101 protein-coding genes and 1 pseudogene (2 of these 102 cut by a window edge) are annotated in these 115,343 nt (G+C 55.6%); 48 read left to right on the top strand and 54 right to left on the bottom strand.

What is annotated here, in order from left to right; genetic code table 11:
• Positions 1-1,048: the 3' portion of a mannose-1-phosphate guanylyltransferase/mannose-6-phosphate isomerase gene (locus DSM14862_RS18485; RefSeq protein ID WP_243254543.1), read on the top strand. 401 nt of this gene lie to the left of the window's left edge; 1,048 of the gene's 1,449 nt are visible here — the last part of the coding sequence; its start codon lies beyond the left edge, outside the window; it ends in the stop codon at positions 1,046-1,048.
• Positions 1,049-1,629: 581 nt separating this feature from the next.
• Here the strand turns inward: DSM14862_RS18485 and DSM14862_RS18480 are convergent.
• The 4 genes from DSM14862_RS18480 to DSM14862_RS18465 are packed head-to-tail and all read right to left on the bottom strand — an operon-like array spanning position 1,630 to position 5,234.
• Positions 1,630-2,382 carry an SDR family NAD(P)-dependent oxidoreductase gene (locus tag DSM14862_RS18480; protein WP_007121255.1) on the bottom strand — a complete coding sequence of 251 codons (753 nt, stop codon included), beginning with the start codon at positions 2,380-2,382 and terminating at the stop codon, positions 1,630-1,632.
• Entirely contained in the window at positions 2,379-3,677 is a 1,299-nt protein-coding gene (locus tag DSM14862_RS18475; RefSeq protein WP_165481301.1) for a TRAP transporter large permease, read from the bottom strand. Before DSM14862_RS18475 ends, DSM14862_RS18480 begins: the two co-directional genes overlap by 4 nt.
• A gap of 10 nt (positions 3,678-3,687) precedes the next feature.
• On the bottom strand, positions 3,688-4,179 hold the full coding sequence (locus DSM14862_RS18470) for a TRAP transporter small permease (protein ID WP_007121257.1): 492 nt from the start codon (positions 4,177-4,179) through the stop codon (positions 3,688-3,690).
• A 53-nt stretch (positions 4,180-4,232) separates the two neighbouring features.
• Positions 4,233-5,234, bottom strand: coding sequence for a DctP family TRAP transporter solute-binding subunit (locus tag DSM14862_RS18465; RefSeq protein WP_007121258.1), 1,002 nt, complete (start codon positions 5,232-5,234; stop codon positions 4,233-4,235).
• A 142-nt stretch (positions 5,235-5,376) separates the two neighbouring features.
• On the opposite strand from DSM14862_RS18465, the gene DSM14862_RS18460 reads away from it, so the two are divergent.
• The 5 genes from DSM14862_RS18460 (at position 5,377) to DSM14862_RS18440 (ending at position 11,251) form a co-directional block, all read left to right on the top strand.
• A complete protein-coding gene (locus DSM14862_RS18460; RefSeq protein ID WP_040702009.1) occupies positions 5,377-6,195 on the top strand; it encodes an IclR family transcriptional regulator in 819 nt (272 codons plus the stop codon).
• The gene (locus tag DSM14862_RS18455) at positions 6,195-7,364 is read left to right on the top strand and encodes an acetyl-CoA acetyltransferase (RefSeq protein WP_007121260.1); all 1,170 of its coding nucleotides are present in this window, start codon (positions 6,195-6,197) and stop codon (positions 7,362-7,364) included. The genes DSM14862_RS18460 and DSM14862_RS18455 overlap by 1 nt, the downstream gene beginning before the upstream one ends.
• A complete protein-coding gene (locus DSM14862_RS18450) occupies positions 7,364-8,929 on the top strand; it encodes an acyl-CoA synthetase (RefSeq protein WP_243254544.1) in 1,566 nt (521 codons plus the stop codon). Before DSM14862_RS18455 ends, DSM14862_RS18450 begins: the two co-directional genes overlap by 1 nt.
• Positions 8,922-9,728, top strand: coding sequence for a PPC domain-containing DNA-binding protein (locus DSM14862_RS18445; protein ID WP_007121319.1), 807 nt, complete (start codon positions 8,922-8,924; stop codon positions 9,726-9,728). Before DSM14862_RS18450 ends, DSM14862_RS18445 begins: the two co-directional genes overlap by 8 nt.
• Before the next feature lie 470 nt (positions 9,729-10,198).
• Positions 10,199-11,251, top strand: coding sequence for a hypothetical protein (locus DSM14862_RS18440; RefSeq protein ID WP_040702032.1), 1,053 nt, complete (start codon positions 10,199-10,201; stop codon positions 11,249-11,251).
• A gap of 146 nt (positions 11,252-11,397) precedes the next feature.
• Here the strand turns inward: DSM14862_RS18440 and DSM14862_RS18435 are convergent, their stop codons facing one another.
• A complete protein-coding gene (locus DSM14862_RS18435) occupies positions 11,398-12,924 on the bottom strand; it encodes a sensor histidine kinase (RefSeq protein WP_007121322.1) in 1,527 nt (508 codons plus the stop codon).
• Between the two features lie 231 nt (positions 12,925-13,155).
• Positions 13,156-13,608 carry a pentapeptide repeat-containing protein gene (locus DSM14862_RS18430; protein WP_040702033.1) on the bottom strand — a complete coding sequence of 151 codons (453 nt, stop codon included), beginning with the start codon at positions 13,606-13,608 and terminating at the stop codon, positions 13,156-13,158.
• A gap of 388 nt (positions 13,609-13,996) precedes the next feature.
• Between DSM14862_RS18430 and DSM14862_RS18425 the strand changes: the two genes are divergently transcribed.
• From DSM14862_RS18425 to DSM14862_RS18395, 7 genes are all read left to right on the top strand, one after another.
• A complete protein-coding gene (locus tag DSM14862_RS18425) occupies positions 13,997-14,377 on the top strand; it encodes a response regulator (protein WP_007121324.1) in 381 nt (126 codons plus the stop codon).
• A 1,304-nt stretch (positions 14,378-15,681) separates the two neighbouring features.
• Positions 15,682-16,170, top strand: coding sequence for a hypothetical protein (locus DSM14862_RS18420; RefSeq protein WP_007121570.1), 489 nt, complete (start codon positions 15,682-15,684; stop codon positions 16,168-16,170).
• A gap of 365 nt (positions 16,171-16,535) precedes the next feature.
• Entirely contained in the window at positions 16,536-16,979 is a 444-nt protein-coding gene (locus DSM14862_RS18415) for a response regulator (protein WP_322790850.1), read from the top strand.
• Between the two features lie 1,190 nt (positions 16,980-18,169).
• Positions 18,170-18,637 (top strand): hypothetical protein, encoded by a 468-nt coding sequence (locus tag DSM14862_RS18410; RefSeq protein WP_007121459.1) that lies wholly within the window; start codon positions 18,170-18,172, stop codon positions 18,635-18,637.
• Complete coding sequence (locus tag DSM14862_RS18405) at positions 18,637-19,461, top strand: HTTM domain-containing protein (protein WP_007121460.1); 825 nt, start codon at positions 18,637-18,639, stop codon at positions 19,459-19,461. The genes DSM14862_RS18410 and DSM14862_RS18405 overlap by 1 nt, the downstream gene beginning before the upstream one ends.
• Positions 19,458-19,790, top strand: coding sequence for a DCC1-like thiol-disulfide oxidoreductase family protein (locus DSM14862_RS18400; RefSeq protein WP_007121461.1), 333 nt, complete (start codon positions 19,458-19,460; stop codon positions 19,788-19,790). The genes DSM14862_RS18405 and DSM14862_RS18400 overlap by 4 nt, the downstream gene beginning before the upstream one ends.
• Positions 19,791-20,017: 227 nt before the next feature.
• On the top strand, positions 20,018-20,173 hold the full coding sequence (locus tag DSM14862_RS18395; protein ID WP_165481308.1) for a hypothetical protein: 156 nt from the start codon (positions 20,018-20,020) through the stop codon (positions 20,171-20,173).
• Here the strand turns inward: DSM14862_RS18395 and DSM14862_RS18390 are convergent.
• From DSM14862_RS18390 to DSM14862_RS18335, 12 genes are all read right to left on the bottom strand, one after another.
• Positions 20,160-20,501, bottom strand: a complete 342-nt coding sequence (locus DSM14862_RS18390; protein WP_007121462.1) for a DUF3140 domain-containing protein — start codon at positions 20,499-20,501, stop codon at positions 20,160-20,162. The two genes, DSM14862_RS18395 and DSM14862_RS18390, sit on opposite strands and share 14 nt — an antisense overlap.
• 200 nt (positions 20,502-20,701) lie before the next feature.
• Complete coding sequence (locus DSM14862_RS18385; protein WP_243254545.1) at positions 20,702-22,465, bottom strand: DUF4214 domain-containing protein; 1,764 nt, start codon at positions 22,463-22,465, stop codon at positions 20,702-20,704.
• 1,085 nt (positions 22,466-23,550) lie between these two features.
• On the bottom strand, positions 23,551-23,727 hold the full coding sequence (locus DSM14862_RS18380; RefSeq protein WP_007120894.1) for a Flp family type IVb pilin: 177 nt from the start codon (positions 23,725-23,727) through the stop codon (positions 23,551-23,553).
• A gap of 378 nt (positions 23,728-24,105) precedes the next feature.
• Positions 24,106-24,300, bottom strand: coding sequence for a Flp family type IVb pilin (locus tag DSM14862_RS18375; RefSeq protein WP_007120896.1), 195 nt, complete (start codon positions 24,298-24,300; stop codon positions 24,106-24,108).
• Between the two features lie 290 nt (positions 24,301-24,590).
• Positions 24,591-25,955, bottom strand: a complete 1,365-nt coding sequence (locus tag DSM14862_RS18370; RefSeq protein WP_131541701.1) for a hypothetical protein — start codon at positions 25,953-25,955, stop codon at positions 24,591-24,593.
• Positions 25,956-26,370: 415 nt separating this feature from the next.
• Positions 26,371-27,321: a glycosyltransferase family 2 protein gene (locus DSM14862_RS18365; protein WP_007120898.1), complete on the bottom strand. Its 951-nt coding sequence runs from the start codon at positions 27,319-27,321 to the stop codon at positions 26,371-26,373.
• 165 nt (positions 27,322-27,486) lie between these two features.
• The gene (locus tag DSM14862_RS21820) at positions 27,487-28,212 is read right to left on the bottom strand and encodes a helix-turn-helix transcriptional regulator (RefSeq protein WP_007120899.1); all 726 of its coding nucleotides are present in this window, start codon (positions 28,210-28,212) and stop codon (positions 27,487-27,489) included.
• A 254-nt stretch (positions 28,213-28,466) separates the two neighbouring features.
• Positions 28,467-29,849, bottom strand: coding sequence for an exopolysaccharide Pel transporter PelG (gene pelG, locus DSM14862_RS18355; RefSeq protein WP_007120900.1), 1,383 nt, complete (start codon positions 29,847-29,849; stop codon positions 28,467-28,469).
• 32 nt (positions 29,850-29,881) lie between these two features.
• Entirely contained in the window at positions 29,882-31,390 is a 1,509-nt protein-coding gene (pelF, locus tag DSM14862_RS18350) for a GT4 family glycosyltransferase PelF (protein WP_007120901.1), read from the bottom strand.
• Positions 31,387-32,055, bottom strand: a complete 669-nt coding sequence (locus tag DSM14862_RS18345) for a hypothetical protein (protein ID WP_007120902.1) — start codon at positions 32,053-32,055, stop codon at positions 31,387-31,389. The genes pelF and DSM14862_RS18345 overlap by 4 nt, the downstream gene beginning before the upstream one ends.
• 34 nt (positions 32,056-32,089) lie before the next feature.
• Positions 32,090-33,118, bottom strand: coding sequence for a hypothetical protein (locus tag DSM14862_RS18340; RefSeq protein ID WP_131541703.1), 1,029 nt, complete (start codon positions 33,116-33,118; stop codon positions 32,090-32,092).
• Positions 33,115-34,542: a polysaccharide biosynthesis/export family protein gene (locus tag DSM14862_RS18335; protein WP_007120904.1), complete on the bottom strand. Its 1,428-nt coding sequence runs from the start codon at positions 34,540-34,542 to the stop codon at positions 33,115-33,117. The genes DSM14862_RS18340 and DSM14862_RS18335 overlap by 4 nt, the downstream gene beginning before the upstream one ends.
• 1,436 nt (positions 34,543-35,978) lie before the next feature.
• On the opposite strand from DSM14862_RS18335, the gene DSM14862_RS18330 reads away from it, so the two are divergent.
• The 5 genes from DSM14862_RS18330 (at position 35,979) to DSM14862_RS18310 (ending at position 39,481) form a co-directional block, all read left to right on the top strand.
• A complete protein-coding gene (locus DSM14862_RS18330) occupies positions 35,979-36,494 on the top strand; it encodes a hypothetical protein (RefSeq protein ID WP_243254546.1) in 516 nt (171 codons plus the stop codon).
• Positions 36,494-37,732, top strand: coding sequence for a hypothetical protein (locus DSM14862_RS18325; protein WP_007120906.1), 1,239 nt, complete (start codon positions 36,494-36,496; stop codon positions 37,730-37,732). Before DSM14862_RS18330 ends, DSM14862_RS18325 begins: the two co-directional genes overlap by 1 nt.
• Before the next feature lie 306 nt (positions 37,733-38,038).
• Positions 38,039-38,230, top strand: coding sequence for a hypothetical protein (locus DSM14862_RS18320; protein ID WP_007120907.1), 192 nt, complete (start codon positions 38,039-38,041; stop codon positions 38,228-38,230).
• Between the two features lie 199 nt (positions 38,231-38,429).
• Positions 38,430-38,987: a type II RES/Xre toxin-antitoxin system antitoxin gene (gene parS / locus DSM14862_RS18315; protein WP_007120908.1), complete on the top strand. Its 558-nt coding sequence runs from the start codon at positions 38,430-38,432 to the stop codon at positions 38,985-38,987.
• Entirely contained in the window at positions 38,984-39,481 is a 498-nt protein-coding gene (locus tag DSM14862_RS18310; protein WP_007120909.1) for an RES family NAD+ phosphorylase, read from the top strand. The genes parS and DSM14862_RS18310 overlap by 4 nt, the downstream gene beginning before the upstream one ends.
• Before the next feature lie 294 nt (positions 39,482-39,775).
• Here the strand turns inward: DSM14862_RS18310 and DSM14862_RS18305 are convergent, their stop codons facing one another.
• From DSM14862_RS18305 to DSM14862_RS18270, 8 genes are all read right to left on the bottom strand, one after another.
• Positions 39,776-40,714 (bottom strand): endo alpha-1,4 polygalactosaminidase, encoded by a 939-nt coding sequence (locus DSM14862_RS18305; RefSeq protein WP_007120910.1) that lies wholly within the window; start codon positions 40,712-40,714, stop codon positions 39,776-39,778.
• Between the two features lie 14 nt (positions 40,715-40,728).
• Positions 40,729-41,877 carry a UDP-glucose 4-epimerase GalE gene (gene galE, locus DSM14862_RS18300; protein WP_243254547.1) on the bottom strand — a complete coding sequence of 383 codons (1,149 nt, stop codon included), beginning with the start codon at positions 41,875-41,877 and terminating at the stop codon, positions 40,729-40,731.
• 13 nt (positions 41,878-41,890) lie between these two features.
• Entirely contained in the window at positions 41,891-45,784 is a 3,894-nt protein-coding gene (locus DSM14862_RS18295) for a hypothetical protein (protein WP_007120912.1), read from the bottom strand.
• A 570-nt stretch (positions 45,785-46,354) separates the two neighbouring features.
• On the bottom strand, positions 46,355-47,680 hold the full coding sequence (locus DSM14862_RS18290; RefSeq protein ID WP_007120913.1) for a type II toxin-antitoxin system HipA family toxin: 1,326 nt from the start codon (positions 47,678-47,680) through the stop codon (positions 46,355-46,357).
• Between the two features lies 1 nt (position 47,681).
• A complete protein-coding gene (locus DSM14862_RS18285; RefSeq protein ID WP_040701867.1) occupies positions 47,682-47,930 on the bottom strand; it encodes a helix-turn-helix domain-containing protein in 249 nt (82 codons plus the stop codon).
• A 359-nt stretch (positions 47,931-48,289) separates the two neighbouring features.
• Complete coding sequence (locus DSM14862_RS18280; RefSeq protein WP_050770456.1) at positions 48,290-48,628, bottom strand: c-type cytochrome; 339 nt, start codon at positions 48,626-48,628, stop codon at positions 48,290-48,292.
• Positions 48,629-48,740: 112 nt separating this feature from the next.
• The gene (locus DSM14862_RS18275; RefSeq protein WP_243254549.1) at positions 48,741-50,564 is read right to left on the bottom strand and encodes an ABC transporter ATP-binding protein; all 1,824 of its coding nucleotides are present in this window, start codon (positions 50,562-50,564) and stop codon (positions 48,741-48,743) included.
• An 8-nt stretch (positions 50,565-50,572) separates the two neighbouring features.
• Positions 50,573-51,853: a glycosyltransferase gene (locus tag DSM14862_RS18270; RefSeq protein WP_007121297.1), complete on the bottom strand. Its 1,281-nt coding sequence runs from the start codon at positions 51,851-51,853 to the stop codon at positions 50,573-50,575.
• A 122-nt stretch (positions 51,854-51,975) separates the two neighbouring features.
• On the opposite strand from DSM14862_RS18270, the gene DSM14862_RS18265 reads away from it, so the two are divergent.
• The 3 genes from DSM14862_RS18265 to DSM14862_RS18255 all read left to right on the top strand — a co-directional run bounded on the left by DSM14862_RS18265 (position 51,976) and on the right by DSM14862_RS18255 (position 56,250).
• On the top strand, positions 51,976-53,406 hold the full coding sequence (locus DSM14862_RS18265; RefSeq protein WP_007121298.1) for a glycosyltransferase family 4 protein: 1,431 nt from the start codon (positions 51,976-51,978) through the stop codon (positions 53,404-53,406).
• Between the two features lie 231 nt (positions 53,407-53,637).
• The gene (locus DSM14862_RS18260) at positions 53,638-55,062 is read left to right on the top strand and encodes a TolC family outer membrane protein (protein WP_007121299.1); all 1,425 of its coding nucleotides are present in this window, start codon (positions 53,638-53,640) and stop codon (positions 55,060-55,062) included.
• A 276-nt stretch (positions 55,063-55,338) separates the two neighbouring features.
• A complete protein-coding gene (locus tag DSM14862_RS18255; protein WP_243254550.1) occupies positions 55,339-56,250 on the top strand; it encodes a LysR substrate-binding domain-containing protein in 912 nt (303 codons plus the stop codon).
• Between the two features lie 179 nt (positions 56,251-56,429).
• Here the strand turns inward: DSM14862_RS18255 and catC are convergent, their stop codons facing one another.
• Genes catC through DSM14862_RS18240 form a run of 3 tightly spaced genes read right to left on the bottom strand, consistent with a single transcriptional unit; the run spans position 56,430 to position 58,367 of the window.
• Complete coding sequence (catC, locus tag DSM14862_RS18250; RefSeq protein ID WP_243254551.1) at positions 56,430-56,720, bottom strand: muconolactone Delta-isomerase; 291 nt, start codon at positions 56,718-56,720, stop codon at positions 56,430-56,432.
• Between the two features lie 5 nt (positions 56,721-56,725).
• The gene (locus tag DSM14862_RS18245) at positions 56,726-57,022 is read right to left on the bottom strand and encodes a YciI family protein (RefSeq protein ID WP_007121190.1); all 297 of its coding nucleotides are present in this window, start codon (positions 57,020-57,022) and stop codon (positions 56,726-56,728) included.
• Between the two features lie 16 nt (positions 57,023-57,038).
• Complete coding sequence (locus DSM14862_RS18240; RefSeq protein ID WP_243254559.1) at positions 57,039-58,367, bottom strand: short-chain fatty acid transporter; 1,329 nt, start codon at positions 58,365-58,367, stop codon at positions 57,039-57,041.
• A 330-nt stretch (positions 58,368-58,697) separates the two neighbouring features.
• On the opposite strand from DSM14862_RS18240, the gene DSM14862_RS18235 reads away from it, so the two are divergent.
• The 7 genes from DSM14862_RS18235 (at position 58,698) to DSM14862_RS18205 (ending at position 64,504) form a co-directional block, all read left to right on the top strand.
• Entirely contained in the window at positions 58,698-59,705 is a 1,008-nt protein-coding gene (locus DSM14862_RS18235; protein ID WP_007121193.1) for a cyclase family protein, read from the top strand.
• Between the two features lie 30 nt (positions 59,706-59,735).
• Positions 59,736-60,548, top strand: coding sequence for a BKACE family enzyme (locus DSM14862_RS18230; RefSeq protein WP_322790852.1), 813 nt, complete (start codon positions 59,736-59,738; stop codon positions 60,546-60,548).
• A 1-nt stretch (position 60,549) separates the two neighbouring features.
• The gene (gene pcaD, locus DSM14862_RS18225) at positions 60,550-61,326 is read left to right on the top strand and encodes a 3-oxoadipate enol-lactonase (RefSeq protein WP_040701996.1); all 777 of its coding nucleotides are present in this window, start codon (positions 60,550-60,552) and stop codon (positions 61,324-61,326) included.
• Positions 61,327-61,550: 224 nt separating this feature from the next.
• Positions 61,551-62,021 carry a VanZ family protein gene (locus tag DSM14862_RS18220; protein WP_113075765.1) on the top strand — a complete coding sequence of 157 codons (471 nt, stop codon included), beginning with the start codon at positions 61,551-61,553 and terminating at the stop codon, positions 62,019-62,021.
• Between the two features lie 436 nt (positions 62,022-62,457).
• Positions 62,458-62,931 (top strand): lipoprotein, putative, encoded by a 474-nt coding sequence (locus DSM14862_RS18215; RefSeq protein WP_007121197.1) that lies wholly within the window; start codon positions 62,458-62,460, stop codon positions 62,929-62,931.
• A 200-nt stretch (positions 62,932-63,131) separates the two neighbouring features.
• Positions 63,132-64,115: a glycosyltransferase family 2 protein gene (locus DSM14862_RS18210; RefSeq protein WP_208855135.1), complete on the top strand. Its 984-nt coding sequence runs from the start codon at positions 63,132-63,134 to the stop codon at positions 64,113-64,115.
• Complete coding sequence (locus DSM14862_RS18205) at positions 64,115-64,504, top strand: GtrA family protein (protein WP_007121199.1); 390 nt, start codon at positions 64,115-64,117, stop codon at positions 64,502-64,504. Before DSM14862_RS18210 ends, DSM14862_RS18205 begins: the two co-directional genes overlap by 1 nt.
• Before the next feature lie 4 nt (positions 64,505-64,508).
• On the opposite strand, the gene DSM14862_RS18200 is transcribed toward DSM14862_RS18205, so the two are convergent.
• Positions 64,509-66,425, bottom strand: coding sequence for a hypothetical protein (locus tag DSM14862_RS18200; RefSeq protein WP_243254552.1), 1,917 nt, complete (start codon positions 66,423-66,425; stop codon positions 64,509-64,511).
• Positions 66,426-66,783: 358 nt separating this feature from the next.
• On the opposite strand from DSM14862_RS18200, the gene DSM14862_RS18195 reads away from it, so the two are divergent.
• Positions 66,784-66,993 carry a hypothetical protein gene (locus DSM14862_RS18195; protein ID WP_007121201.1) on the top strand — a complete coding sequence of 70 codons (210 nt, stop codon included), beginning with the start codon at positions 66,784-66,786 and terminating at the stop codon, positions 66,991-66,993.
• A 92-nt stretch (positions 66,994-67,085) separates the two neighbouring features.
• Here DSM14862_RS18195 and DSM14862_RS18190 read toward each other — a convergent pair whose 3' ends face one another.
• The 3 genes from DSM14862_RS18190 to DSM14862_RS18180 form a co-directional block, all read right to left on the bottom strand.
• On the bottom strand, positions 67,086-68,537 hold the full coding sequence (locus DSM14862_RS18190) for a sensor histidine kinase (RefSeq protein WP_243254553.1): 1,452 nt from the start codon (positions 68,535-68,537) through the stop codon (positions 67,086-67,088).
• Entirely contained in the window at positions 68,507-68,980 is a 474-nt protein-coding gene (locus DSM14862_RS18185; RefSeq protein ID WP_007121249.1) for a molybdopterin-dependent oxidoreductase, read from the bottom strand. The genes DSM14862_RS18190 and DSM14862_RS18185 overlap by 31 nt, the downstream gene beginning before the upstream one ends.
• Before the next feature lie 259 nt (positions 68,981-69,239).
• Positions 69,240-69,929, bottom strand: a complete 690-nt coding sequence (locus DSM14862_RS18180; RefSeq protein ID WP_083804605.1) for a sulfotransferase family 2 domain-containing protein — start codon at positions 69,927-69,929, stop codon at positions 69,240-69,242.
• A gap of 241 nt (positions 69,930-70,170) precedes the next feature.
• On the opposite strand from DSM14862_RS18180, the gene folE2 reads away from it, so the two are divergent.
• The 5 genes and pseudogenes from folE2 (at position 70,171) to DSM14862_RS18155 (ending at position 75,585) form a co-directional block, all read left to right on the top strand.
• The gene (gene folE2 / locus DSM14862_RS18175; protein ID WP_007121251.1) at positions 70,171-71,262 is read left to right on the top strand and encodes a GTP cyclohydrolase FolE2; all 1,092 of its coding nucleotides are present in this window, start codon (positions 70,171-70,173) and stop codon (positions 71,260-71,262) included.
• 95 nt (positions 71,263-71,357) lie between these two features.
• Positions 71,358-72,110: an SDR family oxidoreductase gene (locus tag DSM14862_RS18170; RefSeq protein ID WP_243254554.1), complete on the top strand. Its 753-nt coding sequence runs from the start codon at positions 71,358-71,360 to the stop codon at positions 72,108-72,110.
• Positions 72,111-72,442: 332 nt separating this feature from the next.
• Positions 72,443-72,684 (top strand): annotated as a pseudogene (locus tag DSM14862_RS18165) (type II toxin-antitoxin system ParD family antitoxin).
• A 472-nt stretch (positions 72,685-73,156) separates the two neighbouring features.
• Positions 73,157-75,148: an MASE1 domain-containing protein gene (locus DSM14862_RS18160; RefSeq protein ID WP_131541713.1), complete on the top strand. Its 1,992-nt coding sequence runs from the start codon at positions 73,157-73,159 to the stop codon at positions 75,146-75,148.
• A 161-nt stretch (positions 75,149-75,309) separates the two neighbouring features.
• Positions 75,310-75,585 (top strand): hypothetical protein, encoded by a 276-nt coding sequence (locus tag DSM14862_RS18155; RefSeq protein ID WP_243254400.1) that lies wholly within the window; start codon positions 75,310-75,312, stop codon positions 75,583-75,585.
• 61 nt (positions 75,586-75,646) lie between these two features.
• On the opposite strand, the gene DSM14862_RS18150 is transcribed toward DSM14862_RS18155, so the two are convergent.
• Together DSM14862_RS18150 and DSM14862_RS18145 are read right to left on the bottom strand one after the other, a co-directional pair.
• Positions 75,647-76,489, bottom strand: a complete 843-nt coding sequence (locus tag DSM14862_RS18150) for a c-type cytochrome (RefSeq protein ID WP_007121361.1) — start codon at positions 76,487-76,489, stop codon at positions 75,647-75,649.
• Positions 76,490-76,678: 189 nt separating this feature from the next.
• On the bottom strand, positions 76,679-77,950 hold the full coding sequence (locus tag DSM14862_RS18145; RefSeq protein WP_007121362.1) for a DUF2254 domain-containing protein: 1,272 nt from the start codon (positions 77,948-77,950) through the stop codon (positions 76,679-76,681).
• Between the two features lie 110 nt (positions 77,951-78,060).
• On the opposite strand from DSM14862_RS18145, the gene DSM14862_RS18140 reads away from it, so the two are divergent.
• Positions 78,061-79,206, top strand: coding sequence for an endonuclease/exonuclease/phosphatase family protein (locus DSM14862_RS18140; RefSeq protein WP_131541720.1), 1,146 nt, complete (start codon positions 78,061-78,063; stop codon positions 79,204-79,206).
• 72 nt (positions 79,207-79,278) lie between these two features.
• Here the strand turns inward: DSM14862_RS18140 and DSM14862_RS18135 are convergent, their stop codons facing one another.
• Complete coding sequence (locus DSM14862_RS18135; RefSeq protein WP_050770485.1) at positions 79,279-80,637, bottom strand: Tad domain-containing protein; 1,359 nt, start codon at positions 80,635-80,637, stop codon at positions 79,279-79,281.
• A 161-nt stretch (positions 80,638-80,798) separates the two neighbouring features.
• Between DSM14862_RS18135 and DSM14862_RS18130 the strand changes: the two genes are divergently transcribed.
• Complete coding sequence (locus DSM14862_RS18130) at positions 80,799-82,322, top strand: PAS domain S-box protein (RefSeq protein WP_243254402.1); 1,524 nt, start codon at positions 80,799-80,801, stop codon at positions 82,320-82,322.
• A gap of 33 nt (positions 82,323-82,355) precedes the next feature.
• Here DSM14862_RS18130 and DSM14862_RS18125 read toward each other — a convergent pair whose 3' ends face one another.
• Genes DSM14862_RS18125 through DSM14862_RS18115 form a run of 3 tightly spaced genes read right to left on the bottom strand, consistent with a single transcriptional unit; the run spans position 82,356 to position 84,469 of the window.
• Positions 82,356-82,895, bottom strand: coding sequence for a response regulator (locus tag DSM14862_RS18125; RefSeq protein ID WP_007121508.1), 540 nt, complete (start codon positions 82,893-82,895; stop codon positions 82,356-82,358).
• 15 nt (positions 82,896-82,910) lie between these two features.
• Positions 82,911-83,930 (bottom strand): sensor histidine kinase, encoded by a 1,020-nt coding sequence (locus DSM14862_RS18120; protein ID WP_007121509.1) that lies wholly within the window; start codon positions 83,928-83,930, stop codon positions 82,911-82,913.
• Positions 83,927-84,469 (bottom strand): methanogen output domain 1-containing protein, encoded by a 543-nt coding sequence (locus tag DSM14862_RS18115; protein WP_407705384.1) that lies wholly within the window; start codon positions 84,467-84,469, stop codon positions 83,927-83,929. Before DSM14862_RS18115 ends, DSM14862_RS18120 begins: the two co-directional genes overlap by 4 nt.
• 253 nt (positions 84,470-84,722) lie before the next feature.
• On the opposite strand from DSM14862_RS18115, the gene DSM14862_RS18110 reads away from it, so the two are divergent.
• Complete coding sequence (locus tag DSM14862_RS18110) at positions 84,723-85,103, top strand: response regulator (RefSeq protein ID WP_243254403.1); 381 nt, start codon at positions 84,723-84,725, stop codon at positions 85,101-85,103.
• Between the two features lie 136 nt (positions 85,104-85,239).
• Here DSM14862_RS18110 and DSM14862_RS18105 read toward each other — a convergent pair whose 3' ends face one another.
• Positions 85,240-86,085, bottom strand: a complete 846-nt coding sequence (locus DSM14862_RS18105; RefSeq protein WP_243254404.1) for a universal stress protein — start codon at positions 86,083-86,085, stop codon at positions 85,240-85,242.
• A 1,287-nt stretch (positions 86,086-87,372) separates the two neighbouring features.
• On the opposite strand from DSM14862_RS18105, the gene DSM14862_RS18100 reads away from it, so the two are divergent.
• Complete coding sequence (locus DSM14862_RS18100) at positions 87,373-87,540, top strand: hypothetical protein (protein WP_165481300.1); 168 nt, start codon at positions 87,373-87,375, stop codon at positions 87,538-87,540.
• Between the two features lie 174 nt (positions 87,541-87,714).
• Positions 87,715-88,323 carry an exopolysaccharide biosynthesis protein gene (locus tag DSM14862_RS18095; protein WP_007121241.1) on the top strand — a complete coding sequence of 203 codons (609 nt, stop codon included), beginning with the start codon at positions 87,715-87,717 and terminating at the stop codon, positions 88,321-88,323.
• Positions 88,324-88,577: 254 nt separating this feature from the next.
• Here the strand turns inward: DSM14862_RS18095 and DSM14862_RS18090 are convergent, their stop codons facing one another.
• From DSM14862_RS18090 to DSM14862_RS18075, 4 genes are all read right to left on the bottom strand, one after another.
• On the bottom strand, positions 88,578-89,066 hold the full coding sequence (locus DSM14862_RS18090) for a VOC family protein (protein ID WP_007121242.1): 489 nt from the start codon (positions 89,064-89,066) through the stop codon (positions 88,578-88,580).
• A 28-nt stretch (positions 89,067-89,094) separates the two neighbouring features.
• Positions 89,095-89,460, bottom strand: a complete 366-nt coding sequence (locus DSM14862_RS18085) for a DUF1428 domain-containing protein (protein ID WP_243254405.1) — start codon at positions 89,458-89,460, stop codon at positions 89,095-89,097.
• A gap of 148 nt (positions 89,461-89,608) precedes the next feature.
• A complete protein-coding gene (locus tag DSM14862_RS18080) occupies positions 89,609-89,926 on the bottom strand; it encodes a hypothetical protein (protein WP_007121244.1) in 318 nt (105 codons plus the stop codon).
• Between the two features lie 516 nt (positions 89,927-90,442).
• Entirely contained in the window at positions 90,443-92,257 is a 1,815-nt protein-coding gene (locus tag DSM14862_RS18075) for a DUF4214 domain-containing protein (RefSeq protein ID WP_007121246.1), read from the bottom strand.
• Between the two features lie 306 nt (positions 92,258-92,563).
• On the opposite strand from DSM14862_RS18075, the gene DSM14862_RS18070 reads away from it, so the two are divergent.
• A complete protein-coding gene (locus tag DSM14862_RS18070) occupies positions 92,564-92,872 on the top strand; it encodes a helix-turn-helix domain-containing protein (RefSeq protein WP_007121247.1) in 309 nt (102 codons plus the stop codon).
• Between the two features lie 383 nt (positions 92,873-93,255).
• Here DSM14862_RS18070 and DSM14862_RS18065 read toward each other — a convergent pair whose 3' ends face one another.
• From DSM14862_RS18065 to DSM14862_RS18050, 3 genes are all read right to left on the bottom strand, one after another.
• The gene (locus DSM14862_RS18065; protein WP_243254406.1) at positions 93,256-93,465 is read right to left on the bottom strand and encodes a DUF6447 family protein; all 210 of its coding nucleotides are present in this window, start codon (positions 93,463-93,465) and stop codon (positions 93,256-93,258) included.
• An 83-nt stretch (positions 93,466-93,548) separates the two neighbouring features.
• Positions 93,549-95,462 carry a DUF4214 domain-containing protein gene (locus DSM14862_RS18060; protein ID WP_243254408.1) on the bottom strand — a complete coding sequence of 638 codons (1,914 nt, stop codon included), beginning with the start codon at positions 95,460-95,462 and terminating at the stop codon, positions 93,549-93,551.
• 374 nt (positions 95,463-95,836) lie between these two features.
• A complete protein-coding gene (locus tag DSM14862_RS18050; protein ID WP_243254409.1) occupies positions 95,837-97,756 on the bottom strand; it encodes a DUF4214 domain-containing protein in 1,920 nt (639 codons plus the stop codon).
• A 227-nt stretch (positions 97,757-97,983) separates the two neighbouring features.
• Between DSM14862_RS18050 and DSM14862_RS18045 the strand changes: the two genes are divergently transcribed.
• Positions 97,984-98,292 (top strand): helix-turn-helix domain-containing protein, encoded by a 309-nt coding sequence (locus DSM14862_RS18045; protein ID WP_007120942.1) that lies wholly within the window; start codon positions 97,984-97,986, stop codon positions 98,290-98,292.
• On the opposite strand, the gene DSM14862_RS18040 is transcribed toward DSM14862_RS18045, so the two are convergent.
• The 5 genes from DSM14862_RS18040 to DSM14862_RS18020 form a co-directional block, all read right to left on the bottom strand.
• Positions 98,289-99,611 (bottom strand): glycosyltransferase family protein, encoded by a 1,323-nt coding sequence (locus DSM14862_RS18040; protein WP_007120943.1) that lies wholly within the window; start codon positions 99,609-99,611, stop codon positions 98,289-98,291. The genes DSM14862_RS18045 and DSM14862_RS18040 overlap by 4 nt on opposite strands.
• Positions 99,611-101,989 (bottom strand): glycosyltransferase, encoded by a 2,379-nt coding sequence (locus DSM14862_RS18035; protein ID WP_007120944.1) that lies wholly within the window; start codon positions 101,987-101,989, stop codon positions 99,611-99,613. The genes DSM14862_RS18040 and DSM14862_RS18035 overlap by 1 nt, the downstream gene beginning before the upstream one ends.
• Before the next feature lies 1 nt (position 101,990).
• Positions 101,991-102,995: a class I SAM-dependent methyltransferase gene (locus DSM14862_RS18030; protein WP_113075756.1), complete on the bottom strand. Its 1,005-nt coding sequence runs from the start codon at positions 102,993-102,995 to the stop codon at positions 101,991-101,993.
• A 56-nt stretch (positions 102,996-103,051) separates the two neighbouring features.
• Positions 103,052-104,380, bottom strand: a complete 1,329-nt coding sequence (locus DSM14862_RS18025; RefSeq protein ID WP_007120946.1) for an HlyD family type I secretion periplasmic adaptor subunit — start codon at positions 104,378-104,380, stop codon at positions 103,052-103,054.
• Between the two features lie 107 nt (positions 104,381-104,487).
• Entirely contained in the window at positions 104,488-106,272 is a 1,785-nt protein-coding gene (locus tag DSM14862_RS18020) for a type I secretion system permease/ATPase (protein ID WP_243254410.1), read from the bottom strand.
• A gap of 228 nt (positions 106,273-106,500) precedes the next feature.
• Between DSM14862_RS18020 and DSM14862_RS18015 the strand changes: the two genes are divergently transcribed.
• The 6 genes from DSM14862_RS18015 (at position 106,501) to DSM14862_RS17990 (ending at position 111,329) form a co-directional block, all read left to right on the top strand.
• Positions 106,501-106,764 (top strand): type II toxin-antitoxin system ParD family antitoxin, encoded by a 264-nt coding sequence (locus DSM14862_RS18015; protein WP_040701899.1) that lies wholly within the window; start codon positions 106,501-106,503, stop codon positions 106,762-106,764.
• Between the two features lie 2 nt (positions 106,765-106,766).
• On the top strand, positions 106,767-107,060 hold the full coding sequence (locus tag DSM14862_RS18010; RefSeq protein ID WP_040701901.1) for a type II toxin-antitoxin system RelE/ParE family toxin: 294 nt from the start codon (positions 106,767-106,769) through the stop codon (positions 107,058-107,060).
• A 195-nt stretch (positions 107,061-107,255) separates the two neighbouring features.
• Positions 107,256-109,319 (top strand): oxidoreductase, encoded by a 2,064-nt coding sequence (locus DSM14862_RS18005; RefSeq protein WP_243254412.1) that lies wholly within the window; start codon positions 107,256-107,258, stop codon positions 109,317-109,319.
• 101 nt (positions 109,320-109,420) lie between these two features.
• A complete protein-coding gene (locus DSM14862_RS18000) occupies positions 109,421-109,777 on the top strand; it encodes a LysR family transcriptional regulator (protein ID WP_007120953.1) in 357 nt (118 codons plus the stop codon).
• Entirely contained in the window at positions 109,729-110,349 is a 621-nt protein-coding gene (locus tag DSM14862_RS17995; protein WP_243254414.1) for a LysR substrate-binding domain-containing protein, read from the top strand. The genes DSM14862_RS18000 and DSM14862_RS17995 overlap by 49 nt, the downstream gene beginning before the upstream one ends.
• 125 nt (positions 110,350-110,474) lie before the next feature.
• Positions 110,475-111,329: a DUF481 domain-containing protein gene (locus tag DSM14862_RS17990; RefSeq protein ID WP_007120955.1), complete on the top strand. Its 855-nt coding sequence runs from the start codon at positions 110,475-110,477 to the stop codon at positions 111,327-111,329.
• 204 nt (positions 111,330-111,533) lie between these two features.
• Here the strand turns inward: DSM14862_RS17990 and DSM14862_RS17985 are convergent, their stop codons facing one another.
• Positions 111,534-112,313 carry an ion channel gene (locus tag DSM14862_RS17985; protein WP_040701906.1) on the bottom strand — a complete coding sequence of 260 codons (780 nt, stop codon included), beginning with the start codon at positions 112,311-112,313 and terminating at the stop codon, positions 111,534-111,536.
• Positions 112,314-112,510: 197 nt separating this feature from the next.
• On the opposite strand from DSM14862_RS17985, the gene DSM14862_RS17980 reads away from it, so the two are divergent.
• Positions 112,511-114,868: a penicillin acylase family protein gene (locus DSM14862_RS17980; RefSeq protein ID WP_243254415.1), complete on the top strand. Its 2,358-nt coding sequence runs from the start codon at positions 112,511-112,513 to the stop codon at positions 114,866-114,868.
• Positions 114,869-114,872: 4 nt separating this feature from the next.
• Here DSM14862_RS17980 and DSM14862_RS17975 read toward each other — a convergent pair whose 3' ends face one another.
• Positions 114,873-115,343: the 3' portion of an IclR family transcriptional regulator gene (locus DSM14862_RS17975; RefSeq protein ID WP_007120958.1), read on the bottom strand. Its footprint extends 306 nt past the window's final position; the window shows 471 of its 777 coding nt (coding positions 307-777); the start codon falls outside the window, past its right edge — the gene reads right to left on this strand; it ends in the stop codon at positions 114,873-114,875.

The raw sequence follows: 115,343 nt of genomic DNA, 5'->3' as shown, positions 1-115,343 counted from the left end.
CGCAGCCCTCGAAGGCCAGCTGGTGACCTTCGGCATCCGCCCCGACCGGGCAGAGACCGGCTATGGCTGGCTGGAGATGAGCCAGGCGCCCTCGGCTGATTTTGCCTCTGAGCCACAGCCGCTTAAGGGATTTGTGGAAAAGCCCGACAGCGCCACCGCGGAGGCGCTGCTCAACGGGGGGCAGCATTTGTGGAATGCGGGAATTTTCCTCTTCTCGGTCAAGACGATCATTGCGGCCTTTGAAGCGCATGCCCCTGAGATGTTGGTTTTGGTGCGCGCCTCTGTGGACCAGGCTGAGCAAGATCTTGGCTTTACCCGGCTGGCGCCCGGGCCTTGGGGCCAGGTGGAGGATATCTCCATCGACTATGCCGTGATGGAGAAAGCTGAAAACCTCAGCGTCGTCCCCTATGGCGGGGCGTGGTCGGATTTGGGCGGCTGGGATGCGGTCTGGCGCGAGACCGGTCCGGATGAGGCGGGCGTGGTGGTCTCGGCTTCCGCCACGGCCATCGATTGTCATGACACAATGCTGCGCGCCGAAGACCCACGACAGCAATTGGTTGGCATCGGATTGCGCGACATCATTGCGGTGGCCATGCCCGACGCGGTGCTGGTGGCGCATAAAGACCGTGCGCAGGATGTCAAAAAAGCGGTCGCGGCTCTTAAGGCCAAGGGGGCCTCTCAAGCGGACACGCTCCCGAAGGATTTTCGCCCCTGGGGCTGGTTTGAATGCCTCGTGTCGGGTTCCCGCTTTCAAGTAAAGCGCATTACGGTTCATCCCGGGGCTGCCCTCAGCCTGCAGAGCCATCATCACCGCTCAGAGCATTGGATCGTCGTCGAAGGCACGGCCAAGGTGACGATCGGAGAAGAGGTGAAGCTCGTGAGTGAGAACCAATCAGTTTATATTCCTTTGGGCGCCACCCACCGGATGGAGAACCCCGGCAAGGTGCCCATGGTGCTCATTGAAGTGCAAACTGGCAGCTATCTCGGCGAGGATGACATCATCCGCTATGAAGATGTCTATGCCCGGGGGCAGGGCGCCAAGGGGTGACAGAAGGAAGAGGGCTGAGGGCTTACCTTATAGCCAGAAGGAAGGGAGCTCTCGCTGCCTAGGAAAGCGTGTTGAGTATTAGGTCCTCGGCCAATTTTCGCACAACGCACCAAATGCGACGCGGCGGACCGGAAACGACCTTTGCGGAATTCCTGTTCAGCGCAATACTTGTGACAGGATCGACATGGTGTCGACCCTTGCAAACGCGAGTAACGAGAGATGGCTACTGCACCTAAACCCCAGCCTAAGAAAAGCCCGCCTAAGCCTGGCGACAAGCCACAGCAGAAGTAAGCTCCATTTTCGAAACTGCATCTGCCGCCTCCGAATTGGGGGCGGCAATTTTGCTAAGGGCCAACTGTACCGTTTGACCAATGTGGGTAGGTACCCGTCTACAACGAAGAAGTCTTTGCCAAAGCCTTCGAGGTTATGGGTTTTGAGGGCGCGGCACTATCTGTTTGGCGCCTCAGATCCCCGTCGCGTAGATGCAGCGACCTTGGGTCACTGACGGTTGAAAACTCAATCCCGGCCGTTTCTCCGAGGTTAGCAGCCTTATTCTACGGGCTCTTCAAGGGCATTGTGACTCACACCCTCAACGCAGGCAGCCCGACGCCGGTTGCATCAAACCCGCCATCGGAGGCCACAACCTGACCTGTAACATAGCTGGCCCGCTCGCCGGCTAGAAAGCAAATGACTTCTGCGATTTCCCGCTCCGTTCCATATCGGTTAAGCGGTATCGCGTCATGGTAGGCGGCACGTATTTCAGGAGAGTGTACGGCCAGCGCGAGTTTTGTGTCCACTGGGCCGGGACAAACGCAGTTTGCACGGATGCCGACCTCTCCCAGTTCCGCGGCTTGCTGCTTGGTGAGATGGATGACGGCAGCTTTGGAGGTACCATAGGCAACGCGCAGCGTTGAGGCACGCAAGCCTGAGATCGAGGCAATGTTGATGATGGCGCCGCCGCGTACCGACAAGAGGGGCAGGCAGGCCTGCGACATCAGAAAAACGCCATCAAGATTTGTGTCCATAACACGCCGCCAGCGGGCGAAATCGGTTTCAGCCAGCGGTCCAAAGTCCGCGACGCCCGCGTTGTTTACCAGAATGTCGAGGCGTCCATATGTTTGTTCGACCTCTGCAATAGATTGCGCGACGTGCTGGGGGATCGACACGTCACAGGTCAGGGACAAAGCGCCGGGCAGGGTGGCCGCGGCAGTTGCAAGCTCATCCGCATCGCGGTCAAGCATCACGACGCGTCTGCCCTCGGCGTGCAAAAGAGATGCAGTCGCGAGACCGATGCCGCGTGCGGCACCTGTGATGAGAGCGACAGTATCGTTCATTTCAGGACCTCAGGCAGAAATAGGGACAGGGCGGGGACCGCCGCCACAATGGCAAGGCCGATGACGCTGATGGCGAGAAACGGCAATGCGGCACGCGCAATGCGCTCCAAGGGCTGTCGCGTGATGTTTGCAGCGACGTAAAGATTAATCCCGACGGGCGGCGTGATGAGACCAATGGCAAGGTTTACCATCACCAGCACGCCGAACCATACCGGGTCCCATCCCAATTCACGCACCACCGGCATGAAAATTGGAAGAGAGATGAACATCACCGTGACGGGGTCCATGAACATGCCTGCGATCAGTAGGATTAGCATGATGACCATCAAGATCACCCCGCCATTGTCCGACAGGCCGAGCAACTGGCCGGAGTATTGTCCGACGAGGTCTTCGACGGTTACGACCCAGCCAAATAGGCTTGCATAGGCGACCACCAGCATGACTACGGCGGAGGATGAAGCGGCTTCGGTTAGGGCGTCATAGAGGGCGCGGATTGTCAGCGTGCGGTAGGCAAAGGCGCCGACAGCTATGGCATAGACTGTGGCGACAAGGGCCGCTTCGGTTGGGGTGAAAATACCGGAATAGATTCCGCCGAGGATGACCACAGGCGTCATGAGGCCCCAGAAGGACTCGCGAAAGCTTCGCCCCAGATCGCGCCAGTAACCGTTGCTGGGGGGTGCGGGCGAAAGCTTGTCCAGCCCCTCCCGGTTGGTCGACTTGATGAAGGGTAGAACGACCAGCATCAGCATCCCCATAAAAAGACCGGGTATGATTGCTGCGATAAAAAGAGCGGAGATCGAGGTCTCGGCGATAACGCCATAGATCACAAGGCCGATGGAGGGCGGGATCACAATGGAGAAGGCAGCCCCCGTGCAGACCAGAGCGGCAGCCGCGGCGCGGGGGTAGCCATCTTCTTCCATCCCTTTGATGATCATAGGGCCAATAGCTGCCACAGAGGCAGGGCCAGAGCCTGAAACAGCCCCCCAAAAGAGGCAGACCACCGTGCCAACGACGCCCATGCCACCGGGAAGGTTGCCGATCAGGATGCGGAAAAAACGGATCATGCGCTCGGCAATTCCCAATGTTCCCATCAGCGTCCCTGCGAGAATAAAAAAGGGGATGGCCAGCAAAGCGTATTTGGCGATGCCAGTGGCGATCAGGTCTCCTGCAAGCTCAAAGCCGAAGCCGATTTGCCACATCGCATACATGGCCGATAGGCCGAGCGCGAAGGCCACCGGCACGCGCAGTGCCATCAGCACAAAGAAGGCAACGATCATTTGGGTGCCGGCACCCATATTCAGGATGTCAGACACTTGGGGTCGCCTGTGGTGTTTGCTGGGACGGGTGCCACGTCTCTGCCGCATGCTGCAGGTAGCGAATAATGATAAGGCCAAAGCCGAAAGGCAGGCCGATTTGATACCACCATGCAGGCACGCCGAGGGCATAGCTTTGGATGCCGCTCTCTAGTTGGTTCATCAAGGTGGCCCAAGAAAACCAAGCGGAAGCTGCAAGCAATAAGACTGAAAGGATCACCGAAAGCACGAACACTGCCCGGGCCGCAGGGCGGGGCAAAAAATCTTGCACAATCGTTACCGCCAAATGCTGGCCCCGCCGTGCGGCAATTGCAGCGCCGAAGACGGTCAGCAGCAGAAAGCCGTTGGTCAGCAGCTCTTCTGAGGCTGCAAAGGAATAATGCGTGGCGTAGCGGACGACGACGTTAATGAAGCCGATGAGCGTCATGCCAAGAAACAGCAGGGCGCAGATGATCTTTTCGAATTCTCGCAGCAAAAACCGCATGGCTTTGACCCTCCCCGGATCGGCACGGCCCTTTGAAGGGCCGTGCCTTAGCTTTAGTTCGCGGGTGTCGCCGCGATGGCGTCTTGAAAGCTGCCGACGATGTCGGTGCCGACTTTAGCGGCCCAAGTGTCGAACGCAGGTTTGGTCGCTTCGCGAAAGGCGGTTAGCTCTTCGTCGGAAGGCTCGTAGACTTCCATTCCCTTGTCGCGCAGGAATGCGATGCCTTCGGCGGTGCCTTCACGCGTGATCTCGCGCTGATATTCCATGGCCTCAGTCGCCGCCGCGCGCATCATCTCTTGGGTGTCTGCATCCAGATCTGCCCAAACCTCGGTCGAGACGCCAAGGAAGATCGGATCATAGGAATAGTGCCAAGCGGTCAGATGTTTTTGCACCTCAAAAACCTGCTGGGGAATAATCACGGCCCCGATTGGATTTTCCTGCCCGTCAACGACGCCCTGCTGAAGTGCGGTCATCGTCTCACCCCATTGCATCTGCTGCGGGTTGGCGCCGAGCGCATTCATCACGTCGATGTACATGGGCCCGGCCACGCGCATGTTGAGCCCCTTCATGTCCTCGGGGGTCTTGATCGGGCGGACGTTGTTGGTGACTTCGCGAAACCCATTTTCGCCCCAAGCCAGCACTTCGATGCCTTTTTCGCGCAGAATGTCTTCCAGCAACTTTGCCGGCGCACCTTGGGTGGTCGCATCCACCTGAGCGTAGTTGGCATAGAGGTAGGGCAGCGAGAAGACAGCCATTTCAGGCACTAAGGGGGTCACGTTAATCGCCGAGGTGACAACGAGATCAAGCGCGCCGCGGCCCACCATTTCGGCCTGTTTCATCTGGTCGCCGCCGGACAGCTGCGCATTGGGAAAGACGCGAACGTCGTAGGCACCATCTGTTTTTTCGGACAGGAGTTCGCCAAATTTCTCGGCACCCTTGTGCCAAGTCGTCGTGTCGCCAGTGTTATGCGACAGGCGCAGGGTTTCGGCACTTGCGGCGGCGCCGGACAAAACTGTGGTGGCTAAAATTGCGGCCAAGGCGGCCTTTGAAATCATTTTCACGGTGGTTCCTCCCTCATTGAACCACAATGTGGAACAGAGTTCGACGTGTCGGGCAAGATATTTCTTGCAATGACGCTTAGAATGCGCAGGTCTTTAGGGCCATGCTGAGGCGAATAAAGAGATAGTGGTCCATATTGTGAGAAATGACGAACAGCCAGCGCCCGCCAGCGGCAGTCAAGCGGTGGATCGCGCCTTGGCGCTGCTGCAAATCACAGGCCGCGCCGTTGGGCGGGGGGTGGCGCTGTCGGAGTTGATCGCGGCCTCTGGTCTGGGCAAACCCACGGTGCGGCGGTTGATGCTGGCGTTGATCCGGCGCGGGTTGGTGGAACAGGACGGGTCCACGCGGCTCTATCATTTGGGGGAGGAAAGCTATGTGCTCGGCATCTTGGCGACCCCGCGCCATGGACTTTTGGAAACGGCTGCCGATGCTCTCGTGCGTTTGGCCAAAGCAAGTGGCGACACCGCCTTTGTGAGTATGCGGCGCGGGTCCGATGCTGTCTGTCTATACCGCGAGGAGGGCGCGTTTCCGATCCGCACCCATGCACTGGAAACGGGCGCGCAGCACCCTCTTGGGATTGGGGCGGGCTCGTTGGCCATGCTAAGCGCGCTGCCCGATGCGGAAATTGACGCCCTGTTGGTGGACAACGCCGATAGGCTGGCCTCGGACTACCCGAACTACACTGCTGAACTGCTGCGCAGTGACGTGGCGATGACACGCGCCCGCGGGTTTGCGTTAAACCCCGGCCGCATCGTGGCTGGCAGCTGGGGCGTTGGCATGGCCTTGCGGCGGCCTGACGGTTCCGTTGCCGGAGCTTTGTCCCTGGCCGCCATTGAGAGCCGAATGCAGCCGCCCCGTGACGCAGAACTGGCAGCTTTGCTGGAACATGAAGCGCGAGACATTGAAGCCCGTCTGGCGCGACGAATGCCACTTACAAATTCACCGAAGGATTTATGATGAGCGACCCTTATATCGTGGGCTGGGCCCATACCGCTTTTGGCCGCAGTGATGCCCCGGACACGGAAGCATTGATGGCGGAGGTCACTGGTCCTGCGTTGACGCATGCAGGGGTCGCCGCTGAGGACGTCGACGGTATTTTCGTGGGCGTGTTCAACAATGGTTTTTCAGATCAGGATTTCCAAGGTGCCTTGGTCGGCATGGGCAATGACGCACTTTCGCGTGTGCCGGCCACCCGTTACGAAAATGCCTGTGCCACAGGCTCCGCAGCATTGCATGGGGCAATGGATTTTATCGCCAGCGGCCGGGGCAAAATTGCACTTGTGGTCGGCGCTGAGAAGATGACCGCCACACCGGGCGTGGAAGTGGGTGATATCTTGCTTGGCGCCTCTTACCGTCGCGAAGAGGCAGAGGTGCGCGGCGGCTTTGCGGGGCTCTTCGGCCAGATTGCCGGGAATTATTTCCAGCGTTATGGCGATCAGTCCGAAACACTGGCGATGATCGCTGCTAAAAACCACCATAATGGGATGCAAAACCCATTCGCGCATATGCAGCGGAACTTTGATGTCGCCTTTTGCAATACGGTTTCAGAGAAGAACCCCCTGGTTGCTGGCCCATTGCGACGTACCGATTGTTCGCTGGTGTCGGATGGGGCCGCGGCGATCGTGCTAGCGGCGCCTGAAGTTGCGGCCGAGCTGCAGCGGGCAATCCGCTTTCGGGCGCGGAGCCACACCAACGAACCCCTGGCGCTGTCGCGCCGGGAGATCACGCGTTTTGATGGCGCGCGCAGGGCGTGGGAGCAGGCCTTCGCCGCCAGTGGCGTAGCGCTTGATGACCTGAGCTTGGTGGAAACGCATGACTGTTTCACTGTCGCGGAGCTCTTGGAATATGAGGCGATGGGGCTGACCGAGCCGGGTCAAGGTGCGCGCGCGATCCGCGAAGGCTGGACCGCTAAAGACGGGCGTCTGCCGGTGAACCCATCAGGGGGTCTGAAGTCTAAGGGACACCCCATCGGAGCGACTGGCGTTTCGATGCATGTCATGGCGGCGATGCAACTGATGGGCGAAGCAGGAGGTATGCAGGTTCCCGATGCTGAGCTCGCTGGCGTCTTTAATATGGGCGGGGCCGCTGTGGCATCTTATGCCTCGATCCTCGAACGGGTGGTCTAATGCAGCCTATCTCAACCCGGGTCATGAACCTTTCGCAATTCTTGACCGATGCCGCGCGGCGACAGTCGGAAGACATCGGCCTTGTTTGGGGGGAGGCGACTTGGACCTGGTCTGAATTGGAGGCGCGCGCGACTGCTTTTGCTGCCGCCCTTCGGGACCGCTATGGAATGCGCAAAGGCGACCGGTTGCTGGTGCAATCTGCCAATTGCAATCAAATGTTTGAGGCCGCCTTTGCCTGCTGGAAACTTGGCTGTGTCTGGGTGCCTGCAAATTTTCGTCAAACCCCAGAAGATGTTGCTTGGTTTGCGGCCTCTTCTGGCGCGAAGGGATTGCTGGTGGGGGCTGAGTTTGCAGAGCATATCGCCGCCTGCGATGGTCTGGACTTCACCGTGCGTATCGGCGGTACAGGACATGACGATTACGACGGGCTCGTCATGGAATTTGCGGCGGCAACAGTCACCCCAGCCCCCGTGGACCGCGACGATCCGGCATGGTTTTTCTTTACCTCTGGGACGACCGGAAAACCAAAGGCCGCAGTGCTGACCCATGGCCAGCTGGCGTTCGTCGTGACCAACCATCTGTGTGATTTGATGCCAGGGACGGGCCCTCAAGATGCCTCTATTGTGGTAGCACCGCTGTCACATGGCGCAGGGATCCACCAGCTGACGCAAGTGGCCCATGGGGTAAAAACCGTTCTTCCCGGGGGGACCAAATTCGATCCCGCCGAGATCTGGCGCCTGGTTGCTAGATGGCGCATCACAAATGCATTCACTGTGCCTACGATCGTAAAGCTATTGGTCGAGCATCCTTCTGTGAAGGAACATGACCATTCCAGTCTGCGCTATGTGATATATGCGGGGGCCCCAATGTACCGCGCGGATCAAATCCGCGCACTCGAAGTGCTGGGGCCCGTCTTAGTGCAGTACTTTGGGCTGGGCGAGGTCACAGGCAATATCACCGTGTTGCCCCCCATCCATCATTCTGCGGATGATACCATCATGCGCATCGGCACTTGCGGCTTTGCCCGCACGGGGATGCAGGTGCAGGTCCAGGATGCTGAAGGACGTGAGGTGATGCCGGGTGAGACCGGGGAGGTCGCCGTTATTGGCCCGGCAGTATTTGCCGGGTACCACGACAATCCCCAGGCGAACGCCAAAGCGTTTCGAGATGGTTGGTTCCTGACCGGCGATCTTGGTCATATGGATGCGGAAGGGTTTTTGTATCTGACGGATCGTGCGTCAGACATGTATATCTCGGGAGGGTCCAACATCTATCCTCGTGAGATTGAGGAGAAGATCCTGCAGCATCCTGCCATCAGCGAATGTGCCGTGCTGGGCATACCAGACGCGACCTGGGGCGAAGTCGGTATCGCTGTTTGCGTTGCACGAGGGGAAGCACCCGATCCCACGGCCTTTCTGGCGTGGCTGGCCCCATTGGTGCCGCGCTACAAGATGCCTAAAGCTGTCGTATTCTGGGAAGAGATGCCTAAGTCGGGCTATGGTAAGATCACCAAAAAGCTGATCCGGGCCGAGTTGACCGCGCGGGGGGAGATTGCGGATGTCTGAGGGGCGGACCTTGAACCATCCCGGTCCGGTTGCTGCAGATCGAATTATTGCAGTGTCCTGCAGTGCAGTACATCAGCGCGTCACGCTGAAGGCGGGATTTACGCTGTTGCAAGCGATGGTTGATGCCGTAGGAGAAGTTGGCGCCTGGTTTGACTTAGATAACGTGTCGGTGGAGAAGCTGACATTCGTGCGTCCTGCGCCCGCACCGGACGACCGCCATGTTGCGTGGTATAGCGCGCAGACGGTGCTGACATCTGCGACGATCAAAAGAGCGGGCTCACATCTGGGACGGCGGGACGGCGCAGCATTCGCCCACGTGCACGGTCTTTGGACTGACAGCAATGGAAGCCCTCATGCGGGACATTTGCTGGCCGAGGCCACGGTGCTATCGACGGATCACACCGTTGATGCCTGGGTATTGGAAGGTGCGATTTTTGACATGAAGGCCGATGCGGAGACAGGCTTCACGCTATTTCATCCAGTCTCTATGGGGGCGGTTGAGCACCCTAACGCCACTCTTGCGACCATCCGACCCAATGAGTTGCTCGAGGAAGGTCTGGCAAAGTGCTCGGATGCAACCGGATTGCGTTTTCGGACCATCAAAGGTCTGGGCAGTCTGGTTGGCACTAAGTTGGAGGGTCAGCCGATCTTGGAAGACGACGCAACTGAAATTCTCCTAACGGGCGAAGCCGGGCGGGGCGGGATCTCTGTGGGATTTGCGGGTCCGCCAATCATTGGCAATCTGGCTTTGGGCGCGAACCGGGTGTGCGTGACCTTTGAAGTCCTCTTATTGTCCTAAGAGTGCTTCGACTGCATCATTGTGACCCCGCACGACCACCAAATTCGGCGGTTTGCGCGAGAGAAGCGACTTAGATTTCTCATATAGGCCTTTCAACGGTAAGCATTCGGCGAAAAGGACACTCGATAAACGATCCCTCAGCCCAGCAGCCAGACGGCCCTCGGCAGAGTTTTACTTAGAAATTGACCCGCGAAATGCTTGAGAGAGATCTCGCGGAAATATATGATCAAAGCAACCGACTGAAACCAGGCTCCGGATGGGCAGTGGTCTGGCGGAGAGGTATCGTCAAATCGATGAAAGTGTATCTGGGCTGGCAATAGAGCGCGCCCCGTTGTTAATCTCTCAATCAAAGACAAGCTAGATTTTTTAGAGTTGATCATGCGCCATCTTGGGGTGCTCGGCACGCGCATCAAGCGCGAGGAAGATAGGAGGGCAGGCCACTTGGGTAATGTCGGAACGAGGAACTTCCCATGAATCTGAAAGGTGTTGGCCGCGTCCATTTCGTGTGCCCGGATAATCAGCTCTGGCCCGAGCTTAAAACCATTCCTTTCGGCCCTATCACACCTGATCTTCTTCAACTGCGGTGCGTGGATGGTTTCGATTGCTGGATCAATCGGACATACTATGAACTGCGCTTGGCAGGATATGATGTCACTGTTGGCCCGGCACTCGACCCAGCAGTTGTAAATGTCGCAGGCGTTCGGGACTTTGGTCGCCGCCAAAGAGACATTTCCTCTTTTGTGGTCATACCGCGGCTTGATGCACATCAACCCCGACTGGCAAACTTCGTTATACATCAGAATGGTCTTCTGCCCTCTCAGCCAAACAACGCTCATGTCCCTCACTGGCCGCAGCCCAATTTAATCCCGCGTGATCCGAGCCGTGGCCACAGGGTCGAGCGTCTGGTCTTCAAGGGTCACATTTTCAATATGCATGAGAGCTTCAGATCGGAGGACTTCAAGGACAAGCTCGGAAGGATCGGGATGCATCTCGAGCTCGACACAGTTGACACGACAACTGACTGTCGCGCCAAGCAGCAGAATTGGGGCAACTACCGTAATGCGGACGCGGTCCTCGCCGTGCGGAATCTGACCGTCGCGGACGCACACCACAAACCCGCATCAAAGTTAGTGAACGCTTGGTGGGCAGAGGTTCCGGCGCTTCTAGGTCCGGAGCCTGCATTCAAGGAGTTACGGCAGAGCGATCTGGACTATATGGAGGTGCGAACTCCTGAAGATGTTCTCAGGACCCTGTCGGTTCTCAAGGGTGATCCTGCCCTTTATTTTGGAATGGTGGAGAATGGGAAGGCCCGGCGGGGTGAATTCTCCTCAGCCGCCATATTAAAGAGCTGGATCGCATTGTTTGAAGGTCCGATTGCCGAAGCATTCGAACTATGGCGCAAGACGCCATACCACGCCAAGCTGACCCAATACGGGCTTTCTCTCGTTCAGGAGCCTCTCAGCAAGGCCAGCTATAATCGTAGCATTTTTCACGGACACAGGCTGCTAGATAGTAGCCACTGATATCGTTTACCGCGAAGAACCACTTTTCAAATTTACAGGATGAAACCTTCATACCGCGGTTCCATTCGATCCCGAAATTTACCTTTCAAAGCGACCGTTGTCTTATAGAGCTGACTCAGGGCGGCCGCACGCATCGCTGTCTCAAGCTATGCCACAGGGAACTCCAAAGAAAAGATCGTCCCGCCGTCGAACGCATAGCTGTAGGTGCCTTGCAACTGCAGGGCCATGCCCTGGATGATTTTGGTGCCCATCCCGAGGGGGCGTGTTTTTGGGTCAAACCCCGGGCCGTTGTCGACGATGACGAGGTTGGCCCTGTTGTTGCCGAGAAGCTTGAGGCGGATACGGATCTCTGCAGTGTCTCTGTCTGATCCCGCATACTTCAGCGAGTTGGTGACAACTTCATTGATCAGCATCGCCAGCGATGTGGCCTGCTCATGGCTGATTGAGATCCGGTCGATATCAAGGCTTAGGTGTTCTGACGCGCCATGGGCTTTGAAGATGTTTTCCGTCATCGAGGCGATGAAGGCGGGCGCATCCAGAGCGGCGTATTTGTCGTGGTTGTACATATGCTCATGGACGGTGGACATGGCCGCAAGGCGCAGTTTGAAGTTGGTCTCCACGGTTTTGGGAAGCTTGTGCATGGCGACCAGCGCCTGCATCGATTGCATGTTGTTTTTGACCCGGTGGTGGATTTCACGAAACAGCATTGTATTTGCCTCAAGCGCTGTCTCAAGGGCCTCATTTTTTTGAGCCTCCCGCCTGAGAAGCCGGATGATCCAGATGGCACATGCCGCGAGGGCCAGGATGGTGGGAATGACAATCGCCAAGAATACCTGAACACGCCGCCAGAAGCGCGCCATCGTTTCGTCATAGCGCCCTGAGGCGATGGCGATGAGCGCGCTGTCTGGGAGGGTTTGGTAGCCTACAAATCTTTTCTCTCCGTCTATGGGAGACGTGCTGATATAGGCCCCCGCATCCGCGTTGGGTAAATGGTCTTTGAAGATCACATGTTGGCTCAAATCCAGGGGGCCGTCGACGGGGGGGTAGCGGGCCACCAGCATGCCATCTGCGCGCAAGATCGCTAAGGCCGCGCCTTGTCCCAGGCCGAGAGACGCCAGCAGCTCTCCCAGAAGGGCGGCATCAAAGGAAATGATCGCGACACCTACAAAAGCCCCCTCCCGCTCAAGGCGTTGGCTGAACGTGAAGATCGGGCTGCCGTCAATGCGGCTGGTAAGAAGCGAAGAGGTGAAGAACTGCTGCCCACCGGCTGGGACAGCAAAATACTCTCTGTCGCGAATGTCGATATTGGGAGCATTGGGGTCCGTGGTGTAGAGGGTTTGCCCCTCGGCGGTCACGATATAGGCTTTGGCGCTGTCGGGCAGCCCCTCAAGCGCGTCCTTGATGCTCACTAAGGTCGCAGATTGGCTGGACTGAACATCGGATCCCAAGGCAAAATCCATGCGGCGCAGCGCTTGGCGGGCCACTTCGACAATCCAGCCGGTGTTGATCTTGACCGCCTTGGCCGCGGCTGCCGCAGAGCTTTCGGCCCGATCTTCCGCCGAGCTGTGCCCGTGATAGACAAGCGCGCCCACAATGCTGGAATAGACAAGAAAGGTCGCGACAATAAATATGGTCGCGACGCGCACTGAACCCGCAATCGTCTTGGTCACCATGAAGACTTTCCCTCTGCAGCTGCCGAACCGAAAGACATGACGCTCCGGCAACGGACTGCACTTAGAGGGTTTCTACCGGAAGTCTATGAGAGGAGCTTGCGGGTTCTTCTTCCGGGGGCTCAAAAAAACATGGGGAAAGAGGAGCCTGACAGAGGGGCGCTGTCGCCCGGGGGTGCAAAACAACCTTCGCTGACCTCTAAGAGGGGGCGCCGAGCAAAGAACATCCTCTGGTCAGTTGCATTCCGTGCTGGCCATCGTTTCGTCCGGCATTTGCGTGTTGCAGTATAGGCCTGCATCAAGATCGGTATCGATCAGGACGGCGTCTTCGAAGACGGCTGCTTTCAAAATCGCGTTTGCAAAGGAGACGTTGATGAACGTGGCCCCTGTGAAGCTGGCCCCGGTCAGGTCAGCCGCATCAAAAGAAACATTTTCAAAGGTGGCATGGTCGAACAACGACAGGTTCAACCCAGCCCCCGTAAAGTTCACATTTCGCAGGTGAGAAGACGTCAGATTGACGCCGGTGAGTTTCCGGCCCGTGAGGTCCAACTTCTCGAAGGCACAGCCAGGGCATTTTCCGAGCATGCGCAATTGTTTACTTTGGCCCTCTTCCTGGCCAATTGCGGGGGCGGCGAGGCAGAAGAAAAGGGCCATAATGCTGGACCCTGTGTGGGCATAGCGGGTCATAAAATTATCCAAAGCTGCGGCATGAGAAGAGGAGCGCATTCAACGTCGGCACGGTCGGGTGTGACCCATTGGGTGTCGTCGACCTGGCCTTGCATTTATTTGCTCCTCGCTGATTGCCAGCAGGTGGGGCTCTGCGCGGTGAATTGAAAGATGAGCGGCTCTCTTTTCTCCTGGGCGGGCACATTTTTTGTATGGGGCATGGGAAGGTGTAAACCGCCCAGGTGCAGCAAAGTTTTTGCGGCTTTGTCTGCCCCTCGGGGCATGCGATGCGCAGACGGCCGCTGGCAAGGGGCAGCGGTGCGTCTGCAACATCACGGATTTAGTTGCTGAATGCTGGAACTGAACGGCTTTTGCACGGTTGAGGCTTACCAGCTGAACAGGTGTGAGAATGAATTCAAAAGTCGTTTTATTAGTTGAAGATGAGGCGCTCATTCTCATGGACATCGAAGCGGCCCTTGTTGACGAGGGGTTTGACGTGGTCACGGCGATCAACGGTGCCAAAGCCATTGAGGTTTTTGAGGCTGACCCCGCGCGGGTTGACGCTGTTGTGACAGACATAAATCTCGGCAAGGGGCCGAACGGGTGGGAACTCGTACGCCACATCCGGGCGCACCAATCTGAGATGCCGATCGTCTATATGAGTGGGGACAGCGCTCATGAATGGAGCGCCAAGGGTGTCCCCGAAAGTGTTCTGATTCCAAAGCCCTTCGTGCATGCTCAGATTATCACGGCACTCTCAACACTGATGAACCATTCGGCCCAAGTCTGAGAAACGTAAAGAAGGATGGCAGGTCAAGCGGACTGCGCTTAGGTCTGTCCTCTTAAATGCTTTGGGGTGTGCGGTGTCTGAGGTGAAGCGGAGCGCGCGCTCCATTACGCTTTTGTTTCAAGGAATTTCTGCAGTTTACTGTAATTCAGGGGCGCCATAGAAAGGGGCATAATCTTGCCGCGGGGGAGCCTTATGATCCGAACCATCTTAGTTAGTGATTACATTCAAGTTCAGGGCGCGTTCGTGCGTGCTTCGGACGATGGAAACATCGTTGTTTGCACTGGAGAGGGTAAGTTTGAAGGGCGTCCCATCGGGCAACCCGCCAAGCCGTCTTCACATGTAGTGCTTGCAGTCTCCTAGCACCCCAATGTGGCCGCAAGGCCGCATTTCACCGGTCTGGGGATCGCGGATCAACGGGAGTTCGCCTTTTTCGTAAGAAGCGCAAGCGGAGAGGAGCAGGGCTGATATCACGATGAAAAGTTTCATAGGGCATAGCTCCTGAGGCTTTTGGTCTGTTGTACGATCGGCTAGCAGACCGCTTCTCTATATGAATTTATCCTTCGAACATTCAATAAAATTTTCACCCCTATGATTGCGAGGGGAAGGCCACTTCGAACAGATACCTCTGCAACATGAAGCTCTGCTTGCCTACCCACAGCCCTGTCAGTGGAAGGTTTGCCGAAGCGCTGGCAAAGAGCCCACGCCTACCGCCTCGGGCGCAATGGTTTTGCGCGGACCCCACCCGCGGCGGGCATAGCGGCTGACCTGGCCGCAGCGGAAGGAACAATATCGTGCCAAAGCGTGGTGCTATGAGCCAAGGAGGCGCGCCGTTGGATCCTGAAGCGCTGTCTGAGGTGCTAGGGTGTTTGGAGGATATGAAGGTAGGCGTTATCTCTTGCAGTCCTCGCCTTGCAGAGAGCATCATGTCAGATGCGGCCTTGGTCATCCGGGCTCTTGCAGAGAGAGCAGGGATCAAAATTGGATAGAGGCGCGTAGGGAATAATCGTTTGGCGGGCAACCATTGGGGGTATTGGCTCTGCTTTCTGCCGTGGGTTTTAACAATTGCTACGAAGAAGCTGCCTATATCGCAGGCATTGCAGCGCTCGTTTAGATCAGGGGAAACGGGAATGGCGAGGATTACCTGGAAGGAGCCGGACCGGAGGCGGGGGGCGAAGTCTTGGCTGCTCCGGCCGATTTGCTGGCTTATGGGGCATGGATATTATCAGGCGGATGGTGAGAGCTGGGCAGAAGCCACGCTGGAATGCCCGAGATGCGGGTTAGAGCATCCAAGGTAGGAGATTTACGTGCAGGTCTTTGTTGCTTCTCTTGAGCAGTGCCTAAAGTCAGAAAACTGGCCTGCGGCGCTGTGCCTTGCTCTGAGCCTTCCTGACATGGCTGGTGCTATAGAGAATCCAGAGGCCAAACCGCAGAAAAGATATGCTCAGTGGTTTGATAGGTGGGTTGGGCCCAAGTATCGAACAAATGTTTTGTCGGGACAGCATGCGTTTCTCTCAGGGGCTGAATGCTATGCTTTGAAATGTGCCATGCTTTATCAGGGATTTGACGCGGACAATGGTCGGCGAAAGGATGCTATCGATGCTTTCTATCGGTTTCACTTTACCTCGGTCGCAACAGAGCACTGCGAGCACAAGAACCGGACGCTTCAACTTCACACGGACCGCTTTTGCCGCGATGTGGGTGAGGGATGCGAGGCCTGGCTGAAATCCATCAAGAACGATGCCCGAAAATCTGCCGCTCTGAACCGCGCTTTGAAGATAGCAATACCTCTCTAAAGTTGCGTGCTTTCGAACGGCAGGGCAGCGGCTCTATCTGTGATAAGAGCGGTTTTCTTGCGTTGGGCGATACGATCAGTTTGGGTCAGGTTTCTCAAGCCGTCATCTTTTAGAGTGCAGATTGCTTTATCGGGGCCAGGGCATCTCATCAATTTCTGGGGACGATCAACAGTCTCACGTGTCTTAATAGTCCCGCCTGAAAATATTCTAGCGTGGCAGCTTTTGGGTTGCGGATGAACGCGCCGAGCCAGCAAACCTGCTTGCAAACTTGGCGCATTACAAAGGCTATTGGCACGAAGGTAACATACTTTCGACATAGCCTGCGGTTATGGGCGACGGGCCCGTCGCGCTGACAGGCCGGGTTCTTGAATGATTTCAGCAAGCGATCACAGTGTTATGTTGGCGGTCGTGGCGGGAGCGTGCTGAATGGGAAGAAGACGATGCTAAAATTACTACATGTGGACGACGATGCTGACATTCTTGAGTTGGCGAAAATGTCTTTGGAGCTCATGGATGACATAGAAGTTGTCGACTGTGTCTCTGGGGAAGAAGCGCTCAGTACAGTTGAAGAGTTCAAGCCGGACGTATTTTTGCTTGATGTGATGATGCCGGGCATGTCCGGACTTGAGACGCTTGAGAAACTGCGCCAAGTGCCAGGACTTGAATCTGTGCCTGCCATCTTCATGACCGCGCAGGTGGGGGTAGGAACTTGGACGGAACTCTTTGACCTTGGCGCCGCAGAGGTGATTGCCAAGCCGTTTGATCCAATGACCTTGGGCCCGGAAATTAAAGCAGCCCTGAACCGATAAGCTCCTGAGACGTGCCAGAGGCCCGCGCGGCCTCTTTGCGAAAGCGCAAGGTTTTCCAGCGTCTCCCTTGAAGGGCCGGACTGGCCTTCTAGCTGCAACCCGAACGAGAACTTTGGACCGATGAGATCGGCCTTCGATGCGCGATATAGCGCACAGTCGGGGCTGAAACGTCATGGGGGAAGAAGGATGAGGGGAGAGTTCATGGGGAAGCCATATGGATAGAATGGGACCTAAGCGGTCTGGCGCGCGAGGTAAGAACACACATGCCGTCACAGAAACGAAGGCGCTCCGCATTCGGAGGATGTCGGCCAGCGTCGCGTTATCTCTCTGGATCGTTGCAATCTTTTAAGATCGTGAATGATTTGCTGGTTGGTTGAGGGGCCCCAGGTGCAGGTCACTATCCTGCAACGGTTCTGCGATATGGGGAGCCTGTTGTAGAGAGCCGACCCTGTCGCGATTGACAGACTGCTCCAGTCTTTTAAGCTCAACTGCAGCGAGAAACCTAACTGTAAGAGTTGGGCCCCTGTTTTCGGTATTGTGCAAGCCGCATTTGAAATCTTTGTTTTTATGGGACATTGAGTACTGACCGTGGGGTCCCTAGAGACTGTATGCGTAAGACGACACCTCACCGATCTGAGACGACAGATGAACAACCCCGTGTTCGGACAAAGTCTCGGCCTCGTCTGCGCCTTTGGGTCGCGGGTGGCATAACCCTATCGCTATGGATGATCGCGATCTTTAAGATCGTAAATGATGTGATTGTGAGATGAATTTTGGGGATGTCCGCAAACCGTGTTGGTCCGCTCTGCGGATCTTGCTGCCTTTCGCTGCGGTCGCATAGTTTTCGCGCCTGGGAAGACCTCTAGAAGGAAGGGCGGAAAGCGATCATTTGCTGCGGGTGCCACAAAGGATGGATGTCTAGGGCCTAGCTGCGGTTCAAGGTAACGCTCGCAAGCTCCACTTGCAGCCAGTCGTTTAAGGTGGGAACTGGCAATAATCTCTGCCGTTGGGCAATGTCAGGTGCCGGGATTTTGGCCCCTTGACATAACTTCCGGAGCAACTGTCCATAACCGATGCTGTTTCCATATTTTCCAACTATGGTTCACATTCTGCCCAATTTCTGCCCCGATTTCTTAACATGCTTTGGTCAAACCTAGTTACTGGCGTACCCAGTGAAAGTGACCGAAGTAATGACCCATGCCCCCGCACTTGAAACCGTGTCACGCCCGCTGATCGGAAATCTCTCGACCTTATTGCGCCACATTGCTTTCGGTTTGTTTACTGTGTTGATCTATTTGGGGCCGGCGCCCGGACAGCTCTTTGACTCCCATTCTCCGTGGCTACGCGAGTGGGTCATGTTCTCCGGGGTGGGTGTAGGCATTCCCAATGGCCGTTTTGTCGTGCGATCTGAGGATGGTGTGGAAGCAATACTCACTCCATTGGAGGCGGCGAACATAGAACGATACCCATTGATTTTGCACTACCTTTTCGAAAATCGCATTTTCTCGGAAGACCACTTCGCCCATTTCGCCGCACCACTATGCGCAACGGTGCCGGATACGAGCTCCGTTAGTTTCGATGGAGCGGTTGGAACCCGTCAGGGGTGGCGACCGGTGCAGATCGAAAATATTTGCGCTTCCGGCGAAGGAGAAGACTGATGAATGCTGGGGTGATGTTGCGCGACTTCGTTGCTTGGGGCCCGGACGCTGCTGGGCCAACACGGTCAGTGGCGCTTTTGCGAATTGGACTGGCAACCATGGCAATTATCCGCTTCGGTGCCGAAGTCGCACCATTCTCAGCGGAGACATTCAACGAACTGCTTCTGGGACTGGTCTTCTTTACCTTTGCGATCGCAGCCCTTCTGGGCGTCCGCGCAAGAGCGTCGATCGGCCTGCTGGGGATAACGATATTTCTCCTATACGGGATGAGGCAGGCTGGCCTCGGCACCGCTGGTTGGGATCATCACCATGTCTATATTCTTGGTATATCGTGTATTTTCCTGATGTTTACTGATTGTGGCCGGTCTTACTCCTATGACCGATGGGCGGCCATTGAGAGCGGAAATCAAGTTCTACCCGAGCACGGCATCTTATGGGGGCAACGCCTGATCGCCTTGCAGATGTCAGCACTTTATTTCTGGACCGCGGTGGACAAAACGGACCAAGCTTTCCTTTCCGGCCAAAGGCTTGAGCAGATTTTTGTTTGGAGCTATTCAGGCCGCACGCTTGAGATACTTCTCGTCTCCCCCATGCTGCTTTCGCTGATGTCCTGTGCCGTTTTGGTTGTGGAATATTTTCTCGCCTACGCGATCCTCACACGGCGCCATCGCGCAACGGCCTTTTTTATCGGTCTCAGCATGCATGCTACGTTCTACCTGTTGCTCCCTGTAAGCACGTATTCAGCGACCATGATGCTGCTATACCTTGCGTTGATAGACCCGCAAACCGTCCAAAAGTTCACCAAGAGGATGCAAGAGCCATGACGCCGTTGCGGATTGTCTACGACGGTGAATGCCCTTTTTGTGCGAACTATGTCGCGCTCCTTCGTCTTCGTGACGACCACGCCGTTGAACTGACCGATGCGCGTGCCGATCGTATCACGGCCAATAGCTATAATCTGGATTTGAACGAAGGCATGGTTGTCGATCTTGATGGTGAGATTTTCCAAGGCGCGAAAGCTGTCGCCCTGCTCTCGCGCCTATCGCGGCGGCAAGGGGTTTTAAGCTCGGATCGGATTGCGAATGCGGTCTATCCGTTGATGCGGTTTGGTCGTGCCATAACTCTCAAGGTTTTGGGTCGAAAACCTCTCTGACCAGCGCCGAAATTTCGCGCGTACGAGAAGTTCGGGAATGTCCAAATTGATGGACTGCAGCGCAGCGTGAGTATCCTCGGCCGATGGCAGCAAGGGGCCGATCTTGCCGGATCAGCCTATGCTGAAACTGCGAAAACCTTCGCCCCTCGTGCGGTCGTTAATGGGATGTACCGGCTGCTTCACCCAGCAGGTTAGGCTTGGCCTATACTGCAAATAGGAGAAGTAGCATGGCGAAGAATGATTTTGATGAGCTGATGTCGGTTGGCGTTGATATCGGCAAAGATGTTTTTCTGCGAGATAACGAAGCGCACCAACACGGTTTGCGGACACCCCCTAAATTTTCATCTCGGATCAGATGCCAAAGACGCGTCAATCTTCTTTGAGCGGGTCATGGCCCCAGTTCATAAGAGAGTAACGCCATGCGGAGCTCTCTTTGTTGTTTGATGGGCCGCCCTGAGACATATGGCGTTTGATATAGCCTACGACCTTGCCCATATGGTCCCATTGGTCATCGCTCAAATCATCTTTGTTGGTGTGCTTTATATCGACAATCTTGCGACCTGATTTATGGCCGGTGCTCTCGCCACCATCCGTGTCACCGACTGATTTGGAGGCATCGCTCTTCAGCCAGTCTTCGAGTTCCTGAGGCGCCATGTTCACGAGATCGCGCCATTCAGACCAAATCTCGTCTCTTGATTTCGCAGATGACATAAAACTCTCCTAAACGCTTGTCTGGGCAAAACCTTCCGCAGCCGAGCGGGTTTCGCGCGGCACGCGTGTTGCGGGGGGCCCAAAGCTTAGCAGCGTCTGCGCAGGATAGATCGACGATCCGTGCTTGCAATCGGCCGTATCGACATATGCCAACATACAGCAGAGGCTGGGTTCGACCCGTTGCGAAAGGGCTATATGTGCTATGGGGTTAAGAACCCCCAGTCTCCGGTGCTGGTCTCGTAGAGCCCCATAAGGACAGATGTCGATTCCACGGTGTTCTCTGGGCTGATGGCGATGTCTGCCAATGCCAGTGCTTTGCTGATCGCCCCCTCATTCAACAGGTCCAGATAGAATTGCCTGCCAGCGGAATCTGATGACCGATCCAAAACGTTGAGATAAATTTGCTCAAGGAAGTCTGCGTTCGACAGGGTGGTGACGTCACCAAAGTTTGCGGTGAACTCCGGGCTTGTCATAAGGTCTGCCGCCAAGAACTCATCTGACAAGCCATCCCTCTGTGTGACATCAATATAGAAATTAAGCCCTGGCAGATCGATCGCGCCCTCTCGGTTCAGGGCCGCTTCATAGAGCAAAGCCACACGCTCAGCGATGACAAAGTCTTCGGGGCGCCCCGCCCCTGCGAGCGCCGAACCCGCGTTAAGTTCAATTAGCTGGTCGTCGAAACGGAGGAACTGAAACCCAAAAAGCTTGTCTCTGCTGCCGTCTGTTGCGGTGACAACAGTATAATCAATCCCGCCCACGATATCGAAAGTATCCGACCGACCCTCAAAGTAAGCGGTGTCTCCTGTCCCCGGTTGCGTCGATTGCGATGCAGCGATCAATACATCACTGCCGCCGCCGCCGCCCATAATGTCAGCGCCGTCGCCTCCCCACAGGATGTTGTTGAGCTCATTGCCTCGCAAGCTGTCTGATCCGTCACCTCCGATGGCATTTTCTATAAAAGCGCCGAAGGCGATGCCAACGGTTTCAGTGAGGGCTGTTGTGCCAGAAATTGTTGCCGCGGTAATCGTTGAGCCCACATCACTCAATGTGCCGGGCCTAAGATCGATGGACACACCAGTGGTGATCTCAGAGGCATCAAACGTATCTATCCCCCCAGCATCCCAGATGGTCTCGTGGTATGTCTGAGAGGGGGAGAAGGCATAGATGTCATCTCCAAGGTTCGTGTTCATGTTTGGTCCATAGAGCCATTGGGCCGCGAGTATGTCCAAGATCATGGGTGTCGTTGGAAAATAGGAAAGCTCTCCTTGGTTTGCGGAAATGTCTTCCTCGGTCAGGCTGGGGAGAACCGCGTAGCTCATGATTGTCTGGGAGCGGTAGTTCAATTCTGTAGGAAGTGTTTCATTATTCCAACCTGGGGAAGCCGATACGTCTCCTAGGTTGAAAACCGCATGGCCGAGTTCGTGCAGCACCGTAAGATAAGGCAACTGGCCGGGTTCGAGGTCGCTTTCTTGAAGGCTCTCAAATCCTCCAGCGAGGAAAACATCGCCAGCATGAAGGCCTTGGACTGCCGGGGGTATCGCCTCTGCGCTGAGGCTGTTGGGGGCGTAATTCGGATTGGATAGGGATAGACCGATCCGAATGTCTCCCACGTTTGTCGATGTCTCTGTCATCTCGGTAAAACTGACATCAGCGAACGTAGACCAGCTTTCAAACGCTGCTCTGAAGGCTGCCTCAAGGGAGGCGCTCATTTCGCCTATATTGTCGGTATATTGAGACGGATAAGAGGGCGCGAATGTCGAGGCCATGTCGAAAAAACTGAAAGTAAGCTCAGCCCCCGAGCCGATCGGGCCACCCCACTTTGCGATTGTTATCCCATTCACCTCATCGCGTTCAGAAACAGGGACCTGAAGAGGTTCTCTAGGGGCCAAAAGGGCATCAATGTAGCTTGTGCCGCTTGTGCCGGTCATTGATGTCGTTTCGGAGTTGATGCTTGGAGAAACCATGGGAAACCTTTCGATTGTTCGAGCGCCTAGAACATCTGCCACCTCACTGCTTCTCATGAGGGTAGTGCACGGCGGAAATTCTGCATAGTAGTTTGCGATCTGCCTGATTTGCCGCAGCGGCGCTTATCGAATGCACTTCACAGTTGCAGTGGTGCGGAGGTGATCTGTGGGAGCGACGCTTGCGCGGAAACGGAAATTTAGTACTCTTTCCGATGGCACCCAGAACCCAGGCCCATGCCTGCGCTGAGGCCCGAAGCGGCCGAAGGCTAAATGGGCCCAGTGATTTCTAAAGTTGGTCAGCCACCGCAAATTAAAGAGGATGCGTGCCAAGGGGCAGGGAGCTGAAATGCCAAGGTGCAATGCTCACAGCGACAGAGGTGTCAGGTGTTCAAGAAGCTGAAAAATTACATGCTTTATGGGAAATGGACCGAGTGTCAGCATTTGCATGAAGAGATCGACAGTAAGTATCTGATTATTTGCGCAGATTGCGGAGCATGCCTGAGATGACTCAAGCGGTCAGCTTGCGACCTGCTCCGGGCCTAGGAACGTCTTCTTTAAAGTGACGCTGGCGCCTGCAGGGGCCAGCCGAATGGACCAAATTCGGAAGAATCCGGAGATTTCCAGGCTGCTGTAGAAGCCTTGAACAGATGTGATTGCAGAGACCTGGTGAGGCGGCGGCTCACGACAGTACCCCTCTGTTTAAGGGGTGCGGTTGTGAAGCTTGTGGGATTGGGATGTAGCCGGGCAGAGCTGCCCGTCCCGGCTACATCTTTTAGGGCGTACCATGCTTATGTGCGCCCCAACTTGGGGGAGAAGAAAAGCGCACTAGCCCCTGAACAGGAACTTAGTGCCAAATTTGCAGAGCTCAAGAAAACGAGCTCGAGGTGCATTTACGCATCCCTTGTACGTCTTATAGGGGGGGGGCGCTCATCGGCCCCCAGTTTTCCGGCAGAGCACACCTTTTGTTGGCTGTGCCGTTCGCCCCGGGATCTTTGGAAGCAAAACAAAAGGCCGCGCTATCAAGATAGCATGGCCTTTCAAGTTAATAGCCGCTTAAGGAGGGGCGTTTAATCAGCGGACTGCAATTACTGAGACGCAATATCAACCGCGAGGTCCGACGCCATATCCGATGTTGCGTCGCCGATTGTGTTAAATGCCAAAATCGCCAGACCTACGATAGCAGCGGTCAAGACAACCCAGTCCACTGTTACTGCACCGTCTTCGTTCCTGAGGAACTTCTTCACATTTACTAAGTGTTTCATGCTGGGGCCCTTTTACATGATTTTGATACGCTAAAGTATTGATGATTAAAGGCTAAATTTTGTCCAAAGTCGAAAATATAGGAGTGATTTTGCGATATTCGTCGGGGAATATTTTGCTCTCAGCTGAGGTGAGAGTGAGAGCAGCTACTGCTGCAAAAAAATAGATTGAGCGAACATGCTGGTTACAAACGAAGAGCATTTTGATGCCCCTTTGCATGCGCCAAGCTTGCATGGAAAAGGCCGCGCCAATCAAATTGACGCGGCCGTTCAGGGTGCTGGGCGCTCCTTGGAGGGGAAGACGCCCTAGTATTGAGAGATACCAACCCTGAATATCAAGCAGCTAAAGCCTGTTGTTACAGATCTTCAGATGCGGAAATATTAAGTACTTGCGTCAGCATTAGATGCGGTAATCTCAGATGCGATGTCAGACGCCATGTCAGATGTTGCACCTTCGATGGCGCCGAAGGCGACAACCGCCAAGCCGACAATAGCTGCTGTGAGCACAACCCAGTCGACTGTAACGGCGCCATCTTCGTCACGGGAGAAACGCTTCATATTCAGAGAAAATTTCATGGTCTGTTCCTTTTGCATGTGTTCTATGAATAGGTATAATCGTGGGATGAGACGAAAGTTTGTCGCTCAAAGCCGATATATTGTTAACTTTGTGTTATTTTTTGGGCGCCTTATAAGGCGCATCGAGATGTGCTGGTTACTCTCGATGAAGGAGGCCGAGACAAAGATGATCGGCCTGTCGCTTCGAACCCTATTCTACCCCGATCGGCAACCATAGAAGGGTTCCTGCACGCCTCGTGTGGTGGGTGCCTTATGCCGAGGACATCGCAAAGATGGCTATGCTCTTTTGCTCACATCGAGGGGCCCTTTAGGAGGATTTTTCCTCTGTTGGCCTGGACTTCCATTTTTAGAGCGGCGGGCAAGCCTTCGGCTTGGCGAGAGTCCGAAATCTCCAAGCAGGCTTTTGGCGCACTATGGCAGAGCACAACCCGGTGACCGGTCAACTGTTGCATCCGAAAACTAAGCGCGAGGTCGCTTTGAAGATGGGCAGCCTTCGCGCTATCTAATGTCAGCACATCGCCGTAGACGAGGACCGGTCGTTCGATAACCGGGTCTATCTCACGTAATGTAGCGCCCACCATACTCGTTTCGGCCTGCCAAGGACGGTGTTGGGTGTAGTGAAGAAACGTCTGCAACAGATAGGAAAGAGCCACCAGCAGCGTCAGATTGCGCATCAGACGTCCGGCTAGAGTAGGGCTTTCACTGAGCAGGGCTGTCGCGCGCACGACGATCACAGCGTAATAGAGCCACGCGAAGCTAAATGCACGTGCAGGTACGACGACACCTAGCTTGAGAGCCTGCAACACCATCAAGGCCATGCCGACCCATAGTCCAGCATGCAAATAGAGCGCTTCGCCTGGGGCTCGTTTGATCAAGACGCACGTTGCAATGAGCAATAAGCCTATATGGAAATAGGCGGCTGGTAGAAAATTATAGGAGCCGACCGCCAATAGGAGCTCAAATGTATCCTTCACTACAGCCAGGTTGGTGATCATACCTTTCAGATCACCGGCAGGTGCTGCATTCCGCCAGTCTGCGAGCGGCACACCGAATACACCGTGAACGTGCCAGTTTACCGCGTATGTCAGTAAAACGGCGACAGCAAAGCTGCATATAAAGAGTGTCACAAGCCCCATCAAATCGCCCAGGGAGCGCTCACGCGTGCGCATGAGGCATACAGCCAGCAGGATCAACGAATAGGTTGGGTAGGCCCAAAAGCTGATGATGACGAAGATGGGTAGCAATGCGCGCAGGCTGCGTTGCGATAGCCCGCATCCTAACACTGCATATAGTGTGACGACTGCGAGGCCGGGAATCAGCGTGTTGAACCAAAGAGAAATAAGAGTGGCAGGAGCTGATCCCAAGATGAACAGCGACAAGGCCGCTATGAACCACGGATGTCCTTCGCGTCCCATAGCAGCGACAGCGAGAGCGGCGGCCAGAAGGGCCCAAAGGATCTGGTAGACTGCAAAGTTCAGCCATGCGGGGGTCTCTATGCCGCGTAGATGCCAGATGTAATTAAGCCAGCGTCCCTCATGCAGTGTTTTGTTCCAGAACAAATCTGCTTCGCCGAAAAGTGCAGGATAATCATCGTGCCGAATAAAGGGGTCTGTGAGGTTGGGGAGCGACACGACGCAAACGGCCAATAGGGTCACCCAGAACGCTCTTAGGAGAGGGTGCCTGACGGCACTTTTAGGCAGTGCGTCTGGTGGGGGAGCGGCGTATGCCGTGCAATCTGTCGCGAGTGTCACATGGCACCTCTTTTATCGCCAACGCGCGCGGCGAGGACCCGAGCACGGGCTTGAGCGATCCGCGTCACGGTGTTTTGCGGCAGACGTGGCATGACAAGGCGACGGAGTTTCCATCGGATATCCCCTCCCTCTTTGATTGATACGCCTTCGGGCACCCGATGTTGGGTAATGGAGTACGGCGAGGCTGAATGCGAGGCCATTGGCGGTCCCTGAACCCAAACCGAAGCGCAGGAAGGTGAGGTAGAGCCCTACGTAAAGAGCGGCGACCAGGGCCCCTATGAACGCGAATGAAAAAACCCGATTGGAGTGAAGCACACCCTCAACCCACTTCACGCAGGGGAAGTAATGCGGCGCTGCGTGTATCTTCGGATACAAAGTAGAGAGGTCGGTTTTTGGCCTCGATATAGAGGCGCCCAATGTACTCTCCTAAGATACCCAAGGTCAGCAATTGCACCCCCGAAAACAGGCTGATGGCCAACACAACAGAGGCCCAGCCGGGGGCGGTCTGATAAATAATCAACGAATAGGCCACATAGACCATCATCAGTGCGGCAAACCCAAGGCTGGCGAAGGACATGCGGGTCGCGAACTTCAGAGGTTTGGTCGAAAATGCCGTCATTGCATCGGCTGCAAACCGCATCATCTTGCGGAGAGGGTATTTCGTCTCGCCGAGCGCGCGCGGCGCGCGGGTGTACTCGATGCCAATCTGACGAAAGCCGGCCCAAGCAAACATACCGCGAACAAAACGCGCGCGCTCGGGCATTAGCAAGACAGCATCAAGCGTTTTGCGGTTGACCAAACGGAAGTCTCCGGTGTCTTGAGGGATATCGACATCGGACATTGCGTTCAGTGTGCGGTAGAACGCCCAAGCTGTTGCACGTTTGAAAAGTGTCTCGCCTTGTCGTTCGCGGCGGCGTCCGTAGACCACGTCATAGCCGTGGTCCATCAAGCTCATCATGTCGCCCAGCAATTCAGGGGGGTCTTGCAGATCGGCATCGAGCATAAAAATGCGCTCGCCTTGGGCGGCTTCAAGACCCGCCGTCAGTGCGATCTGGTGGCCGCGATTGGCGGATAGTTTGATGCCACGCAAACAAGGGCAGGTCGTACGGGCGCGCTCGATAGCGGCCCATGTTCCATCTGTAGAACCGTCATCGACCAGCACAATTTCTGCGCGTGTTCCATAAGAGGCGATCACCTGAGCAAGGCGGTCTATCAAGCCAGGAATTGACGCTTCTTCGTTCATGCACGGCACAACAACGGAGATCAACATAGGGCTACCTTGGTATCTGATTTCGTTCACATTCGCGTTAAGGATTTAGCGATAGAATGTGTCTTCATTAAGGTAGGATTTAGCCCTCAGGGATGTGGATCAATTGGCGGTTACTTGGTTACTCTTTGGGGGTGCGCGCCTAAGCGATCTGCGGCTCTACTTGGGTCACGTCAGCGGCGTTGGCGCATGGAGGTTTTGTGCGTTTGGCGTGCTTAAGAGATCCCGAGCGAGCAAGGCGGCTTGCGTCCGGTTGTCGACGTGCAGTTTGCGCATGACTTGCCGCACGTGGCTTTTTACCGTGGCTTCGGATAGCTCCAGATCTCGGGCGATCTCTTTGTTGGAGTGGCCATTTGCAAGGGCGTAGAGCACCTCGTACTGACGGCGGGTGAGGTCAGGATTGTCGGGGTTTTCTGCTGCAAGTAGTTGGATTGGCCCCAAAGGCGCTTCCGCGGGTTGCGGCAAATAGGACATTTCAGAGGGAGCAGCTTCAGAAGCCCGCACATGTGGGACATAGCGCCCCCCTGCGATAATAAACCCAAGCGCTGCGGAAAGAACTTCAGGTGTCTCTGAGGCATTCAGGACACCATGCAGGTCCAGGTCCAGCGCGACATTAATACATTCAGCGGATTGAGTGTCGACGATGACGGCAACCGGCTTGTTTGACAGGCGCATTGCCGCCTCAATACGTGCGCGCCCCTCGACGCTGCCAATGCGCTGTGATCCTAAAACGATGAGCGTGAGGGCGGGTGTGCAGGCATTTAGTTCCAGCTCACTGGCTTCTCGAACAATAAAACCATTTGGTTCAGCCCAAGTGTTCAGCTGATTGGCATATGCCGCCCGTCTGAATGGCAGTGTATCGAGCAGTACAATGAGAGGCTCCTGAGCAGACATGTATTAATACCTTTGGACGCGGCGGGCGTTCTGGAATGTAGCCGAGTGCCATTGTCCATTGTAATCGGATCTACGGGGCTTGTTAAAAGTATCGGATAACGATGAAAATTGGCTAAGACTGTAACGCATTATGCCCATAATAAGGCTTAAAAATCAACATGAACGCGGGGTTGGGTGGGCAAGGCTGACCGCATTGCGATCTGTGCGCTCTAAAAATCTGCAACTAGTGCATTGTTATTTATGTATTTTATTTTTTACTTGTAGAAGAGCGCTTCGTTTCCGGTAAGATAACAATGCCGTAAAACATCGCGCAGTGTTGCGTGTGCGTATATGGTGGCCACGATACTGGCGAGGGCGGAAGCGATCGTGAAGCCAAGTGCGGTCGTGCCATAAACGGCAGATAGAATCGCTGTGCTTGCCACGTTCGTCATCACAAACAACAGCTGTAAGGTTAGGAAGGCCTGTTTGCGATTGCACAAAATGAGCACCGCTGAAGTCGATAAAAATAGAATGTGTAGCAGCGAGCCGATAAGGGCAGTGCGCAAGATCAAAAATTGGTCGAGCAGTAGGCCCGCGAGAGAAGCGGCTGCAGGGGCTAATAAAAGCAGCAGACCAGAGAGGGCGAGTTGCGTCAGTAAGGTGCGATGAATACCCCGCCAGAGCTTTGCAGACAGCGCTTCACCAGCCTGTTCTGCAGCCTTTAGCGACGCGCCATGGGTCAATGTGCTTTGAAATTGTGCCATCGCATGACGGGCAGGGCTTTCAAAATGGATAGTCAGAGCAGCGAGCCCGGGAACGGCTGAGAGATGCGCCAGAAACAAAGCGCTGTCATATGTCGGAGAATGTGCAAACCCGGCTGTTGAAACCAAGCCATTCGGCCCGGCCCAAGCAATCCATTTATCGGCCCAAATCCCTGCGATTGCAAAAAAAGCGCCGGCGGCGAGGGGCCAGGTAGTCCCGGCGGTTTTCCTCAGGTCCACGACTGTCTTGCGCAGTAAAGCGGGAGGCAGATCAATAGCGTAGAACGGAGCCAAGCAAAGCGCAAAAGAAAGAGCGATCCCGGCGGTGAAGCACCACACGAGAAGGGCGCCGCTGATGGAGAACTGAATGCTGAATTGACACAATGTCAGGGCCAGCCCCATGCCGGCCGCAAATGACAAAACCAGATGTGGGCGAAGCCGACAGGCATTCATGATGATAAATGCTGTCCACATCATAGCAGAGGAGGAAGTTAGGACGACAAAGGCCAGCGCGAGTTCCGGATCGCTCAGCCGCAACGCAAATACAACCACTGCCGCCAAGGCTTGGGCGGTGATACCTGCAAGCCCGCAGGTGACGAGCATAAGTGCTGCTAGGGCGGAATCGTGATGCGGCGGCTCTGCGGTATTGGTGATCAAACGTGCAGCGGTCACTCCAAGAGGGGCCGCCACCATAGGTGCGATCATAAAGGCATATACCACCGTAAGACGGATATCTTCCAATGCCTCTGGGGCAAGCCACCGTTCAGCGGTCCGTCCTATTAAGGCCAGCGTCACAACAGCGAGAACCCACGGTCCAGCGGCGACGATCAGGGCTTCTAATACTTTGCGTATTGGGCTCAGAAGCGGCCCATCGAGCCACCAGTCCGTTTTGGACATGACCCCATGAAACCTGTTGATCCAGCGACGTCTCATGGAGAAAGCTCGCGATAAAGGGCCCCATATGCCCCAGAAGAAATTTCAGAGGTAAAGCTGGTTTCTACGCGTTTGCGCAACACTTCCCCACAGGATCTGCGCAGAGTGTCATTGGACAGCAAACGAATGACGGCTGCACCAAGAGCGTCCGGGTCCATGGGGGGCACCACAAAGCCGCCCCTACCGAGTGCAGGGGCTTCATCTGCCGTGCCCTCCAGGATTTCTCTGCACGATCCAACATCGGTTGCCACACAAGGGATGCGCGCGGCACCGGCTTCGAGCAGGACAAGGGGCTGGGCTTCACTGATTGAGGTTAAAAGCATGACATCAAGAGAGGGTAGGATGTCAAAAATGTTCATTCGGCCCGTGAAGCGCACGGTATTTTCCAACTGCAGTTCGGCCACGCGGCGCTTGCAGGCCTCGAAATAGTTTGGATCTTCGTCGGTCGGACCGATGATAAGGACTTCCACATCTGGTACAGATTGGCGGATGACCGCGGCGGCGCGGATGCAGTTTTCGATGTCCTTGATGGGCACCAACCGCCCGATAAGACCGACGGTAGGGCGGGCTTTATTTTGCACAGGGCAGAGCCCTTCAAATTTTTCCAACATAATGCCATTGGGAATGATCGACATTTGCTCATCTCGCGCGCCTAAAGCGCGCTGGAAGGTCTGGTTCGCCCCGTAGAGCGTGGTGATGCGATCTGCCTGCGCGTAGGCGACTTGGGCAAAGCTATCAAACATTTGGGTCCATAGATCGCGCACGTCACGGCGCCTGTCATGAACGGCAAATCCTTTGTGAATACGATCCTCCAACCAATCGGCCATCAACAGATCAATTCGTCTTTCATTCGTATAGATGCCGTGTTCGGTTATGGCCGAACGTGCGTTCATCTCGCGGGCTGCGCGAACGGCATAAAGTCCAGCATAACCTGTAGAGATCGCATGATAGATTTTTGCCCGGGGGAGGGGGGCCGATAAAATGGACATCAAGCCTCCTACGAGGGTGCGCCAAGCCCAGAATGTATCGCTATAGGAGGCTTCAGGAGCGAGCGCGCGCGCGCAGATATTGAGCGCCTCCCATGCGGGTTGCGAGGAGATGAAATCAGCGTGGTCGGGCTGCACCTCTTGCCAAGGCAAAGCGGGAAGGGTGCGCCCTATGGGGGTGGTCGCGATTTGGCAAAGTGTTTCAAAAGCATCCACATCGGCGGCATCCCAAAAGCGCTGGAGAGCGTCACCATAGATTTGACCGTCAAGTAAAGGACGGCCCATACGTGGGCGGCGTGCCTCAGGGGCCAATGGTAAGACCCGAAAATCAGAAACATTTGGGGGGAGTTCATATTTGATTTCGCGGGGATGATGATCTGCGGTGATCGCAACAATCGCAAATGTAAGGTCAGGCTGCGCGCGAATGAGCCAGTCAAGCCATGAAGAAACGCCGCCTGTGATAAAAGGGTAGCATCCTTCGACGACGATGCAGACATCCACTTCACCTTGAGCGGTCATTTTTGACCTCTATTCGGGCATGTGTGAGCGCTATGTGCGATCTGCTCAAGGTCCAACAATGTCTGTGGGTCCACAAATCCCGACTTCGAAATCGTTTGAATTTCGGCCGCCAGGGCAGAAGCATTCAAACCGGTTTCTTTCGCCATCACCCTGCGCGCGCGATCGGCGTAAATGTCACGCAGCTGTGTTAAGACGGCAGCAGACTGAGCGCGTATGGCGGGGATATCAGAGACTTGAGCGCGGTCTAAGGCGGGGCGCAACTCTGGCGTAAAGTAGCGTGCAATGGCCGCCAAAGCGGCTTGCTGCTCGCGTAAGCTTCCCGATGAAAATACCGTCACAAGAGGTAAGACGGCCCGGTCGCGCATCAGCGGTCGGCGCCCTTGGGCAATATCTTGAGCAATACGTTCCGCGCGGGTTGGTTTGCAAAGGATCGGGTCTGGCGTGGGCTGCGCGGTCCAACGCAATGGGCTCGTCGCCAAGAGTAAGACTGGACCACAAAGCGGGCCGAAGGTCACCGCGGAGGTAGCAAAAAACAGGGCGGCTGACCGGTCGCGGATCATCAATATGCTTACAAGAGCTGTGGCGAGGCTGGCATATAGAGCCACTGCGATCCAAAGGCCAAACTTGAGCGCAATGAGGGCTGTGATCAGGCCAATGAGCGTCATGCAGATTGCGCAGGCCCGTTGCAAAGGAATGAGGTTACTCACGATCCCAAGTATCAGCCTGCTGGCTTTCTGGCGCTTCCAGTTCGCGGCTCAGGCGCTCAATGGCGATGCGGGACAGTTCCGATATGATCTCTAAGCGGGCTGTCGCGGCGTCTGCGCTCTCGCGGTCAGGAGCGTAATAGATCACGAGGGCCGTCATATCGTTGTCTGTTTTGGGCTTCTGGCGGGCGACCCGCAACGCGCCTTCCTGAGAAACCCCCAGGTCTTTGAGCAATATCGTATGTGAGCGGCCCTTTTTGCCCTCGAGATTTTTAGTGATTAACTGGGCCAAAGTGGTGGCGTCACTCTCATTTTCGGGTGTCGTTCCGATCACAAACTCGCCGCGCCCTTGGGCCGAGACGACCAAGGCCACCGGGCCATCGAAAAGAGCGTCGGCAGCGTCTTCAAAACTATGCGGTAGATCTGCACCATACGATCCTGCCAACGCTGCAAGTTCGGGCAAAGCACGGTGGAAAAGAGCCTCTTTGGGAGCTGTGTCGGGTTTGGGAGCTGTGTCGGGTTCTGGGGCCACACCCGAGGCGGCTTTGCTTTCCAGAGCCGCCACCATGCTGTCCATGCGTTCCACCTCTTCAGCAAGGCTGCCGGATATCTTTTCAAGGCGCACCACCTCGGCCCGTAACCCATCCGTCTCTTCGATCTCTTTTTGTCGGTAAAAGCCAACAATCAGGGCGACAACAAACCACTGTAAAGGAAGCACCGCTGCGCGGGCTGCGTAAACGGTAGCGCTTTCGTCGATGAGGCGTTCGGGAAGGCCGACCAAAAGGGTGGCAATGACACTGGTGATGGCCCCCACGGCGACGCCATTTTGCATCGCGGCAATGACGATCACAATCCAGAAGGGGTGCAAGGCTAGGCTGCTAAAATAACCAGGCTCAAGAAAAAGCAGTTCCGCGCCCGCGATGATCAGCAGCAAAACAACCGACCCCAGCAATCCTCGTTGGAAGGTTTCGCGGGGACGGGGAGTTCGGTGAACGGTGTCGCTTTGCAGTCGCGTAGCGCTCATTCTTGATGGTCCTCAGCAGAGACAAGAATTGTATCGTCGGGCGGCTCGACGATGACAAGGTCTCCGGGCAGTAAGAGGAAATCTTTGTGGACTTCAAGCGTCTGGATTTGCGATCCGCGGCGCCGTTCTACGCGAATAGTGCTATCGGCTGTACCACCAAGGTCCATGATTTGGGCTTCGACGGAGACGATTTCAGCGTCCAGCGCGTTGCGATCGGCCAGGGTTTCAGCCACAGAAAGGGCAAGTTTGCTATCCGCTTGCGCGTAAGAAAAGGCCACATCACGGTCATGGCGATCAAGAGCATGACGGGCTTCACTGACGCGGCTTTCTGCATCTTCCACGGTAAGATCAAGGTCACCAAGTCGTCCGTTGAGGGTATCAAAACGCAATTCGTCATATCTGCGACTGGTGCCGCACCGTCCGCGGCAATCTTCACCGATCTCGGCCTCTAATTGATCGCGCTGACGGCTTAGCAGCGCGTAGCGTGCGCGTACTGAATTGCGCCGTGTTTTGGCGATTTCCAATGTGTTCTCTAGATCGGCGCGTATGGCGACATCCCGCGCCTTACGCAAAGCTGTTTCAGCCAGAGCGGCTTGGAGAACGGCGGTCTCTCCATGGACTCTGTCGCGACCCAGCTGAGTGTGCAGTGACTTGACCCGATCAGACGGGAGGCTCAAATCTTGCGCGCCGGCACGCTGTGCCGTCAGACGGGCATGGCGTAACATGAGCCCCGCCCGCAAGGTTCGCAATTCACGGCTGCGGGCATCTAAAGTGCGATATAGAGCTGTATCTGCCGTGCCCCCATCTGCGCCGGCTTTGGCCAGAAGCGCGCGCACGGAGAGGTTTGGGGTGAACTCATAGCTTCCCGGCGAGATTACAGTGCCTTGTATGAGGACGGGCGGACGCGTCTCGAATGAGGCGGTGACCGTTGCCGCGATGCCCATTTCGGCTGCCAAAGCTGTGCTCACAGGGCCTTCCAAACAGGCAGGCCCTTGCCCGGCAACGGGCAGGCGGCCGATGCCTGGTACCGCAATTTCTCCTGCCGCATCGACGGTGAAGGTGCCAGAAAGATCACGTCGTTCAAAGCGTTCCGTACTGTTTGCTGCCTGAGCGAAGACCCGCAATGTGAGGCGGTCCCCGGAGACGACGAGGTCGGCTTCTGAGGTACTGTGCTCGCAGGATTTTTTAGTGAAAAGAGTTTCACTCACGCTTGGCAGTTTTTCAGAAGAGCGCGCCGCTGCAACTGTAAAATCGGGCTTGGTGCGGCTGGCAAGGACCGGTGTTGTATGGTCTGTTGCCGCCAAGTGAACTAAAGGAGTTGTGTCGGGAATCCGGGTGGCGAGCGCTGGCAAGTTTTCGATGCCACCCACTGCAACCAATGCAACAAGGCCCAGGCCAGCTTTGGAAAGCGTCGCGGTTAGCATGCTGGTCCTTTCTACACGAAGGGAAGCCCTAACGTCTTAAACAAAAAGTTTTTTTACATTTTACTGCTGCCTTATTCTTTCCACAATCCTCCATAAGGTGGGTCTCGCCCATTTCATGCAGAAGTTATAATTCGAAAGGTGCATCGATGGCGTACTTTTGGCTTGGGGTGTCACTCTTTTTCGCACTCTGGTGGTATCCACGTGCATCGGAAGCCGCCTGCGCGGGGGAGCGGTTTTTGCCGAACCGCGTGATTGCGCTGGTCGACCAGCGCGAAGAGACCTCTTTCGAAACAAGTCGCATCGCGCGCCATCTGGCAGGACCTTTGGCTCAAAAAGGGTTGTTTCCTCTTTATGTGGATGTCGCATCACCCCTTCCTGCTACGTTTGATAGAGCCCCTATCGCCGGTGTCCTAAGCTGGTTTTCTTCTGATGTGCCCGCCCCCCAAGGGGTCGCGGATTGGCTTGCTGCAAAAGAAAGAGAGTGTGGTAGAGCGCTGCCCCATGTGGCGATCGGTGAACTGGGGGGCGCCCCCCTTTGGCATCAATTTGGTGTAGACCGGGCCCGGGCGGCCATCTTGCATGATGGCGCGCGCGATAAGATTGAAACTGCCCGAGGCTGGAAGTCGCCCGAAGGATTGCTCGAGGTGCCACCGGGGTTGGTTGTGGCGCCCGTGGTTCCCTCAGGGGGCGTGCCGATTGTGCGGATGAGCGCGAACGATGGCGCGCCCCGGGTACTTGGGTTTCAGCGCGGCATTCAAACGTGGCTTTCGGACCAGCTTTTGGCGGATCGCGCAGAAGGGACCGCCGCCGCAGTCGATCTGGCGCGTGTTTTTTTGTCTTATACTGGCACAGATCCCACTCCGGTGCCGGATCTTGCAATGTTTCAGGGACGTCGCATCGCTCTTTCAATGCTGCTTGCAGAAGGATGGCAACTTCGCGCCCCGCCTTCGGGAGGGGCGTCTCTTGGCATCCCGGTCTATGCTTTTGCCCGCCAGATCTTCGAAGCAGAAGGCGCCCCCGTTACCTTTGGTTGGCCTGAGCCTTCTCTTCAGGAGCTCTCCGATGAACCCGGTGCTGCAGCTGCAGCAAGCGCTCTGAAAAAGGCGCGCCATGTCCACAGTCTTCCTCTTACAAAGGCTGACGGTTTTCTGTCTTTTGGGTCACCTGTTGTTCTTCGGCTCTTGTCCGCAAGTCAGGGAGGGTGGGGCGCATTCCCCCTGCCTGATCAAGTCGCAGTGGCCCCGCTTATCGGACCTTCAGGGTTTGGCGACCCAACGGGCTTGTATGCGCGCGCCACAGCGGTCGCACGGAGTGAGAGGCCGTGGCCTTTTGCGCCAGATACGCTCGTGGTGCGGGCACAAGATTTGCTTACAGAGAGCGGACGGGCAGCTGTGATACAGGTGCGGGCGCTTCATACTTCAAAGGACCGGGCCGCAATGAGTGTGGTTCAATACGCTGAACTGCTAAAGGGTGCCGTTTCTACCCAGATCGAGCCTCTCGGGTCGCATGTATGGCGGATCGCCAATCGCGGTGCCTTGCACACAGTGCGGTTTGATCGCCCGGGAAATTTAGCCCTAGATATGGGCCGCAGCATGGGGGTGTTGGGGTCTTGGCGGTTGGGCTCTGCACTGTTCATCGCGTTGGACCCGGCCATTGAGACGCCTGTGATCGCTTTAGGTCCGAAGCACAGCTTCACAGATGCTGCTTTGCAAGCAATTGAACTGATCGAGGCGGGTCCAAAGCTGGAGCGCTTGCACCGTGACGGATGCCGAACGACGGCTCTGGTCGAAGGCACAGGTCAGATCACCGTCCGGGCGCCGCTCAAACCCGATATCCGCCTTGCGCAGGACCGTTTGCCCGTCTTTTCATCTGGGCCGAATTTATGGCAATTTATGGTGCCAGACCATCTTGCAACATCAAGAGAGCTAACCTTGATGGTAGGGTGTCCTTGATGCGGGACCGTGACATCGTATTGCCCCTTGTTTTGTTTGTGGTCTTTGGGGTCGGTGCTGCTTTTTTTCTGGTGCCCAAGGGGGAACTGGATCAAGAGGCACAACTGACCTCATTGTCTGAAACCCAGGCGCTGAGCTTGCTCAATGCAGCAAAAGACCCTCTTTCACCGCCTCTTGCTTTTCGGCAAGCAGAGTTGACGGCCGCCACAGGCAACGGCGCATTGGCCGATAGATTGTTGGCAGACCTCACAGCGCGCACCGGACCCACAGCCAGTATTGCAACTGCCCGTGCCGATCTTGCGTTTCGCGCCGGCAATCTACGACAGGGAGCAAATTACCTTGCCGCTGCTCAAAGCCTTTCGCCAAACGACAACCAGCGCCAGAAGTTAGCGGATACCTATCGCCGACTTGGCGATAGCGCCGCAGAACGCACAGTCCTCTCCACGGTCCCATTGACGAAGCTGACGGCTTCAGAGCGCATCCGGTTGGTTGATCTCATGGCGGCGGATGGTGCGATTTCGCAAGCATTGGATGTGGCGCATTCCGCTTTGCTATTGCCAGGACAGAATAGGTCAGCTTTAGCAGAACGCTTTGCTGCGATTGCCCTGAGCGCAGAGCAGCCCGATCTGTTGATCCAAGCGACCCCCATTGTACTCTCAGAGCCAGATGGGCCAGCCATGATGATGTCTATTGCCAAGGTGATGACGGCGCGGCCACGTCTCGCAAAGACATTCGCTGCAGCCGTGGTCTCTCAAGTGCCGGATGCCAGAGCTCTTTTAACAAAAGCATTTACGGAAGTGAGGCTTTACGACGCTGCGCGCTTGATGATCCAGCCTTGGGTGACCTTCGGCTCGGTGACAACCGAGGGCTGGGAGGCCGTTATACTTTACGCCGATAGAAGTGGTGACATTGGCCCTCTCAAACATCTGTTGCAGCAAATGCCGGTACAGGAACAACCACCAAAGAACGTGTTTTTGCCTCTCATACGATACGATGGCGAGGGCGCGCTCTTGCCTTATCAGCTTTGGTTGACGCCTGAGTATCTTGAGAAAGCCCCTCTGGTGGACGCAGCATGGGCGCTGACACGGCAGCGACCAGATGAGGCATTTGTTGCTTTGCAGCAGGGTGTACAAACGCTCCATGACCAGACGCTATGGCTTGCCCTCGCGCGAAGGCTGCAGGGTACGGAGTATTTTGACCGTTTGCAGGAACTGTCGGGCGATGCGCTTGATCCTTAAGAGCCTGTTGCAAAGCCGGTCTTCTCCGTATTCGTTCAGGTCCTTAGAAAAGACGGGGGTCGTCAAACTCGACCGCGGTCCTAAAAGATCAAGCTCCGCACGACGCCACCCCCGCCACTGCCCCACAGTTTGCAGTGCTGGGTATTGGCTCCCTTTTGTCTCAGGAACCAAGATTTGCATAAGACAAGGCTCCGCGTGACAGGATGGTGAGTTTTATGTCCAGCCGCTCTATTCGTTGGCAATGGATTGCGGAAGCCTGTAACTTTCTCCAAGTACCGGTCTTGGCGGTCAGCATTCCGCCTGAATATGACTGGTTTTTTTGACGCGACCCAAGATAACGTCAACTTTGGCATGGATATGAGCTTCTATGCACGCGGCGTAATCGACGCCGCTGAACTTAAGGAAGCAAGCATCGTAAGGATGACCCCGGACGGTAGTAAGCCGTTGGATCGCAAGGTGGCCTTGGATAAGGGCATCAGAGCTTCTCAACGCCTGTAAAGCTTTCAATGAAACAGTTTTCCGTCCCTTCAATCGTTCGGATTTCCTCAATGGGGACGAGCCCGCCCCCAAGAGGCGGTTGGTGCCACTCAAGGCCTCGGGAATCTGGATGCGTTCGCGCTTGAGTGATCGCTCTTGATATCCTATGGCCACGTGTCACATTATATGCGACACGTGGCGCGATCAAAGGAGAGCTTTCATGACTGCAACAGCTTCATCCGGCCTCGGCGGTAAGCGTCGAGCACCACCAAGATCGGCTAAGGTTAAGGCGCATGTTCTGGATACTGAGAACCGGGTTCACCTCAATTTAAATGAGACTTTTGGAGCCTATCATCTGTTGGGTGGCGCCGACATATTCGCAGATGTGGTTAAAAACTCGCTGGAAGCTCACGATGAGATAATGAAAGGCTTCTCAGCAGATGCCTTAATCCACCTGGTTGAGAGCGTCTCAGTACTCTCAACCGGTGATGCGCTAGCGAAAGCTATAGGCATGAGTTTGCGTACGCTTCAGCGTAAGAAAGCAAGTTCGAAGGTTGATCGCCTGTCAACTGAGCAAAGTAGCAGAGCATGGCAGTTTGCTGAAATTCTAGCTCAAGCAATTAGTGTTTTAGGCGACCAAGAAACAGCAGAAAACTGGATGCTAGAGCCTGCTTTTGGCCTCGATAACCGGCGCCCAATTGATCTTCTATCTACGACGGCCGGAGCTGAAGCCGTAGAGAACTACCTTACCAGGCTGGAGTACGGAGTTTATACGTGACCCCGCTTCCATCTCCAATCGGTTCTGGAGAATTGCGGTTCTGGCGACTTGATCAAAAACGACATGCTCCCACTTGGTCATCGGGTGAAGGTTCGTTTCAGGTCGGGGGCCGCTGGAATTCTGTGGGCGTGCGAGCAGTTTACTGCGCAGTAGATCCCTCCACAGCAATCCTTGAAGTTGCTGTGCACAAAGGTTTCAAGGCACTTGATACTGCTCCACACACTCTGACATCAGCTCGCGTTATCGATCTTAATGACGTTCATGTTCTAGACGTGAGCGATATTCCGAATTCTAATTGGCTGGTTCCGGGTGCACATGGACCGGGACAGAAATCGTTCGGCGATGAGCTGCTGAAAGATCATATTTTTGTACTGATCCCGTCGACGGTCAGTCGGCATAGTTGGAATCTGATGTTCGATGCAGAGAAAGCTAAAGATCGGTTTGATGATATCCAGCAAGAGCCCTTCGCCTTGGATCCTCGGCTGCACGTCTAAGGTATCATCAAAAGATACCCCTACGGCCTCCAATGCTCTAAAATGTACCCATATAGAACACGTTAAGGAGGACACGGCAGCGACCAGATGAAGCGTTTGTTGCTCTGCAGCGGGGCGTGCAAACGCCACATGACCAGAGGCTATGGCCTGCTCTCGCGCGAAGGCTGCAGGGTACGGAGTATTTTGACCGTTTGCAGGAACTGTCGGGCGATGCGCTTGACCCTTAAGGGCCTGTTGCAAAGCAGGTCTTCTCCGGCGCCGCGGGACGCTTCTCAATAACCAGTGAGCTCGAGGTTAAGGAGCACTGGGGACAGGCGGTGCAAGTGAAGAGAAACTGCCATCCAGAACAATATAGGGCGCATACCCTTTGACGTGCGCTCTATTCACCATGTCTTCGGCTTGTGCCTTCGCGGCGAAGTCCAGTGAGAGAACCGGAATGCCTTCGGCAATGTAGTCTTCTTGCAAGGCTGTATGCAAAACAGGGGTATCTGCGCCGCCAAATCCATCTTCGATCATAATGCCGTCGATCGCAGCACGATACGTGTTGAATGCAGCTCGGCTTTTCGACCCGGCATCTCGGCCTACAAACACGCCATTATTGACAATAATCAGAGCGTTACAGCGCACTGTCCGCGCTTCGGCTGCTATTTCTTGAACGAGAGATAGCATGACCTCAGCTGCCGCGGGCACATCTGACGGCATGTCTGGCGCTTTGTCTTTCAAAGAGCCCGCCACAAAGTAATTCAGCGCGTCATCAAGAAAAAGACCGTCGACGCCAGTGTTCATCAAGCGGATGACACGCTGCCGAAGTATTTTTCGCCATTCGCTCCGCCAGAACGCAGCGAGCTTGTCACCGGTCGATGTCTCTGGCCCAAGCCACGGGGGCGTTTTTCCGTCTTCAGGCCAGTAATCGCGCCAAGGCTCTACCTCCGTGAGGTTCAGATAGGCCAATACGGGCCGCTCGCCCTGACGGCGTATCCGCTCCATTTCCTCTGCGGTGAAGGTAACTTCACGCCCATCCGACGTATCAGCTGCGCCGATTTTTGTCGCCTCGATGATCAAGAGACCATGCGGCGCCTGTGCCAGTGTTTCCGCTTGGAACGAAGCCCCCCAATATTGAACGCCATAACCGGATTTGAGCGCCGAAGTGAGGCGCAGGGCTCTGCTATCAGCCGGCTCTGTGCAGGCGAGGCCAGGCAGAGAGGTCAGCGAAGCTGCTGCGGCAACAAACATGCCGAGAAACCTTTTCAATTGAGGATGTCTCGGCCGCCAGGCGCCGCTAGATATGTTTCCGCTGCTGCTGCGTGATCGGATATGATCTGATGTGTGAGCGAGGGCATGCACATACCATTGTTCGACTTGTCACGCTCACGTTTTTGAAAATTCCAATGATCGCGACACATTTCTTCGAGACCGAGCTCAGGCTTCCAGCCAAACAAAGCACGACTAAGCGATGGGTCTGCCAATGAGGCGGAAACATCCCCCGGACGACGCGGGCCCCTCTTATAAGGAACTGGAAACCCACAAGCTTTGGAGAATGCGTGAAGCACTTGCAGCACCGTATAGCCCTGACCCGTGCCCAGGTTGACTTTGCGATGAGGTGTATAATCCGCCGAGGCTGAGAACAGATGCTCCACCGCAGCGACATGTCCGCGTGCAAGATCAACGACATGGATGTAGTCACGGCTGCCTGTGCCGTCGCTGGTCTCATAGTCACTGCCATGGATTTGTATGTAGTCTCTTATTCCTGCAGCAGCTTGGGCGATATAAGGAAAGAGATTGTTCGGCACGCCGCGGGGGCACTCGCCAATGAGCCCGGACGCATGGGCGCCAACCGGATTAAAATAGCGCAACGAAATAGCCTGAAAATCGGCCAGTGAAGCCGCGGTGTCGTCAATGATTTCCTCGATCATGAGCTTCGTCCGCCCATAAGGATTAGAGACAGAAGTGGGGGCTGTCTCGCAGATGGGAAGCACCTCAGTGTCGCCATAGACCGTGGCTGAAGATGAGAAGATGAGCTTTTTGCACCCGACCTCCCGCATCGCAGAGAGCACGGATACCGCACCTGTAATGTTGTCATGATAATAGAGCAGTGGATTAGCAACTGATTCAGCCACAGCTTTTTTGCCAGCAAAGTGCACCACCGCGTCAATCTTGTGGCGCTTTAGCACATCCGCCATTAACTGCGCATCGCGTACATCGCCTTCCACCAGGCGCACATCAGCGGTGCCTGCAATCAAGGGAATTCGTGCAACCCGGTCACGGTCAGAGTTTTCAAAGTTATCAAGAATGACAACCGAATGGCCTGCTTTTAAAAGTTCGACTGTGGTGTGTGAGCCGATGTATCCAGCCCCACCAGTGGTGAGAATGCGCCTCTTCATTGTGCTCTCCTTCATCACATGCTGCTAATCACAGCATCCATGATCCATCATTGAACTGGAAATTTTGCGTAGCGAGCTGGGCACGCTCAAGACCCACAAGATCGACAAGATAACCGTCTCCGAAGGTCAGTCTTGTCCCTGTATCGTAATCTACAAATGCGTTCAGAATGTCTTCTTGGGTTTGCCAAGGGGATGCGGCTGCATCAGAGCGCCAATCCAATACAAAAATTTCCGCAAGGGGGTCGAAATCCAAAACTGTCGTGCCAGCGGACTCCATTTTAAGGACGAATACATCCTCTCCTGCGCCGCCCAGTAGTACATCCGCGCCGCCCTGACTGATAAGCGTATCATCCGCAGAGCCACCCATCATAATCTCATTGGCGGATGTACCTGCTGTGCTGCCCTCGACATAGTCCACCGACAGCACGTTCAGCCCCTCTCCCAACACAAGCATCATCCCCTCAGACGTCACTTGGTGGGCCGTGAGCGCACCGCGGATAATGACATTTCCATCCCCCCAATCCGCGCTAAGATTGAGAGACAGATCACCCCCGCCTATGATTTCAGCGAGAAGATTACGCCCATCACCGCTGAGCGACACCAATTCTGATCGGTCCGGAAGCGCGGTCAGACGCGTTACATCTTCGACCGCTCCCCCTAGGGTAATCTCAAACTGCCCACCGCCCTGCGGCAGAAAGACTTGGGTCCCTTCCCATGCATACCAGCCAGAGACCGCGCTGATTTGTTCGCCGACATCGAGCGCAAAACGTCCCGCGGCATCACCGGAAATTATCTGCGCCGTTATGCTGTTATCTGTCCGGTTGAGTGTGAGCTCGCTGGCTTCAAATGTCTTAATGCGTTCAGCGAGATCTTGGCCCGTTACGAACTCGGTTCCGGATGCATGTGCCAAGGCAAGGAACTCATCAAACAGCTCAAAAGTGTAGGATGAGGATTCATTATCAAATGACCATTCGGTCGGCCCGTAATCATGCCATGGGAAAGCAATGATAGGAGTGTCGGCATTGTTGGTGATGTCTAAAAGTTCGGCGGCCCAAACGGCCGCGGCCTCTTCCAAGGAGAGGTTTTGAAAGTCGAGCAGAGAAAAATCGAAACTCATGTTTGGCGCAAGATACACTGTTTTTTGGTCAGGAGTGAGGTACCCAAAGGCGCCTGGGTAGCCGGCACCCTCGCCAGAATACCCCCCCGACAGGTAGTCAAAAAATCGGATAATCTCGAGCGACGTATCAAGCGTTTCGGGAGCACCTGGCACAGCCGCCCCCGTGATGTCGATACCAAGCCTTTGGGCGATTTCGAGCGTAGAGGTCTCGAACTGGAAGCGGAAGGAGTTGTTCAGTACTTCCTGTTCTGACACGGATAACTCCCAAGGATTGAGGCTATCAGGATCGCGCGGATCGATGCGCGCGAGCAAGTCCAGCAGCTCAGGGGTGTCGCCCCTCAAAAGGTTCGTGTCTTCTGGGTGCGTGTAGCTGTGTGTGCCGATCTCATTCCCCATGGATAGGATCGCATTGTAGTAGGGCAGAGAGACGGACCAATCGGTCTGTTGATCTGGCGGGTTTGCCCCAACATTTATGTAATAAGACCCCACGAAATCATATCGCTCTTTCCAGTCCGCCAAAATCGGTACGAGACGATCGTAGATGCCTTCATCCAACACAGCCACGTCATAGTATTCTTGGCTTTGGTCCATGTCGTTGCGCGAATAGAAGAGGGATGAGCCGCGTGACATTTGCAGTCCGATACCTGCCGTGCCCGGATCATCTTTGGCAACCCAGTCTATGGCTTCGTGCAAGATATTGGAGTTGCCAATGACCGCGTCTGTGGCGAAATGAACATTGCGGTTGTTGTTGAGATCTGTGGCAATAACGGCTTCTTCTGAGATTTGGACACCGTTTTGTGTGAGAACTTGATCAAACAAGACTTCGGCAGTTCCCGTGACGTCTTTAAAGTGCAGATATGAGGTCAATGTCTCATAGTGGTCGATCGAGGCGCCTGCGGTATAGCCCTCCAGTATTGAATGGCTTGCATCTCCTGCGACCACTTCAACCCCTTGTGTCGAGCCAAACCCCTCGAGGGTGACCCCTAGAAGAGATTGCATCCGTGCGTAGGAGTTTCCGGCCAGCGCAGCACCGGTCTCGTCATTGGTCATGAAATTGCCTGCAGCGATCAGGCCAGTGCCGCTTTGTGCAGCAAGGCTTAACGCCTGGGTGATCTCATCAAGCTGATCTGCGCGGACATTGGCAAAGCTGGGGAAGACCAAAGCATCATATTGCGCTAGGAGTGCTGCATCGGTCAGGGCGGTTTCGTCCAAAAGATCGAAGGGGATGCCTGATTGCATGGCCTGGTTTTGGGCGGACATGATCAATTGACCATAATTCGTAATGTTGAAGTAGTTCGCAGCCGTTGTTTCTGAATAGACAATGCCCACGCGAACATCAGGCGTACCTGGGAAACTGGCGGGCGTGCCGGCAATTAGATTTCCGTTTGCATAGTCCCCTGGAAGGTACACAGAGTTATTGATGTCGGAAAATATGCGGATTTGGGTCTCAAAGCTGGCAAAACTGCGCGGCAAGGCAATTTCAGCTGAGCGTCCACCTTCGGCATAGCGGATATCGAGGGTTGCGACGAACACCTCGCCGGCCCCTCCTGTATAGAGAGCTGCAGTCCCGTCTTGAGCGATCTCAATGTTGTATTCCGCTCCGCCCGCAAAGCCCCAGATCTGATGACCTGTAGACCGGTTTAGGTCGGTATCCAGCCAAATGGTTGTGCCAGCCCCGATCCCTGTGTCTGACGTGAGGCCAATAACGGCCCCTTCCTCCACGACATCGGCAAAAATCTGTGCGCCATTGTCGGCCGTCGTATAGAGCAAAGTCGAGGCCGGATGTTCGGACAAAACACCGTCAATTACATAGGGCCCAAAGACGATAGGAGCCGGTGAAACAGTGTCACCCACAATAAGGTCTGTGTTTGAATAATCCCCCGGTAGAAAAACCGAATTGTTCACGTCCGCTAAGACACGAACCGCATTGGTGATACCTGCATCGGCCAAGGACACAGCCACTTCTGCGATGGTGCGGTCGGCATTGTAGCGCAGGTCGAGATCGCGCACAAAAACCTCCCCCGCGCCACCGCTGTAAAGAGCTGCAGAGCCATCTGCAGCAATCTCAATGTTATATTCTGCACCGCCTGCAAAGCCCCAGATCTGATACCCGGTGGAAGGATCAAGATCTGTGTCGAGCCATATCGTCGTGCTCTGGCCAATCTGAACGGGGGCATTGATTGCAAAGACAGCGTAGCCTTCCGAGATCGCTCCGTGCAGTGCCGTGCCATCGTCTGCAGTATAAAGCGGTGCATTCTCGGTCCAATCGGCCAAATCGCCGTCTAGCGTGAACTGCCCCGCAGCAACAGGCGCAGGCCCGGACTGCTCGCCTGGTCCGACGATCAGGTCGATGTTTGAATAGTCATTGGGAAGGAAATACTGATCATTCACATCTGCAAAGACGCGCAGATACTCCTGCAGTGCCAGCACGGAAGAAGGGAGCGCAACTTCCATCACGGTCTTGTCGGAGTTGTATTGCACTTCGAGCGGGGCAACAAAGGTCTCGCCTACGCCGCCCGAGTAGAGCGCCGCCGTTCCGTCTGACGCGATTTGAATGTTGTATTCGGCGCCCCCCGTGAACCCCCAAATTTGGTGGCCGGTTGATCGGTCAAGATCGGTATCAAGCCAGATTGTGGTATTTGCCCCAATGGGGGCGGTGCCACTGATTGCGAAGATCACACCATCAGGCCAAGTCTCGCCGTAAAGAGAATACCCACCTGACCTTGTTTCAGTAAACAGTGGTCTGCTGCCTGCCCAATCACTCATGTCCCCGTTGATGGTTTTTGAGCCGATCTGAACTGACATTCTGCTGTCTCCTAGCGGGGTGATGGCGCCCTGTATGTAGGCGCCTTAGGTTTTTACTTATTATCCGCCGGAGGATGGCTGAGGCGCAATTGTGCAGAGGGCTTAGAGCAAAGCTGGCAATCTTATCACAAAGGGGGATTTTGCTGAAGAAATGCACCCTTTGGTGCGCAGGCTATCCTCCTTTTGATGTCTGTCTTCGGGTTCAAAAGCACCATGGAGAGGTTTGGTCACCCACGCCTCTTGAACTTGAACAATGGCGAAATGATTTTCTAACCCTAGGCGAGAGCAACCCGACAACGCTGAAGAGCGCGTACAGATGGGGCGGATGCCTTCAGCATAAAGTGGGTCCATATCACCGTATTCAGGTTCAAAAATGCATGAGGATCTTAGGCACCGCGATGTTTCCTTTGCGACAGGCCCAGACACCTTCGGGCGAAACCGCATTGGAAATGCATATTTTCACGTGCCAGAGATAAGCTGCCTTGTTCGTCGAGTTGAGAAACCGGGTGCAGAGTTCCTTGGCCGCCTCAGGGGAAACAACGGTCTCCAAATTCGATGTAGCCTCGTTCCTTAAAGCAGCTGCCTGACTTGCGTGGCTCGCTCCATGGCCTCACTTTCGATCGGATCACTGACGGTGTCTGGGGCCAGTTTTCCAAGCTTGAGCCGGGTCCGATCCAACGCGGCGTCAAGCCGCTCTGCCATATCATACAATAGCTCTAGGGCGCGGCCTTTGGGCAGTCCGGCAGCGCGCGCTTCGGCTTCATAGTGGCGAGGTACTATCTCGTCGATACCGTAGTGGCCGTCGATCGACATGGCGAGCCGATAGCGTTTCCGTTGCAATCGCCCTGCGCGCACGATCGGGGCGATGCTTAAGATATCATAGAGAGGCGCCAGCCTAAAACGTCCCTGACGTCCCAGATGAAGGCTGAAGTTTTTGGCATGCCCATCCGAGGCACCAATCAAGTAAAAGAAAATTTGCGCTCGAAAGAATGTCTCTCGATCCTCGATGGGCGTATCGGATTCCCGCAGCAGCTCCATTATTTGCCCGATACCAGGGCCACCGGCTTTCTGGTATTTCCTCGCGGAGGGATACCCCAATGACTGGCAGATATCCTCCTGAGGCAGGCGCATCAGTTTGTCCCCTCGCCAATCCCGATCAAAGCGCTCAACCGACAGAACCATCTGGTCGGGAAGGGTGATCTTCTCGACATGCGCGGCAGGCAACCCGATTTCACGTGCGAGGGTCATACAAAACAATTCATTCTCGACACTGTCGCTTAGGTCGATTTGGTCCGGACCGGGGAGAACCCCCATAGGCGTTTTGAAAATATGGCTTGTTGGTGTGATGCCGCGCGGCTTGGCCCACTGACTATCCACTTGAAGGTAGGCTGTCTTTTCTTGCGCACCGGCGATGGAAATCCGAAAATCATCGTCGTCGCCCTGTGCGAGTGGCGCTGCTGCGAGGTTCTTTAGGTCAGCTACAATCTCCTCTTCCGAGATGATGCGATACAACATGTCTTGTTCTGATGGGTCCTCCCCCATCGGTAGAAACTGAAGCGCCCCTACACAATCGCGCCCTAATACCGACAGTAGTGAGTATACATCCTGTCCGGCAGCGCCGACGCGTGCGGCGATCTTCTCCCGCAGGTCTCCTTCTGCATCGGGCAAAAGGTTGTCGAAGGCGGCAACCACCGGATTGCCATGCCATTTCGTCTTAGACAGCGGCAGTACGCTGGCAACAGGAAAGGCCGTGTCGGATTCCAGCCAGTCGACATCATAGGTGAAGCCGATTGCGCCATCCGCTCCCCGTGTCAGGGTTCCGACTTTGGATCTCTCGTACCATACAGCAGTTTTACTTTGGCGTCTGCTGCGACCGGTGCGGGGAATGCGCGCCATTTCAGTTTATGTCTCGACCGGACAGACGGTCTGACACGGAAAGCTCAGCGCCCATGGCTTCAAGCAGGCGCAAATAAACATCGAGACTCGCTGCCACAACGCCGTTTTCGATGTCCGAAATGGTAGATTGGGCAGTACCTGTAATTTTGCCCAATTGCTTTTGACTCATGCCCTGCGCAGTCCGCCGGGCGCGTAAAGCTGTGCCTGCCTGCCGCAAACTTCGGACGGGGTATGCGGACGTATTGCTCATGGTATTTTGATAGCTCCGAGGCGATATTACCAACTTATAGCTTATAAGCTAAAAAATGTAAATATCGCCTATAGACTATAAACTATCTTATTGTCCTCAACCCAAATCGGCCATCGAATGATCGCCGAAGCTCCTGAACACGTTGGCCTAGACCGGATGCTCTTCTGACTGACAGGGTGATAAAAGACGAGGATGCCGTGGGTCGGCTGAGACGTCGGCCAGCGACATCACTGGCGGCGTCTACACACCAACGGCAATTCCGCAGCGGATTGATGACTGTTTTACCCGGATTCTGACGACAGCTGGAGAGATTTCTGACCCATGGGCGCTTCACAGCGCGTATCAGCGCGATTGCTCCCTTAGCGCTGGATGCTTTCCAGATAGACAAGCAACCCTGCCAGCTCACGCGGTGTTGGTGTAAGAATGCCGTTTATTTCGACCGGCACCGTATCATGTGCCATCGCTCCCCCGAACTGTGGCATGGCGCGCTCCATATGGCGCTGCTCTGGGTGCCCATAGATGTAGCTGAGTGCCTGCGCGCGGGGAAAAGTGCCGTCGTTCTTGCGGGCCAGAAGGGTCAAGTCTGCAGGAGCTGAATCAAGTTCTGCCGCTAAAGCCCCGTTTCCTTTTCCTGAGGCTCCGTGGCACGAAACGCAATTTTCCGCGTAGAATTTAGCGCCATCGGGTGCTTCTGGCATGGAAGGTATTGCGCAGGCTGCAAGTGCGGTACCAGCACTCGCCAAGAGGAATAGAGGCAGTTTGAACGATGGCATATTTATTCCTTTACGTGGCGAAGCAAACGAAGCTTGCTCAACCATAACTACTGCGCTGTGCATTGAACATAGCGGCATAGAGGCCTTCTTGGGCCATCAGTTCCGCATGGGTGCCTTCTTCGACCACCCGTCCCTCATCGAGCACATAGATATTATCGGCATGGGTCACGGTTGAGAGGCGGTGGGCAACGAGGATGGTGGTTTTGTCCTTGCTGAGCTCGCGAATGGCGTCGCGCACCTTTTCTTCAGTGCGTTGATCAAGCGCGGATGTGGCCTCATCGAGCAACAAGATTGGGGCCGAGCGCAGAAACGCCCGGGCGATGGCGATACGTTGTTTCTGACCCCCTGAGAGTTGGGAGCCTTTTGGGCCTAAGGGCGCGTCGCCGCGATCGCGCATTAACTGGTCGATACCCACGAGTTCAGCTGCGCGCCAGATTTCTGCATCGGTGGCCTCAGGACGGACGTAGCGGATGTTTTCCCAGATCGAGCTGTTGAAGATGACGATGTCTTGGGCCACCACAGAAAACGATTGGCGCAGCTTGTCGACGCGCAACTCTTTGACGGGCGTGCCGCCGATGGTCACGACCCCTTCGTTGACATCGTAAAGCCGGGCGATAAGACTTAGAACCGAGGTTTTGCCGGATCCAGTTGCCCCGACGATGGCGGTGACCTTGCCGCCCTCAAAGACCATGTTCACGTTGCAGAACAGGGGATGTTTTTCAGAGTATTGGAAGGTGACATCATCCAGAATGATATCGCCGGCAGCGTTAAATGTTTCTTTGGCATCCGGCGCATTGGTGATGCTGGGCACTTCACGGTAAAGAGAGCGCAAGCTGTCGAGAATGATCAAGCTGGCTTGCATGCTGACAAAGAAGGCGGTGAGGCGCCGCGCAGGGTCAAAAATCAATGCCATGCCAATCATAAAACCGATGATGCCGGCGCCATCCATCTCAAATCCTGGGCTGAGGGCCATGTAGCCGCCCACCCCAATGATCAAAACATAGATGATCGCGGCCAACACATCGACGGTGGGGCTCATCATCGCCTGCAGTCTCTGCAGACGAATGGAGAGGTCCTTGATTTCACCGGTCGCTTTGTTGAGGCGGGCTTTTTCCACGGGCTCTTGGTTAGAGATTTTGACGGTGCGCATGCCGTTCGTCATCTCTTCGATCCCGGACATGTAGTTGCCCATGGCATTCTCGGCGTTTGCTTGTGTGCCTTTGATGCCTTGAGAGATCCGTCGGACCACGATCGTGATCGTGGGCATGACGATGATCACCAGCATGAAGAGAGCCGGGTTTTTCCAGATCAGATACCCTGAGACGGCGATGATGGTCACAGTATCGCGTACCGCGTTAACTGTGGTCTGGCCAATGAAGCCCGACAGATCTTGCGCCTGATTGACCAGCCGCAAGATGATATCGCCCGATTTTGTCCGCTCAAAAAACGCCAGATCCAATGTCATCATATGATCAATCAGATCGCGCCGCATCTTGAACACCGCGTCGCTGGCCAGCCAGGCTGAGAGTCGGGGGACCCAGTAAGACATCACCGCGCGCAAGGAGAAAATCGCCAACACCATGCCGCAGACCTTTACCAGCCCTGCGACAGTGCCTTCATCGAAGATCACCCTTAACCCGCTTTCAGTGAGGGCGATAAACTGCTGGTAGGCAAAGCCCTGAACCAGGATCATCGCCATGACCAGGCCCAACCAAGGCGCGCGTTGTTTAAGATAGGTGGACCAGAACCAGGAGATATTGTCCTTATCTTGGTCGTTGAAGAGCGGCGCACGTCTTTTGTCTTTGGGCGCCGCTTTCGCCGTGTCTGTCTGCGCTGCTGCGGTATGATCTTGGTTGGTCATGGTATGCCTCAGACTTTTGCGGAGTCGGCGGATACCGTGGCGATGATATCTGTCGCAACGTTGTTCCAGGTCCGGAGTGAGGAATGGTTGCGCAGAATTTTGTCTTTTGCAGCGGCATATGCCGCGGGATCAGTATGCATTTTGTCGATAAGGGCTGCGAGCGCCGTGGGATCGTTTGGATCGAAGTATTCTGCCAAATCTCCCCCCACTTCACACAACGCCGGAGTCGTGGCGGAAAGGCCGGGGGTTCCCAGCCATAGGGCTTCACCCAAGGGCAAACCGAAGCCTTCCATATGGCTTGGGATAATCAACGCGCGGGCTTTTTGATAGAGAAGGCGCAAGCTCGCTTGGTTCGGGTTCAAAAGGAGGCGCACTTTATCTTTGATCGGTGCCACCTCTGGCCTGTCGAGATATGCGACAGTTCTCTTTCTATGGGCGCCGGCCAAGACAAACAGCGGCACAGGGCGGCCTGTTTTGTGCAGATGAAGCATCGCTTGTAGAATGCACTCAAGATTCTTGCGTCCCGTCATCACCCCGACCCCCAGAAAATAGGGGGTGTCGGGGATGTCGATATCGACCGTCTCGTTTGTTTCGCGCAGCTCATGGGGCAGGGGGACGGGCACAACGGGAGGGAGGTCGGGCAGATGGCCAGAGGCAGAAAATTCTTCGATTTCTGCCTTCGTGAAACGGGAATTTGTCATCACCTTCTCGGCGTGACTGATGACGATCCGATTGTCATGGGCGAAATTACGCGCAAACATGCTTTGACGCGGGTGCGCAAACTCATGCAGCGGGATCATATCGTGGATCAGTGGATAGAACCGCGGGCGGATGTTCTGCTTGTCCAACGCGACGAGGTAATCTGCCATCATTTTAGGCCGCCCGAGGGACACGAGGATTTGGCCTGAGAGATCCACTTCGCGCAGACTGCCTTCGGGGACCGCGCGGCGCCATTTGCTGAGGCAGATACGTTTCATGACTGTGCGTACAAGCGGGTAGATTGCATCGCGCAGCGGATGAGGCTCGGGAAAACTATAGCGAATGCGCATGGGCTTTGCGGCGGCCGGGATATTAGGATCGCAGACGCCTGTCTCAGAGGCCGCACCGATATTTGGATCGACCTCAAAGAAGCGATCATGTGCCGGCGAGAAGACCACAAAACGTACGTCAGCCGAGGAGCGGGCGAGCTCATACCCCACCTCCATCACGGTTCTCGCAATGCCGTAATATTTAAACTTGACGCCAGAAGAGAGAAATTGTTCTGAAAGGTCATAGTATATTGGGCTCATAAGTCCTCTTAACATCGTCCTTGGGGTTGAGGAACTTTAACTTGTTCTTCACTGAGCGTCACTAAGGCGGTGCTCTACCTTTCTTGGGCGTTAAGCACCAGAGTCAAGGAAGAGAACCCGACATGTACTATTTCGATATGACCGACATTCTGATCTACGTGGAGAAAGAGACCACGGTGTCGGGCATTCAAAGGGTTTCTTTTGAGGTCATCCGCCGCATGGTCGCCCGCTTGGGGGCCGACAATGTGCGGCTGAGCTATTGGGACCGGGCGCGGCGCGCCTATGTCGCCATCGATTCCAGCTTTATTAGGGAGATGGAAGAGTTTTCTCCCGATGATTTGGGGCGGGTTTTCTTCGGCAAGAAGGCGCGCTCTCAGCATAATGCTGCGCCCACCTTAGTGCGCTATCGCAACAGGCCCCTAAAGTACTGGTTTTACCATAAGGTACGTGCGTATCACGCGGCGCGCGGACATGAACGCTATTTTGCCAAGATGGGCTCGAGCATTGAAGAATGGGAGACCTTCAAAACGCGCCGCGCGCCGCTCCAAACACAGGGGGCGGAAGAGCTCTCTCGAGAGGACGTGAGCCAGACCGCGAAGCCAGGCGATCAACTGATCATTCTAGGCGCAATTTGGAACATCGATGGGCTGGAGCCCGCCCTGCAGCGCTTGAAGGACGACAAGAGCCTTGAGATCTACCAACTGGTACATGATCTGATCCCGATCATTGCGACTGAGCATATTGCGGCGGATTTCTCGGGCGAGTTTTACCATTGGTTGCTGGCATCTTTGGGGTATTGCGACCGCTTCATTGCGAATTCGCAAAACACGGCCCGCGACCTGCAGCGCTTTATGGATGAAGTCGGGCAGCAGCGCCCCATTGACGTGGTGCCCTTGGCACAAAAGTTCAACGTGGTACATTCCAACCGGGTAAGGGACCCGGCAAAGCCGTTCAAATCGCGTCTCAGCAGTTTGCAGGGGTTGCAGCAATCTGTGCTGAACCTAACCAAGACCCCCTTTGTCTTGGTCGTGGGCACGATGGAATCGCGCAAAAATCTTTGGCGTCTCGCGCAAGCTTGGCAGCGTCTTATTCAAACCCCGGGGCTTGATGTGCCCAAGCTTGTTTTTGCGGGCAAGCCGGGCTGGTATAACGACGACTTTGAAGAGTTGATGACGGCCACCGGCAACCTGGGTGGCTGGGTGCAATTTGCCAAACGTCCCAGCGATACTGAGCTTGGGTTTCTTTATGAGAACTGCCTTTTTACAGCGACCGTCAGCTTTTACGAAGGCTGGGGCCTGCCGATTGGTGAAAGCCTGTCCTTTGGCAAGACCGCGGTGGTGGCGGATAATTCTTCCATGCCTGAGGTCGGTGGGGATTTGGTGGAATATTGCGATGCCCAGTCCATCAGCAGCATCTATGAAGCCTGCCACAGGCTCATCGCAGACCCTGAGCACCGGCGCGTTCTGGAGCAGAAGATCAGCACAAGCGCGCTGCGCACTTGGGATGATGTGGCACATGACGTGGAGACCGTGTTGAACCACAAGAATGGCTGAGGCGCGACGCAACAGATATCAAATGCAAACTTTCCGCAAATATGGCATAGTCCTTCCCAAGATCACTGGCGTCACATTACTCATGACTTGGACGTGAAGGCACCGCGCAGCACACGGACAGCGGCAGCCGGACCTTTGAGGACCTTAATTTTGTGAACGATCAGGGCAAGAAAAGCGCATCCGCCCGCTAAGGCCAACGTGATTGCGCGCAAACAAAAGGCAGAACGAGCAATGGACATACCTCATCTCAAACGGTCCCTGCGACGCGCAGGTGTCGCTTTGCCCCTCACGCTGGCGCTGTTGATGCCGCGTCCCCTATGGGCCGAAACCTTGGCGGACGCTCTGGTTGGTGCCTATGAGTATTCGGGGCTCTTGGATCAAAACCGCGCTTTGTTGCGCGCCGCTGATGAAGATGTGGCCAGCGCCAAAGCCGCGCTCAAACCGGTGCTGCGGTGGGCTGGGGCGTTGACGCAGAGCTTTGGCAACACGCGGGCCTCCAGTCTCGCGCCCTCGCAGTCCACGGAAGCTCTGACCGCGTCGATCAACCTGATCGGAGAGTTGCTGCTGTATGATTTTGGCGCAAGCCAATACCGGATTGAGGCGACAAAAGAGACGGTGCTGGCCACCCGCCAGACGTTGCTTGACCTCGAACAGCGGGTGCTGCTGCGCGCCGTGGCTGCCTATATGGGGGTCATTGAGGCCTCGGATGTTGTGGCGCTGCGCAACAACAACCTGCGTCTCTTGACTCAAGAGTTGCGTGCTGCGCGCGACCGTTTTGAAGTGGGGGAGGTGACCAACACGGATGTCGCTCTCGCGGAAGCGCAATTGGCACAGGCCCGCAGCGGGCTGGCAGGGGCCGAGGGCGCCTTGCTGCGCGCTGTTGAGGAATACATCAATGTGGTCGGGCGCAGACCCGGCAATCTCAGCCCCCCACCGCAGCTGCCCAATGTGGGTGGCAATATCGAGGCTGCCAAGGCGCTGGCGGTCCGGCGCCATCCCGCCGTTGCGGCCGCGCAACATCAAGTTGCGGCCGCAGGGTTGGCGGTCAGTTCAAACGAGGCGGCAATGAAGCCTCGGGTGACGCTGCAAGGGAACTACGGTCTTTCAGAGACATTTGACAGTCAGCGCTACAATCGCAGTGGCAGTGTTGGGGTGGAGGCCGGTCAGACGATCTATCAAGGTGGCGCTTTATCCTCAGCCGTACGGCGGGCCATGGCCCAGCAGGATGCGCAGCGCGCCAATCTTCATGTTGTGAGCCGCGAGGTTTCTCAGGAGGTCGGCAATGCCTATGCGTCTTTGACGTCCGCACGGGCGCAACTTGAAGCCTCAGACCGGCAGATCCGCGCGGCGCGCACCGCTTTTGAGGGGGTGCGTGAAGAAGCAAAGCTGGGCGCCCGGACCACATTGGATGTTCTGGATGCTGAGCAGGTGTTGCTGGATGCGGAATCGACGCGGGTCACCGCACGCGCCAATCTCTATATCGCGGCCTATGCCGTCTTGGCTGCCACCGGGCAGCTCACGGCGCGAGATCTGCGCCTGCCCGTGCAGCTTTATGATGCTGCGGCCTATTACAATCTGGTCAAGGACGGCCCCGCCAAATATTCCAAGCAGGGCAAAGCGCTCGACCGAGTTCTGCGGGCAATTCAAAAGAACTGAAGTCTAAGGACAGACCCTTAAGGTAGGCAGGGGGGCGAGTAGCGGCTTAGGTTACGGCTTCGAAAGCCACGCAATCAAAACGCCTCCGAGAAATTTTTTGGGGGGGGGTGCTTTGTAGCGGAGGTCAGCTTGGCGGAACAGACCTTCCCAATGTGCGAACCGCGCAACCCCTGCGCATTCTGGCGCAAGAAGATGCGGTCTTCGTCCTTTGCGGTATCTCAGTGCTTCTCACATCCCTCTGTGTGATAATAGAAACAGTCGCCATGGAGGGCCCGGATGAATAGAAGTTTGACGGCGACCTTGCGCCAGTATGAAGCTTTCGACGTCGTCGCCGAAACTTTGCATTTTGGGCGAGCGGCTCAACTTCTAGGTGTCGCTCAACCAGCGCTGACGCAACAGATCAAACAGCTCGAAGCCGAGTTCGGGGGCGAGCTATTGTTTGACCGAAACCGCCGTCGTGTACTGTTGACCGAATTTGGCGAAACTGTTTTGCCAGAGGTGCGCGCCCTGCTGAGGCAGGCTCACCGCGTCGAAAATATTGCTGACGCCGCGCGCGGTGGGCGGCGCGGTCGTATCGAGTTGGCTTACATTGGATCCGCGTCTTATGCTGGCGTTCTTGGACGTGTTTTGAAGACATTTCGGGCGGGCACGGATGTCGATCTGGTTTTGCATGAATTGGACATGGATCTTCAAATCCGCGAGATCGTCGCAGGCAGGATCGATGCCGGATTTGTGCGCTTGCCGCTCTCGGGGGTGCCAGATGTGCTGGTGACGAGGGACATTTTAGAAGAAGATATCATGTTGGCTCTTCCCAGAGGACATAGACTGGAGGGGGCGGAATCCGTGCGCATGGCCGATCTGTGCAAAGAAAGCTTTATTTTTACCCATCTCGGCCCTGATCTCGGATTTGCCGCCTGCGCTTATGCGCTGTGCAGCGACGCTGGTTTTACCCCCCACATTGCCCATCGTGCCCGACAGTTCACTGCGATCGTCAGTTTTGTCTCTGCCGGTCTGGGCGTGGCATTTGTGCCCGCTTCTGTTGCTCGTATGGCGGAGGTAGGGGTCAGCTTTGTGCGGATCTCTGATGCCACCGTAACGAGCCGGATCGGCCTTGCCCATCTTGATGCCCCAACCAATCCTACCCTGCGCCGTTTGCTTGCGATCCTAGAGCCGATTGACCGGCTGTGAGAGGCCGATAAGAAGACTGTGCATGCTGCCACTTGGGGCATCAAGTTCCAGGTTTTCGCGCGGTGCGGTGCGCGGACTTTTTGCCCTTTTGGCTTGATGTGCAACTGGTCTTCGACGCCCAGATATTGTTGATGCCAAGGCCAGTGATGTGTGAACCGGCGGTGAGGGTTCTGCGGCGTTCAGCTGTCGTCGGCGCGTACCGAGGAGGGATGGCGGACCAGGGATTTCACGTCGATGTCCATATAGGGAAAAAGCGGAAGACCCGAGATAATCTCATGTAATCTATCAGCATTGCTGACGTCGAATATCGACAGGTTTGCATAGGTGCCGGTTACACGCCAGATATGGCGCCATTCGCCGCTTTCCTGCAGCTTTTGGGAGTAGGCTTTTTCCCGCATCTTAATCTCTTCAACTTCGCTCGTCGGCATATCTGCCGGCAGCTTTACGGTCATATTCACCTGAAAAAGCATAGTTCTTATAACTCCCGTTTTCCGGCCAGATATGCCTTGCGCCAGCGGATCACCTCGACCCGCTGGAACAGACCCGCTTCGTGGAAAGGGTCATTTTGGATGAAGTCTTCGGCCGAGGCCCTATCCTCGACATCGACCAGATAGATCCCCCCGGACGCGAAAGCACCATCGTCCGAGAGCTTCGCCCCACATGCCAAAAGAAGCGTTTGATGCTGATCTAGGTAGTCGAGGTGGCGGTCCCGCAGCTTAAGGCGAAGCGCGTGGTTGCCATCCTTATCCCATGTTTCGATCATGAAAGGCATGACCAACTCCTTTTGTTTATAGTCCCAAAAAGCCCCACAGCATGACGGCCGCGCCGAAGATGAGGCCAAGATAAATGAGGATCAAAACCATATATCCCATTACATCGCGCAACTGGAGGCCGGAGATTGCCAAGACAGGCAGAATCCAGAAAGGTTGGATCATATTGGTCCACTGATCTCCGATTTGTACTGCAAGCGCAGTGGCCGGAATGGAGGCACCGATTTCTTTAGCCGCACCCATCATGACCGGACCCTGAACAGCCCATTGCCCGCCTCCCGATGGCGCCAATAGATTGATTAGGCCGCCTGATAGGAACGACCAGATTGGCAAGGTTTCAGGTGTGGAGATGTTAACGAACATCTGAGCGAACGTCACCAGCAGGCCAGAGCCTGTGAGGATGCCTAAGATGCCCGCATAGAAAGGGTATTGAATGATAATCCCCGCCACGATTGTTACACCGTCACCCAGTGCCGCAAGGTATCTGGCTGGGGAGGCAAAGAGCAAAATCCCGAGAAAGAGAAAAATAGTGTTAATGATGTTGAGGTTAAGCGAGCCGCCCGTGACAAAATGATTTGCGGCGTAGACGAGGCCGAGAAGGCCAATCGCAATACCGGGAAGTGGACTATTGTTCATGCGGTCTGCGATAGAGCGCACGGCGTCGCCTGCGGCTGCGGCAGCTGGTGAGGGTGCCTCGGGTTTGGCTTCAATGACCTTGGACGGATCCTTGGGGTGCAGCCAAGCGTTGAAGAGGGGCAGAGTCAGGACGATGACGAGGCTGGTTATAAGAAGGACCGGCGAAAGAATGGTCTCGCTGATCGGGACAATTCCGATGTCTGCCTGCAAAAAATGCCCTTCGGTTGCAATGAGCAGTGGCACGGAACCGGACAGGCCAATGCCATAGAGTGCAAACCCCGAATAGGCGGCGGCAATAACCAACGGATAGTGGAGGCCTTTGACGCGTTGGCCAAGTTCGCGCGCGACCAAGGTGCCAATTACGAGGCCAAAACCCCAGTTGAGCCAGCTTCCAATCGCGCCGACCAATGTCGCAACGATTACCGCGGTCGCGGGCTTTTCCACTTTAGAGACAAAAAATACCAAAGCCGCGTTCACAGGCGGTGATTTGGCCAGAAGGTATCCAGCAAGCAGGATAACGGTCATTTGCATCGAAAAGGCGAGAAGGTTCCAGAAGCTTTCGCCCCAATAGGTTGCCGTCTGAATGAAGCCGGCCCCCTCTACCACCATCGCGAGGCCAATAGTTAAGAATGTCAGCCCAAAGGCGATGACCAGCGGGTCGGGCAGGTAGCGCCCTATCAGCCGCGTGAAAAAATTGGCCAATGCGTTCATATCAATCCTCCCTTGATACAATATGTAATGTTTGCTTATCACTCGGCCTGTGTGATAATCAAACGGTAATTGATAGTGGGGTGGTGCATATTTGGCTTCTTCGTGGGACGTGGCGTCGTGGGTCTGCCGCTGCACGTCGGTTCATTAGCGCATGAGTGACTAACATCCTGCGCCTTGATCGGCGTTCAAAGCGTTTGAGAATGTAGACCAGCAGCGCAGACGCATTTGAGGCAGGTTATTGTCGGTTCGGGAGGGGCGTAGCGCAATTGGATAGGACACCCCTTTTGTGCTTGGTCGGTGCGGGCGCAATACAGGGAATGATGGAGAGATATGATGAACTGGACGAAACGGCCCGAGGGGTCAAACTGGGGGGATTTCGGTGCTGATGACGAACTGGGCCGGCTGAATCTTATTGGACCCGAGCAAGTGCGTGCTGGCTTGGCAACTGTCACCGAAGGGCGGACCCTTTGCTTATCGCTGCCCCTTGATTTGCCGGGTGGCAACCTATTGAACCCGCGCCGTCATCCCCCTCGGCTTAGCCCAACGGAACTGGACGGCGCGCAGTATGTGAACTTTCCACTGGCCAATCTCGACCCGGCATTGCGCGATGTGATTAGCGATGATCGGGTTATTCTCTACACCCAATATTCGACACAGTGGGACTCGCTTGCGCATGTGGGCGCGATGTTTGATGTGGATGACAACGGTGTGCCCGAAAAGGTCTATTACAATGGGCATAGGGCTGATCGGGACGTCCTGGCCCCGGCCAAAACGGGTGGATCGTCGCGTGCAGAACGTCTCGGCGTCGAAACCATGGCCACCCATGGTATGCAGGGTCGTGCGGTTCTCGTGGATCTTGCTAAGGTCTTTGGCACAAACAGGCGCGTTATTGATCGCGATGATCTGATGCATGCGCTTGACGCAACGGGTGCAGACATAAGGCCTGGCGATTTCATGATGCTCAGAACGGGGTTTGCAGAGCGGATCGTCGAAATGAATGGTGCGCCGGATGTCGAAGCGCTAGATCGCACCGGTGCCGTTCTGGATGGTCATGATTTAGCACTTCTCCAATGGATTACCGACAGCGGCATCGCAGCCATATGCGCTGATAATTATGCGGTCGAGAACCCCGACCCGCCATTGGGCGCAACGCTTAAACTGCCGTTGCATCATCATTGCCTCTTCAAGCTCGGTCTTCCTCTTGCTGAGCTTTGGTATCTGGCTGATCTGGCGAAGGCTCTTGATGCGCTTGGCCGATGTGATTTTCTCCTGACCGCGCCGCCGCTCAGATTGCCTGGTGCTCTAGGGTCTCCGGTCACTCCCATCGCTACAATTTGAGGTACCGCCATGTCTACCATGCCGCCAGCGATGATCTGCGTCGCAATTACCGGCTCTTTGCCGAAAAAGAGCGACAATCCTGCCGTTCCTATAACTGTGCCCGAACAGATCGAGAGCACACAGGCCGCGTTCGAAGCCGGTGCATCCGTATGCCACGCGCATGTGCGCAACGACGATGAGACGCCGTCGGCGGACCCCGAGCGATTTGCCCGCCTGAAGGAAGGGATTGAGAAACATTGTCCCGGCATGCTCATTCAGTTCTCAACCGGTGGCAGATCGGGGGCTGGGCGCGCTCGAGGGGGTATGCTTTCGCTTTGTCCTGACATGGCTTCTCTATCGGTCGGATCGAACAACTTTCCGAACCGCGTCTATGAGAATCCACCCGATCTTGTTTCTTGGCTTGCCCAGGAGATGAAGTCGCGGGCGATCAAGCCTGAAGTTGAAGCCTTCGATCTCAGCCATATCCTGCAGGCCAAATCTATGGTGGATAAAGGGGAGATCACCGGACCGCCTTATATTCAGTTTGTAATGGGGGTCACAAATGCGATGCCGGCGGACCGCGACGTGTTCAATTACTATATCACGACAGTGAAGCGTCTTTTTGGCGACGTGCCATGGTGTGCGGCCGGTATTGGAAAGCATCAGGCGGAATTGAACCGTTGGGCAGCGCAGGCAGGGGGGCATTTGCGCACGGGCCTCGAAGACAATATTCGCATGGATCGCCACACCCTTGCACCATCCAATGCAGCTCTCGTTGAACGCGCCGTCGAGATTTGCCAAGAAAACGGGCGCAGGATTGCCTCCCCTACCGAAGCGCGCCGTATCCTTGGATTGGGAGAATAGCATGACGTTTTTAGAAATGAACGGCACTGTCCTTCACCATAAGGTCCGCTTGAGCGGCAAGACAAGCGTCGTTTTCTTGAACTCACTTGGGACGGATTTGCGCATATGGGATGACGTTGCAAGTTTGTTGCCGGACGACTGGACGGTGTTGCAGATTGATAAGCGTGGGCACGGTCTCTCCGAGACGGGTGACGCAGACATGAAGACCTATGCCGCAGATGTAGCCGCATTGATGGACCACTACTGTCTTGGTCCGGCCCTCATATGCGGTGTCTCAATTGGGGGAATGATCGCACAACAGCTTTTCCACGCCCGCTCTGATCTTGTCTCTTCAATGGTGTTGTCCAACACTGCTGCGCGGATCGGGGATGCAGCGAGTTGGCAAGCGCGTCTTGACCAACTCGATGAGGTCGGTCTTGAGGCCTTGGCAGATGGTATACTTGAGCGCTGGTTCTCGGCTGCGTTCAGGTTCGACCGGCCAAGCGATCTGCAAGGATATCGATCAATGCTCGCGCGCACCCCTGCTGAGGGCTACGCGACGGCATGCCGCGCGATCCGCGATACGGATCTGCGCGATCAAACGTCACAAATCGACGCACCGGTGATCTGCATATCTGGCACAGAGGATTTGGCCACGCCTTCGCACATCGTTGCGCAATTTGCACAATCCATACCAAAAGCCAGCGTCGTTGAAATCTCAGGCGCCGGGCATTTGCCCTGTATCGAGACGCCATTAGAAGTTGCAGCTGTTATCAAGGGTATTGCCCAGCAAGGATAGTTATAGACGGAGGCTTTCTCCTCTTTGAAGGCGGGCGGTAAATGGGCTGAGTTTAACCGCGCCAGGTATAGCGCGCGATTGCCGAGCGTCTCTCCCATGGCTGTAAAGTTCAACACCTGCGTGATAAACACGGAGGCTTAAAGGCGCTCTATATGCGCCGTCATCCCCGCTTGAAGACGCACTGTTGCCGTAGCACAGCGCTTTTAACGATAGGTTGAGCCTTCATGTCCAGTTTGCGAGCGATTGCTCTGACCCCGTCCCGCCGCACAATTGTCTTGTGGTTGACGACGAGTCTGATGATTTGCATCGGTGTCCTGACGCTCTTTCCCCTGGGCCTTCCAGATGTGGCTGGCAGCGATAAGGATCACCATATATTGGCCTTCGCAGCTTTGGTGATGCCTTGCGCCGCTCTCTATCCTCAGGGGCTTACCCGGGTAATTCTGGGGGCCACAGCCTATGGCGCACTTATTGAAATCATACAGCCCTTTGTCGGACGCTCAGGTGACTTTCTCGATTTTATCGCGGATTTGGCGGGCATTGGGTTGGGATCCATTCTGGGCCTCGGGATACATTATGCTGCCCAACGCTATGCCGGTTTTCGGCGCCGCGTCGCTCCAAGCCGTGCGGCGAATGTTATTCAGCTCTATGATCCTCGCCCGCGCGAAGCCGCCGCCAAAGACCCTCTGGAACCCTGAGCAGACTCTAGACCTCCAGCGGGTCTTCATACGTAAGGTTTATGTTCCTTTTCTTGGAGAGCATCCCAAAGCGATGCGGGAGAGTGCCGGTGCTTTTGGAAGGTTTCGAACTGACTTTGGAGCCCCGCTAGATTTGCCTCCGCCCTCTGAAGGACCGCGTCATTCTTCGGGGGCCTTCGGTCTTGCGCGTTAACGAGCCGCCAAAGGTGCTCGCTTAGACTGGTGAGAGATAAGTGTTGAACATCAGTGCAGACCGAGACTGCAGGGCCCCCCATGCCTATAGCTAGGGGGGTGTTTTGCGCTGTCATCACATTGTGAGTTTGCTTAGACAGAAGGTGAATGCATACCCCAAAAAGGTCTAGGCGTTTGGAAAGGCAAGAGTTTCCTTTAGCCTCGACGCTTATACGAAAGGGCTATTTTGCACAGGAGTGATAAAATGCGAAGTTGGGTAAGCTATTATTTTATAGCCATTTTCATGATTTTGGGTCTCGGCGCCTGTGGGTTTGAGCCGACCTATGCCTCTGGCTCTCAGCTGGGTCGAGATCTTGAGAATATTAAGTTGGTGGCGCCTACAAACCGGGAAGAGTACATTTTTACCCGCAGTTTTGAGCAACGTCTGGGTCGCAACGTGGGTGCCAGCACAACCTTGCGGTATAATATCTCGATATATGATCAAGGCTTGGATGTGAGCGACATGAACATTTCTCATAAAATAGGAAATGTGAGCTATCAGTTGATCGATGAGACGAATGGGGATGTGATTACCTCTGGAAAAGTAGACTCCTTCACATCCTACTCTTCCGAAGGAACTTTGTCTGTTGCCGCACAGGATGACGCCAGTGAGAGGTTGCTCATCATTCTGGCAGATAAGGTTATTTCCAGGTTGACGGCCCAGCTGCCAGTCAGCTGATACCCAAACGTCCTCATCGGGACGCAAGACGCGGCCCCCACGTGGCTTCCAAACAGAGAGCTTCTTTTCTTCCTGAGGGGATGTGTGGGTTAGGGTCGTTTATTTATAGATATTGGGGGTGTGGTTTTGTTAAGCCTGCCGGGGAAGTTTAGCATTCAGCGTGTTGCCTTGGGTGACCATATTCAGACATTAGGTTTTCAATGACCAATACTCCAGACAGCATGGGCGCCCCGGAATTGTCCCTCGTTGTGCCTATGTACAACGAGGAAAACGTAATTCAGCGTTTTTTCGACACGGTCCGTCCGATACTGGATGATATCGGGCTCCCCTACGAGATCGTTTGTGTCAATGACGGGTCGCGCGATGCCACGCTTCTTGCGCTGACAGGTATTGCGCGGAAAGATCCGCGCGTGCGGGTCGTCGACTTGACGCGGAACTTCGGTAAAGAGGCCGCGTTGACCGCCGGGCTGGATCTGGCGCGCGGCGCCGCTGTCATCCCAATAGATGCCGATCTGCAGGAGCCGCCTGAGCTGTTGCCAGAAATGGTGGCGCATTGGCAGGATGGGTTTGATGTCGTGTTGGCGCGCCGGGCTGAACGCAGTTCGGATACGATGTTTAAGCGCGGCTCGGCCCGTATGTTCTATCGCTTGCTTCGAATGATGTCTGATGTGGAAATCCCAGAGAATGTCGGAGATTTCCGGTTGATGGACCGTGAGGTGGTGAATGCCTTGCACCGCCTTCCAGAACGCACCCGCTTTATGAAGGGAATATTTGCCTGGCTTGGTTTTCGCCAAACCACGATCGATTTTGTGCGCCCCGCGCGCCAAGAGGGTAGTGGTAAGTTCGGGTTCCGGAAGCTGTTCCAACTGGCAATGGAAGGGATCATCTCCTTCAGCACCGTGCCGCTCCGAATGTGGAGCTATGTGGGATTTATGGTCGCGGCAGCGGCCCTTTTGTTCATGCTCTATATCTTGATCGACACATTGTTGTTCGGTCGTGATACGCCCGGCTTTGCCACGCTCGCCACGGTGCTGTTGTTTTTCAATGGGCTGATCATGATCAACTTAGGCATTATTGGCGAATATTTGGCGCGCATATTCACCGAGGTGAAGGCACGGCCTATTTATTTGGTGCGCGAGCAGATTCAGTTTGAGACGGCAAACGCCGAGGATCATAAACCCTAATGCGCCATCTTCTTGGGGAAATCTTGCGCTTTGGAGGCGTAGGGGCATTGGCCACCGGGGTGCATGTAGGCACCTATCTTGGCATGCTTTCACTCGTATCACCTCAAGTCGCCAACGCTATGGGGTTTTTGGTCGGCGTCGGCCTGTCGTATGTGGGGCATACGTGGTTCAGTTTCGCGGGATCTTCCAAGCAGGCGGGGACGGGCCGCACGCTGGCGCTACGTTTTGCCGTGGTGGTGGCCGTGGGCTACGTGCTCAATGCATTCTGGGTGGCCTTGGTCACAGAAGGGTTGGGTTGGGCATCAGGCTGGGCCGGGATTTTTATCGCCTGTGGAACCCCTGCCATCACGTTTCTTTTGCTTAAATTTTGGGTCTACGCGCCCCGATAATCTATCAGGGCCTATGTAGGAGAAGTCCTTTTAAACCAATACCAAGCGTGCGGGTATCCCCGCCAGTTGGGGGCGCATGGGCATCTGGCAATATGAGCGTCAGGGTGATGGTCTCCTGTGCAGGATCGTGAGGCAGGAGGCGGAAGATCGGATCAGGGGATTGGCCTTCTGAGCCGCGCGTGCCTTCCCAAAGTGTTTGGCCATTTTGTGTGATGATAAGGCGTTGCGCGCTCCGGTCTGGGCCCAGAAACATCTGCGCATCGAGCTGCAATCTTGCCTGATCCCCGGGCTCTAACCCTTTGGGGATGATGATCAGCTCCGCTTTTTCTGCGTGGCTCCAAACGCCCCAATCCTCGATTTCAGACCAGCCAGATCCTAAATACCTCGACCCTTCATCCCCGCCAATATTCTGCAGCTCTTCTGGCCATAAATTGGGAAGGTAGCTCCCCGCGAGGCTGCGCTGTAGCACCTGCGTGCCTGAACAGTCACTTTGACGGCGGACGGTCTCGAGGTAGAGGGGCCAGAACCGCAGGGGGGCCTCGTCCTCGTGAAAGGGAACCACATGACCGGGGTCGATGAGATCATAAAGCTGGGCGGGCGTTTCGGGAACTAGGTTTGGCATACAGGCCAAGAGCTGAGCGCTTTTCCAAACTCTATCGTAGCGCAGCATATCTTGGGCGACATGCCAGTGGTGCAGACCGCCCAGAGCAAAGATCACTGCAGTTACGCAGGCCACCAGAGGGCGCCGGAGCTCCCCGAACCTTCTGTGTGGGCTGTGCCGTAAGGCGGCCGCCCCGGCGACGGCCAAGAGCAAGACCACCCCTAGAATGCTGGTGCGGCTGTCGAGATAGGCGCAATGGCCTGTTCCTTGACACCAGCCCTGCTGCTTAAGCGACGCGCTGACAGGCAGCGTCACAAAGATCATGCTGATCAGCAGAAACGCCGCGACTGCTGCGAAAGAGACTTTTTTGCCAAAGGGGATACGAAGGGTCAAAATGATTGCGGCATACATGGCCAGGCCTGACAGGGCAGTCCCGGTCCAGACCGAGAGCGGCACCTTTAGAAAACGGCTGCTAAAGCGCGGCAGCACCAACCCATCATTGATATGGTGCCAGGTGGTGCTGATCAGAGCACCGAGATTGCCGATCCCTGCGAGAGAGTTTCCCTCATACCCTGAGGGATGCGCCAGCCGATACGCAATATAGACGCCCACGACCAAACCCAGAGTGACGATCTCAATCCAGACGCGTGTGTCTTTCACAAGAGCGCGCAGCCAAGGCAGAGGGCGGCGCAGGGACAAGGGGTGGTTGGCAAATACCTCTGCCGCCACCATGACGATGCCCAAAAGCAAAGCAAATTCGGTGGCCAGCATGGCGCCGAACTGAAGCAAGCGGTTCAGTACCCTCCAGCCCCCCCGTTCTCCGTAAGACAGGGCAACAAGGCGACAGCTGACCAATACCAAAAAAGGCAGGGTGTTCTGTAAGGGGTAGGTGGTGGGGGGAAGATGTTCAAAACCCAAGGGATGCAGAGCGAGGAAAATGAGAAAAGAAAACGGTGCGATGGAAAGTTTGAGCACCTTTCCCGCATAGACAAAGATTAACCAGACCGTGGAGAAGTAGAGCGTGACGAACACGAGGCGCCAGATCAACATCTCAGACATCAGCGCCGCGAACATATTGATGGGCTGAAGATAGAGAAATCCGACCCGTCCTTGCCCTTCGGCAATCCAGCGGGCCGTTTCCAGAACAGTTTTGGGTCCCTGCAGCGCAATATAGGTGAAATAGACATCGTCAGCCGACAGCCGGTAACCGGTCAGAAAAAAATGGCCATGCCACAGCGTCAGTAGAAATATCAGAACATAAAGGACTGTTTTGCGCATATGAGGACGGTCAAAAAGACCATGCAGATAATCTGGTCGCATCAAGAGCCCTAATTGCTACCCAAAATCTTGCATGCGTCCAACTCCAGATCTGTGGGGCTTTCTGGAACGGAATGCTTGTCGCTCGCCAGCAGGGCTGCGGGCTTTAGGCTGTCCGAGGACAAAAGGGGAAAATGACCGAACGTATAATCAATCTCGGATACGTACCTCGAATTCCACATATGCACTTCCCCGTATATCGTCTCAAATGTGTAGGCGGCGGAGCGCGCTCTGGCAATGGATATGCTGTGACGACCAACTGGCTTTATCTGATTTAGACGTCCAAATCGAAATGCTTGAATACCGCGCGATTTTCTGTAAAGACACTTAGCGCTGCTAAAGTCCTGGGGAGGATTAAAGAATGACCGGATACAGTGTGGATAACTTCGTAGAAGGGTATAACCAGCTGAACGCACGCAAGTTTAGCGACTTAACCTATGCCGAGGTCAGCAAGCTAATGAAAGAATATGGCGACATCGACCCGATGATTTCCCAGCTTATTCAGGATGCTTATGCGAAAGTAGCGCTATGTCCCTTTGAGCTTAGCGCCATGCGAGAGACATTAAACTGAGTTTGCTGGCCCTTGGAGATGCGCACATCTGCTCTCTTAAGAGGGGGTAAACCACGCGCATCGCGCAAAGCTTGGCAGCAGCGGCATTGCTTTTAAGCTAGGGGTGTAAGAAGCACCGGGGTAAATCGCGCATTTGAGGTCTCACGAGAGTGCGAGCGCAGTTCCAGTTCGATCCAGAACACCGATCCTTCTCCTTCGACGGAGGTGAACCCCACCTTTCCGCCGAGCAGGTCTATCAATTGTTTGGTGATGCTCAGCCCCAAACCGCTGCTTTTGTTTGCGCCGGTGGTGCCGGGGTTGATCTGATGAAAGGGAGTGAAAATGTCGGGCTGCAAAGCCTCGGGGATGCCGATCCCATGGTCGGTGACTTCGATCCGCGCTTTGTCGTTGAGCCGCGTCAGGCTGACCTCAACCACATCCCCGGGGGAGGTAAATTTGGCGGCGTTGGAGATCAGGTTGTTCAGGACCTGCGCCACCCGCGCGCTGTCGGTGAAAGAGATCAAGGTCTCTTTGGGGGTGTGAACAGCGTAGCGGACCCCAAGCTTTTCCGCGTAGCTTTGGCAATTTTCAACCGCGGCTATGACGACTTCATTGAGGTCCGCTGACTCGCGCTTTACCGAGACTTTTCCATCGCTTAAGGCTTGGGCATCCAAAATATCGTTGACCAATGTGAGCAGCCGATCCCCGTTGCGGCTGGCGACGTCTAGCAGTTTCAAAGCCGTTGGGTCTTTCAACGTGGCGCCCACTTTGGCTTTCAGCAAAGACAGCCCGCCGAGAAGCGAGGTGAGTGGTGTGCGCAACTCGTGGCTGACCACACTCATGAAGTTCATTTTCATGCGTGATGCTGAGGTCGCTTCTTCGGCCAAAATGCGCATTTCTCTTTCCCTCTTTTTGACAGCTCGCAGTTCGATCAGAAGCAGGGAGGCGAAGATGCCAAAGAGGGTCAAAAGTGTCATGCCGAGATAGGCAATGGCATGCGATAAAGACAGCAGACCGGTTCTGAACTCAGTGAGAGAGCTGTTTTTGGCCTGTGCAAGGGCCACCAACAAGTCCCGTAAAGCCATATCGTAGCCTTCGAGAGCATCCAGAATATGCGCGGCCTTTTGCCGCCGCACGGCGTCTGTCATCTCTTGTGCTGCGAACTCAGCAATATGGGGCTCAACGGTCTGGAAGGTTTCCTCAAGGGCAGAAAGCACGGTTTGATCTATGGCAAAACTCTTGAGAAGCCGCGAAAGCTTACCTTCCTGAAGGATCGTGATCCGGCTCCAGGCGATGTCAAAGCGCAAGGCCACATCGCTTGCGGGTCTAAGGCCGAGCGCGACTTCGCTGAGCTCTTTCTCAAGCCTGAGCATTTCGAACTGAAGCTGTGAACCGATCCAGAGCGGGTCGCTTTGCTCCGCGGTCTGGATATTGTCGACCCTATCGCTCAGCTTATAGACGATCCCACTGCCAAAAAGCACGGCGCCTACAAAAAATACGAGAAGCGCCGCGCGAACGGATCTGCTTTTATCGGTCACTCGACGGATATGTTTTTGAGCTGCCATACCAGTCTGCCGTTAATGGAATTGTCTTGAAGCTCCGCATGGTCGTCCATCGGATAAATGACCCAAATAGGTCCTTTGTCCCGCACTGACATCGGCTCTCCGTCACGCAGCACCGCCAGAATGACATCGTAATCAAAGGCATCTACGGCTGGCACATCTGAGCTGAAATCATTCAGTGCCACCATTTTTAGGGTCGCATCGGGCGCGACATTCAGGGGCTCCAGCACCGCGCGCAGGCGCGGTCCTTGGAACGTGGCTGCGGTATCCACATAGTCGTTTTTAGTCACAACGGTGGTCTGAGGCAGCGCGAGCAGATCTTCCAGCGTATAGGTCGCGGATTGCTCGGAGGTTGCAACAGTCAAGATTGTTTGCGCGGCCCCTATAGTGGGGAGGGCGAGCAAGGCAGCCACAAAAATGGGGTTCAGAATATTCTTAAGTCTCATAATCGATCCTTGATGGTCCCCGTCGCTCTCGTATGTCGGTTCAAAGACAACCAGATATTGGTGGCAATTTTGAGGCCTTTTCAAAATAGATGCCACTTTGCAGGACGGGGACTGGTTCTCACCGCCAGAAGTTCCTTACCCTGTCTGTTATGCTTTGACCAAGCAGAGTTCTGTCCTGTGACGTAGTATTGGACCGCGCGGGAGAGCATGTGCCCCCCTATGAGGGCTCCTCACAGGGGGCCGGTGGTGGCCTTGAACTTTAGCGTGATACTTGCAGCGCGGATCTCCTTCCTGCTTTGATTTCTTGGATCAACTGCAGGTCTTCTTGGTAGAAGTTTTCGATTGATTTACGCGTTTGTTCAAGCATTTGGATGGAGAATTTCACGCTGCTGTTGCGGTCGAGAGGCACGATGGCGCGGTCAGTTTGAGTGACATGGTCAATCCAGTGGAACACCTGCTCGAGGCCCTCCTCAAAGAGAAACATCTTTACGTCGGGCCCGGTAAATTCCACCTGAGGTCGGATGTGATTGTCCGACAGATAGGGGTCAGCAATCTGATCTGCAAAAATCTTTTCAACCCATGCATCAAAGGTGCCGCAAAACTCTGTCGTCCAATCGAGCTCCACGGTCAGTGCGTCGCCGGGCCCGATGTGCTCGGGCAGTGCCTCGGCAGGATTTTTTCGGGTCGCACGGTAGCGATACTCGCTCAGCAAACGCTCAAACGGGTCGCGCAGAATACAGAACCGATGATCGCAAAAACCATCGGGCAAGATCATGCGCTGCGTTGCTGCTTCCATATGTTGAGGCGTGGTTTTGGACCATTCTACCGGCTCGCGGCTGTAAAGAGCCAGCGGTCCCTTGGCCCTGAGGTAGCTTGTGATGCACGATCCACCCGTTTTAGGGATATGGACAAAATGCAGAAGTTTACCGTTGATTTTTGAAAGGGGCACCTGTCGCCTCGGATATTACCATAGATTGTGCATCTATGTGGGAAATGCTTGGCAAGTCAATTCGGGCTGGGGACCGTAGTGGCAGCCCCAGGCCTGCTCTGCAAACGTTGTCACGTTCGAGAGCCTTTGGTCTGTGTCACCCGATACGAGGGGCTGGCCAAGGTGTCGTCTTGCTGCGCTGTGCCATGGTGTTACCGGTTAAACCATCTTAGCGTGCGGCCGACAGATCAAAGGGGCGCTTATGACTATTGAGACAAAGGTGTCAGAGACACCGGATCGGAAGGCGGCCAAGGCTGCGCTCGCCACCCTGCGCGCGTGGGCTCAGGAGGCCACTTCGGCCGAGGTCGCCGCGCTCGACCCCGCGGTCGCGCGGATGGTAAACGGTGCCGGATACCCCGCGTTCAACCGCATCTATCCGGCGGATTTCACCGGGGGTGCCAATTACAAAGCCACGCTGCCTGACCTGCAAAACGGCCCTTCCAGCCTGATCCGCGGCGCGCAGCAGTTGATCCAGCATGTGGGCATTTCCAACTTCCGCCTGCCGATCCGCTACCACAGCCGCGGCGCCGGTGATTTGCAGCTTGAAACCTCGGTCACCGGGTCGGTCTCGCTCGATGCGCAGAAGAAGGGCATTAATATGTCTCGTATCATGCGCAGCTTCTACCGCCATGCTGAAGCGACCTTCAGCTTCGAGGTGATCGAAGCCGCGCTGGATGACTATAAAGCTGATCTGGAAAGCCTCGATGCGCGGATCCAGATGCGGTTTTCCTTCCCAATGAAGATCGAAAGTCTGCGCTCGGGGCTCGCCGGCTACCAATATTACGACATCGCGCTGGAACTTGTAGAACAGGAGGGGAAGCGCAAAAAGATCGTCCATCTCGACTATGTTTATTCCAGCACCTGTCCTTGTTCGCTGGAGCTGAGCGAACATGCCCGCGCAACCCGCGGGCAGTTGGCCACGCCGCATTCACAGCGCTCGGTCGCGCGGATCTCGGTGGAGGTCCTCGACGCAGAGGGCTGCCTCTGGTTTGAAGACCTGATTGACTTTTGCCGCCGCGCGGTGCCGACAGAAACCCAAGTGATGGTCAAACGCGAAGACGAACAGGCCTTTGCCGAGCTGAACGCCGCCAACCCGATCTTCGTCGAGGATGCGGCGCGGCTCTTTTGTGAACAGCTCCTTGCGGATGCGCGGGTAGGGGATTTCCGCATTGTGGCAAGCCATCAAGAAAGCCTGCACAGCCATGATGCCATTAGCGTGCTGACCCAAGGCGATACCTTTGCCGCGCAAAGCTTCGACCCGAAGCTGTTCAACACGCTCTTCCATGTTGGCTAAGTGATCTCGGCCGCTCTGTCTTTTTTGGGGGGTCTGGTGCTGCGCGCGCTTTATGTGTTTTACCCAAGTCTGATTAGGATCTGAGGAGAGGCGTCATGCGTCGAGCACTGGTGACCGGCGCTGGAAAGCGCCTCGGGCGCGCTATGGCGCTCTACCTTGCGGGACGAGGGTTCGATGTGGCCGTGCATTACGCCACCTCGCGGATGGAGGCGGAAGAAACAGCCGCTGACATCGTGGCGCAGGGGCGGCGTGCCTCTCTATTGCAAGCCAACCTGCTCGACGAGGCTGAGACGCAGACCCTGCTGCCCCGCGCGGCGGCGGCGCTTGGAGGTCCGATCACCTGTTTGGTCAACAATGCGTCGATATTTGAAGCGGATGACATCTACACGGCCACCCCTGAAAGCTGGGAGCGCCATATTGGCAGCAACCTGCGCGCGCCTTTTGTGCTGACGCAGGCCATGGCGGGGCAGGGGCTGCACGCCACGCCAGATGAACGCGGCGAGCCGCGTGCCACTGGGCTGATTGTGAACATGATTGACCAACGCGTGCACAGCCTGACGCCGGAGTTCATGAGCTATACCATTGCCAAGATGGGTCTTTGGGCCATGACACGTACGACGGCCCAAGCGCTGGCGCCGGCAATCCGGGTGAACGGCATAGGCCCTGGACCAACCTTGCAAGGTCAACATCAGTCTGAAGAAGTCTTTGCCCAAGAGCGTCGAGACACAGTGTTGGAGCGAGGGGTAAACCTTGAGGATATCACCGCAGCATTGGGCTATTTTATTGATGCCCCTGCGGTCACCGGGCAACTGATCTGCACCGATGGTGGCGAGCATCTGAAATGGTAAATCTCCTTCGGGTGCCTTGCTGTCTCGCAACAACAGATCAACCAAATACGCCGCCAACCTTCAAACTGCACAAACACCAGATTTCAGTCATAGCTCCTCATAGAGAGTAGTTTGCGTGACTTTTTACCGAAAAAGATAATGGAGGCTCGTCAGCCGTAAGTTAGTGACAGCAGAACATCCGTTCTGACGTCAGCATTATGAAGCAGTGGTGGGCGCCTGAGAGCCTGGATTCCGTCGATATCGCCCCCTAAGTCGGTACAATTTGAATCTTGCGCTAATTAGAATCAATATATGGCAATCCTTGCCATATATTGATTGGAAAAGGGGGCGCTATGGCTACCATGAATATTTCATTATCTGATCGATGAAATCTTGGGTAGAGCATCAGTCCAAATCTGGGCGCTATGCCAACTCAAGTGATTATGTTCGTGACCTGATCCGACGGGACCATGCGCGCTACGACGCAATTGCAGAGATTCAGGCTGCCATGGATGTGGGATTTGCCAGCGGACCAAGTGTCTCGCTAGACCGTGAGGGATTTAAAGCCGATATGCGCGCGCACTATGCCAAGTAGCGGGCACTGGACGCTTCGTCCGGTTGCGCAGAACGGTATTACTGAAATCTGGCAACATGGCGCTGCCAGCTAGGCTCCTGACCAAACGGATCGCTATGCATATTGTCTGTTTGCGGTCTTTGAGCTGCTTGCCGACTTTCCGGAAGTTGCCCGAGTACGTGCAGAATTTACGCCGCCTGCAGGGGTTCATCTAAAGGGTGCGCATCTGGTGGATTTATTGGTTAGACGGTAACCACGTTGAGATTATTCGTATCCTGCATGCAGCACAAAATCTGATGGCGTTTCTGCACGAGCCTTGAAGTTGGTATGGCACCCAGGCTCTGGTGCTTGCCCCAAGGCAGCCGAAGCCAGAGAGGATTTACAGCTTGGCTTTACGAGCACGACCAAGACAGATTACGGGTCCCAAAAACATTTTTGCAAACATGCAAGAATATGAAAGTATCTTTCAAAAGCCTGATGAGAGGGGAAGTATGTGAAGGGGACTTTCTTTGCCCGAACGCTGTCGTCAGGGGCCTTGGCGAACTTGGATGCTGGCTTTGCGCAGAGCCCCGATAAGGCTGCCAGAAGGGGCGCGCACTTTCCCAGTATTCCATCTGTGCTGGGCTTTTATGCGATTTACTTGTTGGCAGCTGCTTTTGGTCGGTGGATGGCGATTGTGCCGGGCGCCCCCGTTACTGTTTGGCCGCCCAATGGCGTGATCCTCGCGGCGTTGCTGATCCACCGCAGAGAAACTTGGCCGTGGTGGATTGCGCTTGGGATCTTCGGAGAGATCACTGGAAACTTCCTGTGGTACAACAGCACCGTCACCGCCGCCCTTGGGTATATGGTCGCTAACGCGGCTGCGATATTTGCGGCGGGCTACATTCTCGCCCCGCTTTTTGACGCCCCCATCCGGCGGTTGACCACGCTGTCCCAGGTTCTGGGGCTGCTGGTCATCGGCGTGCTGTTAAGCCCTATGATCAGCGCAACCATTGGCAGTGCCTTTGTTGCATCAGAAGGCAAAAGCTCCTTTGCAGACACCTGGCCGCTTTGGTGGTTGGGGGATGCCACAGGCACTTTGATTGCCACCCCAATGACAATCACAGTTGTAAATGCCTGGCGTGATGGCATGAGGCTCCAAGGGCGCGCGCTGCTTGAAGGCTTTGTTATTGCAGGTTTGCTGGTGGGCGTCACCGCGTGGGATTTGGCAACAGGGTCTTATTATACATACTTGTTGCCGCTGCCGGTTCTCTGGGCCGCATTGCGATTTGAGTTTCGCGGGGCGGCTCTCGCGGTGGTGGGATTAACATTCGTGATCGGTGCGCATGGGCATATTCTCGGTGCCTCCGATAGCCCTGCTTTGAGCATCGCACTTATGCACAACAGGATGCAGTTCCTGATCCTGACCGCGGCTTCCATTGGATTGATTGTCGCTGCAATTGTGCGCCAGCAAAAGCAGGCGTTGTTGGACTTGGCTCAAATCAACGCGGAACTGGAATCGCGGGTCAAAGAGCGAACAAAAGACATTGAGATGTCTCAGAAGCGCTTTGAGGCCACGTTCAAGAACGCGGGTGTCGGCATCAGCATTGTGAGTGGGGAAGGCGCATTGATGCGCGTCAATGACCGCTTGGCAGAAATGCTTGGCTACAGCGCAGAGGAGGTGGAGGGCCGCCTGCTTGATGACTTCACGCATCCTGAGGATATCCCTCGAGGAAGGACCGCACTTGAGGCGCTTAAATCCGGCGCAGCCGATGAGTACGATTTGGAAAAGCGCTATCTTTGCAAAGATGGAAGTTTGGTATGGGGCCACACCACGGTGAGCTGCGTGCGCGACGCTAAGGGGCGGATCTCCTACCTCATCAAAATCATCCAAGACATTACCGATCGGAAAGAATTGGACGAAAACCGCCAAATGCTGATGCGTGAGGTGAACCATCGCGGCAAAAACTTGCTGTCTGTCGTCAAGGTGATCGCGCGACAAACAGCCCTGCGATCCCCAGAGAACTTCATCGAGGCATTTGGCGAGCGGCTACAGGCTCTTGCGGCCAACCAAGATATCCTGGTGAACAACGGGTGGCAGCAGATTGAGTTGGACGCATTGGTGCGGGGCCAGCTTGAGCATTTTGAAGCAATCAGGGAGCGGGTGACGGTAGTGGGTCCCCCGGTAAAAGTTAGCGCGCACGCAGCGCAGGCGATCGGCATGGCAATGCATGAATTGGCCACAAATGCTGCCAAATATGGAAGTCTGAGCAACGATGTGGGCCGCGTCGTCATCGACTGGTCGGTTGAGGACGGCAATTTTTCTATGTCTTGGTGCGAGCAGGATGGTCCCGCTGTATCAGCGCCAACGTCTCGTGGGTTTGGAACGACTGTGATCGACAAGCTGACGGCCTCATCACTCTCAGCAGATGTCGAGCTCACCTACGCCCCGACCGGGTTGGTTTGGAAAGTGAGTTGCCAACTGGCGACGCTTCGCGATGACTAAGGTCAACGTGAACTGCGCCCGCTTCTATAAGACCCTCTCTAGAGCTGACACTGCTATCGCTTCCCAAAGCTACGAAAGCCGCTACGGTCTAGACAGCCTATCTGTGCTTCATTTCTATCAGCAGCTGATTTAAAGTCCTTATTCTATTAGAGGAACGTTCAATGAATTGGTCCCCTCAAAAATGTCCTGGCTATAATAACGCATCAGATTCAATCATCTCTCCTGAACAATGGAGTGAAACTGAAGGGGAGGGGGCGCTCATCGAAGGCATAGATGCGGGACGTTTGCTGATCTGGCCTTCAGGCGGCACCCCTCTGGAGGGGCGTACAAAGCCAATGTCATTTGACGCCCGCGCCTTATATGCGCTGCTCGCCACTTATTTTAGCCATCAAGATTACTACCCGGATGAGCGCAAAGAACATCCGACAAAAAAATGATGTGACGCTCCAGTTGATTTCCCAAATCGTCTAATCGTTTCCCTCTGCGTGATCTCATGACCTATGTTGGGTCAGGCAGGGCGGGCAGCTGCCGCAGATAAAGGAGGATAGCATCAAGATCCTCGGGGCTGATCTGGCTGTAATAGCCATACCCCATCGGCGGCATCATCTTTACCCCATCAGGGCGCACACCGCGCGTAATCATCTGTTTGAGCTCTGCGTCGGTCCAAGCGGCAAGGCCATCCTCCGCATGGGACGTCAGGTTTGCTGAGACAGAGCTTCCCCAGGGACCATGGAACTCAAATCCCCCTGCGCCGAGCTGATTGACCCAATCGGGGCCCATTGGGCCCATCGGGCTGTGGCATTCAATGCAATGGGCAACCGGGCCGGCAAGATACTCACCATATGCTACCGTGACGCCTTCCTCGGGGTGGGGAACCGTGCCCACGGGTGGCCCATATGCGGGGGGCAGGGGAAAGCTGTAGACGCTGTCGCCTGGGTCATTCTCGACAGCCGGCACGGTCCGGAGATATTGGACAATAGAATAGACGTCGTCGTCCGATAGTCGGCTGTAGAGTGCGATGGGCATGGGAGGGCCGATGACCCGAGAACCGCCGGGAGTTACCCCCTCGCGGATGGCGCGGGCAAGGTCTTCATCGGTCCATTCTGCGACGCGTCCGCCTGGCGTGATGTTGGGGGCGATGGCGGTAAAGTCTGGCGTCTTCTCCACAAGACGCCCTGCGAGTTGCATCTCCGCGACAGGACCCTCAGGCCCGATGGGCGTATGACAATTTCCGCAAGCTGCTGGCCCCTCAACAAGGTATTTGCCTCGTTCCAAGCTCGGCTCGGCAAGTGCCGCTGTCCCGCAGACAAGTGCAAGCCATGAGAATTTCCCCAAATACATGTTTGGTTCCCCCTCTGATCCCATAAGGATCGCAGATTTGGGCGAGTCGCCAAAGAACTTTCGCGCGGGGCCTATTTCTCGGGGGCGCCAATGTTAGACTCTGCGCCGGTTGAGCTAGGGCTCCAGACCCGCTTTATACGCCATGCTCAATCGAGAGAGGCCGTCTGTGATGGCGCTGCGGGTCTGGACTTAATGGAGCTTGAGCTTGGACACGGCGTCATGCGCGCGGCGCACCCGCGCTAGATCATGGGGAAACGACAACTCCCGCTCCGCTCGTTCCAAGGCGAGCTTGGCCTGCACTTGAGCGGCTTGTCGGATGCCCGCCTCTGGTAGCTGCGCCAACAAGGCGAGCGATCTTTGTATCCAGATACCAACTTCTACCGACCCCACGCCATCTTTGCTGATTGCGCCATAAGCGTCTTCGAGAAGATCACCGGGCTCAAGCGGAGGCACAAACACCCGCTCGAGTTGGGGGCGCTGTGCGTCTTCACCCTCTTGCTTTACAGTCCAATCGCGGAGGATACGCGACAGGCGCACGACAATTTCAATTGCCGTTCCTGGATCATTAATGCCGGGCGACAGGGCGCGAGACCCGATCTCTGACATGACAATTAGGCCAAAGCGGGGGTCGTTGGTATAGGTGCGGCGCTCAGCCAAGACGAAGGCACTCAGCGGTATGTCCAGATCTAGCACAGTCTTCTCTGTGCGTGTCACGACTGTCGCAAGTGGGCGCTTAGGGTCGACAAAGGCACCGGGCAGGCTTCTGACGTAGATCATCGCGTTATTTTCTCCTGCCCAGTCGTCAAGCCGGCCTGTGTCGATGTGCTGGATGAACCCAAGCTCATCAGAGTAGATATCCACGCCATTCTCGGGGAAATTGATGACCGGTCTGCCGCCGAGAGGTGCTGAGGCGTGGAAATGATCAAAAGCCTCTCGTGTCGCGGCGTCGACTTTTTCGATCGTGTTTCCAATGCGGCCGAGCCGGGCAATGTTGTCGACCCAACGTACGAAGGTGAGGATCACCCAGGCAAATATCGCGATGGTAAACAAAAAGAGCGCAAAGCGCCCCGCCACGCCGAAAAAGCCGACTTTGACGGCGATGATGCCGACGATGCTGAAGATGAAGGCACCGATGAAGCTCGACAAAGCCTCTTGAGACACGCCATCTGCAACGATCAGCGCAAAAGCACGCGGTGTCGCACTGCCCCCGGCGGAGGCATAGGCAGAGACCATGGAGGCCACAGCAAAAGTAGCCACGCCAAGCATGCTGGCTGAGATCACCGTCAGCAGCTTCTCTACCGTCTCAATGCTGATGTCGGGCACCAGATCCTGCAGCGGCAGCTGGTCGGCAAGATGTGCGACATAGACGATCAGAACTGCGAGCACCGCATTGCGCAGGGGCCTGATCCAAAGCTTTTCGCTGAGATTTCGGATGGTGAACTTCAACCGGCTGCGGATCATAGGTTTCTTCCCTTTGCTCGCTGCATGCTCATGCCGCAATGCGTTCAGACGCAAGCATAAACTGCTGAAGTCTAATTTCAGCACAGGCTGCGGCTGCGGAGGGCCGTCCCTTGCCGCGTGATGGTTTCGATGTATCTGTTCAAGCACAATGGGGAAGGAATTTTGATGTGAGACCTCTTTACTGGGTCATTTCCGGCATCTTCGTCGTGTTGACGATCTTTCCCCTTATTCGCAGCGCCCGATGGTGGGTGCGGGCGGCTGATTTTCCCCGTCTACAGATCGCCACGGCGCTGGCGTCTCTGCTTGCGAGCTACATTTTATTTATTGACATCAATGACCTGTGGGACGTCCTTTACCTAATTTTTATGGTGCCCGCTCTGGGTCTCCAACTCGTTCGGATCTTTCCCTACACAATGATTGCCCCGAACCAAGTCAGGAAGACCTCCTCATACCGGCGCGCAGATAGCATCAAGGTCATGATTTCGAACGTGCTGATGGAAAACCGCCGGGCGACAGATCTTCTCCAGGTGGTGCGTGAGGTCGATCCAGACCTGCTGCTTGTGGTTGAGACAGACGACTGGTGGCACCAAAAGCTCGTCCCGCTTGATGAGCTGTTCCCCTATCGGATCAAGCGCCCTCAGGACAATTACTACGGCATGGAATTGTTCTCAAAGTTCGAGCTTGAAGCAGATGACGTGCGATTTCTTCTGTCGGACAAAATCCCTTCGATCCGCACCGGCGTGCTTTTACCTTCGGGCGTCTGGATCGAATTTTTTGGGGTCCATCCGCGCCCGCCCGATCCCGATCACGACAGCGAAGGGCGCGATGGCGAGCTTTTGTTGGTTGCTAAAGAAATGCGGCGCTCAAAGCGCGCCGCGATTGTAGCAGGGGATTTGAACGACGTGGCCTGGTCACATACCACGCGGCTCTTCCAGCGTATGAGTGGCGCTCTGGACCCGCGCCGCGGCCGGGGCATGTTCAATTCCTTTCACGCCGGTCATCAGCTGTTGCGATGGCCGCTGGACCATATTTTTCATGATACCTCCTTCACGCTGGTAGAACTGCGCCGTCTTCCTAATATTGGCTCCGATCACTTCCCGGTCTTTGCGGAGCTTCAATACGAGCCATCTGCGGAGGCGAAACAAGACGCCCCAAAAGCTGACCATGAAGATCGAGAAGAAGCCGCAGAGATGATCCAAGAAGCGCGCGAGGGAGGTGCGGACAAAAACTTGGGCTCTCCCACATATGAGCTGTAATGCCGCCGCTTCGGCTTTGGGACAATCAACAATAAAGGGCCTGGTTGAATCCCCATCGGCGAAAACGACGCTTTATTTCACCACCCGAAAGTATGGCGCGCGATAGGCGTTCTCCATACCAGAATTGCTACAGTACCCCATGTCCATATTGCTCGTACCGATTATCCGACCATTAGAGACAAGGGACGCCCCATTTACCCCTCCGGCATTTGCAGAAAACTGGATATCTCCCAATGCTAATATCTGCCCGTTGTGGAGACTTAGTGAAGATGCAGCCTTGAAACCTCCTAGGGTCATCAGGGTCGCCCCACCACCATCCGCGCAATGGTCGTTACGTCCAATCTGTAAACCTTGAGGAGAATTAAATGATGTCGTCGCTTTATTAGTTGTCGCTATGACGGCGTCCTCAAAGACGACCCCATTTGCAAACTTGAGTTCGCAGTTGGTAACAAATACGATTTGTTGATACAATCCTGCATCCATCGTCATCTTTCCTGACCCTGGACACGACATTCGGTTCACGGCGTTTCGCATAAAGTGATACGGGCTCAGAGATTGCGCATTTCCCTTAGGCTCTTGTTCACCAGGTGGTAATCCTGGGTACTCTTTTAGATCTACCTCGTGATAGTAGTTGGAACTTACATATTGAGGAAGATGTTCAGCCTCGGCGTTCCAGAAGCTGTCAATAATTTCCGGTAGCTGATTAAGGAGCCTGAGGCGATATTTTCCGTCGCGGAGGGCAGTTTGAAGTCCATCGTTCTTTTCAAAGCCGGACGCTGGTATATTGATGTCTTCGATGTTGGGCATCGAAACCACTGTTCCAGCTTCGAAGTAATTGCCTTGGTTCATACTCACATATTCGTTCGAGTGAATGCAAAACCCGCTTGTAAAGCTGTTGTTAGACCGAACGTCTACTGTTCCTTCAGCGACCATACCTTCGGTAAAACAGCCCGGAAAATAGGTCGAATAAACAGACTCTACCGCAATATCAAAGGTATCCCGGCCTATTAAACCTAATAGAAGATTGCGGGAAGCATTATTCCGTTCTTCTTTCATCATTGCATATACGCGAACTGCAGAATCTGAGTCTGAATCCTCTCGAAAAGTTAGCTCACTCTTATCCCATTCCCCAAAGCTGACATCTGTCGTCAGAAGCGCGGAGCTTCCGAATTTGTTCATAGAAAGCATGCCACTGACGGTTTCCACGGCTTTGGTTGCAGCAGCCTCCGACCCGTCCTTTTCACGAGTGTATAGGGCGGCATGAGCTGCGCTATCGGCTGCTGCTTGCAACCGTGTCCGCTCGGAAATGACCTTATTTGAATCCACAGCAAGTCCGCCAAGAACAAGTGCAGTCAAAAACATGAAGAGAGAAAGAAGCGTAATTGCACCTTCTTCGTCACGCAGCCAATTGAACCTTAATCCGCAGTCCATTTTCTTAGAACTCCACGACATGCTGAGCGGTGACACGAATTGTTACAGCATTGAAGGCGCTTCGAACCATGTTCAAGGTCATGCCATGCGCCATTTGGCAGCTCTCTCGACTGATCTACAGTTCTTGCCTAAGATACTGATAGGGGGAGAAAGATGCGGGCATGGAGAATTTAGAGCTTCTGCTGAGCCGGGCGCTGGATGCAGTCATAGGCATGAGCTCAGAGGGGCGCGTAACGGCTTGGAATGGCGCGGCCGAAGAACTCTTTGGTTGGTCCAAGGAGGAGGCCTTGTGCGCGGTCTTAGGTGAATTGATTGTGCCGGCTCAACATCGTGAACACCACGCGCGCGGTCTTGAGCATTACAACCGCACAGGCGAAGGCCCCGTTCTTGAGAGACGTATCAAAATTACGGCCCTGCACCGGACAGGCGTCGAGTTTCCGGTCGAGTTGTCGATCTTCGCGATCAACCACTCCGACCAGCAACATAGTTTTTACGCCTTTGTGCGCGATCGATCTATTGAGGAAGCGGCGCATCGCGAACAAGAGCTGCGCGCGCGAGAAGCGACGGCTGTCATGAATATGGGCCAAAAGCTGATCGAAGATGTGCCCCTTGATGACTTCATCCAGTTCTGTCTCGACGAGGTATGCGATATTGCCAGCATGGATGCGGGGCATCTCTATGTTGTACGGGGCGAAGGCCGCGCTCAGATCTTGGAGCCTTCGGGGATTTGGTGCCTGCGCGATGAACGGTATCGGCCGGTTGTAGAGGTCACCTCCCGCCTCCAGTTCAAACCGGGGCAAGGGCTTCCGGGCCGGGCCTGGCAATCAGGCGGGTTGGAGGCGCTCGAAAACCTGATTGATGACTGCAAATTCTTGCGCCGCGAGATTTTTACTGAGGTGGGGTTAACGCGCGGTGTGGCACTTGCGGTGCCACATGGGGGCAATGTTCATGCGGTGCTTGAGTTTTTCGGCACAGATAGCTCCAGAATGGACCCGGAGATCCTGCGTTTGGTGAAAACTGTTGGCAGCCAAGTGGGTGCCGCCATACGCCGCAAGCAAGGGGCTGAGAGCCGTGAGACTTTGCGCACCGAAATGGTGCATAGGGTCAGCAACAGCTTGTCCGTTTTATCCTCGATCTACCGCCAATGTTCTCGTCAGGCGCAGTCGATCCAGGAGCTGGATGACATGTTTTTGGGTCGCATCATTGCCATAGGGCGTGCGAATAAGACGTCGATCGTAGAGGCTGAACGTGGTGTTTTGCTCCCTGACCTGATCAAGGACTCTCTCACCATGCTGCCGGATCACAACAATATCGCCATCGACGCAACCCCCATCGTGATCTGCAGAGAGGCGGTGATGCCTTTATCTTTGATCCTGCATGAGCTTGGCACCAACGCCTTAAAATATGGCGGCTTGGGAGAGGGCGATCGCTTGCACATCCAAGTGTCCAACGCAGATGCGCCTGATGCTCTCCGCCTAGACTGGCGGGAGCATCGCCGGGAACCGCTCGCAGCGCCTCCCGAGCAGCCGGAGCGGCGAGGATTTGGGAGCCGGCTTATTCAAACAATGGTTGAAGGGCGTCTTGGAGGGCGTTTTGAGCGCCGGCTGGATGAGACCGGTTTCCACTTTAGCGCCCATTTTTCCAAAGATCGGCTGGAGGCATCAGACGCAGAGTTTGGCCGTTAACGCCATCTAGGGAATGGTTGACGTCGCTTTTCTTCACAAGGTTTCACGCACCCGGACGAGCGCCTCTTTAAGCTCACCTGTTCGGATCGGTTTTTGGATCCATCCGAAGGGCTGTGCGGATTGAGCGCGCAGCTTCAGATCGTCGCTGCCATAGGCTGATATGAAGATCGCGCGGATGCCGATCGCCTCATGGATTTCCAATGCCGCACTGACCCCATCCCGATCCCCTTTCAGGTTGATGTCCATGGTGATACAATCTGGCCGGTGTAATTTAGCATAGTCGACGGCCTCCTGAGCCGACATGACAGTCCCCACCACCTCCGCGCCGAAGTCTTCGAGTATCATCTCGATTTCCATCGCAATGATTGCCTCGTCCTCGACGATAAGCACACGCAGCGGCTGAGGCAGTGCAATGACGTCGTTCTGCAGAGCATTCTGGGTTTCTCCCGCTGCCGCGGTCTCGGGCCCTCCCGCAAGCGCAGGGTGCGCCGCCCCATTTTCGGGGGAGGTGGCCACACTGTGCCATTCACTTGTTACCCCCCGGCTTTCGCGCTCATGTTCCTGTGCTCTCATGCTCTTATGCTTTCTTCACTCTGGGTTTATCTCGAATTGCACCGAGCACTTGCCTGTCCCTACTTTTGCAATCTGGAGCATCCCACCAATTTGTCGACACAAACTGCGTACCAGTTTGAGCCCAGAGGTGCGTGTAAGGGCGGTTTCATCGAACCCCATGCCTTCATCAAGCACGTCCAAGACCAGGTCTTCCCCGGAGCCGTGGAAGCGCACACTCACTTGTCCACTGCCATATTTGAACGCGTTTGTAATAAGCTCATTGGCGATCAGTGCAAGATTATGGGCCGCGTCTGTCGGGAGCTGCACCTCCTCAATGGACAGACTTAACCGCTCTGACGCCCCAAAGCTTTCAGCGGCCCCGCGCGCCACCTCGTCGAGGAAACTGCGCGATGAGATCGCACGCGCGCTGCTGCTTTGATAGATTGCTTCTTGGCTTGCGCCCATCGCACGCAGCCGGTTTGCGGCCACTGACATGAACTCAGCAACCTCGGGCGTGTTGCGGCCCGCAGCGGCAAAGTTCATCAAAGAGAGCATCTGCTGAATATTGTTTTTCACGCGATGCTGCAGCTCTTGCACCAGCACGCGTTTGTCTTCCAACGTCTCTGCCAATAATGCATTCTCTTTAAGCCGATTGTGCAACTGGCGGTCGATTTCTTGAATTCTGCGGTTGAGAATGCTGAAACGATCCAGCTCGGCAGGCATCAACCGGACGATCAAAAGCGTGCCTTCCTGCTCTGGGCGTGGGACTCGTGCTGCCAAGGCGCGAAACCGTTCGACCTCGTCCCCCTGCTGGAGCTCCAAAGCGCCAATATAAGAAGATGTGCTCCTGCTTGCATGTCGCAAGAAAGCCGCCACGTCAGGCTTGGGATCATGACATATGTCAAACAGGTTTGGCGCGTTGCCCAGTGCCGAGAAAAGCCTGTGGGCCGCCGCGTTTGCCTCATGCACATGACCGTCGAGGCCCGCCAGTATGGCAGGCTCCGGCAGAAACTCCAGAGGGAAGCAGCCGAGTTTCGAGCCGTTTTTGGAGATCATTGCTCGATCCGGAAATATTCGCGTGCGTTTGCTTCGACATGGTCGCTTGGCCGCAGATAGACGACCACCCGACAGCCAGGGTGACCTTGAGCGATCGCTTCTTCAATCTCCACGCGGGCATAGCCCAGGTTCTGGGCGGCAATCGACCCAAACACATTGGACGTCATCATGCACAAAGAAGGGCGTCCTTCCACAAACTTACCAAAGGGGCAGGCGCGGTTGCCAAGGACAATCCGATCCTCGCGCTCCTCAATGACATAGAAGTCCCCGTTTATTCTGCGCTTGAGGTCCACCAGCACGTCTCGAACTTGATCTTTCGACAGCCGATCGACGGCAAGAGCCTTGCGGTAGGAGCTATCGATCTGTTCACCGATCGCTCCGCCGACCACGCTGATGTAGCCAGAGGCTTCTGAAAGCCCGACCACATTTTCGAGGGTTCCAGAGAGTTCTCGTAGCAAAGAGCGTAGAAAGACATCTCGCTCAAGATCCACGTCTGCGTCTGCAATGGAACGGCCGTCAGTCATTGTGTCGCGGGTCATACCCATCGTCAGCCTCCTCTGATGCCCTCATCAATACATTTTTAAGGACCGATTTTCCCATCTACGTACCCTCTGATGAAGCGTCGGAAGGCGGGGCGGTATCATGGGTCTTTATCAAGCGGGATGTCATTCTGAGCTGCCCCGAGCAATTGGGCTCCTGCGATCTGACGCCGCGGGCGCCTTTATATCTGGTGGTGGTTTTTTAACGCGCTTGGTACATCTGGTAAGTAAAATCTCAACACTGGAATGCTTCATGATCAAATTGCTGCATGTCGATGATGAAAGTGACATACTTGAGATTGCGAAAATATCTCTCGAAATGCACGGCAGTATTGAAGTGACACCTTGCATTTCCGGTGAAGAGGCCTTGCGTATTGTGGAGCACTTTACCCCTGATATTATCCTTTTGGACTATATGATGCCCTATCTGACGGGGCCAGAAACCTTGCAAGCGCTTCGCAAGGTGCCGGCCATAGCGGAAGTGCCTGTGGCCTTTATGACGGCACGGGCACATGCCGAAGAGCATAAAGAACTTTGGAGCCTTGGGGCTTTGGATGTTATCAAGAAACCCTTCGACCCGCTGACCCTGGCACAGAGAATTGAAGCGGCAGTGGCCAAGTCGGTTGAGAGCTGACGAAAACGCGGATGTTGGCGCCCATCCCCCGCCCACTCCTTAGGTGGCGCAGCCCCACCGCCATGGGCCTCTGGCGCCGAGTATCTTGAGATAACCGGGTTCCTGGCCAACTGCGCAGCTCGCATAATTCAGGCCGCTAGTGCGCGAAAAACACCGGCAGGTCCCTTTGCTCAATCATATGCCGCGTTGTGCCCCCCAAGACGGTCTGGACGATCCGTGCATGACCATATGCCCCCATGACGATCAGGTCGGCTCCCACCTCCCTGGCGCGGTCTTCGATGCACTGAGGGATCGGGCGCCCCCCGCTCGGGGTTTGCGATAGGGTAACCGTACAGCCGTGATGGCTTAGCCACTTGGCAATATCTGCACCTGGTTCTTGTCCGTCACGTGTGTCAGCGACACAGGGGTCGATGCAGCCGATCACGACCTCTTCAGCCTCTTGGAGATAGCAAAGCGCGCTGTGCACGGCAGAGGCGGCTGCTTTGCTGCTATCCCAAGCCACAAATATGCGGGAGTATATGCATTTCCCTTTGGTATTTATGTGGAAACCGATGGGGGAGTCGTAAAGGATCGCCGAGGCCGCCTCATAGAGATGGCTCTCATGGTGTCGCATGTTGTCAGCCAAGAATGCCTCATCAGAAACCTTGGCACAGCGTGCAACGTGCCCTTTTACCTCCGCGGAAGAGACCAGAGCCCCAAGCACCTCACCAGAAGCTTTGGCGTTCGCTAGGATTTGCTCGCGCTCTTGGACAGATGCCTTAAGGGTCGCCCGCGCTCTGCTGACTGTTTCGGGCCAGTCGGTTGGAACCGTCATGGCACCGTATGCAGTAAGCCCATATATTTGCATGGGAAGGCTAGGGGCGGGGTCTATCACAAGGCACAGCAGATGGATGTTGTCGCGGAGAGAATTTTCCGCGAATTGGGTCAGCCACGCCATCGAAGTGCTCGAGTTCATGATCAACAAAACCGTACGGTTCTTCATCTCTGCCCCCCTTCAGTGGCGCGCCTGCGCCAATGGTTTCCCCCATAGTATATAGCAAAAGACCCGTTGCGCCGGGAAAAAGGGGCCATTCCCGTTTCGCGCGCTGGATAACGCGTCATAGCAAATGCATTTATAACATCAGGTCGCAACGATGGGCATGGTTGCGTCACAGAAGAGCGCGGCCGTTCTTCGGGCAGCGGCATTCTTGTAATTGGCTGCAATCCATCAATCGGCTTGAACTAGATTTAACTGCCACTGATTGGGTGTGGTCCTGGACCACTCGTGTGAAGCCGCGCAGTGAATACCGCCCAGGTCGCTGCCGACGAATGCTTGACCTCATCGTGTAGGTTGCTGCAGTTCCGAAGAGGAAGTGTCTGAATGTTCTACATCAGCCTTAAGTCACAGGGCCCGGCATCTGGATGCATTATAATCTGATCTTGCAGCTCGTTAAACGTTAGATGCTTAAGGCTGTGAGGGTGTTTTCTGAGATAACGTGCAGCGCGCTGCCTCAGTTTCTCACTCTCAAACTTGGCAATGGTCCTGACGGCAGCACAATCCATTCTAGTTCCTCCGGCCATTCTGGCTCCTCCCGGGTGCTCTGATTTCGATCCTCATCAAACAGGGCTTATCTGACACAACGCCAAAGAAGAGATCAGGTTCCTCAGAATGAGGGAGAGGGTCGACCCAATGGGGCGCAACCAGGCGCTATCCTTTTCGAAGTGGGCGGTCTCCTATTGTGCGCTTAGCGGATCAAAAAAATTACTGGCAGCGATTGGGGCATCACAATAGTCACCGGCCTCCCTCCGTATAAACATTAAGTATCAGTGATAAATACTTAAAAATAATAAATAATATCCGCTTGATTGGCTCGAGAGACTTGGGACAATGCGTCTCGGCGCGGGAAAAAGTCTAAAATCAATATCGAGTGCGGCAATTACAGCAAGCAAGAGGCTCAGCCACGGCTCATGTGCGGCGGTTTCAATGTGCAAGCCCTGTCGCGGGTTGGGCTCCGCAAGGCGGCGAAGGCGTCAGGTCGTGATGTTGCAGCTTTCTTTGAAGGCATAAGCGGGTAGGGGCCATGCTTTCGGCATCTCGCAGATGCCTGCCAGTGACAGCTGTTGTCAGACCTCGCGCGGGATCCGCAATTATATTTCATATGAGCTGCGTGTACCCTCTTGCGCGTGAGCGGGCCCGTATCGATATCAACCTTTGCCGCATGCTCTCAGAAGACGGATGGCATTACGTGGCCCCTCGCGCTCGGCGACCTCCGAGCAGGAACACCTCTAAATGCAAACCGAGCATTTACCTGATCTGGACCCTGGCCCGAATGATGTTGGTTCAAAAAGCTTGGCTGGGAAGAACCCCGCCGAATTCAGAGCCGTTTTATACAGCTGGGCGGTGATGCTTGCAGTGCTCACTGCGATCTATGGTATCGGTTACTGCTTTTCTCCTTGATCCATCTTAATCTCAGGGACGCCTTCGGCGGCATCCGTGACGGCTGCGCGCTGGAAGCCTAAGTTTTTAAAGGAGACCTCTCGGCAGGGCCGGCCTTCACCTTAGCGCCAAATCCAGCTCTCCCGAGCACACGTCAGACAGCGCCGCTTGCAAAAGAAGGGCTCACCCTCTCAAATGACCCTGTCACATGCCGACCCTCAGGACAGGCTTTCATCTGTTCTCCAAGACCTCAGGAAGGGCTGGCGCGGGCCCATATCGCTGAATGAGCTGATCGCCTCTTTAGGTGTTCGAAGCTTTGCGCCTTTGCTTATCGTCTTTGCGCTGCCGAACCTGTTTTTCTTTGTGCCTGGGGCTTCCGTGATCATCGGCCCGCCGCTCATGTTTGTTGCCGCCCAACTTGTGCTCGGACGCCCCTCGGTTTGGCTGCCGATGACCTTGGGCAAACGGTCCATCGACCCTCAGGTGTTTGAGCGGCTTATGGCCCGTGTTTTGCCTTGGGTCGAATGGGTGGAGCGATTGGCCCGCCCGCGCTATTGGGTCTTGTCTCAGAAAGCGGCCGAGCGAACGGTCGGGGTCGGCTGCCTTATCATGTCGGTTTTCGTATTACTGCCCATTCCATTCGCCAATGCCTTGCCGGCTCTCTCGGTCATTATGCTGGCTTTTAGCCTGGGCGAACGCGATGGCCTTTGGCTTCTCGGCGGCGGGCTCATCGGGTTCGTTTCGATTGCATTGGTCTTTGCTATCTTTGCGGCAGGCGCCTTTACCGTACTCAGCTTTTCTTAAAGCGTCACAGTGTTTGCAGAAGACCCACACGTCTTGGGCCAAGGGACAGTCCCGCGGTGCTAGAAAAAACTATGCCCAACCAGATGTGTTGCATAGGCGAGCTAACGACGCGGTGCGTCCCGCTTGGAGACAAGAACGCCCGCGCAGAGTGTTGCGAGTGCGTTGATGCCTGTGTCCACTCAGCTCAGCGAAGTCGGCATTCTCAGTAAGGTTTTGTGCACGATACCCCCTTTGGCCGGGCAGCTTGGTCGAACTCAGGGCGCAGCGCGAAGGGCGGCTTCAATCGCAGCGATGTCGATCTTTTTCATCTTCATCATGGCCGCTTGGGCACGTGCCGAGGCCGCGCAGTCTGGGTCCGAAAGCGCTTCCATAAGCACGCGTGGCGTAATCTGCCACCGATAACCCCAACGGTCCTTGCACCAGCCGCACATGATTTCCGCGCCCCCATTGCCGACGATTGCGGCCCAAAGCCGGTCTGTCTCCGCTTGGTCCTCAGTGTAGACCTGCAACGAGTAGGCGTCATTCGGCTGCACCTGCGGCCCCGCGTTGAGAAGCGCATAGGGCAGGCCAAGGAGGGTCATCTCAACCACTTGAACCGTGCCCGCGGGGATGCCAGGAACGCCCTCGGGCACACGGGTGATATTTTCTATTTCAGTGTCGGGAAAGGTAGCGGCATAGAACTCCGCAGCCTGTTCGGCCTCGGTATCGAACCAGAGGAAAATAGCGGCCCTGCGTTTGGCCATCGGCATTCTCCTTGCGGCGGGTGGCGGATCATTTGGCGGAGTTTGTGCTGGCTTCGAAGACGGGGTTGAAGCCGCCCCAAACCATCCGCTTGCCATCGAAAGGCATGGAAAGCTCCTGCCAGCGGGGGTCCGCTTCCATAGAGGCCCCACAGCGGTCATGGCTCTCCTGGTCTGGCCAGACGATCCACGAAAAGCAAACGCTCTCGCCCTCTTCCAAGGCCACAGCGCGCTTGAAATCTGTTCGCGTGCCGTCGGGGATTTGGTCGCCCCAGCATTCGATGGTCGACAGCGCGCCGTAGTCGCGGAAAAGCGGCCAGGCTTTGCGGGCGCTTTCGATATAGGCCTCACGATTTCCATCGGGAACGGGGGTGAGGAAGCCAGCTACGTAGGTCATGACAGGTCTCCTGTTTTGCGCCTTAGTCCAATTCCGCGTTGGAAGTCGGCTCCGGGCTTTGGGGCTCCGCGATACGCGGTTCAGGCCGCGTCGTGGACAGATGTTATCCAGCATTAACCGAACACCGCATGGGCCATGCCGGCCGCCTTCAACGAGACGCGCCGAATAACCCCTTGGTACGGATAAATGTATCGTCTCCTACATCGACAAGACCGTACGCCTCCGTCAGAAGAGATTGAGCTTCAGCTACAGAAACATCGCTGACCGTATGAGTGCCTCCCCGCGGGAAGTGCAGGGTGTTCCCTTCCAGCATATAACCGACTTCATAGAACCCACATTGACTGAAGAAGCGGTGTTGCATTTGGCCCTGCTTCGCAACTGGTTCGACCTGTTCATAGGTGCAGGCGGCAGAGGCTGTGCCGGCCCATCCAACAGCCATGAAAGTAGCGAGCAAGATGTGTCTCATGGGGGGATCCTATGCATAATTCAGAGTGCTATTTTGATTATAACCTTGGTCCGGCGACACGCCTATCAGCCCGTTATTCGTCAGCGAGATTTGACTTACACAAAGAGCTCTCAATGCTGTGGCGGTTCCCAGGCCATGCATATACCCCTCCAACGCAAAAGGCCTCCACCGTTTCCAGCAGAGGCCCATCATCAGTTGAGGCACTAATGAGATTTACGCCACCAGCTTACTGCCGTGGTTCGATCTTGGCCAGCTTTTCTTGCACAGCCCGTGCATAGGCATTGCTTGTTGTTTGAGCGGTGGCTTTTTGAACAAGGCGCTGAAGCCCCACATCCACAGCTCGAATGTCGCCCAGTTGGCTCTCTTGGCTTTATCCGTTAAGCTGTCCTGTCTTAGGATTGACCATCAATATCAATCTCTTGGCCGGCATCCACCTCTGCTTTTCTTACATAGGTAAAGGCCCCGCAATCATAAGATAGCGGGACCCTAATTTTTGATCAGTCTCTTGCGAGGTGATTAGGTGATCAAGTTGCTCGCGTCGAAGTCGTTCACGGAGAAGCCGACCAGTTCGATCAGGCCGTCGTCGTCGCTAAAGGTGCTGTCGGTATCAAAATCGTGGAGGACGTAAGCATTCCCACCGTAGTTGAACGTTGTAAAAGTGTTAACACCGTCCATGTAGCTTGCCGCGAGTACAACTGCATCGAACAGGCTGGCCTCACTGGCGATGGCTGCAATTTCCACATTACTCAACGTCTCGCGACCCGAAGAGAAGGCCGTTATATCAAGGACGTCGTCGTCAGCGTTGAAGTCTGAGACAGTCGTGAGACCGTTTAGGAACTCAGCCTCACTGGCATCGCCGATGTTGTTTCCGTACTCGCTTTCAATCATATCAGAGCCAGCACCAAGGGTAATCTCCAGGCGCGTATTGATCGACGCACCGCCGTTATCGTCATCAATAGTTACTGTGTCGTTACCAGCACCCAAATCGATAGTTACGACATCGGCGTCACTATAAAAGCGGCCGACATTAAGCACACTGTCATCACCAGACCCAGTGGAGATACTCGATACGACGTTTGAAGGGACAGCGAAGTTCATAGACAAGTCGCCAGTGGAGCCGGAACCATTGACAGTTTCCAGTTCCAGCCCGTTGGAACCAGTGACGGTTAGGGTGGTGTTGCTTTCCAGCGAAAGGTTCAGAGCAGTTACAGCATCTGCGCCGGCGCCATCAGCCCCCAGATCTACAGTGAGGGTGGCAGCAGCAGCGTCGATCGAACCCGCAACATTCACAGTCTCGATGTCGTCACCGTCAATATCCAATGTGCCACCGCTGACAACGTTGTCGAGAGCAACTGTGGCAGTTGTCACGTCATCATCGTAGGTAATGGTATCGTTTACCGCAGTATCGCGAAAGCCAGCAGCCTGACCGTCTATGAGGCCGCTGATATCACCAGCATTGTCGATCTGCCAAATCTGCGAAGCGCCAACAAAAACGGCAGCATTAATAGTGCCGCTACCACTATCGCGTGCAAGATTGATGGTTTCGATGTTCTTGATCGACACGCCACCAGGAACGGTAAGGGTCCCGTCAACGATCATTTCCAGCGTATCATTGCCAGCGCCCCCGTCGAGTTTGTCGAAAGCTGTCAATGTGGTGGCCGCCGTACCGTCGTTTTCTACAGCCTGGAATGTATCCGCGTTGGCTGTACCAACGAAATTGTCAGTGCCTGCAGTAAGCGTGAAGGTTTCGCCTACAGCACCCCCTGGCAATGTGCCGGTAGCAATATATGCGTCGGTGGCGGCTTTTGCGGCGTCTACAGTTGCTTGGTCTTCTGTGACGCCGTTGACGACAGCAACAGCAGCAGCCCTCGCGTCGGCATCAAATTCAAAGCCGGCGACGTTCCCCGTTTTCAGAGCAAAATCCAAACCGACTTCGACTTTGTTGTCGAGAACGGATTTGTCGAATGTACCTGCGGTTGCATCATCACGTGCGCCCATGATGATCGCTTCGATCATATCGGCCACGGAAACGCTACCGTTTTCCAGAACGCCAGTCCAGAATTCCAGACCTTCATCGTCAGGTGTGCGGCCGAACAGGTTTGCGTAAATGTTTGTAATGAACGCAGCAGGTGAAGAAACGCCCGGCGTGCTCAGGTAGGGGTAGAGTGCCACGGCTTCGGGGGACGCGGCGAAGTCAGCTGCAATGGTGTTGAATTCACGACCATTGTCGATTTGCTCAATCCAGAACTGAAGACCTGCTGGATCGGGAGCGCGATCAAAGTACCCTACATAGAGGGCCGTAATTGCATTGATTTGGGTAGAAGTTGCCATGACTTTAATTCCTGCGTTGTGAGGGTTCATGTATTTTCACGAGTAACCGCGAGGCAAAAATCTTCCAAATAAGGCGTTGTGGCCAGATCGCGGAATGATCGCATTTAACATAATGCCAGATTCGCCGTTGCCGAGCAAGCTTTATGTCCAGTAAAAACTATACCAACTTCTTGCATATGATGTTATGGATGTGGCCAGGTACAGATCCAACCAAATATCACTTTGACAGTTTCTATCTTAACTGCAGCAAACTTGGTTTAGCCCCTATATAGGCGGGGCTTTGCCGCGAACAGAAAGCTCCGTAGTATGACACATGACAAGATCACCCCTGCTGTCTCGCACGACAAAGATGCACGTGTTGAGTTGGGAAGCTGGCTGAGATCACTGCGCGAAGCGCAGGGCCTGTCGCAACGCCAGCTCGCGGACATGCTTGACCTAGATTACTACACCTTTATCTCGCAACTCGAGACCGGCCGCGGCAAAATCCCAAGTGCGCGGTACCGCGATTGGGCAAAAGCCCTTGAGCAAGAACCCAAAGCTTTCATGACCATTCTGTTGCGCTATTATGAGCCGGAAGCCTATGAGATGCTTTTTGGCGACGCGCAAAAAGCCTAAGAGTTCGATCTGCCAGCCGTAAATCGTGCTTTGAGATACTTTCGCAAAGCAGGGCGCGGGGCGGGCTAGGTTTGCGATCCTCTAATTGCGATCTCGGGGCAAACCCATATACGGTATTCATGCCCCTGGCGGCACTTGCTCTCGCTGTCGTCCACAGAATGACCCATTCCGTGTAGGCGTCAAACCATACAGCGCATCTTCCAGTGTTTTTTTGGGGGGGCTACCTGAGCGCGACCAGCGCTCTGTATAATTCCAGAACATCTTGGAATCGCCCCTTACGAAGTTAGGCCAAACCATAGCTGCTCCAAAGCAAAAAGACCTCCACCGTTTCCAGCAGAGGCCTTCTAGCAGGTAAACCAGGCAACTAGGTCTACAGTTGTGATTTACTGTTGTGGCTCAACTTTAGCCAGCTCTTCTTGCAAAGCCCGCGCATAAGCATTCCGGGCTGTTTGAGCGATAGCTTTTTGTTGTTCAAGTCGCTTCAGTTCAACATCTACAGCACGAATGTTACCAAGTTGGCTCTTGGCTTCATCCGACAGGCTGTCGATTAAATAAGATTTACCGTCGATGTCGATTGTTTGGCCGTTTGCCATTTTGCACTCCTTACATAGGGAAAAGGCCCCGCCATCATAAGATAGCGGGACCCTAATTGTTTAATCAGTCTCCTAAGAGCTGATTAGATCAAGTTGCTGGAGTCGAAGTTCTCGACAGAGAAGCCAGCCAGTTTGACAAGGCCGTCAAGAGCATCGAAAGTATCGACAGCAGAAGTGCCGGCAGCGTTATCTTGATAGATATAGGCATCGCCTCCGAAGTCGAACCCATATGTGCCGCCGCCCAAGTTCAGACCTGCGATATTCTCAAGTGCATCAAACAGGTTATCTTCGGCTGCAATATTGGCCCGCTGAGTGTTCGAGAGCACGTCCAGGGTAGTACCACTGAGGTCAAGAACATCCTCATCGCCATTAAAGTCGGCGAAGGTGATCAGGCTGTCCATGAAGTCACCTTCCGCACCATCAACAATGTTCTGCAGATTGCCAATTTTCAGCGTGTCGTTGCCGGCGCCACCGTTGACAGTCACTGCAACGGCAGTCGAGCCCGCGCTGGTGTCAGAGAGTGTTAGTACGTCATTACCGGCGCCGCCAGATACTGCAAAGGTATCAGCACTAAGATCCTCAAGGTCAGCAATCGTCAGCACATCTTGGCCTGAACCACCAGTGATGGTTTCGAGAGCAAAATTGTTATCACCCGCCGGATTAGGAAGGGAATACGTGATGCCACCGGTTGAACCGGACGCGTCAACTGTTTCCAGTTCCAGACCATTGGAGCCAAACACATTAAGAGTTGCGTTGCCTTCCAGCGAAAGGTTCAGAGCCGTTACGGAATCAGCGCCAAAGCCGTCGTTATTTAGACCCACATTGAGAATGGCAGCAGCAGCGTCGATCGAGCCCGCAACGTTCACAGTCTCGATGTCGTCACCCGCAATGTCCAAAAAGCTATTAGTGACAACGTTGTCGAGAGCAACTGTGGCAGTTGTTGCGCCATCTTCGTAGGTGATGGTGTCAGCAAACTGAACGGCTGTATCGCGGAAGCCAGCAGCCTGACCTTCTTCAAGGTTCTCGATCGCACCGGCGTCGTCGATCTGCCAAATTTGCTTAGCGCCAGCAAATACGGATGCATCAACAGCTGTAGCCGAAGTGAGGGTATTGTCACGGAAAAGATTGATGGTTTCGATGTTTTTGATTGACACGCCGCCTGGAACGTCGAGGTCGCCTTGAACGACCATGTCCAGCGTGTCTTTGCCTGCACCACCGTCGAGCTTATCAAAAACGGTCAGTGTAGCGTCAATAGCACCATCGTCTACAGCTTGGAATGTATCCGCATCGGCTGTACCGACAAGGTTATCTGCAGCTGCAGTGAGCGTGAGGGTTTGGCCCACAGTGCCTGGCACGGTGCCATCGGCTACGAATGCATCTGTTGCAGCTTTTGCGGCGTCTACAGTTGCTTGGTCTTCTGTCACGCCGTTGACGGCAGCAACAGCTGCGGCTTTGGCTGCGGCGTCAAATTTAAAGCCAGCAACGTTGCCTGTTTCCAGAGCAAAATCCAAACCAACTTCGACTTTGTTGTCCAGAACGGATTTGTCGAATGTACCGGCGGCTGCATCGTCACGTGCGCCCATGATGATCGCTTCGATCATGTCGGCCACGGAAACGCTACCGTCTTCGAGAACGCCAGTCCAGAATTCTAGACCTTCATCGTCAGGTGCGCGGCCGAACAGGTTTGCGTAGATGTTTGTAATGAACGCGGCAGGCGAAGAGACGTCTGGCGTGGTCAAGTAAGGGTACAGCGCCACGGCTTCAGCGGAAGCTGCGAAGTCAGCTGCGATTGTGTTGAACTCACGACCGTTGTCGATTTGGTCAATCCAGAACTGAAGACCTGCTGGATCAGGAGCGCGGTCAAAGTACCCTACATAAAGGGCTGTAATCGCATTGATTTGCGTAGAAGTTGCCATGTTTGTAATTCCTGCGTTGTGAAGATTCACGATTTTCTTTTCACGAGCGACCGCGCGGCAAAAATCTTCCAAATAAGGCATTGTCGCCAGATCGCGGAATGATCGCTAAGAGGGAACTAGCAAATTATCCATCACCGGGCAAGTTTTATGTCCAGTGAAAAGTATACCGACTTTTCACTGGATGATATTATAAAAGCGGGCAGGCAAACGGGGCAACCAAGTTTACGTCACCAATTTATTGTTGTGGCTCAACTTTAGTCAGCTCTTCTTGCAAAGCCCGCGCATAGGCATTCCGGGCTGTTTGAGCGATAGCTTTTTGTTGATCAAGTCGCTTCAGTTCAACATCTACAGCACGAATGTTGCCAAGTTGGCTCCTGGCTTCATCCGACGGGAAAAGGCCCCGCCATCATAAGATAGCGGGGCCCTTATTTTTTAATCAGTCTCCTAGGAGATGATTAGATCAGGTTGCTGGAGTCGAAGTTCTCGACAGAGAAGCCAGCCAGCTTAACGAGGCCGTCACCAGCTTGGACAAGATCAGGAGTCGTGTCAGTACCGTTATCGGAATAGATGTAAGCATCGCCACCGAAGTCGAACGCAACTGTGGTACCGCTGGTGGTCTTACCGGCGGCCATTGTAAGCGCGTCAAACAGATTGTCCTCAGCAGCGATATTCGCCCGATCAGTGTTTGAAAGTACGGCAAGACTACCATTAAGATCAAGAACATCCTCATCGCCATTGAAGTCAGCAAACGTGATCAGGCTGTCCATGAAGCTAGCTTCCGACGCGTCGGTGATGTTAGCAAGAGTGTTGGTAAATGCCAGCGTGTCGTTGCCAGCGCCACCGGTAATATTAACGGCGACCGCTGTTGCTGTACCACCAGTCCCAGTAGTGTCAGTAATGGTGATAAGGTCATTTCCGGCACCACCAGAAATTTCCACAGTCTCTGCTTCAAAGGAAAGCAGATTGTCGAGTGTCAGGTCATCATTACCCGAGCCACCAACTACGGAAGAAAGAGCGGCGTAACCGTCATTCCCCGAATTGAAGATGGAGGCTGTGATGCCGCCGGTCGAGCCGGATGCGTCGATAGTTTCCAGCGTGGAAAGTGCGTTGTTGCCGATCACGGTAACATCTGTATCGTTTTCAAGCGCCAAGACAACGTCAGTAACGGCGTCAGCGCCGGAACCAGGGTTGCCAATGTTAACAGTGATTTTCGCTGCAACACTATTGTCCACAGTGCCGGAGACGGTGACTGTTTCCAAGTCTTTACCAACAACATCCAGTTGACCATTAGTTGCAATGTTGTCGAGAGCAACTGTCGCAGCTGTCGCGCCAGCTTTGTAGGTGACCATACCGTTCAACGCAGTATCGCGGAAGCCAGCAGCCTGGCCGTCTACGAGATTATTGATCGCACTTGCATTGTCGATCTGCCAAATTTGCTTAGCGCCAACAAAGGTAGCAGCATTAACAGCTGTAGCCGGAGTGAGGGTAGCGTCACGGAAAAGATTGACAGTTTCGATGTTTTTGATCGACACGCCGCCTGGAGTGATAAGGTCGCCAGTAACGATCATGTCCAGAGTGTCTTCGCCAGCGCCACCGTCGAGCTTATCGAAAACGGTCAGCGTGTCGGCCGCACCAGCACCTACGACAGCTTGGAATGTATCCACGTCAGCTGTACCGACAAGGTTATCGGCAGCTGCAGTGAGCGTGAGGGTTTGGCCCACAGTGCCTGGGACGGTGCCATCGGCTACGAATGCATCTGTTGCAGCTTTTGCGGCGTCTACAGTTGCTTGGTCTTCTGTCACGCCGTTGACGGCAGCAACAGCTGCGGCTTTGGCTGCGGCGTCAAATTTAAAGCCAGCAACGTTGCCCGTTTCCAGAGCAAAATCCAAACCAACTTCGACTTTGTTGTCCAGAACGGATTTGTCGAATGTACCGGCGGCTGCATCGTCACGAGCGCCCATGATGATCGCTTCGATCATGTCGGCCACGGAAACGCTACCGTCTTCCAGAACGCCAGTCCAGAATTCCAGGCCTTCATCGTCAGGTGTGCGGCCGAACAGGTTCGCGTAGATGTTTGTAATGAACGCGGCAGGCGAAGAAACGGCTGGCGTGGTCAAGTAGGGGTACAGCGCCACGGCTTCAGCGGAAGCTGCGAAGTCAGCTGCAATTGTGTTGAACTCACGACCGTTGTCGATTTGGTCAATCCAGAACTGAAGACCTGCTGGATCAGGAGCGCGGTCAAAGTACCCTACATAAAGGGCTGTAATCGCATTGATTTGCGTAGAAGTTGCCATGTTTGTAATTCCTGCGTTGTGAAGATTCACGATTTTCTTTTCACGAGCGACCGCGCGGCAAAAATCTTCCAAATAAGGCATTGTCGCCAGATCGCGGAATGATCGCTAAGAGCGAACTAGCAAATTACCGGTCATCGAGCAAGCTATATGTCCAGTAAAAAGTATACCAACTTCTTTCATATGATGTTATGGATACAGATAGGCATAGAACCGCCCAAAAATAACACCGGCAGCTCTTACTTCAGCTGCAGCAAACCTGGCTGGGCCCCCTATATAAGTGGGGCTTCGCCGCGAACCGGAAGCTTCGTATGGCACACGACAAAATCACCCCCGCCGTCTCGCGCGATAAAAACGCCCGTGCAGAGTTGGGAAGCTGGCTGAGGGCACTGCGCGAAACGCAGGGCTTATCGCAGCGCCAACTCGCAGACGTTCTTGACTTAGATTACTACACCTTTATCTCGCAACTTGAGACCGGCCGCGGCAAAATTCCAAGCGCGCGGTACCGCGATTGGGCAAAAGCCCTTGAGCAAGAACCCAAAGCCTTTATGAGAATTCTGCTGAGGTATTATGAGCCAGAAGCCTATGGGATGCTGTTTGGCGATGCAGAACACGTCTAAAGGTCCGTTCTGACAGGCGCGGAAAGCGCCTCAAGACGCTTTTGCAAACTTGGATGCAAGTCATGTGCTGTTTGCTGCTCAGACCTCAACCGCAAGGCCAGGTCCCGGCCGGCATTCAGAGCGGTCTCTTTAGCCAAAGAGACGATGCCTTGCGCATAGGAAGCAGGGGCATGATGCGCCTCGAAATAGGCCCGGCCTGCGGCACCAATCTCGTCCCCCGCGCGGCGATCAGCGGCAAGTCTCAAAAAGAGCACGTACAGTTGAGCGGCTTCATCGTCCACATCTACAAAAGAGACCACGTCTTCAGGCAATCCCGCATACCAGCCTTCCCGGGTGACGGCCGATGGCGCCCCCGCATTCCAGATGCGCAGCTGGCTGCCAGAGGCTTCCCCCATGCTGGGATGGCGCAGGTTCAACACCAGATGGGCCTGGCGCAGCGCATCGTCCAAGACCGGCTCTGGGACAAACCCATGCAAATGTACCCGGCCGGCCAGGTTTAACTGGGTCAGCTTGTCATATATGACATCCGGGTTCCAAATCTTGCCCATCACGTCCAGCCGGTAGTCAAAATCCTCCGGCATCTGGGCCAAAGCATCCAAAACTTGCTCAAGCCGCCGGTTGGGGCCGATCCAGCCGAATTGCAAAAGCCGCACCGGGCCGCTTGAAGCCCGGCGCTGCGAGGGCGGGGGGCCTATTTCGAAGGGCAAGGGCAACACTTGGCAGGGCAAGTGAGGCAACCGTTCTTGCACCGCATTCGACGCAAACTGAGTATGTGTTAGCACGCCAAGCGCCTTGTCCAACACCAACTCGAAGCCCGGCAATTGGGCAGATATGACAGACCCTTTTTCTTCTCGTTGCAAGCAGGCTTGGCCTTTGCGCCAGCCTTCTGCTCCATACCACTTTTCCATCCCAGCCAAGTAGCTTGGCGCATCCCATTCGTATTGCTCGACGGCTTCGATCATCAATTCCTGAATCGCGAGATCATGTAAGACCACAAGGGTGGGGATGCGTTGCGCGAGGCGCAAAAAACCCGCATGGAAGACCCAAGAGTTCCCGATGTGCAGAAAGAGAACCTCTGGTCCTGTTCCGCAGCTGGCTGCGGCAAAGTCTCTCGGCAAAACCGTATCCGGGTCAAACTGCTTGACCACACAATACCGCTCCAAGGACAGATCCCATTCCTGCGCATCAGTCCACAGAACAACTTCCGCCTTAGCGCTGAGCGCTGGCAGGACGCGTGCGGTGTAATGTGCAATATCGGTTTCAGCCGGGGGAAGGGGGCTGATCCAGTGAATTGTGGGGCGAGGCTCTGCGCTGGTCATCAAAGGGCTCGTTTGACTAAGGCCAAAAAGCTGGCCTCAGAACAAGGCAGCTCCAGTGTGTTGGCCCGTCCCGTGCCAGTAAAAGCACCAACACCCGTCTGAAAAAGATGCAACCGCAGCGTACCAGGGCCCGCCATATCGGGATCCCGGCGGAAGCTGAATGTGGTCTCCGCTCCCGGTGCCACGGCTTCGCTCAGCGGCAGAATGACATTGGTATGAACGAGATAATCCTCACCATTGATCCATTCAGCCAAAAGGGCGGTCGCTTGGTTGCCCGCAGCGGGCCACCATCCTGAAGAGGTATTGTGCGCGGTGACCTGCGTGAGGCCGGTCTCGGCCTCATCCTTGGTCAAAACCAGTTTGCCCGACAGCCGCGCAGGATCACCATGATAAAGGCCAGCGGGCGGGGCGCTCGGTGCCCTTGCTTTCCGCCCGACAAAGACGATCGTTTCTCCGCGCAGATGCAAGTCGTCCTCACGAGCAATCATGAGGGCCGCAGTCGCCGGGTCCACGTGGTCATCGTAGACATCAGATGTCCCTAGGTAGTGGGTTTCAAAGCCGGCACCATGGGCGAGAGCTTCTACCTCATGTGGGGTGTATTCGCGGTTGTGCCGTCCGTAGACCCCCCCGGTGGGGACAAAAAGACCAAAAGAGTAGGGGGACTCACGATCAAGGATTTTTCGCACACCGCGGTGGCTACCGACATTGGGCGTGGTCAGAATGATATGCCCACCGGGTCGCAGCACGCGGGCCGCTTGGGACAGGAAGAAATGCGGGTCCAGAGCGAGATGCTCAAAGATCTCCATGCCCAGCACCATGTCGAACTCTGCGTCCCCATAGGGCATGACATCGCGCTCGATGTTGGCGGGGCGCAACTCGATATCAAAATCAGGGTAGGCTGGGTTCAGGCTTTTGACTGACTGCGCATAGGGATTTGGTCCTTCCCAGACCCCGCTCATTTTGACGTCCTCGAGCGCGTTGACGACCATGGCCTCAAAGGCCAGAGGTGGGAAGACCCCAACATCCAGAATATCGCGCGGGGCACAGTCTACGATATGGTGCAAAGTGGTCAGGTAACGCGTCCAATGCGAGCCCAGATATTTTGCCAATCCAGGCTCAACCGGCGCGGGACCCTCACCATTTTCTTGGGGCATGGTGTCAAAGGCATAGGCCTCCAACACGTCGGTGATAGAGGCAAAAGGCAAGGCCGGCGCGGGCGGCGGAGCCACGGCGGCCTGTACACGGGCCACTGCTTCTTCGGCCGGGGTGGCCGCGGCTTTCGCTTCAAGGGCCGCGATTTGCGCGGGTCCCGGGGCCGGTTTGGCCGTCTCCCCGGTCAGTGTTTCCACCACATGCTCCCAGGAGATGTTCAGACTATGATAGCGCTCGAGCCCGGCCTGGCCCATGGTTTCGGCCAAGGCTGCATCTTCATAAAGCGTGATGAAAGCCTTTGAGAGCGCCTCCGCATCGGGCGAGGTGATCAATCCTTCTTGTTCGTGAGAAATGAACTCTAGCGGGCCACCGGCGTCGGTGGTGGTGATCACCGGCTTGCCCGAGAGCATGGCCTCCAACGTGATATAGCCCAGATCTTCATCTTGCGGCGTAAAGACGACGCCACGGGCCTGGGCATAGTGGCGGATCATCGTGTCATTATCGATGCCGCCCAGCCAATCGACGCGCCCCGAAATCCCCAAAGCCGCAGCCAGGCTGCGTAAGTCGTCCAGATAGGCAGGGTTCTCTGGCACGCCGGCGATGACCAAGCGCATTGGTCCAGGCGTCATGGCCAATGCGCGCAGCATCAGATCGACCCGCTTGGAGGGGTTCAGACGTCCCGGCGCGAAGAGATAGTCACCAAACGCGCCTTGAGTCATCCGGTCTGCGAGCGGTGGGGGGTGATACAAAGGCGTAGAGGGTAGACCAAGGTAAGTCTCCAGCCGTCCGGCGACATTTTTCGAGTTCGCATAAATGGGGCGCGTGCTGCGTGCGAACGCCGCGCGGTCTTCCGCCCGGATCATATCGCGTGCCATCATCCCATCGGGGCTGTCCAGCAAGTCCGACGTGCCAGCATTCCACATGTCGTAGGCTTGCCGATGCTGGTGGATCAACCAAAAGACCGGATTTGGATGCCGCGCGAGATAGGCAGGGAATTTAAGCCCGATCATCATGTCGATGGGCACCCCTTCAGATTCTGACAGGTCCACCAGCCGTGCTGATAGGATGCTATCGGTCAAGGTCTCAACGGGGTACCACTTGAAGGGCAGGGCGATTTCGCAAGCCTCATGACCATAGTGCCGCAGGGCGCTCACCAAGCCAGCGGCATGGCGCTCTGCACCGCCGGTGACGAAGGGGACTTGGGTCCGAACAACACCAACCCGCATCTTAAGTCTCCCGAAGGGGTTTGTGCCCCAAGATGGCCAGATCCTGGGCGCCAAACATCAGATTGGCTAGGTCGGGGTCAAACCCTGGCTTTGCCATAAACTCAGCAAGCCTCTCATGAGGGTGCAGATGGCGCGTTTCGATGGGCTGAAACCCGATCGTTTCAAACAGGACATTCAGCACCGGATCGGTCATAGGACGCAGGTGCGTGGGATCGTTGTGAAAGGAGGTCGATCCTACCAGAACGTTGCGTGTATTGGGGGTTTCGAACAAGAGTACCCCGCCTGGGGCCAGCACGCGCATGGCTTCCCGGGTAATCCAGAGAACCTCTTCAAAAGGCAGATGCTCGATCAGATGGTGCGCGGTAATACAGGCTAAAGAATCGTCTTTGGCCTCGGTGAGCGCGCTGCGGGCGTCCCCGTAACGCGCATCCAGTCCTTCGCTCTGCACGTCTTCAATTTGCACAGGGTTGGTATCAATGCCAATGGCGGTGATGCCTACATCATTTAGCAGGCCAAGCCATTCCCCGCGGCCGCAGCCGATGTCCATAACAGGTTTGCCGCCGGTGCGGATAACCGCGCTCTCAACATCGGGCAGATAGACGCGCAACCTGTTTCGGATGTCGGATGTGGTGCCGCGGTATTTGTTTTCCAGCCGGTGATAGAAACTGTCCATGACGGCCCCGAGCCCCCCCGCGTCCTTGGCGGCCGGGTCCGGCGGTGGGGGCTGTGTTTGCGTCCCTTGGGATGCGAGCAAAACCTGATCCAAGCGCCGGGAGAGTCCGACAAAATTGCGCGCGAGCTCTGCATTGCGGGCCATTAGAACCTGGGTCTCGCCCTGAACCATTTGTTTGATTCCATTTCTCAGCTGGCGCTCGCGGGTTTCCAAAGCATTGAAGCGCTCCTCGGTGGCTCGCATGTTGCGGTGCGCTTCTTTGGCCAAGCGCTCTGTGCGCCCGAGCTTGAAAAACGCAGCTATGTAGTCGCCAAAACGCTTGACCTTGCTCACATTATCTCCCATCGGATCTTCGGATTTTTCACCATGCCTACAGTCTATATAGGTGTCTACTCTTCGCGCAAACTTTTGAAAATTGCTTCGGACAGAGGGTCTAGCATGTACTGCAATACGGTCCTCTCACCTGTCAGGATCACCACATCTGCCGGCATGCCTGCGGTCAAACCCTCACGGATCTCATCCGTGAGATTTTCGTCCGGTACTTTGATGCGTGCGAGGTAATAGGGCGCCTCATTGGGGTCCTGGGTGGTCACCACATCTGTTGAGATCGATAGAACCTCGCCCAACACCACCTTTGACAGGCGGGCTTTGAAGGCCGAAAACCGCACTTCGGTTTCAAGCCCGGGGCGTACGTTATCCACATCCACGGGCGCGATCTTCGCATCAATAAGAAGCGTCTCATCGCTGGGGACGATCTCCATCAGGATTTCGCCAGAACGGATCACGGAGCCGCGGGTGGTGACGGCGAGGCTTTGCACCTTGCCAGTCGTGGGGGCCAGAATGGTTGTGCGCCGCATCTGATCGGCGGCTACAGTTAACTTTTCATTGATCTCGGAAAGCTCAGAGCGCGCGGTTTTAAGCTCGCTGTTGGCGCGTTCGCTATATTCTTGCTTGAGCTTAAGAATATTGAGCTGCGCCTCTCCAGCTGCAGCTTTTACTTGGGCGATATCGGACATGGCTGTCCCAATGCTGGCCTCGATCTGGATCACCTCATCTTGCATTTCAGAGAGGCGGTTGCTTTCGATCACGCCGCGCTCTTCGCCCGTGCGCATCCGCTCAAAGAGTTCGTTGCGCAGGGTATGACGTCTTTCCACGGCGGCGAGCTGGACTTCGTAGCCTTCCGCTTGACTGTTCAACTGCTCTGCACGGAACTCGAGGATTTCAGTTTGCGACAAAAAGATTGATCGGCGATCTTCAAAGATGTTGCGTTGGGCTTGCACCGCACTTTTCACGTAGGGGTCTTCAGCGTTGAGCAGGTCAGGGGAAAACTCAATCTCTTCATCAAAGGCCTGCTCTGCGACCAACCGGGCAATCAAGGCTTCCGAGGCGGCACGGCGCTGCTCGAGCACCCTTATTTCCGAGTTGATCTGGATGTTGTCGAGCACGAGCAGGGGGTCGCCTTGCTCCACGAAAGCAGCCTCGCGCACCAAGATATCTTGAACGATACCGCCCTCAAGGTGCTGAACAACTTTGCGGTCGCTTTCCAGCGACACCACCCCAGGCGCCACAACAGCGCTGGCGATGATCGCAAAATAAGCCCAGGTGCCCAGGATGCCGAAGGTAATGAACAAGATAACATACCCTGCGAAGGAGTACTTTCGCGGGTTTGCCATCTTTTTCAGTTGGCCCGCAATCAGGGCTGATTGTGCTGTTGCCACGATTGAATCCTAAATCTCTGGTGGTTTTATGAATGAGAGCTGTTTTGTCATTTTGACAAGGATCGGACCAGCGCCACATGTGGGCCTCGGTCAGATCCTGCCAAAGTTTACAGCTTGGCCGTGGACAGCGACAACGTCTGGGGCTGCTGCTGCGGCTTTTGTTGTTGAGGTTGCAACAGCTCCTTTGTGGCCACAAACCGCTGAACCGTTCCTTCTCTCAGGATCAAGGTGAAGTCGGTGGCACTCAGAATATTCGCCTTATGGGTCACTAGGACAATCGTCTTACCGTCACTCTTCAATTGGGTGAGGCAACGTGCCAAGGCTTCTTCGCCTTCACTGTCCAGGTTCGCATTGGGCTCATCAAGCACCACCAGAGAGGGGTTGCCGAAAAGCGCCCGGGCCAATCCAACCCGCTGCCGTTGACCGCCAGACAAACGGCCGCCGCCGCTTCCAATTTGGGTGGCATAGCCGTCGTTCAGCCCGGAAATCATTTCGTGGGCCCCGGCAAGCTTGGCGGCTGCGATAATGTCGTCGTCGGTGGCATCGTCCATAAAGCGGGAAATGTTCTCGGCGACGGTGCCCGCGAACAGTTTTACGTCCTGCGGCAGATAGCCGATGGTTTTGCCAAGCTGATTACGGTCCCAATGGGAAAGCTCCACCTGATCGAGGCGGATCGCGCCATTGATCGGGTCGCCCACACCAACTAGGTGACGCGCAAGCGTAGACTTTCCCGACCCACTGGGGCCAATAAGAGCCAATGTCTTTCCGGCTGGCAGATCAAAACTGACGCCCCGGAGGATCGTATCGCGGGTGCCAGGGACAACAGTCGTGACACCTTCGGCGCTGAGATGCCCTTTAGGCTGGGGCTGTTGAAGACGCGTAGGCTCTTCTGCAACAGCTTCAAAGAGCTTTTTCAGGCGTGCATTAGATTGGCGTGCTGCAACAAATTCTTTCCACTGTCCGACGGCCTGCTCAACTGGAGCCAGAGCACGGCCCATCACGATCGAGGCCGCGATCATGACGCCTGCGGAGATCTCCCCTTTCATGGCGAGATAGGCACCCGTGCCGAGGATCGCGACCTGAAGGGCCATTCTGACGAATTTTGAGCTCGACATGACAGCACCGGCCCAGTCACTGGCGGTTGCTTGCGAGACGAGCATGCCATTACGCTTGACCTGCCAACGTTGCGCCAAAGCGTCTTGCATCCCCATTGCACGAATGACTTCCGCATTCTGCATCGTGGCCCCGGCAAATTCGGACGCTTGCTGGCCCTCGTTGTTGGCCGACTGCAGCGCATTGCGGGTCAAATATTCGTTGAGAAGCGCCAAGGTGAAGATGACGACCGTACCGCCCGTGGCCACCCATCCCAACCAGGGATGGAAAGCAAAGCAGAGCGCAAGAAAGATCGGGGTCCAGGGCACATCAAAAAAGGCCAACACACCTTGTCCGGTAATAAAGCTGCGGACTTTATCTGCATCTCCCAGAGCGGTGCGCGCGCCACCGTTAGGATTGACCAGCTGCATCCGTGCCACGCGGTCAAACAGGGGCCGTGAGAGGATGCTGTCAAACTGCAAACCTGCCCGTACCAGCATACGCGAGCGGACAAACTCTAGCGTGCCATAGGTGATGAGAAGGGCCACTGCGACTATCGTGATCACCGCGAGCGTCATCTCGTTTCGGCTGGAAAGCACCCGATCATAGATCTGGAGCATATAAAGAGGACCTACGAACATCAGCAAATTCACAAAGAAGCTGAACAGGATCGTCGCCCCGAAAATGGCACGAAACTTCTGGTAGGCCTGCTGGAGCGGGTTACTGGCACTCATTGGGTAAATATCTTTCACAGCCAAATATGGTCGTTTTGCTATAAACGCTTTTTTACTGAAGGTCACGCCTAGTATACGCAGGCCCAGTTACTAGGAAAGGCTTCAATGTTTCGGTGGCAGATCGTCTACAATGTCGTTTACGAATTCCATGGCAACCGCTCCTTTTTGGAACATGCGCGCAGATGGCCTCGCGACCAAAATAGAATCCGTGACGAACCAAGTGATCATGATCGGACTCGACATTGCGCGCATCAAAAGTATGCTTATGTATGACGTATCTCGAAAGGACATGCCGTGCCTTCAGCTGAACGAATGACAATTACAATGCCAACAGATATGGCAGAGGCACTGCGCCAGACCGTAGCTAGTGGCGAGTATGCCTCAACCAGTGAAGTTGTACGCGAGGCGTTGCGCGATTGGACACGCAGCCGCAATGCCGAGCTGCGCGATCTTGAGGTCTTACGGAACGCGATCAAAGCTGGGCTGGACAGCGGACCGGGTATTCCGGCCGACCAGGTGTTTGCTGAGCTGCGTGCGCGTTACGCCGACAAGTCCTGATCGTGGCAAACGTCGTTATCCTGCCCGCTGCACGGGCAGACCTCATGGACATTGGCGACTTCATCGCGCTCGACAATCGCCCTCGCGCCGCATCTTTCGTGGCCGAGATCGAGGCGAAGATTGTTGAGGTAGGCGAGCGCCCCGGCAGCTTCCAGAAGCGCGACGATCTGCACAAAGGGCTGCGTCACGCGCGGCATGGGCGTTACCTGATATTCTTCATCAAGGTAGATGAGGAAGTGCAGATCGTGCGGGTGATAGAAGGGTCGCGAGATCTGCCGCGTTTGTTTGAGCTTTAGATTACGAGACCAGTGATAGTCGTTCAAAAACGGTTCTCTGTTTGCGGCTCTGTTGAGCGGGATTGCGATATATCCGTCCGGGGTCATGGTTCTCTCCGAGGCCACGATCATCGTTTTTGTCCGCTTTCGGCTTTCCACCTGTTCCAATAGGCTCAAGCTGAATCCACTTCACCTGGCCCAATTCAAGGACCCACTATGCGTGATCCGCGTTACGATATTCTTTTTAAGCCTCTCAAGATTGGTCCTGTCACTACCCGCAACCGGTTTTACCAAGTGCCCCATTGCACGGGTATGGGGCATCGATACCCAAAAGCAGAGGCGCGTCTGCGCGGGGTGAAAGCGGAAGGCGGATGGGGTGTGGTGTCCACGCAAGAGGCTGAAATACATGCAAGCTCAGACCTAACCCCTGCAAATGAAGCGCGGATTTGGGGGGCGCAGGACATTCCAGCCCTGCGCCTCGTGACAGATGCAGTTCACGCACATGGCAGCCTGGCAGCGATCCAGCTGGTTCATAATGGACTTCACACAGCAAACCGCTACAGCCGAATTGCCCCCCTTGCGCCATCTGCAGCCGCCGTCGCAAGTGATGACCCGGTCCAGGCCCGGGCCATGGACAAGACCGACATCGCAGCCTTTCGCAAATGGCATGTGGACGCCGCGCTGCGGGCAAAAGAGGCGGGGTTTGATATCATCTACGCCTATGCGGGCCACGATATGACCTTGCTGCAACATTTTCTGCTGGCGCGCCACAACCACCGTACAGATGAATATGGCGGCTCATTTGCAAACCGTCTGCGGTTGTTCCGAGAAGTGATTGAGGACACGAAAGAAGCTGTGGGTCAGACTTGCGCCGTCGCCGTGCGCTTGGCGGTTGATGAACTGATGGGCCGCGACGGCTTGCAGCACGATGGGGAGGCGCATGACATTATCGAGGCTTTGGCCGAAGAGCCTGATATTTGGGATGTGAACCTGTCTGGGTGGTCAAACGACAGCCAGACCGCACGGTTCTCCGACGAAGGGTTTCAGGAGCATTACACAGGCTTTGTGAAATCGGTCACCACAAAGCCTGTCGTGGGCGTGGGTCGCTATACATCGCCCGACACCATGGCGCGGGTGATCAAAAGCGGTCATCTGGACCTGATTGGCGCCGCGCGCCCTTCCATTGCTGATCCATTCCTGCCGAGCAAGATCGAGGCTGGGGAGATCGAGGCAATCCGGGAGTGCATTGGGTGCAACATTTGCGTGATGGGCGACAACACCAGCGTGCCGATGCGGTGCACCCAAAACCCAACCCTCGGTGAGGAATGGCGGCGCGGCTGGCATCCCGAATTTATCCCGTCTCTTTCGCACCCTGACCCCTACCTAATCGTCGGCGGGGGTCCCGCCGGGCTGGAGGCGGCGCGCGCCTTGGTTCAACGGGGCGCAGAGGTCACTCTGTCCGAGGCAGGGACCGCGTGGGGAGGGCGTGTCACTTTAGAAAGTGCCTTGCCTGGTCTTGCAACATGGGCTCGTGTTCGAGATTGGCGGCTCTGGCAGCTAAACCAAGCGCCGAATGTCGAAATGTACCTTAACAGCCCGCTTCAAGCATCTGATATTCTTGAGTTCGGCATGCCTCATGTCGCCCTTGCCACAGGGTCAACATGGCGGGCAGATGGGGTGGGTCGCGTGCATCGTCGCCCACTTGGGTTTCTGGATCCGGACCGCGTGTTGACGCCAGATGACATCATGGCCAAAGGCGCATCGGCCGTCACAGATAAGGGTCCCGTTGTCGTCTTTGATGATGACCGTTTTTACATGGCAAGCGTTCTAGCTGAACTCTTGGCGACCGCAGGGCGCGATGTTGTGTTCGTCACACCGGCGCCCGTCGTATCGCCCTGGTCGGAAACCACTTTGGAGCAGGACCGCATCCAGCGTCGCCTGATCGAAAAGCAAGTGCGCATCATCCCCCTGCACAGCCTTGCCGACATGTCCCCGGAGACGCTGACACTCAGTTGTGTTTACACGGGAGACACTCAAGAGATTGCCTGCAGCACAGTGGTCACTGTCACAACCCGGCGCCCCAACGATGCTCTCTGGGAAGACCTTCTTGCAGCCAAAGAGCAATGGGACGACGCTGGTATTCGCTCGGTAAGGCGAATTGGTGACTGTTACGCTCCAAGCCTCATCGCAGGGGCAGTTCAGTCGGGTCATACCTATGCTCGGCATGCCGGGCTTGAGGAAGAACCAGAGCCCCTACGGGAAGATTTTGGACACGTGTAAAAGACCATCAGCCCTTAAAGGCCTAATTCGGTAACGCTTCCGAGGTCTTTCAATAGTACATAAGAAGGAGAATGAAGGTGCCCAATGGAGGTGGTTGAACGATGGACATCACCCTGATTAAAACGTTTATCGAAGTTGCGAATACCGGATCGTTTGTCGCTGCGCGCGACAGGCTTTTTGTCACGCAATCCGCGATCAGCCTGCGCATTCAGCGCCTAGAAGGCAGCCTGGGGCATCAACTCTTCACCCGCTCGAAGGCCGGAGCTGTGCTCACCGCCGAAGGCCAGCAGTTTGAGCCCTACGCCCTCAGCCTTTTGAAGGTCTGGGAAGAAGCCCGGCAAAAAATTCAGTTCCTCATGGCTATGAGCGTGCGCTTAGCATCGGCGCACAATATTCGCTCTGGCCGGGTTTGGGGTTTCGCTGGCTCGATGCCCTACAGGTCGAGATGCCGCAATTAAGCGTACATGCGGAAATGGGCATGCCGGACCGCATAACGCGGTTTCTAGTCGAGGGCGTCGTGCAGGCCGCATTGCTTTACACACCGCAACTGCGACCGGGGTTGATCGTAGAGCCCGCCTTAGACGATGAACTGATCCTTGTGGCCTCCTATCCGGACGCAAGCTTGGAAAAGCTGTCGGGGTATGTCTCCGTGAACTGGGGGCCTGAATTCACCCACGCGCTTGCACTCGCACTCCCGCATTTGACGGATTCAGGCCGCTCCATGGCCTTGGGGGCCCTCACGATGGAATATGTGGTCAACCGGCGGTCAGTTGCATTCCTGCCCGCCCGGTCGGTAAGGCGGCATCTGGACGATGGAAAACTCTATATTGTGGCAGATGCGCCACGGTTCGCTTACCCGTCTTGGGTGGTCTGGCGTGAAGATTTGGATGAGGACCTGGCCGTGCTGGCGCACAAGACGTTAAAGACCGTTGTACAGAAGGCTGAAAAATCTCAAGAAACTCTCGTGGGCGATTTGGGGGTCATGGCGGACTACGAGGCGGCCTCGGAGGGCGAAGCCAAAGATGAGTAATAGTCGCTTTATCTATAATTCATTCGAATTATCCTCGCGATCTACGAAGCATTAAATCTTATCCAGCAGAGATGCTTTCGGACCAGCCACGGTTCGGATCACTTCTTTTGGGGAAGGATTGACCCATGAACATGTTCGCCAAATTTGCCACCGTTTCGACACTGGCGCTGATCGTCGCTGCCCCGGCTTCAGCCCAAAGCACCCTAACAGGGGTAACCGAACTCAATGATCAAATCGACGACATCACCACAGAGGTAGAGCGCGACCAACGTCGTGGTGAAGACGCAGACCGCTTTGGCTCGAATGGTGTGGCACAAGGCTGGCGCGGCTCTTTTGCCCTGACGGCCTCTGGCACTTCTGGCAACACCGACAATGGTGAGCTGGCTGGTGCAGGCCGCCTGACCTACGGGATTGGCGACTGGAACCACCTTATTGGCTTCGCAGTCGAATACGGCGAAGCAAACGGCACGAAGAACGAAGAGAAGTTCTTTGGTACCTATGAGGCCAGCCGCTACTTCACGCCAGAGTTCTACATGTTCGGCATTGGTCGCTTCCAATATGACGGCCTGCTGACAGATAATTCCGGTGCGATCTTGCCCGGCTCGGAAACCGATGCGTTCTTGGGCTTCGGTCCAGGCTACCGTGTCCTGAGCGAGCCGAACCACACATGGCGTGTCCAGGCAGGCCCCGGCGCGCGTTACTACAAAGATGCGGCTGGCGTATCTGACACCGAAGTCGGCTTCATCGTATCTTCGCGTTACTTCTATGCGCTCACCGATACGGTCTCTTTCACCAACGACACTGATGTTCTTGGGTCCGACACCAATACGATTGTGTCGAACGACGCGGGCGTCAATTTCAAGGTGTCCAACAACCTGTCGACCCGTCTAAGCTACCGCACAGACTATAACACAGATCCCACAGCCGGTTTGAAATCGACCGACAACACCATTGGCGTTTCGCTTGTGATGGGGTTTTAAGGACGAACGGACCCCTTGGGTGGGATTTTACCTCGTGCCACCCAAGGGCCATCAGAACAGGGAATGGGAGATCCATTCCCTGTTTTTGTTTTACGCTCTTTTTGACGGCCCGATGGTTTAAGCGACCAGCTCAACAGCGTGGACGGACCACCCGTAGCGAAGATATGTGCCAAGATCCCAATCTGTAGAGCCGTGCGGGCGCGGTCATGTTGCGGTCTCTCCCTCAGTCTCGATCTTCAAGGGTTCGCCGCAATGTTTGCAGTGAATTGCGTCTGTCTCATGCCGGTTCAGGCCACATTCAGGACATTTGTATTTGATCTTGGAAGGCTGGAAGATGGCGCGCGCCAATTGCACAAAAAGCGCGACCCCCACGACCATGATAAATACCGATAAGAGCTTGCCGCTGGTCGTTGTCATGGTGATGTCACCAAAGCCAGTCGTCGTCAGCGTCGCCACCGTAAAATAGAGCGCGTCCACATATCCCGCGACACCTGTCTCTCCCTCAAAGGCCAGCACAAAGACCAATGACGTGGTCACGAAGATGAAGACGAACAAATTGACGGCTGCGAGGATGGCATCCTCATGGCGCCGAAAGAACAGACTGTCGCGCCGCAAATCGCGGAGCAGATGATAAGCGTGGATCAGCCGCAGCCCCCTCAAGACGCGGAGGAAGGCAAAGTTCCCAGGAATAAAGGGGGCGAGCAGCAAAGACAGCGTCACGACCAAATCCGCAAGCGTATAGATGCGTGTTAGTTCCCGGCGCAGGTTGTTCGAAATCCAGAGCCGGGCCGCAAGGTCCAACGCAATGAGCAGGCCGAGCGCTGTGTTCACGGCGGTCATCGTCGGCGTTGCGGGTAGGGCGGCTGTCGCAATGAAATAAAGGATGGTCAGCGCATCAAAAATGATCAGCCCATAGCGAAACCGTCGGGCGCGCTGGCTTTGCCCGGTATAGAGCAGCCGGATTGTGCGGTGAAGTTCTTCCATCTGCGCAACCTGCCACAGCTTTGTGGCCGGCGCTATGCGCGGGCGCGCTTGGGCAAGCATCAATGACCCCGCTCCGTTACGGGCTCCCCTTTAGTCAGATAAAATTTAACACCACGACCGTATCGCTGAGCAATTTTTCTGGGTTGAAATTCTATTAATTTCTTTGCAGCGTGAAGGTCCAGTCAGTGGAGAATGCGATGCAAAATCGATCTGCCGCCCCCGAACCGTCGATTCTACACGTGCCGGGACTTACCGCCGAGGCCAGCATCGCGGTGGATCGATGGGGCGTGCCGCATATCCGGGCCGAATCCGAGCCGGATCTATTTTTTGTCCAAGGCTTTAACGCGGCCCGAGATCGCCTCTGGCAGATCGACCTTTGGCGCAAGCGCGGGCTGGGCCTGTTGGCGGCCGATTTCGGACCGGGCTACCTTGAGCAGGACCGCGCCGCGCGGCTGTTTCTCTATCGCGGAGATATGGCGCCAGAATGGGCCGCCTACGCGCCGGATGCTGAGGCCATTTGCACAGCATTCGCCACCGGCGTGAATGCCTATATTGTCGCGGCTCAAGCCGGGCGGATGCCGATGCCGCCGGAATTCGCGCTGATGGGCACGCAGCCAATGCCCTGGAGTCCCGAGGACGTGGTGCGCATCCGTAGTCATTGCCTGACCCGCAACGCATTGAACGAGGTGTTGCGCGCCCGCACATTGGCGGAGGCTGGCCCCGAGGCCGACCGAATGCGCGCTGAGCTTGTGCCGCCGGTCGAAGCGGTGTTCGACCCTGAAGTGCCGCCCGAAGCGATCCCGCTAGAGACAATTGAAGATTTCAAGTTGGCTACTGCGTCCGTCACTTTCAGCCATGACCGGCTGAATGCAACGCTGGACGAGGCACCGCGCTGGCGCACGCTGAACACACTGGGCGAGGTCGTGGCCGAGGCCGAAAGCCAGGGCTCGAACAACTGGGCGGTCTCCGGTGCACGCACCGCCACCGGACGTCCGGTGATGGGTACCGACCCGCATCGGACCCACGCGCTGCCTTCATTGCGATATATCGTGCATCTCAGTGCGCCGGGGCTTGATGTGATCGGTGCCGGCGAGCCCTCCGTGCCGGGTATCTCGCTGGGTCATAACGGGCACAGCGCGTTCTCTTTAACCATTTTTGGCGCCGATCAGGAGGACATGCTGGTCTATCGCCGCGACCCAGAGGCAGCCAATCGCTATGCCTACGGAGATGGCAAAGAAGAGGTGCAGGAGGTCTCCGAGCGTTTCGCCGTGCGCGGCTACCCAGATCAGACAAAGCGGCTGCGCTTTACCCGGCACGGCCCTGTGGTGCACGAGACGCCCGAGCGCTTGTTTGCCATCCGCACGGTCTGGAGCGATCCCGGCGCCGCGCCCTACATGGCGAGCTTGTCGGTGATGCGCGCGAAGAGCTGGGACAGCTACCGCGTCGCGCTGAAAGGGTGGGGCACGCCATCGATTAATCATGTCTATGCCGACGTGACCGGCGATATCGGATGGCAAACCGTGGGCACCACGCCCCGGCGCGAGGGTTGGAACGGGCTGCTACCGGTGCCGGGCGACGGACGCTACGAATGGCAGGGCAAACTGTCGCTCGACGAGCTGCCGCATGTGCTGAACCCGGCACGCGGATTCGTTGCTACCGCCAACGAAATGAACTTGCCAGATGGCTGGGATGCGGCCGCAGCGGCGGTGGGCTACGAATGGGTGGACCGCAGCCGGGCCGATCGGATCCACGCTGTCTTGGACGATCAGACTGAGCATGACATCGCCGACTCTTGCGCGCTTCAGACCGATCTGCACAGCGCGGCGGCGGTGCGGATGCAGAGGGTGTTGGCTGGGCTCGTCATGGACGGCGATGCGGCAGATGCGGCGGCACATCTGGCGGTGTGGGATGCACGAGTCACGGCTGACTCGTCTCAGGCACTTTTTTTTGAATACTGGGTAACGAGGCATCTCAAGCCTGCGCTCTTCACGGCACTGATCGGGCCCGGCGTCTCGATCGAGCTGCTCTGGCCCGGCTCAATCCAGTCGGTTCTCGATTTGGTCGAGCGACCCGAACATTGGTTTGCCAAGGATGCGGAGGAGACCCGTGACGCGATCTTGCGCGACAGTTTGACCGCCGCTTGGGCCGACTCAAAAACGCGATTTGGCGCCGATGTTGCGAGCTGGCACTGGGGTGCGATTCACCGCCTGCCGCTTCCCCACGCGCTTGAGGCAGTGAATGCGCCGGCCGAATGGTCGGTCGGCCCGTTCGAGATCGGCGGCAGCGGTTCGACACCGGCCTATGCCAACTACCGGATCGGCGATTTTACCACCATCACCGGCCCCTCGGTACGGATTGTGATGGATGTGGGCGCATGGGACAATTCGGTATTTATCAACCTGCCGGGGCAGTCCGGAATGCCCGGAAATCCGCATTTTGCGGATCTCGCGGATGACTGGCAGCGGGGCAACTATCACCCCCTACTTTATAGTCGGGGGGCAGTGGACGCGGCTACCGAAATTGTGCTGCGCCTCTTGCCGGGAGACGCGCCGTGATGCCTCAGAGCGCCTTGGCTGCAGCAATTGCGTGCGGCGCGAACCGGCGGCGGAATTCCTGCTCACCCCACTCGGCAAGAGAGCCGGCGATATGGATCGCTCCCAGCGGGTGTCCCCGATGATCCACGATCGATGCCGAAAGGACGATCTCTCCGATCAACGTTTCCTCGAGCGCGCAGGCATAGCCGTCGGTGCGGGCCTCACGGACCTTCTCCATGATCGCGATGGGATCGGTAATTGTGCGTGCGGTCAGTGGTATACGATCGGACCTCTCAATCAACGTGCGGGCGCGGTCCTCATTCAAGCGGGCCAGGCAGGCGCGCCCGCCCGAGGTGCAGAAGGTTGGAATACGCCGCCCGGCCAGCGTCGCATAGAATGTCTCGCGCTTACTTTGCAGCCGCATGGCGTAGATGATGGTTTCATTGTCGAACAAGCTGAGATCCACTCGTTCACGCGCGGTTGCGCGCAGTTGGGA

The sequence above is a fragment of the Sulfitobacter indolifex genome, from assembly GCF_022788655.1.
In the GTDB taxonomy this organism is placed as follows: Bacteria; Pseudomonadota; Alphaproteobacteria; order Rhodobacterales; family Rhodobacteraceae; genus Sulfitobacter; species Sulfitobacter indolifex.
Note: the sequence above shows the minus strand (reverse complement) of the source record. Positions and strands in the feature narration are given on the sequence as shown.

Excerpts from the sequence above, each read along its gene's own strand:
- DSM14862_RS18480 (WP_007121255.1), bottom strand. The coding sequence starts at position 2,382 with ATGAACGATACTGTCGCTCTCATCACAGGTGCCGCACGCGGCATCGGT.
- DSM14862_RS18475 (WP_165481301.1), bottom strand. The coding sequence starts at position 3,677 with ATGGGTGCCGGCACCCAAATGATCGTTGCCTTCTTTGTGCTGATGGCA.
- DSM14862_RS18470 (WP_007121257.1), bottom strand. The coding sequence starts at position 4,179 with ATGCGGTTTTTGCTGCGAGAATTCGAAAAGATCATCTGCGCCCTGCTG.
- DSM14862_RS18465 (WP_007121258.1), bottom strand. The coding sequence starts at position 5,234 with ATGATTTCAAAGGCCGCCTTGGCCGCAATTTTAGCCACCACAGTTTTG.
- DSM14862_RS18455 (WP_007121260.1), top strand. The coding sequence starts at position 6,195 with ATGAGCGACCCTTATATCGTGGGCTGGGCCCATACCGCTTTTGGCCGC.
- DSM14862_RS18450 (WP_243254544.1), top strand. The coding sequence starts at position 7,364 with ATGCAGCCTATCTCAACCCGGGTCATGAACCTTTCGCAATTCTTGACC.
- DSM14862_RS18445 (WP_007121319.1), top strand. The coding sequence starts at position 8,922 with ATGTCTGAGGGGCGGACCTTGAACCATCCCGGTCCGGTTGCTGCAGAT.
- DSM14862_RS18440 (WP_040702032.1), top strand. The coding sequence starts at position 10,199 with ATGAATCTGAAAGGTGTTGGCCGCGTCCATTTCGTGTGCCCGGATAAT.
- DSM14862_RS18435 (WP_007121322.1), bottom strand. The coding sequence starts at position 12,924 with ATGGTGACCAAGACGATTGCGGGTTCAGTGCGCGTCGCGACCATATTT.
- DSM14862_RS18430 (WP_040702033.1), bottom strand. The coding sequence starts at position 13,608 with ATGACCCGCTATGCCCACACAGGGTCCAGCATTATGGCCCTTTTCTTC.
- DSM14862_RS18425 (WP_007121324.1), top strand. The coding sequence starts at position 13,997 with ATGAATTCAAAAGTCGTTTTATTAGTTGAAGATGAGGCGCTCATTCTC.
- DSM14862_RS18410 (WP_007121459.1), top strand. The coding sequence starts at position 18,170 with ATGACCCATGCCCCCGCACTTGAAACCGTGTCACGCCCGCTGATCGGA.
- DSM14862_RS18405 (WP_007121460.1), top strand. The coding sequence starts at position 18,637 with ATGAATGCTGGGGTGATGTTGCGCGACTTCGTTGCTTGGGGCCCGGAC.
- DSM14862_RS18400 (WP_007121461.1), top strand. The coding sequence starts at position 19,458 with ATGACGCCGTTGCGGATTGTCTACGACGGTGAATGCCCTTTTTGTGCG.
- DSM14862_RS18395 (WP_165481308.1), top strand. The coding sequence starts at position 20,018 with ATGGCGAAGAATGATTTTGATGAGCTGATGTCGGTTGGCGTTGATATC.
- DSM14862_RS18390 (WP_007121462.1), bottom strand. The coding sequence starts at position 20,501 with ATGTCATCTGCGAAATCAAGAGACGAGATTTGGTCTGAATGGCGCGAT.
- DSM14862_RS18385 (WP_243254545.1), bottom strand. The coding sequence starts at position 22,465 with ATGGTTTCTCCAAGCATCAACTCCGAAACGACATCAATGACCGGCACA.
- DSM14862_RS18380 (WP_007120894.1), bottom strand. The coding sequence starts at position 23,727 with ATGAAACACTTAGTAAATGTGAAGAAGTTCCTCAGGAACGAAGACGGT.
- DSM14862_RS18375 (WP_007120896.1), bottom strand. The coding sequence starts at position 24,300 with ATGAAATTTTCTCTGAATATGAAGCGTTTCTCCCGTGACGAAGATGGC.
- DSM14862_RS18365 (WP_007120898.1), bottom strand. The coding sequence starts at position 27,321 with ATGTTGATCTCCGTTGTTGTGCCGTGCATGAACGAAGAAGCGTCAATT.
- DSM14862_RS21820 (WP_007120899.1), bottom strand. The coding sequence starts at position 28,212 with ATGTCTGCTCAGGAGCCTCTCATTGTACTGCTCGATACACTGCCATTC.
- pelG (WP_007120900.1), bottom strand. The coding sequence starts at position 29,849 with ATGTCCAAAACGGACTGGTGGCTCGATGGGCCGCTTCTGAGCCCAATA.
- pelF (WP_007120901.1), bottom strand. The coding sequence starts at position 31,390 with ATGACCGCTCAAGGTGAAGTGGATGTCTGCATCGTCGTCGAAGGATGC.
- DSM14862_RS18345 (WP_007120902.1), bottom strand. The coding sequence starts at position 32,055 with ATGACGCTCATTGGCCTGATCACAGCCCTCATTGCGCTCAAGTTTGGC.
- DSM14862_RS18340 (WP_131541703.1), bottom strand. The coding sequence starts at position 33,118 with ATGAGCGCTACGCGACTGCAAAGCGACACCGTTCACCGAACTCCCCGT.
- DSM14862_RS18335 (WP_007120904.1), bottom strand. The coding sequence starts at position 34,542 with ATGCTAACCGCGACGCTTTCCAAAGCTGGCCTGGGCCTTGTTGCATTG.
- DSM14862_RS18330 (WP_243254546.1), top strand. The coding sequence starts at position 35,979 with ATGAGTGTGGTTCAATACGCTGAACTGCTAAAGGGTGCCGTTTCTACC.
- DSM14862_RS18325 (WP_007120906.1), top strand. The coding sequence starts at position 36,494 with ATGCGGGACCGTGACATCGTATTGCCCCTTGTTTTGTTTGTGGTCTTT.
- DSM14862_RS18320 (WP_007120907.1), top strand. The coding sequence starts at position 38,039 with ATGACTGGTTTTTTTGACGCGACCCAAGATAACGTCAACTTTGGCATG.
- parS (WP_007120908.1), top strand. The coding sequence starts at position 38,430 with ATGACTGCAACAGCTTCATCCGGCCTCGGCGGTAAGCGTCGAGCACCA.
- DSM14862_RS18305 (WP_007120910.1), bottom strand. The coding sequence starts at position 40,714 with ATGTTTGTTGCCGCAGCAGCTTCGCTGACCTCTCTGCCTGGCCTCGCC.
- galE (WP_243254547.1), bottom strand. The coding sequence starts at position 41,877 with ATGAAGGAGAGCACAATGAAGAGGCGCATTCTCACCACTGGTGGGGCT.
- DSM14862_RS18295 (WP_007120912.1), bottom strand. The coding sequence starts at position 45,784 with ATGTCAGTTCAGATCGGCTCAAAAACCATCAACGGGGACATGAGTGAT.
- DSM14862_RS18290 (WP_007120913.1), bottom strand. The coding sequence starts at position 47,680 with ATGGCGCGCATTCCCCGCACCGGTCGCAGCAGACGCCAAAGTAAAACT.
- DSM14862_RS18285 (WP_040701867.1), bottom strand. The coding sequence starts at position 47,930 with ATGAGCAATACGTCCGCATACCCCGTCCGAAGTTTGCGGCAGGCAGGC.
- DSM14862_RS18280 (WP_050770456.1), bottom strand. The coding sequence starts at position 48,628 with ATGCCAGAAGCACCCGATGGCGCTAAATTCTACGCGGAAAATTGCGTT.
- DSM14862_RS18275 (WP_243254549.1), bottom strand. The coding sequence starts at position 50,564 with ATGACCAACCAAGATCATACCGCAGCAGCGCAGACAGACACGGCGAAA.
- DSM14862_RS18270 (WP_007121297.1), bottom strand. The coding sequence starts at position 51,853 with ATGAGCCCAATATACTATGACCTTTCAGAACAATTTCTCTCTTCTGGC.
- DSM14862_RS18265 (WP_007121298.1), top strand. The coding sequence starts at position 51,976 with ATGTACTATTTCGATATGACCGACATTCTGATCTACGTGGAGAAAGAG.
- DSM14862_RS18260 (WP_007121299.1), top strand. The coding sequence starts at position 53,638 with ATGGACATACCTCATCTCAAACGGTCCCTGCGACGCGCAGGTGTCGCT.
- DSM14862_RS18255 (WP_243254550.1), top strand. The coding sequence starts at position 55,339 with ATGAATAGAAGTTTGACGGCGACCTTGCGCCAGTATGAAGCTTTCGAC.
- catC (WP_243254551.1), bottom strand. The coding sequence starts at position 56,720 with ATGCTTTTTCAGGTGAATATGACCGTAAAGCTGCCGGCAGATATGCCG.
- DSM14862_RS18245 (WP_007121190.1), bottom strand. The coding sequence starts at position 57,022 with ATGCCTTTCATGATCGAAACATGGGATAAGGATGGCAACCACGCGCTT.
- DSM14862_RS18240 (WP_243254559.1), bottom strand. The coding sequence starts at position 58,367 with ATGAACGCATTGGCCAATTTTTTCACGCGGCTGATAGGGCGCTACCTG.
- DSM14862_RS18235 (WP_007121193.1), top strand. The coding sequence starts at position 58,698 with ATGATGAACTGGACGAAACGGCCCGAGGGGTCAAACTGGGGGGATTTC.
- DSM14862_RS18230 (WP_322790852.1), top strand. The coding sequence starts at position 59,736 with ATGATCTGCGTCGCAATTACCGGCTCTTTGCCGAAAAAGAGCGACAAT.
- pcaD (WP_040701996.1), top strand. The coding sequence starts at position 60,550 with ATGACGTTTTTAGAAATGAACGGCACTGTCCTTCACCATAAGGTCCGC.
- DSM14862_RS18220 (WP_113075765.1), top strand. The coding sequence starts at position 61,551 with ATGTCCAGTTTGCGAGCGATTGCTCTGACCCCGTCCCGCCGCACAATT.
- DSM14862_RS18215 (WP_007121197.1), top strand. The coding sequence starts at position 62,458 with ATGCGAAGTTGGGTAAGCTATTATTTTATAGCCATTTTCATGATTTTG.
- DSM14862_RS18210 (WP_208855135.1), top strand. The coding sequence starts at position 63,132 with ATGACCAATACTCCAGACAGCATGGGCGCCCCGGAATTGTCCCTCGTT.
- DSM14862_RS18205 (WP_007121199.1), top strand. The coding sequence starts at position 64,115 with ATGCGCCATCTTCTTGGGGAAATCTTGCGCTTTGGAGGCGTAGGGGCA.
- DSM14862_RS18200 (WP_243254552.1), bottom strand. The coding sequence starts at position 66,425 with ATGCGACCAGATTATCTGCATGGTCTTTTTGACCGTCCTCATATGCGC.
- DSM14862_RS18195 (WP_007121201.1), top strand. The coding sequence starts at position 66,784 with ATGACCGGATACAGTGTGGATAACTTCGTAGAAGGGTATAACCAGCTG.
- DSM14862_RS18190 (WP_243254553.1), bottom strand. The coding sequence starts at position 68,537 with ATGGCAGCTCAAAAACATATCCGTCGAGTGACCGATAAAAGCAGATCC.
- DSM14862_RS18185 (WP_007121249.1), bottom strand. The coding sequence starts at position 68,980 with ATGAGACTTAAGAATATTCTGAACCCCATTTTTGTGGCTGCCTTGCTC.
- folE2 (WP_007121251.1), top strand. The coding sequence starts at position 70,171 with ATGACTATTGAGACAAAGGTGTCAGAGACACCGGATCGGAAGGCGGCC.
- DSM14862_RS18170 (WP_243254554.1), top strand. The coding sequence starts at position 71,358 with ATGCGTCGAGCACTGGTGACCGGCGCTGGAAAGCGCCTCGGGCGCGCT.
- DSM14862_RS18155 (WP_243254400.1), top strand. The coding sequence starts at position 75,310 with ATGAATTGGTCCCCTCAAAAATGTCCTGGCTATAATAACGCATCAGAT.
- DSM14862_RS18150 (WP_007121361.1), bottom strand. The coding sequence starts at position 76,489 with ATGTATTTGGGGAAATTCTCATGGCTTGCACTTGTCTGCGGGACAGCG.
- DSM14862_RS18145 (WP_007121362.1), bottom strand. The coding sequence starts at position 77,950 with ATGATCCGCAGCCGGTTGAAGTTCACCATCCGAAATCTCAGCGAAAAG.
- DSM14862_RS18135 (WP_050770485.1), bottom strand. The coding sequence starts at position 80,637 with ATGGACTGCGGATTAAGGTTCAATTGGCTGCGTGACGAAGAAGGTGCA.
- DSM14862_RS18130 (WP_243254402.1), top strand. The coding sequence starts at position 80,799 with ATGGAGAATTTAGAGCTTCTGCTGAGCCGGGCGCTGGATGCAGTCATA.
- DSM14862_RS18125 (WP_007121508.1), bottom strand. The coding sequence starts at position 82,895 with ATGAGAGCACAGGAACATGAGCGCGAAAGCCGGGGGGTAACAAGTGAA.
- DSM14862_RS18120 (WP_007121509.1), bottom strand. The coding sequence starts at position 83,930 with ATGATCTCCAAAAACGGCTCGAAACTCGGCTGCTTCCCTCTGGAGTTT.
- DSM14862_RS18115 (WP_407705384.1), bottom strand. The coding sequence starts at position 84,469 with ATGACCCGCGACACAATGACTGACGGCCGTTCCATTGCAGACGCAGAC.
- DSM14862_RS18110 (WP_243254403.1), top strand. The coding sequence starts at position 84,723 with ATGATCAAATTGCTGCATGTCGATGATGAAAGTGACATACTTGAGATT.
- DSM14862_RS18105 (WP_243254404.1), bottom strand. The coding sequence starts at position 86,085 with ATGAAGAACCGTACGGTTTTGTTGATCATGAACTCGAGCACTTCGATG.
- DSM14862_RS18100 (WP_165481300.1), top strand. The coding sequence starts at position 87,373 with ATGCAAACCGAGCATTTACCTGATCTGGACCCTGGCCCGAATGATGTT.
- DSM14862_RS18095 (WP_007121241.1), top strand. The coding sequence starts at position 87,715 with ATGACCCTGTCACATGCCGACCCTCAGGACAGGCTTTCATCTGTTCTC.
- DSM14862_RS18090 (WP_007121242.1), bottom strand. The coding sequence starts at position 89,066 with ATGGCCAAACGCAGGGCCGCTATTTTCCTCTGGTTCGATACCGAGGCC.
- DSM14862_RS18085 (WP_243254405.1), bottom strand. The coding sequence starts at position 89,460 with ATGACCTACGTAGCTGGCTTCCTCACCCCCGTTCCCGATGGAAATCGT.
- DSM14862_RS18080 (WP_007121244.1), bottom strand. The coding sequence starts at position 89,926 with ATGAGACACATCTTGCTCGCTACTTTCATGGCTGTTGGATGGGCCGGC.
- DSM14862_RS18075 (WP_007121246.1), bottom strand. The coding sequence starts at position 92,257 with ATGGCAACTTCTACCCAAATCAATGCAATTACGGCCCTCTATGTAGGG.
- DSM14862_RS18070 (WP_007121247.1), top strand. The coding sequence starts at position 92,564 with ATGACACATGACAAGATCACCCCTGCTGTCTCGCACGACAAAGATGCA.
- DSM14862_RS18065 (WP_243254406.1), bottom strand. The coding sequence starts at position 93,465 with ATGGCAAACGGCCAAACAATCGACATCGACGGTAAATCTTATTTAATC.
- DSM14862_RS18060 (WP_243254408.1), bottom strand. The coding sequence starts at position 95,462 with ATGCCTTATTTGGAAGATTTTTGCCGCGCGGTCGCTCGTGAAAAGAAA.
- DSM14862_RS18050 (WP_243254409.1), bottom strand. The coding sequence starts at position 97,756 with ATGCCTTATTTGGAAGATTTTTGCCGCGCGGTCGCTCGTGAAAAGAAA.
- DSM14862_RS18045 (WP_007120942.1), top strand. The coding sequence starts at position 97,984 with ATGGCACACGACAAAATCACCCCCGCCGTCTCGCGCGATAAAAACGCC.
- DSM14862_RS18040 (WP_007120943.1), bottom strand. The coding sequence starts at position 99,611 with ATGACCAGCGCAGAGCCTCGCCCCACAATTCACTGGATCAGCCCCCTT.
- DSM14862_RS18035 (WP_007120944.1), bottom strand. The coding sequence starts at position 101,989 with ATGCGGGTTGGTGTTGTTCGGACCCAAGTCCCCTTCGTCACCGGCGGT.
- DSM14862_RS18005 (WP_243254412.1), top strand. The coding sequence starts at position 107,256 with ATGCGTGATCCGCGTTACGATATTCTTTTTAAGCCTCTCAAGATTGGT.
- DSM14862_RS18000 (WP_007120953.1), top strand. The coding sequence starts at position 109,421 with ATGGACATCACCCTGATTAAAACGTTTATCGAAGTTGCGAATACCGGA.
- DSM14862_RS17990 (WP_007120955.1), top strand. The coding sequence starts at position 110,475 with ATGAACATGTTCGCCAAATTTGCCACCGTTTCGACACTGGCGCTGATC.
- DSM14862_RS17985 (WP_040701906.1), bottom strand. The coding sequence starts at position 112,313 with ATGGAAGAACTTCACCGCACAATCCGGCTGCTCTATACCGGGCAAAGC.
- DSM14862_RS17980 (WP_243254415.1), top strand. The coding sequence starts at position 112,511 with ATGCAAAATCGATCTGCCGCCCCCGAACCGTCGATTCTACACGTGCCG.